Genomic DNA, 96,614 nt, shown 5'->3' on the forward strand with positions numbered 1-96,614 from the left:
GGGGCGGCCGGTGGTGAGGTCCCACAGGCGTACGGTCTTGTCGTCCCCTCCGGTCACCGCCACCGGCTTGCCGTTCACGGTGGTCGTCGCCAGCGCTCGCACCCAGTCGGCGTGCCCCGGCATCGGCGCGCCGACCGGCTGCGCGCTACGCGCGTCCCACATGCGCAGCGTGCCGTCCTCGCTGGCGGTCACCATGACCTGGCGGCCGTCCGGCTCGGCCGTGTCCACGGCGGTCACCGCCGCGAGGTGGCCGATGGGACGCCAGCCGATCGGGGCGCCGAACAGGGCGGCCGACGCGGAGACGGACGGCGTCGCCGGGCCCGCGATCATCCTCGGCACCAGCACCGCGCCCGCTCCGGCCAGCGCCACCACCACAACCCCCGCGATGGCCGCCCGCCCCATCCACGTGCGGGAGGACGGCGTGCCGCCGATGGGCTCGGAGATGGGACCCGAGATGGGGCTTGAGACGGGGCCGGAGTGCTGGGGCGGCCTCGTGGCCGGGACCGGCGTGGACGGCGTCGGCGGCGCGAACGGCCCTGACGGCGTGAACGGTGTGGAGGACGGGAACGGGGCGGGCGGAGTGAACGGCGGAAGGTGCTCCAGCCGGTTGAGGTGCGGGTTGTGGGAGCCGGGCGGCGCCACGGGGACGATCAGGGAGTTGAGCACCTGGTGCGCCGTCGGCCGCCCCTCGGGCTGACGGCCCAGACAGGAGGAGATGATCGACCGCAGCGGCTCGTCGATCCCGCTGAGGTCGATCTCGTCCTGGCGCAGCGTGAGGGCCATCGCGGCGATCGTGTTGCCGCTGAACAGCGGCCGCCCCAGCGCCGCGAAGATCATCGTCAGGGCCCAGCTGAACATGTCGGAGGCCGCGGTGACCCGCTCGCCCGCGAGTTGCTCCGGCGACATGTACGCGGGCGTGCCCAGCACCCCCGTGAGCGTCACGGTCTGGTCGCCGAAGGAGCGGGCCACCCCGAAGTCGATCACGTACGGGCCGTCCGAGCCGAGCAGCACGTTGCTGGGCTTGAAGTCCCGGTGCACGATCCCGGCGTTGTGGATGGAGATCAGCGCCGTGGCGGTGTTGACGGCCAGCCGGGTGAGCGCGGTGCCGTCCAGCGCCCCCTTGGACAGGACGTGCTGCTGGAGCGACTCGCCGGGGACGTACTCGCTGACCATGTAGAGGCGTTCGTCGCTGACCCCGTGGCCCAGCACGCGCACGGTGCAGAACGAGGCGACCTTGGAGGCGACCTCGATCTCGCGCTGGAAGCGCAGCCTCGACTCGACGTCGGAGGCGTCCACGGTCTTCATCGTCTTGATCGCGACCTGGCGCCCGTCGTCGTCCACGCCGAGGAAGACCGTCCCCTGACCGCCCTCGCCGATGCGGCCCGTGATCTGGTACCGGTCCACGGACCGGGGATCTCCGGGCTTGAGTGGCTGGATGTCCGGCACGAGGCTCCTGGCTGGGGGGCGAAACGGATAACCCGATCATAGGGCTACAAGCCCCAGCCGACCGTCTGAGCTCATCCGTTCAGAATTGCCAACATTTCTTCGCGAACGAGTCTTTGCGAAGAACTGTTTGCGGTCTAGGCTCCAAGGCATGACCCAACCTGACAAGAGCGTCGTCGTCCTCGACGCGAAGGGGTTGCGAGCCCTGGCGCACCCCGTCCGCGTGGAGCTGGTGGACCTGCTGCGCAGGCACGGCCCGTCCACCGCCACCCGCCTGGCCGAGCGGCTCGGCGTCAACTCCGGCACGGCCAGCTACCACCTGCGCAGGCTGGGCGCGGCCGGGTTCGTGGAGGAGGACGCCGAGCGGGGCAACGCGCGCGAGCGCTGGTGGCGATCGGTGCACCAGATCACCCGCCTCACCGGGGACGAGCTGAGCGAGACGGAGCCCGAGGCGGTGCTGGCGTACATGCAGTCCATCGCCACCCTCTACAACCTGCGCACCCAGCGGGCGGTCAACGAGGTGCTGACCATGCCCAAGGAGTGGGGGCGCGTGTTCGACCTCAGCTCGTTCGCGCTGCGGCTGACGCCGGAGGAGGGACGGCGGCTGCGGGAGGAGCTGACCGGGGTGGTCGAGCGTTACCGGCGCGACGTGCCGGGCGAGGACGCGCCCGAGGGCTCGGCGCGGGTCTCGGTCATCACCGAAGTCCTGCCGGAGTTGTGATGGAGCGCTCGTTACGCCCGATGGGCGGAGTGCTCGCGGCCATGACGGTGGCCATGACCGGCACGCGGGTGTCGGCCATCGCGCTGCCCTGGTTCGTGCTGGAGAGCACCGGCAGCGCGATGTGGATGGGCGTCGTGGCGTTCGCGGAGACGGTGCCGTACGTGCTGGTCAGGGCGCTGACCGGGCCTCTGGTCGATCGGCTGGGGCCGCGCCGCATGTCGTGGGCCGCCGATGTGGCCAGCGCCTCGGCCGCCGCGGCGATCGTCCTGCTGCACACGCTGGACCTGCTGCCGATGGGCGCGCTGATCGCCCTGGTGGTGGTGATCGGCGCCGCCCGCGGTCCGGGGGACCTGGCCAAGGAGACCATGGTTCCCGAGGCGGCCGAGCGCGCGGGGATGCCCCTGGAGCGGGCCACCGGCCTGATGGGCGTGACCGAGCGCCTGGCGCAGACCGTCGGGCCCGCCCTCGGCGGCGCGCTCGTCGCGGTCGTCGGCGCGGTGCCGAGCCTGAGCCTCAGCGCCGGGTGCTTCGCGCTCGGCTCCGTGGCCGTGGCGCTGGCGCTGCCGCGTGGCATGGGACAGCAGGCGTCAGGACACGGGGAGGAGGAGCGATACTGGCGGCGGTTCGGGCAGGGGCTGGCGTTCCTGCGCGGTGAGCCGCTGCTGCTCGCCGTGATGGCGATGGTCTGCGTCACGAACCTGCTCGACGCCGCCTTCTCCCAGGTGCTCGCCCCCCTGTGGGCCAAGGAGTCCGGCCACGGCACCGTCGTGCTCGGGCTGAACAGCAGCGTCATGGGCCTGACCGCGGTCGGGGGGAGCGTGGTCGCGGCGGCGGTGGCGCATCGGATGCCGCGACGGCCGGTGTTCTTCGTCGCGTTCCTGTTCGCGGGGCCGCCGAGGTTCCTGATCCTGGCCACCGACCTCGGACGCGACCTGCCGGTGTGGGCGATCGTGGCGGTGTTCGCGGTGAGCGGGTTCGGCGGGGGGTTCCTGAACCCCATTCTGGGGGCGATCTCCTACGAGCGGGTGCCGCGTCACCTCCTGGGCCGGGTGGCCGGGCTGCAGACCTCGCTGTCGTGGGCCGGGATCCCGCTCGGCGGCCTGCTGGCCGGGGCGACGGTGGCGGTCGCCGGGCTGGCGCCGGTGCTGCTGGTCTGCGGCGCCGCCTACGCCGCCACCACGAGCCTGACCGGCCTGCGCCCGGAGTGGCGCGAGATGGACCGCCTCCGCGCCCGTCCGGAGAGCGCCCGTCCGGAGAGCGCCCGTCCGGAAAGCGCCCGCCCGGCCGGTCCGGCTCCGGGGGAAAGCGCGGGGACGGCGGACCGGGCTCGCCTCAACGAGTGATCATGCCCTGCGCCAGGTCGGCGGCCACCGCCTCGGGAGCGCGTCGCTCCGCGGGCCCGTACCCGCCGCCACCGCCCGACTCGCACCGCAGCACGTCCCCGGCCCTGACCGGCAGCGCGTTCACCTTGAGCATCTCCCGCTCCTGCGCCGTCCCAGGGTTGAGCCTCACCCGCGGGGGAGCGCCCGCCTGGCCGCCCGCCAGCCCCCACGCCGGCGTGACCGACCGCTCGAACCACAACGACAACGAGGTGTCCCCGCGGAACTCGTACTCCCGCACCACACCGTTCCCGCCCCGCCACCGCCCGGCCCCGCCGGTGTCCGGGCGAACCTCGTAGCGGGTGACGCGCACCGGGAACAACGTCTCCAGCACCTCGATCGGCATGTCCCGCAACGACCCGTTCACGTTGTTGATCAGGCAGGTCTCGCCGTCCCCGCCCTCCCACGCGCCCCACCCGCCGACGGTGGCCTCCTGGGAGACGTACAACTTCCCGGTACGCGGATCCGTGCCGGTGAACTGCACGATCATCGAGTCCCCGTACGACGCCGCGGCCGCCTTGCCCGGCAGCACCGGCGCCAGCGCCCTGACCACCAGGTCGATGAGCAGCCCCAGATGCGAGTAGTAGTACTGGCAGGCGGCGGGCGACTCGGCGGCCAGCATCGAGCCGGGCCGCGTCTCCACCGACAACGGCCGGAACGAGCCCCCGTTCAGCGGCACCTCACCGGAGACCAGCAGCTTGTACCCGACCCGCACCGCCGCCACCGCCTGCGCCGCCCCGCAGTTGACCGGCCCGAGTGTCTGGTCGGCGCAGTCGGTCAGGTCCACGTGCATCGACTCGCCCGAGACGGCGACCCGCACGTTCACCGGCAGCGGCGTGGCCAGGTCGATGCCGTCGTTGTCCAGGAACCCCGATGCCTCGTACACCCCGTCGGGGATGGCGGCGATGGCCGCCCGCTCCATCCGCTCGGTCTGGGCGAAGATCTCGTCGCGGGCCGCCATCACCGTCTCCGGCCCCCACCGGCCGACGATCTCCTTCAGCCGCCGCTGCCCGGTCATGGCGCAGCTCACCTGGGCCCGCAGGTCGCCGAGCGTGGCATGGGGGAAACGCACGTTGCGGGCGATCACCTCGTGCAGGTCGCGGCAGGGCTCGCCGCCCTCGTACACCTTCACCGGGCCCAGCCGCAGGCCCTCCTGGAAGATCGACGTGGAGTCCATCGAGCCGCCGGGGTCCTTGGAGCCGACGTCCAGCCAGTGCGCCCGCGAGGCCGCGAACCCGGCGAGCTCCCCGCCGGCGAAGATCGGACCGTACACGGTGACGTCGTTGAGGTGCGTGCCGCCGATGTAGGAGTCGTTGAGCACCCACACGTCGCCCTCCCGCCACACCTCCCGCCCGTGGCGGCGCTCGGTCTCGCGGGTGCACACCTCCAGGTTGCCCAGGAAGATCGGCAGCCCGGACGACTGGCCGAGCACGTTGTGGTCGCGGTCGAGCAGCGCGACCGCGCAGTCCTTGGCCTCGTAGATGACGGGGGTGTAGGAGCTGCGGATGAGGGTGGTGTTCATGTCCTCCGCCGCCTGCAGCAGCGCGCAGCGGATGATCTCGGTGGTGACGGGGTCGATCACTTGTCCACCTTCACGATGAGGAAGCCGTTGCCGTCCACGGTGGCCAGGCAGCCGGGCGGAATGACCGTGGTGGCGGTCTCCTCCACCACGATCGCGGGCCCGGCCAGCTCGCCGTCGAGGCCGGCGCGCCGCAGCACGGGCGTGCGGTGCACCTCGCCGTCGAAGATCACATCCCGTACGTCCGGCGCCGCCCGGTCCTGGGCCTGCGGAGCGGGGGCGGCGGTACGCGGGAACGAGCCGAACCCCGTGCTCCGCAACATCACGAACTCCACCGGCGCCTCGGGGGTGGCGTGCCCGTACCTGCTGGTGTGGGCCTCGGCGTAGCGGGCCGCGATCTCCGTCAGGAAGCCCGCTTCCGCGGGCTCGGCGGCGTCGCGCAGGGGGATGGTGAGCGTGTAGTCCTGGCCCTCGTAGCGCAGGTCCACGGCATGCTCCACGCGCCGCCGCTCCTCCGGCACGCCCTGCCCGGCCAGCGCGTCGAGCGCCTCCCGCTCCAAGTTCACGAAATATCCGGACATGTCAGCGCCGTCGAGCGCCTCCTGCGGCCGGAAGTACGGATGCGTCAGATCCCGGCGCACGTCCGCCTCCAGCATCCCCCACGCCGAGAACGCCCCGGGGAAGCGCGGCACCACGACCTCGGAGATCCCCAGCTCCCGCGCGATGAACGCGGCGTGCATCGCCCCCGCGCCCCCGAACGCCACCAGCGCGAACTCCCGGGGCTCCACCCCGTGCTCGACGGTCAGCGTACGGATCGCCTGCGCCATCTTGGCGTTGGCCACCTCGCAGATCCCCTCGGCCAGGCGCAGCGGATCGAGATCCAGCTCCCCGGCCAGCTCCGCCACCGCCGCGCCCGCGGCGTCCACGTCGAGGGTCATCAGCCCGCCCGCGAACCATGTCGGATCGACGCGCCCGAGCGCCACGTTCGCGTCCGTGACCGTCGCCCTCGTCCCGCCCCTGCCGTAACAGGCGGGCCCCGGCACGGCGCCCGCCGACTCGGGGCCGACGCGCAGCGCGCCCGCCTCGGCGTAGGCCAGGGAGCCGCCGCCCGCGCCGATCGTGTGCAGGTTCACGATCGGCATCAGCACCGGGTAGCCCTCGATGCGCGCCTCGGCGCTCACGTCCGGCCGCCCGTTCACCACGAGCGACACGTCGAACGACGTGCCGCCCATGTCGACGCAGATCAGGTTGCCCTTCTCCAGGAGCCTGGAGGCCGCCACGCCGCCCATCGTCCCGCCGACCGGCCCTGACAGCAGCGTCTGCAGCGGCCGGCGCATCGCGTACGAGGCGTTGACCAGCCCGCCCGAGGACTGCATCACGTGCACCGGCACCGCCAGCCCCCGCTCGGCGAAGCGCCGCTCGATCCTGGCCAGGTAGCGGCGCACCACCGGCCCCGTGTACGCCTCCAGCACCGCCGACGAGGTCCGCTCGTACTCCCGCCACTCCCGCGCCACCTCGTGCGAGAGCACGACCAGCACGTCGTCACCCAGTTCCGCCCGCAGGATCTCGCCCGCCCGCACCTCGTGGGCCGGGTCGGCGAAGGAGAACAGCAGGCACACCGCCACCGCGTCGAAGCCGCCCGCACGCGCTCGCCGCGCCGCCGCGCGTACCGACTCCTCGTCGAGCGGCGCCAGCTCACGCCCGAGATGATCCAACCGGCCGCCCGCCTCCATGACGTCCTGGCGCGGCACCAGCGGCTCCGGCTTGCGATAACGCAGGTCGAACATGCGCTCCCGGTTGCCCCTGGCGATCTGGTACACGTCCCCGGCGCCCCGGCTCGCCAGCAACAGCACGCGGGCGCCCTTGCGCTCCAGCAGCGCGTTGAGGCCCTGCGTGGTGCCGTGCACGAAGAACGAGATGCCCGCGGGGTCGTCCACGACCCGCCCGAGCGCGGCGAACACGCCCTCGGCCAGGTCTCCCGGCGTGGTGGGCGCCTTCGAGGCCGTGACGGCGCCCGACCGCTCGTCGTAGCAGACGACGTCGGTGAAGGTCCCGCCGATGTCCATGGCGACGCGATGACTCATGCGCCGAACCGTATGCCGCGCGGGGGCGCGCCGTCCTGTGCGAGGCGCACAGGACAGCCCGCCCCGGAGTGCATCCCGCAGGGTTTCAGCCGTCCCCGGTGAGGATCATGCCGCCGTTATTTCCCCCTACCGCCACGGCCCCCTCGGAGGCGCTCACCGCCGCCCGCGGCAGCATCGCCGCGACCTCCCGCCCCAGGACGGGGTCCGCCAGGAACGCATCCATGATCGCCAGCCTCAACGCGGTACGCCCGGCGTCGTCGTCCGGCTTGGCCTGTGCCACCCCGCCGATCACCTGCCTGGAGTGCGCGTCGCCCCTGCCGAACACCCGTTGCAGGATGCGCGAGCCGCGGGCCACCGTGGTGTCCGCGGCGAGTTCGCTGGTCTTGGCCAGCACGCCTGTGCCGTAGGCGTCGATCGCCGCCGTGACGTACGGCATGACGTCGTTCGCAGTTTCGTCCAAGAGACCCTCCCGTAGGTCCGTATGGAATGACGAGATCGTAGCTCTCAGAGTTCCTGCGGCAAGGGCATACTCTGTCGAATGTGCCTGCCCCGTATCTCACACTCACGACCGTCGTCGAGCACGAGACGGAGGCGCGCCGCTCCCGCTTCATCTGCGCCGTGGCTCCGGCGGGCACCGTGGAGGAGGCGGCGGCCTTCATCGCCGAGCGCCGCCAGAAGCATCCCGGCGCCGGCCACAACTGCACCGCGTACGTGATCGGGGAGCGCATCCAGAAAGGCGACGACGACGGCGAGCCCGGCGGGACCGCGGGCACCCCCATGGTCCAGGCGCTGGTCGGCAGGGGGTTCAGCGACGTGGTGGCGGTGGTGACGCGCTACTTCGGCGGCATCCTGCTGGGCGCTGGCGGGCTGGTGCGCGCCTACGGCGGCGCGGTCACCGAGACCCTCGACCGGGCCGAGCCCGTGCGCATGGTTCCCGCCCGGCTCGTGTGGGTGGCGGTCGCGCACGATCAGGCCGGGCGGGTCGAGAACGACCTGCGGGCCTCGCGTCACGCGGTGCGCGAGGTGACGTACGCGGGGGAGGTCACCTTCGCGTTGGCGGTGGGGGACGACGAGGTCGCCGCCTTCACCGACTGGGTCGCCACACTGACGGCCGGCCGCGCCCGCGTCACGACCGGCGACGCCCTTTACGTCCCCGCCTGAGGGCTCATCCGTCCCGGCTGAGTCCTCACCTGTCCCGGTCTGAGACCTCAGCCGTTCCGGTCCGAGTCCTCAGCCGTTCCGGTCCGAGTCCTCAGCCGTTCCGGTCCGAGTCCTCAGCCGTTCCGGTCCGAGTCCTCAGCCGTTCCGGTCCGAGTCCTCAGCCATCTCCGCCTGAGACCTCAGCCCTCCAGCGCGTACTGCATGACGCGGAACTTCGCCTGCGCCTCGGCCAGTTCGGCGGCCGGGTCGGAGTCGCCCATGATGCCGCCGCCCGCGAACAACCGGGCCCGGCGGCCCTGCACCAGTCCCGAGCGCAGCGCGATGCCCCACTCGCCGTCGCCGTGGGAGTCGATCCAGCCCACGGGACCGGCGTACCCGGCCCGGTCCATGCCCTCCAGCTCGCGGATGACCTGGATCGCGGTCGGCGTCGGGGTGCCGCCGACGGCCGCCGTCGGATGCATGGCCGCCACCACGTCCAGCACCGAAGCCCCGTCGGCCAGCCGCCCGGTGACGTGGCTGGCCAGGTGCTGCACATTCGGCAACATCAGCAGTTCGGGCTCGTCGGGGGTGGTGAGGGAGGAGCACAGGGGGGTCAGCGTCTGGCGTACGGAGGCGATCGCGCACTCGTGCTCGTGCCGGTCCTTCGTCGAGGCGAACAGCGCCGCCCCCCGCGCGAGGTCGTCGGCCGGACCGGTGCCCCGGGGCGTCGTGCCGGCCAGCACCAGCGACTCGATCTCCTGCCCAGTACGCCGGATCAGCAGCTCGGGGGTGGCGCCGACCAGCCCCGCGACCGAGAAGGTGTAGCACTCGGGGTAGCGCCTGGCCAGCCGGGTGAGCAGCAGCCGCACGTCGATCGGCCGCTCGGCGGTGGCGACCAGGTCGCGGGCCAGCACCACCTTCTCCAGCTCGCCCTCGCGGATGCGTTTGGCGGCCCGCGCCACGACGTGCTCCCACTCGGGGGCAGTCAGGCTGCCGTCGCCGTAGCTTATCCGGCCGGGCTCGCGCACCGGCGTGAACGTCTCCAGCGGCGGGTCGCCGATCGTGGTCAGCCACGCGTGCCCGTCGCGGCGGGCGAGCACCGCCCGGGGGACCACGAGGACCGAGCCGTGGGCCTCCTCGTCGAAGGTGAAGCTGCCGAAGGCGACCGGGCCCGACCCTGGGGTGCGGACGGCGTCATCGACGTGCGCGTCGCCGAAGACGGTGGTCAGCCACTGGCGGGCCCAGGCGAACCTGCCGGGCCCCGGGGGGACGGTCACCCGGGCGGCCTCTCCCCATCCGGCCAGGCCCTCGCCGTTTCTGATCCAGGCGTAAGGGGCCCTCCTGGGCAGGGATGCCAGCAGATCACCGGGGTCGCCTACAGGGGTGGTGCGAACCGGCAGCGGGCGGGTTGTTCCGAGCGCGACACTCACTCAAGACACTCTATGCGGGAACTGAACACGTTCGACTCGGACCCCCGTGAATGCCGAGTTACGGGCAAAGAACCCGGAAAAAACAGGATGCCGTCGACTATTGTGCCTGACCAGATTGGGTGCGCCCTGTCAAGCGATGATATGAAACCGGTCCTGAACTGGCAGACCTTGCCGGATGGACATAGTGGGCCGGTGATCGGCTATCTACCTTGGTGCTCATGATCGCTCGCCTGGGGCCGGCAGCCGCCGCCCTCGTCGTCCTGTCCGCCTCGCCCCCGGCGCCCGCCGCTGCCGCCGCCGTCGCCCAGCCCGTACCCGAGGTCATGGCCGCGCTCGGAGACTCCATCTCCACCGGCTTCAACGCCTGCGGCTTCTACGTCTCCTGCGTCGCCCGCTCCTGGTCGTCCGGCGACAACGGCGAGGTCAGCAGTCACTATCTGCGCCTGGCGGAGATGTCTGGAACGCTCCAAACGCAAAACTACGCCGTCCCAGGGTCGACCAGCGCCGACCTGCTCGGCCAGATGAAGAAGGCGGTCGCCGCCAAGGCCGACTACGTGACGATTCTCATAGGCGCCCTGGACGCCTGCGTCCGCACCGAGCAGGCGATGACCCCCGTGCAGACCTACCGGCGCCGCCTCGACACGGCGCTGGCCGAACTGCGTGCCGGCATGCCCGGGGCCAGGGTGTTCTTCGCCAGCATCCCCGACGTGCGGCGGCTGTGGCAGATCGGCAGGACCCACCCCCTGGCGCGCACGTTCTGGAGCGCCGGGCGCATCTGCCAGTCCCTGCTGGTCCGTCCCACCTCCACCCGCCGGGCCGACACCGAACGCCGCTCCAGGGTGCGGGCCCGGGTCATCGCGTACAACCGCGCCGCGGCCGACGCCTGCGCCGCCTTCGGCCCCAACTGCCGCACCGACGGGGGAGCGGTCTTCTCCTACCCCTTCACCCTCGACCACGTCAGCAAGTGGGACTACTTCCACCCCAACACGGCGGGCCAGCGAATCCTGGCCGCCCAGACCTACGACCGCACCTTCACCTGGCTCGACCCCCGCTAACCACCTCCGGGCCGCCCCTCCGCGGCCCGCCCCCTCCGCCGCCCACCCGCTCGCTCGCCCACCCGCTCGCTCGCCCACCCGCTCGCTCGCCCATCCGCCCGGCCCATCCGCTCGCTCGCCCGGGCCATCCGCCGTCGCTGCCCGCGGTTGGCGTCCGCCGTCCGCGCGCCCGCCGCTGCCGCCGCCCTTCGTCGCCCACCTGCTCGGCCCATCCGCTCGCTCGCTCGTCCGGGCGATCTGCCGTCGCTGTACGCGGTCGTCATCCGCTGTCCGCGCGCCCGCCGCTGTCTCGCCGTCCTCCGCCAGTTGCCCCGCCGTCGCTGGTCCTCCGCTGCCCGCCGCGGTCGGCATCTGTGGGCCGGCCGCCCTTCGCCGTCCGCGCGAGGGCCGTCCGCGCGAGGGCCGTCCGCCGATGGCCGTCCGCCGATGGCCGCCCCCGATGGCCGCCGCTGTCGGCGGTCGTTATCCGCCGCCTTCCTCGCCGCCTTCGTCGTCCGTCGGCAGTTGCCCCCGCCGGGCCCGTCTTTTGGACCCTCGCCCAAGTGGGGTTCTGCGGTGGGAGGCGCGTCTTCACCCTCTCTCCCCGAAAGACCTCAGCCGAAGTGCGGGGCTACCGGCACTGGGTGAGCATGATCTTCTTGTCCGCCGACGTGACCGGTACGTCGTACTTGAGGGCGACCTGGGCGAAGCGGGTGACGTACGCGCAGCGGATGCCGCGCCGGGGAGGCAGCCAGCTTGAGGGCCCTGCCGCGTCCTTCTCCTCGTTGGCGTCCCCGTCCACGGGCAGCAGGTTGAGCGGGTCGTTGGCGAAGTCGATCCGCTTGGTCATCGCCCACCGCGGCGCCCCCATGCGCCACCCGTAGTTGAGCGGCACCACATGATCGACCTGCACCGCGTCCGCGTTGTCCTTGTGCCAGTGGATGAGCCGCCCGGTGTAGGGATCCGTCAGCTCCATGGAGACGACCTCGCAGCTCGACCCCGCCCGGTATTTCACGTTCTGACCGTCACGGGCCAGCAGGTCGTCCCGGGTACGGCAGCCGTTGCGCGCGTACGGCACCCCGACGGCCGAGTCGGCCCAGTTCTCCCCGTACCGGGTGCGGGCGTACCCGGTGTTGGACCCGAAACCCTTGACACGCAGGCGTTTGATGAGGCCGCGTGCCTCCGACTTCTCGGTGTCGGAGATGATGGGGGCCAGGCCCGGCAGCGTCCCGCTGATGTTGCCCAGCGGGCTGGCCGCGGTGGCCGGTGGGGTCTTGGCGCTGCCGATGAAAGAAACGACGATGATGGCTCCAGCGAGGACGGCGACCGCGTCCTTGGTGCTCAAGCAGACCTCCGAGAGCTCCAGGTTGTCTAGAGAAATTCCCGGCATCGGGCGTTTTGACACGGGGAGAGTTGTGTGACTGATCGTCCGATCGACCCGGATGTCGATCTCCACGTTCCCGCGCAGCGCGCCGAACTGCACTGGCCGGTGATCGCCGTGATCGCCGCCGGCGGAGCGCTCGGGGCACTGGCGCGGTACGGCGCCCAGACCGCGCTGCCCGCCGGGCCGGGGGAGTTCCCGTGGGCGACATTCCTGGTCAACGTGTCGGGCTGCCTGCTCATCGGGGTCCTCATGGTGGTGATCACGGAGGTCCGGGAGGCCCACCGGCTGGTGCGGCCGTTCCTCGGGGTGGGGATTCTGGGCGGGTACACGACGTTCTCGACGTACGTGGTGGACGTGCAGCGGGCGGTCGCGGCGGGAGCGCCGGTGACGGGGCTGCTCTACCTGGCCGCGACGCTGCTGGCGGCGCTGGCGGCGGTGACGGCGGGCATGTGGGTGACCCGCCGCCTCGCCAAGACCCGGATGAGCGCGCGATGACGGTGGTGGCCCGGGTGTGGGCGATGACGCTGGTGGCCCGGGCGGGCACGATGACGCTGTGGCCCGGGTGTGGGCGATGACGCTGTGGCCCGGGTGCGGGCGATGACGCTGGTGGACGGGGCGGGCGCGCTATGACCGTGTTGCTGATCGTGCTGGGGGCGGCGGTCGGGGCGCCGCTGCGGTACCTGGCCGACCGTGCGGTGCAGGCGCGGCATGACACGGTGTTCCCCTGGGGGACGCTGACGGTCAACGTCTTCGGGTCGGCGCTGCTGGGGTTCCTGGCCGCGCTGCCGGCGGGCGACGGGGTGATGGCGCTGGCGGGGACCGGTTTCTGCGGGGCGCTGACGACGTACTCGACGTTCGGGTACGAGACGGTGCGGCTCATGGAGGAGGGGGCGCGCTTCCACGCGGTCGCCAACGCGGTCGCCGGCGTCGTGGCCGGTTTGGGCGCGGCCTACTGCGGCCTGGCGTTCGCCCAAGCCCTGGCCGCCTGACAACGCGGCACTGTCGGCGCGTTGTGTGGATTAATCCACGGAACGATCGCCGTACCCGCAGGACCCTGGACGGGTAAGGCGCGAGGACTCAAGTGGTTCCGGCGTCCAGGACAGGGGCGGACGCCGGGATCCGGAGTTACGGTGTAATCAGGTAATCCCTCCAAGGTCGGGGAGCTGTGAATGCCCGAACCTCTCGACGCCTACTCCCGTGTCGTCTCCTCCGTGGCGGCCGAGCTGATGCCGAAAGTGGCCAGTGTGCGGGCCGGCCGGGGCAGCGGGTCCGCGGTGGTGTTCACCGCCGACGGGTTCCTGCTGACCAACGCGCACGTGGTCGGATCCTCCCGCTACGGCACCGTGGCCTTCGCCGACGGCGTCTCCGGCGACTTCGAGGTGGTCGGCCGCGACCCGCTGTCGGACCTGGCCGTGATCAGGGCCCAGACGGCCACGCCGCCGCCCGCCGAACTCGGCGACAGTGACGAACTGGTCGTCGGCCAACTCGTCGTGGCCGTGGGCAACCCGCTCGGCCTGACCGGGTCGGTGACGGCCGGGGTCGTCTCTGGGCTCGGCCGGTCGCTGCCCGCGCGCAGCGGCGCGAACATGCGGCTGATCGAGGACGTGATCCAGACCGACGCCGCGCTCAACCCGGGCAACTCGGGCGGGGCACTGGCCGACTCGCGGTCGCGGGTGGTCGGGATCAACACGGCCGTGGCCGGGATCGGGGTGGGGCTGGCCGTGCCGGTGAACGCCACGACCCGCTCCATCATCGCCGCGCTGATCAGGGACGGCCGGGTCAGGCGGGCGTTCCTGGGCCTGGTGACCTCGCCGGCGCCGCTGCCCGAGCAGTTGCGGCTGCGTACCGGGCAGGATGGGGCGCTGAGCGTGGTCGAGGTGGTGCCAGGCTCGCCCGCGCACCAGGCGGGGCTGCGCGCCGGCGACATCGTGCTGAGCGCGGGCCGCACCCCGGTCGGCGACGCGCAGAGCCTGCAGCGGCTGATGTTCGCCGAGGCGATCGGGCGGCCGCTGCAGATCACCGTCTACCGCAACGGCGCGCTCGTGGACGTCATCGCCGAGCCGGTGGAGCTCACGGGCACGGGGGTTTGAGCTCCGCCCCCTCGGCCAAGCGCGCCGCGTCCGCCGTAGCCGCCCCATCGGTCAAGCGCGCCGCGTCCGCCGTACCCGCCGTACCCGCCGTGTCGGTGGCACCCGCCATGGCCGCGCGCTGGGCGCGGCTCTCGCGCCGGGCCAGCAGGGAGGCCAGCAGCGCGTCCCATTTCTGCCCGATCACGTCCACGTCGTACGTGCGCGCGGTCTCCAGCGCCCCCGCGGCCAGGTCGCGCCGCAACTGCTCGTCCTCGATGACGCGGATGATCGAGTCGGCGAGGTTGGCATTGGTACGCGGCTTGACCAGCAGCCCGTCCACCCCGTTCTTGATCATCTCCTTGGGCCCGTGCGGGCTGTTGAAGCTGACGATGGCCAGCCCCTTCGCCATCGACTCCAGGATCGTCATGGGAAAGCCCTCGTGACGCGAGCTGAGCACGTAGATCGACGCCTTCTCCAACTCCGCGCCCACGTCGGGGGTCGGTCCCGGCAGTTCGACCTTGCCCTCCAGGCCCGCGTCGACGATCTGCTGGGCGAGGTTCTCCTGCTGCGGCCCCGCGCCGAAGATGCGCAGCTTCCAGTCGGGGTGGGCGGCGGCCACGGTCTCCCAGGCGGTGATCAACCGGTGGAAGCCCTTGATGCGGGTCAGCCGGCCGACCGCGATGGCGACCTTGGCGTCGAGCTTGGCCACGTCGCCGGTCATTGGCGGCACGGCGTTGGGGATGCGGACCACCTTGCGCGGCGGCTTCGGCAGCGTCTCGCGGTAGTCCTTCAGATCGGCCTTGGTGAGCGTGACCAGAGCGTCGAGGCGGCGGTAGCGCCACTTGATCAGCTCCTGGATGGGCTCGGGCTGGGTGGCCAGCGCCACGTGCTCCTGCCCGACGGTGATGACGCCGGGCAGTGCTAACTGGGCCATCGCCAGGTTCAGCCCCGGGCGGGTGGCCATGAGCACGCCGGTGTCGAGCGAGCGGATGTAGCGGGCCAGCTTGAGATCGGTCCACAGGTTGAACCGGTGGTAGGCGGACTCCTCCTTGGGGATGAGCTTGCTCGGCAGCTTCGACAACATGGCGCGCACCGGGTCGGGACCCGGATGGAGCCGGTCGTCCAGGAAGCGGAACCGTACACGCGGGTCGATGGGGAAGAAGGGCTCCTCCGCCTCTTTCAGAATGCTGACGATCTCCACGTCGTGCTCCTTGGCCAGATAGCTGGCCAGGTTGAACACCGTTCGGATCGTCCCGCCCATCCCGTAGGCGTGCAGCAGCAGGATGCGTACCTGCCCGGTCGAAGGCGGCGGCGCGTCGCGTGTCTTGCGCCGGTTGTACCCCCGATAGAGCCGGACCATCGCCGACTTGCCCTTGCGTGCCAGTGCGCGCACCTGACAAATCCCCTTTGTTCGTGGAAAGAAAGTCTTCAACACACGTGGCCGGTGCTGAAGCGTTGTCGCCTCACCACCGGCCCAATAGCCCATTCGTCGATGGAGTGCACGTTGTTCATCCCCCGTGCGCTATCCCCATCTATGATCTTTAGACGCCTGAAAGGTGCCTAAGGTTGCATGCGCGGGCGGTGCCGGGGGTCGGGAGTGTGCGGCGGGTGTTCGGCCAGCAGGTCGAGGGCGGCGTCGATGGCCCGTTCGAGCTGAGTGTCCACGCCCCTGGCGTAGTCCTGCGGGGTGATGTCCACCTCGATGTCGGGATCGGTGCCGTAGTTCTCCACCTGCCAGCCTCCGTCGTCGAAGACGTCGTCGAAGGCGAAGGAGAACTCCGGCTGCGTGGTGACCGTGCCGTCGGCGAGCCGGTGGCGCGGCCAGATCCCGATCACGCCGCCCCAGGTGCGCTTGCCGACCAGCGGGCCCAGCTTGAGCAGCTTGAAGGTGTGGCTGAAGATGTCGCCGTCCGAGCCCGCCCACTCGTTGGTGATCGCCACCAGCGGGCCGCGCGGCGACTCCGGCGGGTACGGCTCAGGATCGCCCCACCGCGGATAGTCGTAGCCCAGCCGCCGCCTGGCCAGCTTCTCCAGCAGCAGCGCCGACACGTGCCCGCCGCCGTTGAAGCGCACGTCCACGATGAGCGCGTGCCGGTCGTACTCGGCCAGGAACCCCCGGTGGAACTCCCCGAACCCGTCCGCGCCCATGTCCGGCACGTGCAGGTAACCCACCCGGCCGCCCGAGCGCTGGTGGCACCGGGCGCGGTTGAGGTTGACCCAGTCGCGGTAGCGGGCCGGCTGCTCGTCGGCGAGGGCCTGCACGGTGACGGTGAAGACGCGCTCCTCGCGGCGCAGCGTCAGCTCCACCTCCTCGCCCGCCTGGTTGACCAGGCGCTCGTTCGGGGTGGCCGCCACCCCGATGGGGGCGCCGTTGATGGCCAGGACGGCGTCGCCCTTACGCACGTCGAGCCCGAGCCGGTTCAGCGGCGAGGTCGCCTTCGGGTCCCACGGGTCACCCGTCACGATGGCGGCGATGTGGTAGACGCCGTCGCGGCGGTACCAGTCCACGCCCAGCTTGCCCTGGCTGTAGTCGGGCCCGGGGCGATACTCGCCGCCGCTCTCGAAGGCGTGGCTGGTGGCCAGCTCCCCGTGCAGCTCCCACAGCAGGTCGGAGAACTCGCCCCGGGTCGTCACCCGGCCCACCAGCGGCTGGTAGCGGTCGTACACGGCGGGCCAGTCCACGCCCGACATGTCCTCGGTCCAGAAGTTCTCCCGCTGCAGCCGCCACGCCTCACGGAACATCTGCCGCCACTCCGCCTCCGGGCAGACCGACACCTTGATGCGCGACAGGTCGATCCAGCCGCTCTCGCGTCCCGGCCCCTCCTCATCGCCCGGCGCCTCGCCCGCCTTCACCACTCGCAGCCGGCCGCCCGCGCGGTACAACAGCGTTTTGTGGTCGCGGCCCAGCTCGAAGTCGTCCACGCCGTCGGCGAACGTCTCGTTCTCGCCCTTGGCGAAGTCGAACAGGTGCAGCGTGTTGTCCCCTTCGAGCGGGCTGGTCAGGATCAGCGCCTTGCCCTTCAGCCCCGCCACCCGCTCGTAGCGGCCCTCCGGCAGCGGGAACGCCGTCACCCTGGTGGACAGCCCGTCCACGTCGACGCGCAGCGGCTCCGGCTCCTCCTCGTCCTCGTCGTCCTTCTCCTCCAGGGGACGCGGCCGGGGCACGAACGGGTCCGGCACGTCCGCGCGCAGCGCCACCGCGTACGGGCGCGTGCCCAGCGGGAAACCCAGGTCGAACTGGAGCTGGTCGTAGACGGGGGAGAAGACGCGCTGGCCGATGAAGTACAGGTAGCGGCCCTCGGGGTCGAAGGCCGGCATCGCGTCCTTGAGCACCGGCTCGCTGGCCTGCACCGTACGGGACGTCTCGGGGTGGTGCAGCTTGATCGCGCTGGTCTGGGAGTTGAGCGGGCTCGCGTACGCCAGCCACCGCCCGTCGTGCGACCAGGCCGGGTCCTCCGGCGGGCCGTGCGGGTTGGCCTCGACCAGCTCGGCCCGGCCCGTCTCCAGGTCGAGCAGGTGCAACTCGTCGCGGTGGTTGACGATCGCGACCCGGTCGTGGGCGGGGTCGGGCGCCACCTCGTTGATCCGCCCGAGCCTGGCCACCTCCGTGCCGGGGCCGCCCTCGCCGCCCTCCAGGATGACCAGCTTCTCCTCGTCGCCGTCGTCGCTGGCCGCCGCGATCAGCCGGGTGCCGTCGTTCAGCCAGGTCAGAAAGCGGTAGCGGACGCCGTCGGGGGAGCCGTGCTGGCGTACGGGACCCTCCCAGTCCGCCATCGCGTACGCCTTGCCGCGCGCCGTGATCGCCAGCGCGCTGCCGTCCGGGCTCAGCCGGGCACTGTCGAGATAGTCGGCCGCCTCGACGAACCTGCGGTTGCGCTGCGTCCTGGAGCTGGCCAGCCGCACCTCCAGCCGGCGCGGCCGCTCGCCGGGCTCCAGCAGGTACAGGTCCGCGCCCGCGTGATAGACCAGCCGGTGCCCGTCGCCGGACAGGTTGCGGGCGTAGTAGTCGTCGTGATGGGTGTGCTTGCGCAGGTCCTGGCCGTCGGGGGTGCACGAGTAGACGTTGCCGACGCCCTCGTGGTCGGAGATGAAGCACACCCGGCCGCCGCTCCAGCAGGGTGAGGCCAGGTTGCCGGGCAGCCTGATCAGCCGCCTGAACTCGCCGTCGCCCAGCGGGTCGATCCACAGGTCGCCGACCGTGCCGCCGCGGTAGCGCTTCCACCGCGCCGGGTCGGCGGTGTTGCGGCCGAGCACGATCATGCCCTCGGGGCCGTACGCGATCGAGTTCGCCGGTCCGTACGGGAGCCGCTCCGGCACCCCGCCCGGCGCCACCCGGTGCAACCATGAGCGGCCCTCGAACGGCTGGGACTGGTCGCTGGCGTACAGGATGTGCCCTTCGGGATCCCAGCCGGTCACCGTGCAGCGCGCCCCGTGGAAGGTCACCCGGCGGGCCGCGCCGCCGTCGGACGGCATCACGTACACCTCTTCAGGACCCTCCTCGCGCCCGACGAACGCGAACTGGTCGCCGCGCGGCGAGATGCGCGGATAACCGGCCTCGGCCAGCCCGGCGGTCAGCCGGAAGGCCCGCCCGCCCTGGGCGGAGACCATCCACAGGTCGTCCTCGGCGGCGAAGACCACCACGTCCTGGAAGACGGCGGGGAATCGCAGGTATGCCGACATGAGTGCAGCTCCACACGGTCGATCGGACAGCCGGGACCTGGCGGGCCCTCGGCCGTCCGATCATGTCACCGGTCCGGGCAGCGTTCGGTCACTCTTCGCTGGACGGCTTCCGGCTCTCCCGCTTCGTCTCCTTGGCCTGCCGGCTGGTCTTGATGGCCTGCTTCTTCGACTTGCCGGACTTGGAGGCTGGTTTCTTCTTCGTGTCTGCCATGGAAATCTCCCCCCGTAACGGACGAGATGCACCGCATTGGTGCACCAAGCCAGTTAATACCCATTAAACGGCGAAACCCGACATACCACCCTTACATGCCGGCGGCGGCGGACCGGACGGGGCGATCACCGGCGGCCTCGGACCACCACACGCCCTCCCCGTGCGACAGGCCGGGCAACATCTGCTCGACCTCGTGGACCACGGCCGCGGGAACCTCCCCCTCCAGCACCCACGCGTCTTCCCGCCGCCGCGTGTCGCGCAGCTCGCCGCCCAGTCCGGCCAGCTTCGCGGTGACCGGCCCGAACGCTTCCAGCGGCACCTCCGCCTCGAAGCGGTGGCACGGCTCGTAGACGGTGGTGCCCGCCAGGCGCAGGGCCCGGGCCAGCACGATCGGCGTACGCCCGCGGAAGTCGCCCGCGACGCTGTCCGGCGCCGAGTATCCGGACCTGGTCAGCGTCACCATGACGTCGGTCACCGGCCACCCGTGCGGCCCCTCGCGCAGGGCCAGGCGCACACTCTCCTCGATCGCCCGGTGGAAGGCCATCGGCAACGACCCGAGATCCACCTCCAGCCGATATCCGACACCCGAGCCCACCGGCGCAGGCTCGACCCGCAGGCCCACGGTCGCCATGAACTCGTTGCGGCCGTGGCGCTGGATCTCCTCGACCGCCTCACCGGTCCCCGACGGGCGCTCGAAGTACACCGGGCGGCTCGGCTCGAACTCCGCCTCGACGCCGAAGTCCCTGGCCAGGGTCTCCCCGATGACCTCCTTCTGCACCTCGCCGTAGAGCAGGACGGAGGTGTCGCCGCCGGCCAGCGTACGGGTGCCGATCAGCGGGTCCTGCTCGGCGAGCGCGAGCAGCGCGGCGTGCAGGCGGGGCTCCTGGCCGGGAGTGCGGGGCCGTACGACGGTCTCCAGGCTCGGCGGCGTGAAGTGGGCCTGCCCGACCGGCCCCGGCTCCCCGACATGGTCGCCGACCCGGATCTCGGGCACGCCCCACACCTTGACGATGTCGCCCGCCACGGCCTGCCGTCGCTCCGGGGCCCCGGCGACGGACAGGGCGGTCAGCCGCCCGTCATAGCCCTGCCGCCCACGGTAGAAGGAGAGAGCCTCCCTCGCCCGCAGCACACCGGACCGGATCCGCAGGTAGGCCACCTTCTCCCCGGAGGGTGCCCGCTCGATCGCGAACACGTTTCCCCGTGCCGCGTGCTCGTCCTGCTCCTGGGATACGGCGGGCAGCAGTTCGCCGATCCCGTCGAGCAGTTCGGGCAGGCCCTGCCCGGTGATCGCCGACCCGAACAACACCGGGTAGGCGGCACCGTCGCCGCACTGCCGCGCCAGCGCCGCGCGCACCTGCTTCGTCGAGGGCGTCCCGCCCTCGACGAGCAACTCCAGCAGCTCGTCGTCGTGCTCGGCCAGCACCTCGGCCGCCTCGTGCGGGGAGGTCACGGGGCAGGTGACGGCCTCGGGCCCGCCGATGCCCCGCACGGTGTTGAGCGGCACGCAGGACGGCGCGAGCCGCCGCCGGATGTCCGCCAGCAGTTCGCCCTCCCGGGCTCCCCGCCGGTCGATCTTGTTGACGAAGATCAGCGTGGGCAGCCGCAACTTCCGCAGGGTCTTCATCAGGACCCGCGTGTGCGGCTGAACGCCTTCGACGGCCGACAGCACCAGCACGGCGCCGTCGAGCACGCCGAGCGCCCGCTCCACCTCGGCCACGAAGTCCGCGTGCCCCGGGGTGTCCACCAGGTTCACCCGCAGGTCGCCCAGGGTGAAGGAGGCCACGGCGGTGCGGATGGTGATGCCACGGCGGCGTTCGATCTCGCCGGTGTCGGTCTGAGTGCTGCCGCCGTCGACGCTGCCGAGCCGGTCGATGACGCCGCGCTCGTAGAGCAGCCGCTCGGTGAGGCTGGTCTTACCCGCGTCTACATGCGCGAGGATGCCGATGTTCAGGATGTGCATGGAGATGAAGCCCTCGAGAAACTCTCGTGCCAATGGGGCGCTGGGAGAATCCGTAGGGGCGCCGCATCTCATGCTCCTGATCTCTGACCGACAGTGCCCGGCCATCCTGCCACCGCGGGCCGCGGGCGGGCCAGTTGTTTTATCGGCGCGGCGATCAGGGCCGGCAGATGCGCTCGATGAGCTCCTGCCAGCCGCGTGTCACCTGCTCCCGGGCGTGGGAGACGTCGTCGGTGAGGGCGGACGCCGACATGTAGAGCAGGAGTGGGGCTTCCAGGGCCGCGGTGAGCTGGACGGCGAGGATGTCGAGATCGGCGGTGCCGAGGGGGATCTGCCTGAGCAGCATGCCGATGTGCATCCGGGAGAGCGCCGTCGTCTCCGTGCCCATCGGCACGGGCCGGCGGCCGTCCAGCGCGGCACGGACGATCCCCCGGTGTTCGATCAGGAACTCGGCCCTGGCCCGGCCGTAGGCGATCAGGCGGTCCACCGGCGGGGCGCCCGGGCCCAGTGGCGGCGGCCCGTACAGCACCCGCTCCTGGAAGGCGTGATCGTCATCCTCGATCAGCGCGTGGAAGATCCCTGCCCGGGTGCCGAACCGGCGGTAAACCGTCCCCTTGCCCAGGCACGCCCGTTCGGCCAGCGCGTCCATGGTCAGTTTGTCGATGCCGTGCTCGGCGAGCATCTCGCGGGCCGTGGCCAGCAGTTGCCGCCGGTTGCGCACGGCATCGGCACGCTCGGGGCGCGGAGCTCCCACCAAGGGGAGGACAGGGCGATCCACACGAATCACCCTACAGCGGGAATGACAAACGGGGGAAAGTCCGTTTATGCTTCCGTACGGCGACACCGCCGAAACCGTATTGACCTGGAGAAACCCCCATGAGCCTGTTCCGTCTTGACGCCAGCATCCTGCCTGCCCGCTCGGCCAGCGCCGAGCTTGCCGACCTGGTGGAGGCCCAATGGTCGGCCGCCCACCCCGGCGAGCCGATCGTCCGCCGTCACCTGGGCACCGACCCGGTGCAGGCCGATGCCTGGGCGCACGCGATCACCGCCGGTTTCACCCCCGAAGACCAGCGCACCCCGGCCCAGCTCGACGCCCTGGCCCTGGCCGCCGGCCTGAAGGAGGAGCTGACCGCCGCCGACGCCGTCCTGCTGGCCGTCCCGCTCTACAACTACGGCGTCTCCCAGCACTTCAAGACCTGGGTGGACCTCGTCATCGCCGCAGGCGCACCCGCCGACCCCCTGCTGAAGGACAAGCCCACCGTGCTGGTCACCGTCCGCGGCGGCGGCTACGCACCCGGCACCCCCCGCGAGGGCTGGGACCACTCCACCCCTTACCTGCGGCGCGTCCTGGCCGACATGTGGGAGGCCGACCTCACCGTCGTCGAACGCGAGCTCACCCTCGTCGGCGTCAACCCCGCCCTGGACCACCTCAAGGACATCGCCGCCGAACACCACGCCAAGGCCCGCGACGCCGCCCACCACACCGGCCACGCCCTGGCCGCCAAATAACCGGCGAACCCCGTGACCCATCCACCGGACCAACCGGCCAAGGTGCCCCGGCTGCTGACCGCGCCGCCTGGCGCCGCCGATGAGCAGCCGTAAGGCCCGGCTCCCGTCCACGAGTCCAACCGCCTCGGCCGCCCGCTCCGCGAGCACGACGAGCCGGCGGCCGAGGCGACCCAGATGGCTCTGCTGCCATGCCGGTACAAAGGGGCCGGGAACCGTCACAGGAGCCGGAGTTGCTCCGGCTGATCTGGGGGCGGAGGACGGTGGGGTGGGATGCGGCGGGCCATGGCAGGGGTGGCGCGGCCGACTCCGTGGCGTTCGGCCAGATCCTGCACGAGGCCCGTGACCCGCTGCTGGTAGGACTTCGGCGCGTAGGCGCCCCGCCCGTAGAGCTCCAGGTAGCGCGGCACCAGACGTGGATGCTCGCGTGAGAGCCAGCTCAGCCACCACTCCCGGGCGCCGGGGCGCAGGTGCAGGACGATGGGGGCGATGTGGGTCGCGCCCGAGTCGGCGATCTCCTTGACCGTGCGGTCGAGCTGCGCGGGGGAGTCGGTGAGGTAGGGGAGGATGGGCGCCATCAGGACGCCGCAGGCGACGCCGTTGTCGTTGAGGGTCGCGCAGGTCTCCAGACGGCGGCGCGGGTTGGGGGTGCCGGGCTCGACGGTGCGCCACAGCTCAGGATCGACGAAGCCGACCGAGACGCTGGCGCTGACGTCCGTTACGTCGGCGGCCTCGGTGAGCAGGTCGAGGTCGCGCAGGATCAGGGTGCCCTTGGTGAGGATCGAGAACGGGTTGGCGGCGTCGCGCAGCGCGGCCAGGATGCCGCGCATCAGCTTGTAGCGCCCCTCCGCGCGCTGATAACAGTCGACGTTGGTGCCCATGGCCACGTGGTGGCCGCCCCAGCGGGGGGAGGCCAGCTCCTTGCGGGCCAGCTCGGCGGCGTTGACCTTGACCACGATCTTGGAGTCGAAGTCCGCACCGGCATCCAAATCGAGATATTCGTGCGTTTTCGGGCAAAACAGTAAATGCAGCGGTGAGTGCAGCCCCGATAGGGGTTGATCGTGTACTCGAACGGGACCCGGCTCGCCCCGGGAACCCGGTTGATGATGGATTTCGCCCGGATCTCGTAGAAGGTCATCCCCTGGAATTCGGGCGTGTCGAACGTTCGGGTCACCGCGCCGCGGGCGAAGAGCGGCACGGCCGGATCGGCCTGGCCGGGCGCGGCCAGGCGCAGGTTGTCCCAGCGCATCCCATGATTAGAACAAAGGTTCGAGCTTGATCGCAAACCGAAAAGAGGTTGCAATTACATGGTCAGGCGGGGGCTAATGATCTTCAGGGTTGGGCAGAAAGACGCCACAGAGCTTGCGTTCCGGAGGTGCACCCATGGCCTGGTCGCAGGACGAGGAGCGAATGCTGGCCCAGATTGAGCAGCACCTCGTCGATGACGATCCGAGACTCGTGGCACGGCTCGAGTCGTTCAACGAGCGGGTTCGTCGTAGCGAGACGAGGTCGAAGGGGCAGCCAGGGCCCAGACGCCGACCGCGCAGAACGACGGTCATCATCGTGATCAGCTGGCTGCTCATCGCCACGTTGGTCGCCACGCTTCTGATCATGGTTCTCCGGCACGAGGCCGCCGCGGCCATGGCCTTGGCCTCCGTCCCCTTCTGACGACCGCCGCCGCACCACCCTCCCCTCCGGCCCCCTCGGCGCGGGCGGAGGCGAGCAGGGCCGGGCCCGTGCGTGTCGAGCAGACCGCCGGGCCGCGCGCTGGTGATCCAGCGGGTTTCAGTGCAGGCCCCGCTTTCCCGGCGTCCAGAACGGCTTGATCTTGATGGACCTGCGCGGCCAGTTGCGTTCGCGTACGAGATAGTCGCGGATCATCTGGCACGTCCGCGCCTCGCCCGCCAGATAGGCGGCCCCGGTGTTGCCGGGCAGCTCCAGCCCGGCCACCGCCTCCACGAGCGTCTGCGACGAGGCGGCCGGCGCGCCCCGGCGGTGAACGCGGCGCAGCGCGTGCGGGCCGGGCATGGGCGGGTCGTGCTCGGCGGACTCGCTCTCCAGCGCCCCGTGCACCTGCGCGTCCTCCCCGAGCGCGCGGAGCATCGGTCCGAACGCCGCGCTCGCCGTCTCATCCCCGGCGAACAGGTGGAAGGGCGCCTCGTCCTGGGTGAAGAAGTCGCCCTGCGGCCACCAGAACGTGACCGTGTCCCCGCGCGCCACCTCACGGGCCCAGCGCAGCCCGATGCCGTCACCGTCGTACAGATGTGCCCTCAGCTCCAGTGCCCGCCGGTCGGCGTCGAGCTCCCAGATCGTGTACGTCCGCAGCGTCTCGGCCGGGCGCAGGATCCCGTACACCGACAGCGGGTCGTTGATCTGCACCCTGATGTGCTGCCCCGCCCGGTAGGGAAAGTCGATCGGCGTCTCGGTCGCCAGCCGGATGCGCCGCATCGTGGGCGTGACGAGCTCGGCGCCGGTGACCCGCGCCTCCACCACGTACTTGGCGAAGGCGCTCGCCAGCGGATTGCGTGCCATCTCATCTCCTTAGAGCACGTAGATTTGCTTAGAGCCATTAAGGAAACATAGATGCTCTAGGATGTCAACGGATGTTCCCGGAGGAAGGTTGGGCGATGGTGGTCGGCAGGCGTGAGCGGGTACGGCAGGCGACGCTGGCGGAGATCCGCGCCGCGGCGCGCAGGCTGCTGATCGAGCAGGGGCCCGCGGCCGTCACGATCAACGGCGTGGCCAGGGAGATGGGCATGAGCGGGCCGGCGCTCTACCACTACTTCGCCGGTCACGAGGAGCTCGTGGCGGCGGTGACCGTCGACTTCTTCCGCGAGCTGACCGAGGCGATGGAGGCGGCGCGCGGGGCGCAGCCGCCGGGCGATCACGGCCGCAGGCTGCTGGCGGCGTGCCGGGCGATGCGGCGCTGGGCCGTCACGCACCGGGCGGAGTTCGGGTGGGTGTTCGCCAGCCCGATGGCCGGCGAGCGGCGGCCGGACTCACCGCGCGAGCTGGCCGGGCAGGACTTCGAGCGGGTCTTCATGGAGGAGATCGCCGAACTGTGGCGGACCCGCCCGTTCCCGGCGCCGGGGGAAGGGGAGCTGGATCCGTCGATCAGGGAGCAGCTCCGCGCGTACGCGACCGCCACCGGCCTGACGCTGCCGGTGGAGGTGATCCACGTCTTCCTGTCGTGCTGGATCAGGCTGTACGGCCTGCTCTGCATGGAGGTGCTCGGCCAGCTCGACTTCGCCTACTCCGACCTGGAGCCGGTGTTCGAGGAGTGCCTGCGTGAGATGGCGCCCCGGCTCGGCCTCGACTACGACGCCGCGACCGGCCGGGACACGTAGGCGCGCAGCGCGGCCACCCCGCTGCCGGACCAGAACCGGATCGTCCGCACCGGCAGCCCGCTGCGGCGAGCCGGCTCGCCGATGGTGTGAAGCCCGTCACTCACGATCGACAGCCTGCACCCTCGACTCTTGTGAAGACTGCACTCGCGTACGTATACTCGCCAACGAGTATTCGTGGACGAGGTGGTGAGCGGACATGGCGAATCGGCGTCCGGTGAGCAACCTGCTGGCGCTGGCCGTGCTGACCGCGGTCGTCCAGCGCCCGATGCATCCCTACGAGATGGCCTCCGTCCTGCGTGCCCGTGGCAAGGACCAGGACATGCCCATCAAATGGGGCTCCCTCTACACGGTCGTCCGCAACCTGGACAAACACGGGTTCCTGGAGGCGGTGGAGAGCGGCCGGCAGGGCGGCCGTCCCGAGCGGACCGTTTACCGCATCACCGAGGCCGGGCGGCAGGAGGCCGACGACTGGACGCGCGAGTTGTTGTCCACCCCCGAGCGGGAGCCGTCGGCGTTCGAGGCGGGCCTGTCGGTGATGGGCGGCCTCGGGCCCGACGAGGTCGTGCCGCTGTTGCGGCGACGGCTGGAGTTGCTGGAGGAGCGGATCGCGGCCGACCGGCAGGCCCTGGAGGAGGAGCGGGGGCAGGTGCTGCGGCTGTTCCTCGTCGAGTCGGAGTACGCGCTGGCGATGCTGGAGGCCCAGGCCGCCTGGGTGCGTGAGCTGCTGGCGGAGCTGACCGAGGGCACGTTCCCCGATCTGGAGGGATGGCGCGCCTACCACGGACCTCATTGACCGGAAAAGCCCGGCGGCGGTGCTGCAACACCGCCACCGGGAGACCTCGACAACCGAAGAACCGCGAAGCGGAGCCCCGGCCACCGAGATGGCACTGGTAACGATAGCCGGGCTCCCTTCCCGTACCGAATCGAAGGGGAGCCATCATGACCACGACATCCGCCGACGGCACCGCGATCAGCTACCAGGAGGTCGGCCGCGGCCCCGGCCTGGTGATCCTGCACGGCGCCATGCAGACCGGCCACAGCCAGATCGAGCTCGCGCGGGCGCTGTCCGAGGACTTCACCTGCTACCTGCCCGACCGCCGCGGCCGGGGCAGCAGCGGCCCGGCCGGTCCTGGCCACGGCCTCCAGCGGGAGGTCGAGGACCTGGCCGCGCTGATCGGGGCCACCGGCGCGCCGTACGCGGCCGGTGTGAGCTCGGGCGCGATCATCACGCTGCGCACCCTGCTCGTCCGGCCTGAGCTGCGCAAGGCCGTCGTCTTCGAGCCGCCGCTGTTCCTCGACGGCTCCGACCCGGCCCGCTGCCTGCCCCGCCTCGAGCGCGAGATCGCCGCGGGCCGGACCTCCGCGGCGCTCGTCACCGGAATGAAGGCCGCCCGGCTGGGCCCGCCGATCTTCAACCTCATGCCGCGCGCGCTGCTCGAACTGCTCACGGGCATGATGCTGAAGAGCCAGGGCGGCACGTTCGCGGACTTGGCCCCCACACTGCGCCAGGACATCCAGGTGGTGGGGGAGGCGGCGGGGGACCTGACGGCCTACCGGGAGGTCAAGGCCGAGGTGCTGCTGCTCGGCGGCAGCAGGAGCCCCGCCTACCTGCGCTCCGCGCTGAGCGAGCTGGAGCGGGTCCTGCCGCGCGCCCGGCGCGTGGAGATGAAGGGTCTCGACCACAGCGCGACCTCCAACGCCGCCGAGCGCGGGCGACCCGAGCAGGTGGCCGATGAGATCCGCCGCTTCCTCAGAGATTCTTGAGGAACGTCGCGGCCACGGGGGCGGCGACCGCGCCACCGCCGCCTCCGCCCTCGACGACCACCGCGAAGGCGACGTCTTCCTTGAATCCCATGAACCAGGCGTGGGACTCGAGCTTCTCGCCGGTGCCGAACTCGGCGGTGCCGGTCTTGCCGTGGGTGCCCGCGGGCAGCCCCGCCGACTTGGCGGTGCCCTTGGTGACCACGGCCGACATCATCGTGTGCATCGCGCTCTTGACCCCGGCGGGCAGTTCGCGTTCCTTGGCCTTCTGTTTGATCGAGGGGACCAGGGTGGGCGGGCGCCAGGTGCCGTCGGCGATGGCGGCGGCCACCGAGGCGATCGACAGCGGGCTGGCGGTGATCTTCGCCTGCCCGAACGCCTCCGCGGCCAGTTCGGCGTCGGACTGAGGCTTGGGGAAGCTGGCCTTGGTGGCCGGTACGCCGATGTTGAGCGGCTGGTTGAAGCCCACGTCCTCGGCGGCGTCGAGCAGTTTGTCCGCGCCGAGCTTGCTCTCGGCCAGCGGCGCGAAGGTCGTGTTGCAGGAGTAGGCGAAGGAGTCGAGCAGGGACAACGATCCGAACTCCTCCTTCTCGGAGTTGCGGATCTTCAGGCCGCCGACGGTGGCGTACATGGGGCAGGTGACCTTGTCCTGTGGTGACATCCCGGCGGCCACCAGCCCGATCGCGGTGACCGCCTTGAAGGTGGAGCCGGGCGGGTAGCGGCCGTCCAGTGCCCGGTTGAATCCGCCCACGTTGTTGACCACGGCCAGCACTTCGCCGGTGGAAGGCTTGATGGCCACCAGCGAGGTGGGTTTCTTCATGTGTTTGACCGCGGTGACCGCGGCGGCCTGCGCACGCGGGTCGAGCGTGGTCCGCACCGGCTCGCCCTTGGCGCCGTCGATGGTCTCCAGAGTCTTGTCGCCGAGGCGGATCTCGGTCGCGGGTGTGCCGGCCAGTTGCTCCTGGAAGGTGGCCTGCAGGCCGCCGCGTCCGACCGCCTGGCCGACCTTGTAGGAGGAGCCGAGCGCGGCCACGTCTTTCTTGGTGGCCTTGTCCAGATAACCGACGAGTTGCTGGACCGAGCCGCCGGTGGTGCCGGTGTCGATGCGGTCGCCGTCGGCGTCGGTGATCTCGGCGCGGCCGGGCCAGTTCGTCTTGAGCGAGAACGCCGACCCGGCGGCCATCGAGGGGTGCAGGGTGGCGGGCTTCCAGTCCACCTTCCAGGTGCGGTCGGCCACCACCAGGTCGATCTGACCCTGGTAGGTCCATGCGCCGATGTTCTTCAGGTCGAGGGTGGCGGTGTAGGGGACGCGGGCCCGGCCGTCGCCCTCGGCGACCTGGCCGAGTTTGATCGCGGCCGACTTGACCGCGAGCGCGCTGCGCTGCTGGTCGTAGACGCCGAGCTGCTGCGGCGTGGCCAGCTCGGCCGCCATCGCGCTGTTGTCACCGGCCTGCCACGCCGCGGCGAAACGCTGCGCGGTCTCGGCCGGTGTGCCCCTGGTGTGCAGCACATAGTAAGCGCCCCCGGCCGCGGCCCCCACCGCGAGCACGGTGACGCCGGAAACTATCGCGATCGTACGGCCCCGTGCCACTGATCAGCCCCCTGCTCCTCGACGACAGGTGTCCGAGCCTAGCGGCGTCGAATCAGGACATACCATTCGAAGCCTTGAAGCTCGCGGCGTAGGTCGGCACATATTCCTGGCCGGACAACGCCTGGATGGCGGACATGATCTCGTCGGTCACCCGCCGCCGGTCCTGCGCCTTGGTGTGGTCGCCGGAGAAGCGCAGAGGCTCGCCGATGGTGATGCCGATCCGCGCCGGCCTTGGCACCTTCGACCCGGCGGGCAGGACCTTCTCGGTGCCGCTGAGCGCCACGGGCAGCACCGGGGCGCCGGTCTTGAGCGCCAGCCAGGCCACCCCGATCTTGCCGCGGTAGAGGCGGCCGTCGGGGGAGCGGGTGCCCTCGGGGTGGATGCCGAACAGCTCGCCCCGCTCCAGCAGCGCGGCGGCCTCGTCGAGCATGGCCTGCGCGGCGTGAGCACTCTCGCGGTCGATCGGCAGGCTGCCGCCCAGCCGCATGAAGAAGCCGGAGACCGGGTTGCCGGAGAAGTACTCGTTCTTGGCGGTGAACGTCACGTGCCGTGGCAGCAGCGCGGGCAGCAGGAACGAGTCGAGTATCGACAGGTGGTTGGCGGCCAGGATCGCGGGGCCCGTGCGTGGCACGTGCGCCGCGCCGGAGATGTGCGGCCGGCACATCGCGTGGGCGAGCGGCGCGGAGGCGAACTTGACCACTTCGTACAGCAACGAGCTCTCCTGATCATCGGGCGGGCGGCCACCCCACAATAAAGCAGGCGTTCCGCCGGTGCGGCGGGACGCCTGGGAAAAGCTGTTAGGCCGATGTGGCGGTCGCCTCCTCGGCGAGATGCACAACACGGCTCCAGCCGAACGGTATTCCGTGAAGGCGGTAATTTGCGGCCCGGGGGACACAGACCACATCGGCAATCTTGAGTTAAGCACACCCTCCGGCCCTGAAGGTAATCGCGGCCTCCGCATTGGCCCTCGATCGCTTGGCGTCACGTCCTGGTCCAGTGCGGCTGGGCCACGTCGAAGACCCGCTGTTCCCGCCCCCGCAGCGCCACCTCCGCGAATTGCCACAAAATGGCCCCCGTAGGGGCATGGATCACGATGGAGGGCCCCAGCGGCATCTGCAGCAGCTCTCCCTTCCAGCGCGGCACCCCGGGCGCCAGGAACCGCTCCAGCGGCACCGCGTGCACCGAGGCCACCTCGCGCGGGTCGGGCACCGCCTCCTGCCGCCCCCCGAACGCCACCACCGGCGTGATCACGAACCCCGAGTCGGTGACGAAGTCGTCGAGCAGCCCGGCCACCTCGACCCCGGTGATGCCGGTCTCCTCGGCCAGCTCCCGCAGCGCCGCCGCCACCGGCTGCTCACCGTCGTCCGCGCGCCCCCCGGGCAGCGCCCACTGCCCGGGATTGCGGCCGCGGGAGGCCCGCCGGATCACGACCACGTACGGGCTGTGCTCGGCGTCCTCCAGCACGCACACCGTGACGCCGGCCCTGCGCACCCCGCCGGCCGGCGGGACCTGCCGGCGCTCGAAGGCGGTCAGACGGGCGATGATCTGCTCGCGCAGCGTGTCGATGGGCGAAAGCATCCCACAAGGGTCTCATGGGGTCGTTCGCGGCAGGCGTACCTCCACCCGGAGCCCGCCCTCCGGCCGGGCCGCCGCCGTGACCAGACCGCCGTGCGCCACCACAATGGCGCGGACGATCGACAGCCCGAGACCGGACCCCTTGGAGGAGCGCACCCGCTCGCCGTGCATCCGGCTGAACGCCACGAACACGGTCGCGGGCATCTACCCGGCCATGCGCGCCGCCCGCCTGTCGCCCACCGTGGCACTCACCACGTGACCAGCGCGGCCCGCGCTCAGCGTGGCACCAGCAGGATGCTGAGCAGCGTGCCGGCGAGCATGCCCGCGCCCGCGGCGATGGCGGCCCACCGCCCCAGGGGCTCGCCGCGGGTGTGACCCACGATGCCCAGCACGACGCCCGCCAGGCCGAACAGGACCGGGATGTACAGGACGGCCACCGCGGCGCAGACGAACCCGATGATCGACAGGACCTGGTCGCTCACCCGGGGACGCGGCATGGGCCCCGGGAGGGGCGGGGGCGGTGACCAGTCGTCCTCGCCTGGGGGCTGGTCCTGCGAAGAGGTCACGGACAGGCTCCTCTCGGGCCGGAACCACATCACACACCGGACAGGAGATCCTGTCGAGCTGGGTGTTCCCGGCATCTGCCCATTTCAGGAGGCTTCTGCCGGGAGCGAGAGCTGCGGGGGGAGGGGGCGGGCGTGGACGACGTCGAGGCGGGAGACGGCTCGGGTGAGGGCGACGTAGAGGCGGTTGAGGCCGCGCCGCTCCGCCTCGGCGATGGCGGCCGGCTCGGCCACGACGACGTGGTCGTACTCCAGGCCCTTGCACATCGAGGCGGGCAGCACGCTGAGCCGGCCGCCCACGTCCAGGCCGTCGTTCCACAGCGCGGAGGTGAGCGCCTCCACGTCGGCGTCGGCCGCGATCACCCCGACCGAGCCCTCGAACGCCAGCGCCTCGCGCACCGCCGCGACCACCCCCTTGCCCAGCCCGGCCACCCGGGTGATCCGCAGCCGTCCGTCCGTCCGGTACGAGCGCGTCGCCGGCACCTGTGCCTCCAGCGCCGCCAGCAGCGTGTTGGCCAGCTCCACCACGGCCGCCGGGACCCGGAAGCCGGTCGTGAGCGCGATCACCTCGCCGTCCGGCTTGCCGAGCAGCTCCATGTGCCGCGGCCAGGCCGTGGCCGCCCACGGCGTGGTGCCCTGGGCCAGGTCGCCCAGCACGGTCAGCGAGCCGTGCTCGCTGCGCCTGGCCACGGCCCGGCACTCCATGGGGGACAGGTCCTGGGCCTCGTCCACGATGACGTGGCCGTAGCCGCGCGGGCGTTCGATCAGGCAGGCGAGCTCGTCGAGCAGGACCAGGTCGGCCGCCGACCATCGGGCACTCTTGGCGCTGCGGGGCGGCTCGGCCCAGGTGAGGACGTCGCGCTCGGCGTCGGTCAGCACGCCGCGCGCGGGGTCCGAGGGGTCGCGCAGCAGTTCGTACAGGACCTCTTCCGGTTTGACGGCGGGCCAGACGGCGTCAAGCCAGGTGGTGACGGCGCGGCCGATCTTGCGCAGCCAGGCCGCGTTCGCCGTCTGGCCGCGGGCCTCTGCCTGGCGGCGGATCGCCTCGACGACGCGGGCCCTGACGCGTTCGCGGCCCACGCCGTACGGGAGGGAGTCGCGCCGGGTGTCGTCCACGATGCGGCGCAGCTCGTCCTCCTCCACCCGCCAGCGGTAGGAGCCGTCCGGCACCGCGACCGGCTCGACCGGCTTGCGGATCCGCGCGTAGAGGGCCCTGCGCAGCACCTTCGCCATGCGCTCGTCGTGTTTGACGACGGCCGCCGCCTCTTCGTCAGCGGCGGCGCCCGCGACGGCGCCCAGCAGCCGCTGCAGCGTTGTCTGCTCGACGTCCACCTCCCCGAGGGCGGGCAGCACGGCGGAGATGTAGCCGAGGAAGGCCCGGTTCGGGCCCAGCACCAGGACGCCGCCGCGTTCGAGGCGCCGGCGGTGGGCGTAGAGCAGGTACGCGGCGCGGTGCAGGCCGACCGCGGTCTTGCCGGTGCCCGGCGCGCCCTGGACGCAGAGCGAGGTGTCGAGCTCGGCGCGGACGAGGTCGTCCTGCTCGGGCTGGATGGTGGCCACGATGTCGCGCATGGGGCCGACGCGGGGGCGTTCGATCTCGGCGGCGAGAATCCTGCTCTCGCTCTCCTCGCCCTGCCCGAGCCGCTCGTCCTCGAAGCCGGTCAAGGTGGTGTCCCGCCAGCCGAAGCGGCGGCGTACGGCGACGCCCTGAGGGTCGCGGGCGCTGGCCCGGTAGAACGCCCGCGCGACCGGCGCGCGCCAGTCGATCACCACGGGCGGGCCGCCGTTCTCACCGGTGATGTGCCGCCTGCCGATGTGGTACGCCCGCCCGCGGTGCTCGGCGGAGTCCCGGCCGAAGTCGAGGCGGCCGAAGAACGGCGGGCCCTCCGGCTCCTCGCTCAGCTCCTTGGCCAGGCTCTTGAGGTACCGTCCCAGCCGTTCGGCGCTGTAGCGGTCGCCGGCCACGGACTCACCGACGATCACGTTGTCCCGCGCGCCCTCCAGCATCCTGCGCAGGCCCGCCCTGCAACGTTCGACGTGGTCGAGCTCGTCGTCGAGCGTTGTTCCCATCACACCTCCCGAACCATTAACTCAGTCAATATATTGACCAGGTTAACACTTTGGTAGTGTGTGCTCATGACAGGACTGCGGGAGTTGCAGCGACAGCGCGTGCGCGAGGCCATCTCGACGGCGGCCATCACGCTCTTCCTGGAGCGCGGCTTCGACGAGGTGCCCGTGACGGAGGTCGCGGCGGCGGCGGGGGTGTCGAAGCCGACGCTGTTCAAGTACTTCCCGACCAAGGAGGACCTCGTCCTGCACCGGATCGCCGATCACCTCGGTGAGCCGGCCCGGGTGGTTCGGGAGCGGACGCCGGGGGAGCAGCCGCTGGAGGCGTTGCGCCGCCACTTCCTCGACGGGCTGGCCGGGCACGACCCGGTGACGGGGCTCAACGACCATCCCGTCGTGCTGGCCTACCACCGGATGGTCTTCTTCACCGCGCCGAGCCTGCTGGCCCGGCTGCACCAGTACATGGCACGGGATGAGGAGGGGCTGGCCGAGGTGCTCGCGGAGAGCACCGACGAGCTGACCGCCGCGCTGCTGGCGGGGCAGGTGCTGGCCACGCAGCGGGTGCTGGCCCGGCGCAACTGGTCGATGCTGGCCGAGGGGCGGCCCCTGCCCGAGGTGGAGTTGGAGGCGGTGCGGGCGGCGGAGCTGGCGTTCGCGATGCTGACCGCTTCTTGAGAATTCCAGCACCTCTTTCAAACGATCACCAGGTTTCACGCCTGGCGAACATCGCCGATCGGCCCGAGTTTTACCAGGTGAGAAGGGGTGTAGTTGATACCCTGGCAACCTCTTCACCAATTGCAAAATTGTGCAATTGGGGACATCGCGGGGCTGTCTTTACCTGGAGGAGTGATGATGCGAAGTTCTCTCGCGCGTTCATATGGTCACAGAAGCGGACCGAACGGCGACACAACGTGACCGTCATGGTGACGGTCTGGGGCCGCGTACGCGCCGTGCTGCCCGACCGCGCCGGATGGGCGGAGATGCGCCGCCACCCCCGCAACGATCTGCTGGCCGGGCTCACGGTCGCGATCGTCGCACTGCCCCTGGCGCTCGGGTTCGGCATCTCCTCCGGACTCGGCGCCGCCTCCGGCCTGGCCACGGCCGTGGTCGCGGGGGCGCTCGCCGCGCTGTTCGGCGGGTCGGCGCTGCAGGTGTCCGGCACCAGCGGCGCGATGACCGTCATCCTCATGCCGATCATGACGGCGCACGGCGCCACCGGCGTGCTGACCGTCGGCCTGCTCGCCGGGCTGCTGCTCGTCGCGCTCGCCCTGGCACGCGCCGGCCGCTACATCGCACTCGTCCCCGCCCCCGTGGTCGCCGGGTTCACCGTCGGCATCGCCTGCGTGATCGGGCTGCAGCAGATCCCGCCCGCGCTCGGCGTGCCACCTCACGACAGCGACAAGGTCGCCGTGGTGGCCTGGCACGCCGTCATCGACTTCCTCGCCGCGCCGCACTGGTGGGCCATGATCACCACCCTCATCGTGGCCGCGGCGCTGCTGATCGGCGCCGGGCTGCGGCCGACCATGCCGTTCTCGCTGGTGGCCGTGGTCGTCGTCACCCTCGTCGCCGAACTCGCCGAGCTCCCGCTCGCCCGGATCGGGCCCCTTCCCTCCGGGCTGCCCGCGCCCTCCCTGGGCTTCCTGGATCTCACCGTGGTGCCCTCGCTCATCGCCCCCGCCGTCGCCGTGGCCGCGCTGGCGGCGCTCGAATCGCTGCTGTCGGCCGCCGTGACGGACAACATGTCCGAGAACGGCGGAGCCAGGCGGCAGCGGCACGACCCCGACAGGGAGCTGTTCGGGCAGGGCATCGCCAACCTCGTCACCCCGCTGTTCGGCGGCATGCCCGGCACCGGCGCCATCGTCCGCACCGCCGTCAACGTGCGCGCAGGCGCCCAGTCCCGGCTCGCGGCGCTGGCCCACGCCGCGATCCTCGGCGGCATCGTCTACCTCGCCGCCGGGCTCGTCTCCAAGATCCCGCTCGCCGCCCTGGCCGGAGTGTTGCTGGCCACCTCGGTGCGCATGGTGGAGAAGGACGCGGTGCGGGCCATGTTCCGCTCCACCAGGAGCGACGCCGCCGTCCTCGTCCTGACAGCCGTGGCCACGCTGACGCTCGACACCGTCCTGGCCGTCATCATCGGGCTCGTCGTGGCGGGGGCGCTGGCGCTGCGGGTGATCGCCAGGAACGTGCGCTTCGACCAGGAGCCGCTCCGGCACGACCTGCAGCCGCAGCACAGCAAGGAGGAGCACGAACGGCTCGCCGAGCACATCGTCACCTACCGCCTCGACGGGCCGCTGTTCTTCGCCGCCGCCCATCGGTTCCTGCTGGAGGTGTCCGAGGTCACCGGCGTCTCGGTGGTGGTGCTGCGCATGCGGCGCGTCACCACCATCGACGCCAGCGGGGCGCTGGTGCTGGGGGATGCCATCGAACGGCTCGAAGGGCGGGGGATCACGGTCTACGTGTCGGGCATCCCGGACGGGCAACATCAGCCGCTGGAGGCGCTGGGGGTGGTCGCGCGGCTGGATACGGCGGGGCAGGTGTTCGCCACGACGGACGCGGCGATCGAGGCGGCCCAGGAGCGTCTCCACAACACGGGGGTCGTGCCCCGCCTGGCCGGCTGACCCGTCCCCCCGGGCCCGCCGTGCTTCAGCAGGCGTGGCGGGTCCCGGGGAGGTCAGCTGAGGGGGCGGGGCTTGGGGAGGTGGAGGCGGTCGACGGCTTCGCGGCGGGTGCGCTCCGGGCGGCGGTCGTAGCGGGCCGTGGTGGCCGGGGAGGCGTGGCCCACCAGGGCTTGGGCGGTCGCGAGGTCCACACCCGCGTCCAGGAGTTCGCCGATGAACGTACGCCGGAAGTCGTGGGCCGTACGCCGCGAAGCCCCCGCCTCGCCGAACCGGCGGGTGAGGATGTCGGAGATGCCCTGGCCGGTCAGGCCCACCGGCCGGCCGTCGCGTACGCGTAGCCGTCCCGCCTTGCTGATCGGGCTGAACAGGGCCCCAGGATCGGCTCCCCGTACCGCCAGCCACCGCTCGACCAGCCCGATCGCGTCCGTGGTCAGGTACACCAGGCGTTCCTTGTCGCGCTTGCCGCGCACCCGCAGCGAGCGCGCCCCCGGGTCGTAGTCGGTCAGCGCCAGGCCGCCGACCTCGGCGCGGCGGCAGCCGGTCGAGTAGAGGACGGCGATCAGCGCGGCGTCGCGCACCCCCGCGGGGGAGTCGTCGCACGCCGACAGGGCCGCGCCCACCACCTCGGGCGGCACGTGGTGCCCGGTGGGCAGGCGGGTCTGGCGTACGGGGGCCAGGTCGGAGGCGCGGGCCAGGTCCTCCGCGCTGGTCTGGCCCAGCCGCCACGCCTCCTTCAGCACCCGGCGCAGCGCCACCAGATGCTTGTTGACGTAGGCGGCCGACCAGCCCTGATCGGTGAGCAGCGAACGGATGCGCACGGTGTGCTCGTACCGCAGCAGGTGCCACGGCTGGCCCGCGCCCGTCGCGCCCTCCTCGCCGGTGAGCAGGCGGGCCAGCCGGTCGAGGCAGCCGCGCATGGTGCGGCGCGACTCGGGACTGGTCAGGGAGTCGAGATAGACGTGGTACGGGTCGCGCGCCGGCTCGACCGGCGGCGTCCCCGGCGCGGATACGGCGGGCAGGCTCACCTGGACGATCTTAGAACGGGTCAGGTGGGCCCGCCCAGCGTGTCGGCCGGTTGCCTGGTGTTCAGAAGGGTCCGGTGAGCTCGCCCAGTTTGGAGGTCAGTTCGAGGTTGGCCGAGTAGTCGACCGGCACCGCGATCACCGACACCACGTCGTCGTCCAGCGCCTTGCGCAGCGTCGGCAGCAGTTCGTCAGCGCTCGTGACCTGGTAGCCGCGCGCGCCGAAGCTCTCGGCGTACTTGACGAAGTCGGGGTTGCCGAAGGCGACGTTGGAGTCGCGGCCCAGCTCCAGGTCCATCTTCCACGCGATCAGCCCGTACGCGCCGTCCACCCACACCAGCACCACGAACGGGATGCGCTCGCGTACGGCGGTCTCCAGCTCCTGCGAGTTCATCAGGAACGCCCCGTCACCGGTCGCCGCCACCACCCGCCGCCGCGGGAAGGCCAGCTTGGCGGCCAGCGCGCCGGGCACCGAGAAGCCCATGGACGACAGGCCGTTGGAGACGAGCATGGTGTTGGGCTCGTAGGTGGGGTACATGCGGGCCATCCACATCTTCACCGCGCCCGTGTCGGCCAGCACGATGTCCTCGCGCCCCATGGCCGCACGCAGATCGGCCACCACGCGGCGCGGCGACAGTGGGAACCCGCCCTCCGACCGGCCCTGCTCCAGCTCCTCGCGGATCATGCGGCGGATCTTCTCGCCGGTCCCGTTGATCTCGAACCGCCTGTGCGCGGCGTCGGCGAGCGCGTGCAGCGAGCGCGAGATGTCCCCCTGAACGCCGACCGCCACCGGGTAGTGGTCGTCCACCTCGGCGGGGAACTGGTGAATGTGGATGATCTTCTTGTCCCGCGCCGGGTTGATCTTGACGGGGTCGAACTCCTGCAACTCGTACCCGACCGTGATCAGCACGTCGGCCTCGTCGAAGCCGAAGTTCACGTAGTCGTGCCGCATGAACCCGACCGCGCCCAGCGCGTGCCGGTGGTCGTCGGGGAAGACACCCTTGCCGTTGAACGTCGTGGCCACCGGCAGCCCGAGCCGCTCGGAGAAGCGCATCAGCGCCTGCGAGGCCCCCGCGCGGCTGGCGCCGTGCCCGGCCAGCACGATCGGCCTGCGGGCGGTGGCCAGCACGTCGGCGGCGCGGGCGATCTGGGCGGGGGAGGGGTCTTGGGGGCGTACGACGTTGACGGGCAGCGGGCGCAGGCCCTCGGGCAGCGGCGCGGACTCGACGTCCTCGGGAATGGCCAGGTAGACGGCGCCCGGCCGCTCGGTCTGGGCGGTCTTGAACGCCTTGCGGATCAACTCGGGCAGCGCCTGCGCCGAGGGGGCCAGCTCCGCCCACTTGGTGATCGGCCTGAACATCGACACCAGGTCCACCACCTGGTGGGACTCCTTGTAGATACGGTCGAGCCCGACCTGCGCCGTGATCGCCACCACCGGGGTGCTGTTGGTGGTGGCGTCGGCCACGCCGAGCATCAGGTTGATCGCCCCGGGCCCGAGCGTCGCCGACGCCACTCCCGCCCTGCCGGTCAGCCTGCCGTAGATCTCCGCCATGAAGGCCGCGCCCTGCTCATGCCGTACGAGGACATAGCGGATGGGGGAATCCTTGAGCGCGTCGACGAAGTGGATGTTCTCCTCACCGGGGATGCCGAAGACGTATTCGACGCCCTCGGCCTCCAGTGCCTGCACGATGAGCCGGGCCGCCGAACTACGCGTGGCCTGCGCTGACATGCGAAACGCCTTCTTTCCATATGCGACTGCATTCGTGCAAGCGCGGGAGGGTCGGCGTTCATTCCATAGTACCTGTGAGCTGGGGAAAGGCCGATCGTGGGGCGGTCCATGTCGTGTACATGAGTCTTCGGCACCGTGACGCCCACGGCGGTCAGAATTGGGCGTTGGTCATCGTGTACCACGTCGGAGCGCATGCCAGCAGGGCCAGTGCGGCGAGGGCCGCGAACGACCTGAGTGCGCGTGAGGTGGTGATGATCGCGGGTGCGAGGGGCCTCAGCTTCCATCGTCCGACCGTGATGAACGCTGAGACGCCTCCCAGCAAGAGATTCGCAGGCACCAATGCGTATTCGCCGCGCAGGATATGAAAACCAGCCGCGAGGATCATCGTCAGCGTCAAACCGGCGGCGGCGAGCGGCGTCAGCATCGGTTTGACCCTCGCCATCGCCGGCAGGATCAGGCCGACGCCGCCCAGTACCTCACAGACCCCGATGAAGACGATCAGAGGCTGCGGCACCGCGGCGTACCACGCCACGGCCCGGGGCGCCGCCGCATACAGAGCTCCGTCGTACAACAGCACCTTGCCGAACCCGCTGCCGGCGAAGAAGAAGCCGAACAGCGCTTGCAGCGACCAAAGTACGCCGTTGAGCGTGAACCTCATTCCGCGCTTCTCGGGCTGCTGCTCAATATCCTTGACGCCGAGCAGATTGTCGCTGACCTGCGAGTTCATGTTCTTTCACTACCTTTTCTATCGGTTTGGCTAGGTGGTACCGAGCGCGGGTCAGCTCACCGCGCGCTTCACGAGCGCGGCGATCTCTGCCTCAATCTGGGCCGTTACTTCGGTAAGGGCGAACCCGGCCGGCCACATCGTGCCCTCGTCCAGCTTCGCCTGGTCGCTGAACCCGAGCGTGGCGTAACGCGCCTTGAACTTCTCCGCGCTCTGGAAGAAGCACACGACCTTGCCGTCCAGCGTGTACGCGGGCATCCCGTACCAGAGCTTCGGCGCGAGAACCGGGGCGTTGGCCGTGATGACGGCGTGGACGCGCTCGGCCATGATCCGGTCCGAATCCCGCATCGCGGCGATCTTGGCGAGCACGTCCCGCACCGCCTCCGCCGCCTTGTCCGCCCGCGAGCCGCGACGCGCTGCCGCCTTCCGCTCTTGCGCGTGATCCTTCATCGCGGCCCGCTCCTCGGCCGTGAACCCCTCGTAAGTACTGCTTTCGATCATGGCAGATCCCCCCTTGAGAACCCTGAAAAGTGCGCTGATGGCCCTCGGCTCGACGCGGGTGAGCCGATGCCCGGTGTCGCGTCGGCGGCGTTCATCAGTCTTGAAGCAGTCCGAGGACGTTGCCGTCGGGGTCGATGACGGTGGCCACAAGGCGGCCACCGCCGACGTCGTGCGCGGCCTCCTTCACGGTGGCCCCGGCCGCGGTCACCTCGGCGAGCTTCGCCTCGATGTCCGGTACGTGCCAGTAGGCCACCGGCGAGGTCATGCCCTGCGGTCCACCGCCCGGCACCAGCCCGATGTGCTGGCCCTCGGCCTCGAAGCCGACGTAGTAGGACGAGTCGCTCTGTGGCGCGATACCGAGCAGGGCCGCGTACACCGCCTTGGCCTTCGCCAGGTCGGACACGGGATGCAGCACGGTCTTGATGCCCTGGGTGGAAGAGCCGGTCATGGTCGCTCCTGTTGTCGTGGGTCACATCGACCCGCTGTCTGCGTGCTCACAGCCTTTCTTCCGGCCTGGCCCGGCCGCATCCGTGGTGACCACGGAACCGCACACGGATCGACCACACGGACCCCGTACGGCGGCCATCACGGATAGGAGTACGTAAGGGATGCGGCAAACTGGCACAGTGGGGACAGCAGTGGAGATCTCACCTCGGGAAACCGAGGTACTGGACCTGGTCGGAGCCCATCTCAGCAATGCTGAGATCGCGGCCCGGCTGTGCATCTCGGTACGTACGGTGGAGAGTCATGTCTCCTCGCTGCTGCGCAAGCTGGAGGTGCCGGATCGGCGGGCGCTCGCCCAGCGTGCGCCCGAGCCGACCGGCGCGGGCCCGTCCCGTCCGGCACCGGTGCTGCCGGCCCCGCTGACCTCGTTCATCGGCCGGGTTAGCGAGCGGGCCGAGCTGACCGAGAAGATCAAGGCACACCGCCAGGTGACCGCGCTCGGTCCCGGCGGAGTGGGCAAAACCCGGCTCGCCCTGGCGGTGGCCACGGAAGCAGCCGGCGAGTACGACGACGGGGTGTGGTTCGTCGACCTGGTCCCGGTCACCGATCCGGACATGATCGCGACCGCCGTCGCCGGGGCGCTCGGCCTGGGCGAGCAGCCCGGCCGCGACATGACCGCGTCCGTGGTCGCCGCGCTGGCCGACCGCCACGCCCTGCTGGTGCTGGACAACTGTGAACACGTGGTGGACGGGGTGGCGCTGTTCCTCGAGCGGCTGCTGGCGACGTGCCCCCGGCTGACGGTGCTGGCGACCAGCAGGGCCCGGCTGATGGTGCCGTTCGAACGGGTGTACCCGGTCCCGCCGCTGTCGCTGGCCGCCGACGGTGAGCCGGACGCGATCGCGTTGTTCATGGAGCGGGCGGCGGCTGTCGGCTGGCCACTGGATCCTCCACTGCGCGACCAGATCGCCTCGATCTGCGAGCGGCTGGACGGCATGGCGCTGGCGATCGAGCTGGCCGCCGCCCGGTATCCCACGCTCGGCCTGGACGGCATCACCGCCGCCCTGTCCCACCCGCTCCGGATGCTCACCGGCGGCTCCCGTGCCGATGAGCGGCACAGTTCGGTACGAGCGGCGCTGGACTGGAGCCATGCCCTGCTGGAGCCGGCCGACCGGGCGCTGCTGCGCCGGGTGTCGGTGTTCGTTTCGCCGTTCACCGCCGCCGCGGCGGCGCAGGTGACCGGGGCGGAGGAAGGCCTGGTCGCCGACGTCCTGGCCCGGCTCGCCGAACAGAGCCTGCTGGTGGTGACGGCCTCTCCTGGCGGTACGGAGTACCGGGCGCTGGAGACCATTCGCCAGTACGGCATGGAGCGGCTCGCCGAGGCCGGTGAGCTGGTCGACGCCCGGTCCAGGCACCTTCGCTGGTGCCTGGCCAAGGCCGCCGCTCTGGCTGTGGCACGACCGGACTGGCGCGCCCGGTTCGACCTGGTGGCCGACGACCTCCGCGCGGCCCTGGTGTGGGCGGCCGACCGGCCGGAGCTGCGTACGGACGCCTACGAGCTGGCCCGGCACCTGGCGGAACTGACCTTCACCCGTAATCTGGTCGGAGAGTCGCAGCGGCACTATGAGCAGGCCGCCGAACTCGCGATCGACCCCGCCGCCACCGCGTCGATGCTCCGGCAGGCCGCGGCCGTCGCCGGCTGCCGGGCGGTCGGTGATGACATGTACCGCCTTCGTCTCGCGGCCGCGGACGCCGCCCGCAGGTCGGGCGACACCGCCGGCGCCGCCGCCGACCTGGCGAGCGCCGCCACCAGCGCATTCCGGTTCTCGCCCACGTTCCTGCGCCTCCCGCCCGGGGAGGAGGCACTCGCGCTGATCATCGAGGCGCGGGAGCCGGCCGGCGACGATCCGGCCGCGCGGGCCGCGGTCGCCCTGGCCGAGGCCGCGGTGCTCGCCGACACGTTCGGCGCCGTTCAGGGGCCGCCCGGCAACGCCGTACCGGAGACGATGGCTTACGCCGAGCGGGCGGTCGAGCTCGCCCGCCGGACCGGCGACCCGCTCGCCGAGTCGGCCGCACTTGACGCGCTCGCCTCCGCTCAGAGCTGGGCCGGCGACACGTTCGCCGCCGCGGCCACGGCTCGGAGCCGGATCACGCTGCTGTCGTCCCTGCCGATCTCGCCGACCGGCACCCAGGAGCTGATCGACGCGCTCGGCATGGTCACCGAGGCCGAACTCGGCGCGGGGGACCTGCCGGGCGCCCGCCGCTGGGCACGCCGGCTGGCCGACCATCCAGCGCTGGCGGAGGTCGGTCACCGCGCTCCGCTGATGGTCGAGGCGCTGGCGGGCAACGTCGGTGAGGTGCTCGCCGGCAGCATCCGGCTCCTCGACGCGTGGCGGGGGGCGGGCAGTCCCGCCCGGTCGTACCTCGGCCCGGCGGTGGCTGGTGTGGCGATGATCCACGGCCTCCGCGGCGACCATGACGCCCAGCGCGAATGGCAGCAGATCCTGAACCAGCTCGGTACCCCGCCAGAGTATTTCCACGGCTACGGGGCGGTCTTCGACGCGATGCTCCTCCTGCACCGCGGGCAGGCGCCGGAGGCTCTGCAGCGTATGGGCCCCGAGCCCGGGCAGGTGTGGAAGTGGGTCACCTGGATCTGGCACCACTGGTATGTCGCGCTGCGTGCCGAAGCCGCCGTGCTCGCCGGGAGTCCCGACGCTCGCGACCGTGTGGCCGATGCCCGGGCCATCGTGGCCGGCAACCCGGTCTCCGCCGCCATGGTGGAGCGAGCAGAAGCCCTGCTCGACGGCGACCACGAGACGCTGCTCGCCACCGCGGACGCCTTTGACGCCGCCGGCTGCCGCTACCAGTCCGTACGGACCATGGTGCTCGCCGGCGGCGAGCATGCCGAGCGCGGCGCGGCGGCGCTCGCCGACCTCGGCCTCGCCCCGATGATGACCGTACGGTTCCCGACCAGATCGATGCCCTGATCGAGCGAGCAGGACAGGCGGGATCCCCCGCATCTGGGACGGCGCTTGACGGCCGGTGTCTCAACCCGGTCTCAGGGGTTCTGGAAGGTCACTTCCGGGTTGGCGGGGGACGGGCCGCTCAGCAGTGGCTGGTGCTCGCCGTGGAGGTGCTGGTCGAAGAAGGCGCCCACGTACGCGGTGGTGATCTCGCCCGATCGCTTGCCCGACAGCGGCGCCGTGGGGTCGGTGATCCCGGCCTGCCCGCCCAGGATGGGCAGGTCGATGAAGGTGAAGTGGCCGGAGCCGGCCACGGTCAGCCAGCGCTTCCAGCCGTCCAGGCGTCGCCAGTCCCGCGGCCAGGTGGTGTCGGTGGAGCCGGGCGAGTGCTGGGTCTTGGTGCCGAGCATGAGGAACGGCCGCTTGCCGAGGCCGGAGACCGGGACCGGGGCGAAGAACGAGCCGTCCAGGTTCACCCCGGCGCGGACGCGCTGGTCGGTGGCCATGACGCTCGCCGCGGCGTTGCCGCCGAGCGAGTGGCCGGCGGCGCCGACCCGGCGCGGGTCGATCATCTGCCAGTGCTTCCAGGCGGGTGCCGACCGTACGGGGTGGGTCAGCCGGTCGATGACGAAGGACAGATCGGCTGCCCGGTTGACCGCGGCCTTGCCCATCAGTTCCTTCTCCGCCTCGTCGGAGGGGGCCTTCTCCACCGTCTCGCATGCGACGCAGGTCAGCGTGCGGCCGCCGGGGAAGGTGGTGCCGAACGACTCGTAGGCGTGATCCACGAGGGCGACGACGTAGCCCTTGGAGGCGAGGTCTTCGGCGAGCGTGGTCAGGGTGGCGCGGTTGAGGGTGAATCCCGGCGAGAGCACCACCAGGGGGTGCCTGCCGCCGATGGGGCGGGCGCCCAGGTGTGCGTTCGTGCTGACACCGGCGAGTTGCTCGGCCTCGAAAGCGGTGTCCAGCTTCTGCCCTTTGAGGAGGAGACGAGCCTCGTCAACGGTCATGTACGGCGCGGCGCTCCCGCCGGTGCGAGCCGGGTAGTACATCGACACCATCAGCTCGCGTGCGGCTGTGGGCACCCACGGGTCGCGGCGGTCGACGTCGACGAGATGCAGGGTGTCGCGCCCAACTTCGTACTGGCCTGTGGGGCGGGGGATCGCGAAGCGCACGTCGGAGGTGCCGGTGGAGGAGGCGGCGGCGGGCGATGACGTCGCGGCGGATATCGGTAGGGCCAGGGTCAGGGCGAGGAGGAGGGCTGCGGGGTTGCGTCGAGTTCTGATCACGTGCAGCACAGTAGGAATGACGGCGCCATGCCCAACATGCCCGAAAGGCCAGCTCACGTCCTTACTTTCGTCAGGGGCCCGCAGCCCGCGCCCTCCAACGACGACCTGGCCGCAGCTCTGTCCTCCCTGGACCAGCTCGCCGGGCTGTCTCCCGGGCCACGGCACTCGGACTTTCGGTTCGGCACCGCAGCGTGACATTGATCTACGTACGGATGATCGCCTGCTCCAGAAGGCCCTGCAGGACGCGCTGCTGCTCGGTGCTCAAGCCTCCCAGCGGTGAGTCCTGGGAGAGGAGCAGCAGCAGTCGCTCTCGCAGCGCGTCGCCGTCCGCCGTGAGGACCAGGTGCCTGGTGCGACGATCGGTGGGGTGGGCGCGGCGCTCGATCAGGCCCTGTTTTTGAAGCTTGTCGACGACGAAGGTGGCGTTGGAGGGCTCGCAGCTCATCCGCTCGGCCAGTTCTCCCATGGTCATCAATCCGGACATCTCGCGCAGCGCTGTCGCCTGGGCCGCGGTGAGGCCCAGGACGACAGCGCGCTCGCGCAGGTGATCAGCGATTTGGTGGGCCAACCCGTGCACAAGACCGCACAGTTGCCGCTCGGCCAGGGCCTGCGGCTGTGAAGGCGTCGTCATGGCCGCCATCCTAGCCAATCCATCAAGCCTAAATATTTACAGCTTGAACATTTATGACTTGATGCTTATGCTCGACCCGTCGCCGCCCCCGGCAGGCGGCTATGACCGAACGTGCTGAAGGAGAAATGAACCATGACGACCCCTGTGCGTGAGCAGGAGCAGCGACTGCGGCGACCGGCGGGCATCCGCTCACTGCGACTCGGCGCGACGAAGGTCTCCTACGTGCCGGACGGTGCCATCCAGGGCAAGCCGCTACGCTGGCTGCCCGACACCACCGAGGAGGTCTGGACCACCCATCCGGAGTACCTGGATGACTCCGGCCATCTGGTGGCGAGCATCGGTGGCCTGCTGGTGGAGCACGGCGACCGGGCGCTGCTGATCGACGCCGGGTTCGGCCCGCAGTCGCAGCCGGCCACACCGGGCAATCCGAACGGTGCCATTCACAGTGGCGCACTGCTGGACAGCCTGGCCGAGCTCGGCCGCAAGCCCGAGGAGATCGAGGCAGTGGCCTTCACCCACCTGCATTCCGACCACCTCGGCTGGGCCTGGCAACCCGCCCCGGGCAGTGACCGGCTCGCGTTCGCGCATGCCGACTACCTGGTGTCCGAGTTGGAGTGGGCTCAGCGAGACGCGCTGCAGGAGGTCGCCAGCCTGGCACCGCGCGTGCGTACGGTGACGGATGGCGAGGAGGTCTTCCCCGGCGTGCGGATGCGAACCGCCGCCGGCCACACGCCCGGACATGCCGAGTACGTCATCACCGCAGGCGAACAGCGGCTGATCGCCTTCGGCGACGCCCTGCACTCTCCGATCCAGGTCGAGCACCCCGAATGGTCCTGCGTCTACGACCACGACCCCGTCCAGGCCGCCGACCATCGCCGCCGTCTCGTCGCCGAGTTGGCAGAGCCCGACACGATCGGCTTCGGTATCCACTTCGCTGACGTGGTGTTCGGGCAGGTCCGACGAGACAGCGACGGCCCCACCTGGCACGCCCTCTGAACGCCGGCTCCAGTTTGCCATCCGGTGACCATCACCACTTCCGGCGTTCGGCGCCCGCATGCGGACCCGCGAGGGTATGAAGATCGCCAAGGCCAAGGGGCCCGCTGCGCGACAAGACTCCCAAGCTGAGCGTGAAGCAGAAAGCGCACCTCGTCGCCCTACACAAGGCCGGCGAACACACCAGCGCCGAGTTGACCGAGTTGTTCGGTGTGGCCCGCTCGACGGTCTACCGCGCGATCGAGCGTGCTGCGGCCGCGACGCCGGGACCGGCACGCCGAGTCCGCCGAGGGCGGACTTGCCGGTGCCCGACGGATCCGTCACTCGGCCGCTGGCCGATGTCGCCTCCGCGCCTCGGAGGCATCCCCGTGTGCAAGCGAGGGCCATCGGTCCGCGGCCCACTCCGGCCAGCCCAGCCACCCCGGTGGCGGACCGGGGATGTCGCCGCCGCCGAGTTCGGCGGCATCCGGTGCCTGGAACTGCTTCCGCCATGTGTCGATGTCCGCCTCGCTCATCGGAAATGTCGTGTGCGGTGCGGTTGCCTGGCGGTGTGCGATCCGGGCGCGTTGGACGTCCTTGTCGATGGGCAGGTAGATGACTTGGCAGGCTGCCCCGGCCGATGTTGCCAGCCAGCGCAGCGCCGACCGTTCGTCGCGGCTCCAGAGCCCGAAGTCGAGCACGACGTTGGTGCCCAGTCGCAGCGCTCGCAGGGCCAGTGCGATGAGCCGTCCTTCCAGGATGTCGCGCTTGCCATCGGGCTGCGACCCGTCGAACAGGGAGATCATCCACTCGTCCGGGGTCAGCCGCAGCGCGAGGTGCGCCACGGCGAGTTCTTCGGCCCGGGTGCTCTTTCCAGCACCGGGGAGCCCGACCATCAGGAAAAGCTTGGCAGGTTCGGCCTGCACGTCATGGTCCGGCTTCGCTTTCGCGGTGGTTGCGGCCGGCTTGTCGGCGACGGCGAGAAATGCCTCGGACGCGCGAGGGAAAGGATCTTGGTGCGTTGGATGGAACTGCTGCGACATGGACTTGCTCCCCGGATCACGCAGGACGATCCGGCAGCACAGCGAGACACGCGAGTGGGCTGCCGGCGGGACACTGATCCGGCGGTACGCCCTGGCACTGACCCCAGCGGGGCAGGCAATGAGGCCGCGGTTTACGGCAACCGCGATACCGCCGCTAAGCGGCGGCTCGGATGTTCATAGCGGCGAAGCAACCCATGCCTCCACCATAACCGACAGCACCAGCATGGTCGTCGACCGCGGCCGCGATCAGTGACCGTTCAGTCCTGCCGCTGCCGATCCGTGAGGAGATCGGGCATTTCCCCTTGAACGAGGACACCTCGGAGGCCCTGGTGCGGGGTCGTGGCAGGGCGAGGACTGTGCCCGGCGCTGTTCACGTCAGGCCCCGGAATAGGGTCAGTAGCGCAGGTCCGCCAGAACGCCGTAATGGTCAGACGCGACCACCCCACCGACAGGCTCATCACCGATCACCTCACAGCGCACCGGATGGCCGGCCCCGCCCCGGCGCGGCCAGGCGGACAGCACGTGGTCGATCCTGCGGTCCGGCCACAGCGCCGGCGCCGCCCACGGGTTGGCCGCGGCCCAGGTGTGCCCGCCGCCCTGGCCGTTGCCGGCGGCCGTCCAAGCGTCATAGAACACCAGGCCGGGCGCGGCCGGGACGGACTTACCGGTCAGCATGCGCAGCTCGTCGCTGTCGGGGTCGGCGTTGAAGTCGCCGCACAGCACCGTCGGGTGCCGGCGCCGCTGCGTCTCGGCGATGAAGGCGGCCACCTCGCGTACCTGCTGCTGGCGCTCGCCGCTGTGCTCCAGCCGCCAGGTCAGCCCCACCACGTAAACCTGGATGACGCCGCGCGGGCCGTCGATCCTGGCATGCAGCACCCCGCCGCCGGCGTCTTTCTCGCCCGTGAGCTTGCGCGACTCGTGCGCGCCGATCGGCCAGCGCGACAGGACGGCCAGGCCGGAGCGCGCACCGTTGACCTCAGAGTCGCCCTCGAACACGTGGTACGGCAGGCCGAGCCGTGCTCCCTGTTCATCCCACGCCTCCACCAGCCCCACCACGTCAGGGTCGTGCCGCTCCAGGGTGGCGCGGATGGCGGCCTCGCGATGCTCCCACGGACCGTACCTGCCCCACACGTTCCAGGTGATGAGCCGGAACGTCGTTGGGATGAGCGGCCCATAGGGTTCGGCGATGTCGTAGGTCATCCGTCTGCTCCTGCTCGGTTTCAGCCCGCGGCGAAGATCCCATCTTCTGGGGAGTTGTCTCCTGGCGTACAGCACTGTCCGGCGAGAGCTGCAGTTGGGGCTCATCACGCAAAGTCCCGTCCACGAAACGAGCAGCCCCGACCCCGCACTGACCGGCGCCGGTTCCGGGATGGGCCTGACCGGCCTCGACCGCCGGGTCGCCCTGCTCGGCGGCACCTTCAGCGCGGAAACGACGGACGGGGAGGCTTCACGGTCACCGCGAGCATCCCCGCCTCCGCCACGTAGAACACCTCCAGTCACGACCGTCTCCCCTCGCAGGAGCTGGTCGCTCCGTTGCCCGGGGGACCTCGGCATCGGTCGGTGTCCTTTCTCGTCGAGGTGAGCCTCCACCGGCACGGCCCCCAGCATCTTCGTCCTGATCGACGAAGGGTTCACGCGGCACGTCCGAGGAGCGCCGCACGCCGTCCCGGGACTCTTCCGCGGTCTATCCCAGGCCCGTCATCAGGCCGTCGGAGCGAGGTGGACGGACGTGGGGCGGGTGGCGGCGTCGTAGGCCGCGCGGGCGCCGGTGGCTCCCATGCCGCTGTCGCCGGCCGGCTCGTAGAGCCGCTCGGGGCCGCCGCCCTGCCACTGGTTCACCCACACCACGCCGGCGGGGATGCGCCGCGCCGCCACCATGTGCTCCGGGTCGCTGGTGTAGACGGTGGCGGCCAGGCCGTAGCGCGTGGCGGCCGCCCGCTCCAGCCCCTCCTCGAAGGAGGAGACGACGGCGACGGGGGCGAGGGGGCCGAAGGTCTCCTCGGTCATGACGAGCATGGAGTCGTCCACGCCGGTCAGCACGGTGGCGGGGTAGAAGAAGCCCTTGCCCTCGGGCACGACGCCGCCGGTGCGGACGGTCGCGCCGCGCTCGACCGCGTCGGTGACGTGCCGGACGACGATGTCCCGCTGCCGCTGGTCCACCAGCGGCCCCAGGACGTCGCCGGTGTAGCCCGCGGCGGCCGCCACCAGGGCGTCGATGAAGGCGTCCGCGACGTCGCGGTGCACGTAGATCCGCTCCATGGAGGTGCAGATCTGGCCAGAGTTGGCGAACGCCCCGAAAGCGACGGCGGCGGCGGTCGCGGCGGGGTCGACGCCCGCGTCCACGATCACCGGGTCCTTGCCGCCGAGTTCGAGGATCGCGCGGTGCAGCCGGCCGCCGCTCTCCGCGCCGACCCGGCGGCCGGCCTCGATCGAGCCGGTGAAGTGCACGAGCCCGATCCGCTCGTCGGCGACCAGCGGCGCGCCGGCGCGCGAGTCGCCCAGCACCAGGTTGACCACGCCGTCCGGCAGGTCCATGAGCTCCAGCAGCCGCACCGCCGACATGGGGGAGCGCTCCGAGGGCTTGAGCACGACGGTGTTCCCGGCGGCCAGCAGCGGGCCGATCGCCCCCAGGGCCATGGGGATGGGGAAGTTCCACGGCACGATGACCACCGCCACGCCGACGGGGCTGCGCACGATCGTGGTGCCGCCGCCGTCCGGGCCCGCGATGCTCTCCTCGAACGGGTAGTCCAGGGCCTCGGCGGCGGCGCCCTTGAGCCCCATCGCCGCGCCGCCGATGAAGGCGCTGCCGAGGGCGACGGGCTTGCCCATCTCGGCGCACTCGACTTCCGCCAGCTCCCCGGCGTGCGCGGCGATCGTGTCCGCCCAGCGGCCGATCAGGTTCACGCGCTCGGCGACCGGCAGCGCGGCCCAGGCCGGAGCGGCCTTCGCGGCCGCGTCCACGGCCAGGCGGGCGTCCTGCGCCGAGCCGCTGGGGCAGCGGGCGACGACCTCCTCGGTCGCCGGGTTGATCACCTCGTGGAAGGTGTCACCCCGGGAGTCCGCCCAGATGCCGCCGATCAGGTTCCGCAGGGTCTTCACAGGGATGATGCTCCTTAGAGGCGGTCGGCCATGAGCTCGCCGACCATGATCGAGGCCAGGTTGGTGTTGGCGCGGGGGACGGACGGGAAGATCGACGCGTCGACCACGCGCAGCCCCTCCACCCCGAGGACGCGGCACGACGGGTCGACCACGGTGGCGGCGTCGCCGGGTGCGCCCATCCGGCAGGTGCTGGTGCCGTGCTGGGCATCCATGGCGGTGGCGAGGAGGTAGTCGTCGAGCCGGGCGTCGTCGTCCAGCACGGCGAACAGGCGGCTGTTGCGGGCCTCGACGCTGCCCTCGATGATCTCCGTGGCCTCGGGGGAGCGGGCCAGCCCGACCAGCGCCCGTACACCGTCGCGCAGTCGCGCCAGGTCGCGGGCGTCCGACAACATGCGCTCCCTGACCTCGGGCTGGGCCTGCGGGTCGGCGGACGTCAGCCTCAGCACGCCGCGCGAGAAGCTCTGGTTCAGCCACACGCCGAACCCGCCCGACGGCAGGCTCGTGTCGGCGGACTCCATGGACAGCACGTTCTGGTTCAGCGAGACGAACATCATGTCGAGCGGCAGGGCGCCGGAGCCGCTGGTGTAGCGGACGCAGACGTTCGTGTGGCGGTCGTCGGGCGTCTTGACGGCGGCCTCGGCGGTCAACGGCAGCTCGACGACGATCATCGGATGGTCCTGCATGCCCAGGCCGACGGGCAGGTCCCCGTGCACCGTGATGCCCAGGCGGCGCAGGTCGGCAGCCGGGCCGATGCCCGACCGCAGCAGGATCGCCGGAGAGTGGATCACCCCGGCGCTGAGCACGATCTCATCGGCGTACTCGGTCACCGCCACCCCGTCCTGGATCACCCGGACGCCGACCGCCCGATCACCGGCGAAGACGACCTGGTCGACCAGGGCGTCACCGCGGATGATGAGACCGGCCAGGGACCGGGCCGGTTCGAGGTAGCCGTCGTTGACCGTGACCCGGCGGCCGGCGCGTGAGTTGATCGGGTAGGGAGACACGCCGCTCGCCTGGGGCGCGTTCACGTCCGGGGCCCACGGGTGCCCGGCGGCCAGCGCGGCGGCGGCCAGCCCGGCGTCCGCCCCGCCCCACTGCTCCCGCGGCGTCCGGTGGATCGGGGTCGGCCCGCCACGCCCGTGGTAGGACTCCTCGCCGTACTGCTCGTCGTCCTCCAGCCTGGCGAAGTAGGGCAGCACGTCGGCGGCCGACCAGCCGGCGCAGCCGGCCGCGGCCCAGTCGTCGAAGTCCTCCATCGGCGGGCGGATGGCGATCTGCCCGTTGATCGCCGAACTGCCGCCCACTCCGCGCCCTCGCCAGTAGGGAGCCTGCGGCTGCTCGTCGGTGCGGGAGGAGGTGACGCCCATCCAGACCAGGCCGTCGACGGCGGTGGGGTCGAGCAGCGCGCGGACCGGGTTCGGCGAGCGCCACGCCTCGTGCATCGCGGCCGAGCGGTAGTCGGGCCCGGCCTCCAGCAGAAGGACGCGTTTGCCGCGCTCGGCGGACCGGGCCGCCAGTGCCGCGCCGGCGGAACCTGCTCCCACGATGATGATGTCCCAGCCCGTGTCTGTCACGGCGAACCTCCAGCGATTCGGCTCAAGGGGAGCGCGGCTCCGGAACCACCCGGACCGCCTGTTAGCCGGTAGACTGCCGCCTGGCAGAAAGTTCAGTCAATAGTGAACTTTCAAATTTTTCTGAGAGTTGGGAGCCGGTGGTGTCCAACGCGGTCGGCGATGCGAATCCCCTGATCGACGATTTCGGCCTGTACATCGGCCGCGCGATGGGCTGGCCGCCGATGGCCGGGCGGGCAGCCGGCGTCCTCATGCTCAGCGAGAGCCCCATGACAATGGCAGAACTGCAGGACGTCCTGAACGCGAGCAAGGGCTCGCTGTCGGAGACCACCCGCCTGCTGGTGGTCAGCGGCACCGTGCGCCGCTTCAAGGAACCGGGCTCCCGGCAGTACGTCTACGAGTGGCGCGACGACGCCTGGGCCGGCTGCCTGCAGCACCAACTGGAGCAGACGACCGACCTGCTGACCCTGGCCGAGAACGCACGGGCGCGCTCGGACGGCCTTCCCGAGCGGCAGCGCGCCCGCCTCACCGAGATGCACGAGTACTACACGTTCATGGTGCGGCGGCTCGAGGCACTGCTGGCGGAGTACGAGGCGCGCTGATCAGTCAGGGGTCTGCGCACGAGATGTCGGCCGTGCAGAGCGCGATGATCAGCGACGACGGTCGTCCCGGCCTGCGGAGCGGGTATCTGACTGTGAATACCACCACCGTCGATACCAGAAGCGATACAGCCATGAAACAGCCCGCGCCGATCAGCGGAGAAGACGTCGATCAGGAGCAGCAGAACATCCGGTACGAGCTCGCGATCCTTGCCTTTCGCCTGCTCGATGCCGAGAAAGCGGCTGCCGGAGTTGAACCCTGGGTGAACAGCCCTGACGCGTACGGAAAGCTCCTTGGCTGCTGGCAAACGGAGAACGGCCCGCTGGGGCGCCTGATCGTGCTGCGTGGCTTCGCCGACGACGCGGAGCTACTGCGGGAGCGGATGCGAGCGCGTGCCAGTGACCGGCCGTTCGGCGCCGGTGATCATCTGACCGATCTGACGACGCAGAGTTTCGTTCCGTTCCCGTTCGTCCCGCCGGTGCAAACGGGACAGTTCGGGCCGGCGTACGAGATCCGCGACTATCACCTTCGGCCTGGCGGCCTTCCCGCGACGATGGCGGGCTGGCGAAAGGCCTTGCCGGCACGGCACCGCATCGATCCGTTGACGGTGGTGATGTACGCACTGGACGGTCCCGATCGTGTTCTCCAGATCTGGCCGTTTCACAGCCTTGACGAGCGGGTCGCCATCCGCAGGGACCTGTATGCGTCGGGGCAGTGGCCACCGCCGGGCGGGCCCGAGCAGATCCTCGAAGCCACCTCGGTGATCGCCTGGCCGACGCAGTTCTCTCCGCTCACCTGAGGACGCCGGCCGCTGAACCGGCATTGCGCACCTGAGCCGGTCGCTCTGTCCATGGGCCAGCCCCGCCCGGCTCCGGCCTCGTCCCGGTCCAGGACTGGCACATAGGTGCGGGCGGTGCCGGTCTTCCCCTGCTGAACGGCATGCCGTGGCTGCGTGCGGACGGCGGGCCGGGCTGCTCAGAGCTTGATGCTCGAGATGACCTTGCCGAGCTCCGGGACCAGGGGCGCGGAAGTCAGCACCGTGACGACGACGCCCGGACGCTCGACCCAGCCGGCGTAACGGCCCGTGCCCAGCGCGCCGTCGGCCTCCTGGGTGAGCACCTTGCGTCCGCCGAGCTTGGCGACCTTCGTGTCGCCGGAGAAGACGCCCAGGTCGAAGGGGGCGTTCTTCAGCTGCGCGAGCTTCTTCGCCGCAGGCCAGCACATCACCCGCACCCACAGCAGCCGCCGCTTGCTGTCCACGTCACTGCGGTTGTCGGTCCACTGGTAGCCGTACTCGGTGAGGCCGTCGTGCTTGTTGACGACGACGCCTCCACTGGTGAAGCCCTTGGGGAGGTGGCCGACACGCACTCCCTTGATCGCGGTCGCGCCCCTGGGGGGCGTATCGGTCTTCGAGTTGTACGACCGCTTCGCCTCCGACTTCGCCGGCGTGGGGCAGCCGGGGCGCTCGGCGGCCTGGGCGGGGAACGCGATCAGGGTCGCGGCGATCGGGAGCGCGGAGAGGGCGGCAAGCTGCTTCATTCTGTTCATGATCGGGTTGGATGCGGCTTCTGTGAGAAAAGTTCGGCGATCCTTGAGCTTGAAAGCCTCGTCGGTCAAGCGTGGATGATTCCGCCAGGGACGTGGAGATCTTGGTGCTGCGTCGTGAGGTCGCCGTGCTACAGCCATCGTCGCTGCCGCTGGCCGGCGGAGTGCGGGCATTGAGGTCACTACCTTAAATAGGCGGGACGCATATCCTATTTTCGGCGGGAGCGTCGCAGCTTTTCGCCGAAACGAGCAATATGTGTGACAAAAAATGCCACTTGCACATTGGGCAACGATGCGCATTTCTCGGAGAAAGATGCTCAGTAATGATGAGCCATGATGTTCCTCCCAACATCGATTGGACAGGAGCGCCGATGAGAAGACTGCTGACCGCCATCGTCGTCGCGGCGGCCGCCGTCATGTGTCTTTCTCCCTCCCCGGCAGGAGCATCGACGCAGATGCTCGGCCCCAGCTCGAACGTCTGCTCAAACGCCCCCATCCCCACCGGGTCGATGCCGACGGCCTACTTCGACTGGTACCAATGTGGCCAGCCCGGCACCATCTACTACAACGCGAAAACCGTCAAGGTCATCAGCGACACCTCCGCCGGTGGCACGGTTACTACCTGCATCACGCCTCCGCCCCCGGCCGGGTTCTACGCCACGGCGCTGTCCTACTCCTACAACTGTGAAATCAGCAAGACCCCCAACGGCGTCCTCAATAACCAGCAGGCCCTCACCAACATCAACGGTCTGCCCTCCGGCCGTACACTGATCATCTGTGGCGTCCAGTCGGCGCCGTCCGGCTGGACCGTCGTCGCCGTGGTCCAGACCTACCTGTGCGTGTACGCCCGAGGCGGCGGGGTCGGCGACAACGCCGTATCGATCCGCAAACTCTGAGCCCGGCGGTCACCGAGCCTGACATCCCAGCCGAGGGGGGTGTCAGGCTCTGAGAAGCGGCGCCCAGGGGGCCGCATGACCACAGTCGTCCACCCGCGCGCACCTCGCTGCACACCGGCGGCCCTCTCTGGCCTTGGAGCTCCGTGGCCTCACCCTGGTCGGCACGTTCGTGCCCGCGTTCGACATGGCCGGCTTCTCCCTGACGCTCACCCGTCTGCGGCCGGAGTGGAAGGCATGGTGGGCCGCTCCCACGATCACCCCGGCCTTCCCGCGCGCACGAGAAGCCGGGGACCAGCCCGGCCGCCTGGGCCGCGGGTCTGGCCGCCATCCAGCGGGTCGGCGAAGCCGAGGTAGGCGACCGTACCCTCGTCGACGCCCTGACTCCCGCGGCCGCGGGAGCCCCCACAGGGTCTGAATATGTCTCTACTCAATGAGTATACTCATCGAGTATAGTAACGATATGTCAGTCTCACTCACGCTGCTCGGCCTCATCGAGGAGAACGCTCGCCACGGTTACGACCTGAAGCAGTCCTACGACCGCCGGTTCGGCGACGCCAAGCCGATCCGGTTCGGCCAGATCTACCGCGTCCTGGCCCAGTTGGTACGCGATGGACGGGCCGAGGTCGTCGGTGTGGAGCCGGGCGCGGGGCCGGACCGTAAGCGATATGCGATCACCCCGGAGGGTGTGGCCGATCTGGACCGCTGGCTGGCCGAGCCCGAGGACCCGCAGCCCCAGCTCCAGAACGTGCTGTTCACCAAGGTCGTGCTGGCGCTGATCTCCGGTCGTTCGGCCGAGCAGTTCCTCGACGCCCAGCGGGAGCGTCACATGGCCGGCATGCGTGAGCTGACCAGGCTGCGGCGCGAGGAGAGCGAGACGCACGCCGCGCTCCTGGCCGACTACCAGCTGTTTCACATCGAGGCCGACCTGCGCTGGATCGATCACGCGGCCGGACGGCTGGCCTCACTTGCCGCGGAGGTGCGGTGATGACGGACGTGCTGGCCTGCCACGACCTGCACAAGAGCTTCGGCCTGACCCACGCGTTGCGTGGCGCCAGTCTCTCGGTGAACGCCGGGGAGGTGCTGGCGGTCATGGGTCCCAGCGGATCCGGCAAGTCGACGCTGTTGCAGTGTCTGGCGGGCATTCTCACTCCTGACACCGGTGCGGTGACTCTGGACGGGATGCGGGTTGACCTGCTGGGTGACCACCGGCGTACCCGGTTGCGGCGGATGATCTTCGGTTTCGTCTTCCAGTTCGGGCAACTGGTGTCCGAGCTGCCGGTGGCGGAGAACATCGCGCTTCCCTTGATGCTGGCCGGGGGCCGCCGCAGGGCCGCGCTCTCGGCCGCCCGGGACTGGCTGCCGCGGCTCGGTCTGGAGGGGCTCCACGACCGGCTGCCCGGTGACCTGTCGGGAGGGCAGGCGCAGCGGGTGGCGATCGCCCGGGCGCTGATCGCCGGTCCCCGGGTGCTGTTCGCCGACGAGCCGACCGGAGCGCTGGACTCCGTGGCGGCCGACCAGGTCATGGAGGTGCTGATGGACGAGGTACGCGCCCAGGGCACCTGCGTGCTCATGGTGACCCACGAACCGCGGGTCGCGGCCTACGCCGATCGCACGGTCACCGTCCGAGACGGACGAGTCGTCCACCCCGCGAGAGGCCGGGAGGCCGTGTTATGAGCATGCTGCTCGGATTGAGGATGGCGCTGGCCGGCGGGCGGAGGAGTCTGCCCGGGCTGGTGCTGACGGCCGCCGGTGTCGCCGCCGGGGTCGTCCTGCTCCTTCTCGGGCTGGCCGGCCAGTCCGCGCTTCAAGGGCGGCTGGAACGGTCGGCGTGGCAGGACACGGAGGCCTCGACCGAGGCGACGGCGCCCGACCCGGCGTTGTGGCTCGCGGTCAGCGATCATTACGCGGGCAGGGCGCTGCACCGCGTCCACGTGGCGGCGCTCGGGCCGCGTCCCCCTGTCCCGCCAGGGCTGGACCGGCTGCCTTCGCCAGGCGAGGTCGCCGTCTCACCCGCGATGCGCGACCTGCTCGCGGCCACACCGGACGATCAACTCGACGACCGTGTCCCCGGCCGGGTGACCACGATCATCGGTGACGCCGGGCTCCGCCATCCGGACCACCTCGTGGCGGTCATAGGCCATACGCCCGAGGAATTGCGCCGGCTCGGCGGAGCCCAGGTGGTGCACGGGATAGAGACGCGGTCGCTCGACATCATCGAGTTCCTCGAAGCCGGCCTCATCATGGCGACGATCCTCATGCTCTTCCCGATCCTGATCTTCATGGTCATGGTCGCCAGGCTCTCCGCGGCCCGCCACGAACGACGCCTCGCCACCTTGCGCATGGTCGGGGCGACCAGGCTGCAGACCGCGGCGATGACGGCGGCGGAAACGGGGCTGGGCGCCGTGGCGGGCACGATCGCCGGATTGCTGGGCTACCTGGCGGTGCGGCCGATCCTGGCGGACATCGTGGCGTACGGGGGGTATCAAGGAGGTCGCTTCTTCCCCGCCGACCTTGTCGTGCCGCCTGCTCAAGTGATCGTCATCGTTGCAGGGGTGCCGGTGATGGCGACTATCACCGCGGTCCTCTCGCTGCGCCGGGTGCGGATCACCCCGCTGAGCGCCGTCCGCGGCGTGCCCCGCAGGCCGCCCACGGCCTGGCGGGCGCTGCCGGTGGTGGTGTGCGTGGCCGGGTTCGCCGTCGACGCCGTCGTCCTGCGCGGCCGGCCCGACCTCATGGCGGCGAACGACTGGGTCGTCAACGTCCTGCTGCTGTGCAGCCTGATCAGCGCTGTCGTGCTCGGACCGTGGGCGTGCCTGGTCGTCGGCCGAACCATGGTCCGGTACGCCCGGCGTGCCACGACTCTCATCGCGGCCCGGCGCATCGCGGGTGACCCGCGGGCGGCCAACCGGTCGGTCGGCGGTGTCGCACTGGCCGTGTTCGTGACGACGTTGCTGGTCGGTTTCTTCGGTATCGGTCCGGCCGGCGCGACGCCCGGTGTGTCGTCCGACCTACGGCTGCGCCCCGGCACGGTGGAGATCTACGCGGGTGGCCGGCCCGCCACCGTGCTGGCACCGCTGATGTCCAGCGGAGTGATCGTGGCACGTACAGCGCCCGGCGGGGGTGTCGCTGTGGCCTGTGCCGAACTGACCCGGGTCGTTCGCGTGGCCTGCCCGCTGCCGCCGGAGCTGGGCGCGGAACTCCAGATGCCCGACACCGCCGCCATGGGGATGTGGGCCTCGCGCGGGGCGGTGGTCGAGCCCGGCCCCGATGCCGCGGACCTGCCGGTGCACGCCTTGTACGTGCGGACCGACGGCAGCGTCGCCGCCGAGGAACGCATCCGGACGCAGGCGTCGTCCCTGCTGCCGCGGGCGATCGTCAGCACCAGCCGTGACATCTTCCGTCAGACCGTCGAATTTCGCATTTTCTCCGATATAGGCACCGGGATGCGCGTCGTCATGCTCTTCGTCCTGCTGATGGCGGGCTGTAGCCTGACGATCTCTCTCATCGGCGGGCTGGCCGAACGGCGCCGCCCCTTCACGCTGCTCCGCGCCGCCGGGCTCGGCCTCGGCGAACTGCGCCGCATCGCGCTGCTGGAGACGGCCGTGCCCCTGGTGTGCACGGTGCTCGTGGCGGTCGGGCTGGCGTCGGTGCCTCCCGCGGCGATCGCGATCATCGTGGCACAGCCGTACGCGGCGCCCGGCTGGGATTTCGCCGCGCTCCTCGGCGGCGGCGTGCTGGCGGCGCTGGCCATGACGACGCTGACCTTGCCCCTGATCGACCACACCACCAGACACGACGCCGTCCGCTTCGAGTAGGACCTAGATCTTGTACGGCCGTCTCGCTCCGTCCGGTCAGTTCCCGTGGACGGGGTTCTTCGCCACGCGCTTCTCCGACACCAGCAGGCGTACCGCACCTTGCCGGTGAGGCTCGGCGGCCCAGACGACCCAGTGGCCGCCCACTGTGGCGGACTGTTCCCGGGGACTCATCGAGAAGCCGTTCCCGTCGGGGTGGGGTTTGATGATCTGGAATGTCACCTCCAGGCCGCGCCTGCGCGTCTCGGTGAGGACCTCGGCGACCGTGCGGCCGTTCGGGTCGTAGCCCTCAAGAGACTCACCCTTCTTCCTGGCGTCCGCGTTGTTCTGGTACGTCTCTCCCGGTTTGGCCGGGCGGCCCAGACTGATCGTGCCCTTGCCGCTGAAGCCCTTGGTGATGGTGACGGTCAGGGCGCAGCCGGGGCGGCCATAGGTGCAACCTTCCGGCTCCAGGTTCCCTCCGATGCGGTCTTTCTCGGTGGTGCCGTCGAAGCCGAGCCGGAAGACGTGGCCGACCCGCGTGGGGGACGCGGGCTGCAGGTTCAGGGTGACGTTCAGGCCCAGCGCCTTGAATCCTTCGGTGTAGAGGTCGTGGTCGGCGAACGGGTTCTTGATCGTGGCCACGTACTCCTCTCCGCGCAGTTCGATGTCGATGGCGGAGTTGGCGTAGGCGGTGGGGCGGGAGTCCTGACCGATCAGTGTGGGGCCCAGGACGGCCGCCGTGGTGAACACGGCGGCGGCGAGCAGGCCGGCGAACACGGGACGGCGGCGGCGCCCGCGCTCGGTGGCGGGAACGGTGGCCAGAGCGTTCAGGAGACGGTCTTCCTGGGCGGTCAGGGCGTCCGGCGTGGGCGGGGGCACGTCGGAGCGGAGGCGTTCGAGCTCGGTCATCTCATTCATGGACGGGTTCCCTCGCTGATGATGGTCATGGGATTGGCTCCTCCGAGCTCTTTGCGCAACTTCTCTCGAGCCCGGTTGATCCGCGAACGCACGGTTCCGAGGCGTACGTCCAGTGCCTGCGCGACCTCCGGATAGGTGAGGCCGGCCCAGGCGACGAGGAGCAGCGCGTCACGGTGACCTTTGGGCAACGTCGCCAGCGCACCTGCCAGGCTGCGGCGGGAGGCCTCGGCGCTGATCCGGTCGTCGCTGCGGTCTGTGAAGGGAGCTGTCACCGGGTCGGTGCCCGTTCGTTCCAGGACGCGTAGCTGGTGCACCTCCGTACGCACGTGGCGGCCGATCAGATTGGTGGCGATGCCGTACAACCACGGGCGGGCGTTCGGGCGGGACCGGTCGTAGAGCTCGCGCTGCCGAAACGCCGTCAGGAACGTCTCCGCCACCACGTCATCAGCGGCGTCCACCCCGAGCCTTCTGGTGACGTACCGGGTGATGTCGGACGCGTGCCGACGGAAGACCTCGGCGAAGGCTTCTGGTTCGCGCAAGGAGCGTTCGATATGGAAGGCGTCATCGCCCTCCGCCCGGCTCGTGTCGCTCATGTTGTGGGCCTTTCGGCGAAAGATCAGGACAGCAGTTGTTGCCAAGTCGGAGGCAAGCGGTTCCCGAGTCTCCAACGGCGCCGCCTGTCCGGGACCTGCGGGGACGGGTCACGTCGATGGCCGTCACCGCCCGAGACGGCGCGCGAGCACTTCGTCGTAGGTAAACGAGGGCGGGTTTCAAGCGGACACTTGGCTCAGATGGTGACAAAGGTTCGCTAGTTTATCCGGGTGACCTCCTATCGCCCTACCGTCCCCGCCGACCGCGACCGCGTGACCGCGTGGATCGTGACCGAGCCCGTCGGCTGGATCGCCGCCGACCGTTACCTCGCCGATCTGGCCGAAGACATGTACCGGCCGGAATGGACGTGGATCGCCGAAGTTGACGACCGCGTCGTGGGGCGGGCGCTGTGGTGGGGGCCGAGGGGCAGCGCGCACCCGGTCGCGCTCGACTGCCTCGACGTGGATCCCGCCATGGGCGACCGCGCCGCCATCGCCGCCGAGCTGATCGGGGCCGCGCTGGCCGGATTCCCGCAGCCGGTGCAGTACGCGATCAAGGCGGCCGGCGGCTGGCGCGACGATCCGGCCACCTCGACGGCCGTGGGATGGCGGCGGGCGGCGGCACACGCGGCGGGCCTGACCCGGGAAGTGGAGCGGCTGCAGTACGAGTGGACACCCGCCGACGGGGTGCCCCCGGCGACCGGTGTGCTGCGGTTCGCCGAGGCGTCCGACGAGGAGTTCCTGGCGGTGTTCACGAGAATCGCCGAGGGCAGCCTGGATGCCCAGACCCGTGCGAACCTGGCGGCCAAGGGCGTGGAGGCGACCGCGCGCGAAGAGCTGGACTTCTATCTCAGGGCGCCGGGCAAGCGGGAGTGGTGGCGGATCGCCTATACGCACGAGGGCGAGGTGGCGGGCATGGCGATCCCCTCGGCGACGCCGTACAACGTGAACGTCGGGTATCTCGGGGTGGTCCCGGAATTGCGGGGGCGCGGGTACGTGGACGAGGTGCTCGCCGAGATCACCCGCATCCACGCGGCCAACGGAGAGCTACGCGTCACCGCCACCACCGACGTGGGCAACGCGCCGATGGCGGCCGCGTTCGGGCGCGCCGGATACCGCAACACGGAGATCCGGATCAACCTCTCCAACGACCTCCAGGACTGAGCGGGCGTTTCGTTCTGCCTGGTCCCGGGTCGCCGGTGAGTAACCGCTCCGGCGGACCGGTCCTGTTACCTTTTCCCGCCGGCGCTCGTCATAGGTGCGACGACCGAATACGAACGGTCGTCACACCAACGAGTGAATCGAGAACGGGATGCTGACCGACATCATGTACGTGACGATCTACGTCACCGATCAGGACCGCGCGCTGGAGTTCTACACCGGGGGACTCGGCCTGGAGAAGCGGATCGACTTCTCGGGGCCCGACGGACGGTTCCTCACCGTCGGCGTTCCCGACAGCCCGGTGCAGATCCTCCTGTGGTCGCACGCGGCGGCCGCGGGACAGCCGGGCGACGTGGGGCGGCAGGGCGCGCCCGGCCCGCTGATCCTCGAATCCGACGATCTGCGCAAGGATTTCGAGATCCTGCGCCGGCGCGGCGTCACCTTCGAAGAGTCCGAGCCCGTGGACTATCCGTTCGGGGTCCGCATCGAGGCGGTGGACCCGGACGGCAACCGGGTCTCGCTCCGCCAGCAGCGGAAGCCGTGACCGCCCACCCGTCCGGCCTGGTGACCGAGGCGTTCGAGGCCCAGCGCGATCGGCTGCGCGCCCTCGCGTACCGCGTGCTGGGCTCGCACGCCGACGCCGAGGACGTGGTCCAGGAAGCCTGGATGCGCCTCGTCCGCCAGGACGAGGCGAGCATCGGCAACCTGGCGGGCTGGCTGACCACCGTGGTCGGCCGAATCAGCCTGGACCTCCTGAGATCCCGCCAAGCCCACCCCGAGACCGCCTACGGGCACGAGTTCGCGGACCTCGTGGTAACGCCCGCCGACGACCCCGCGCCGGACGAGCAGGTGGCGCTGGCCGATTCGGTCGGCCTCGCCCTGCTCGTCGTGCTCGACTCGCTCACCCCGGGCGAGCGCCTGGCGTTCGTCCTGCACGACATGTTCGCGGTCCCGTTCCATGAAATCGGCCAGATCCTGGGCAAATCCGCCGCCGCCACCAAGATGATCGCCAGCCGCGCCCGCCGCAAGGTCCAAGCCACGGACCGGCCGGCGGGCCCCGGTCGCGAGCACCAGGAGGTCGTCCAGGCGTTCCGCGCCGCCGCCCTCGGCGGCGACTTCGAAGCGCTCCTGCGTGTCCTCGACCCGGACGTGAAGCTGACCGTCGACACCCCCGGCGGCATGGTCGTCACCCTCGGCGCCACCGAGGTCGCCGCCGGCGCCCGCATGTTCTCCGGCGAGATCGCCCGCCACCGGCCCGTGCTGGTCAACGGCATCCCCGGCCAGATGTCCTGGCGTCCCGACGGAACCCCTCTCTCCGTCATCGCCTTCACCGTCATCCAAGGCCGGATCACCGGTATCCACATCGTCGTCGACCCGGCCAAACTCGCCTCGATCCAGTTGCCCGACCCGGCCTGAGCCGGTGTCGTCAGGGAGAGGGCGGAATCGACCGCGCAAGAGCACCGCTGGTTTGACCTTGACGCTGCGTCAACTTCTAGCATCGGGGCCATGTCGATCACAGTTCTTGACACCTACTCCGCCATGAGGCGGATCCTGCTGGCCCCGGTCGCGGACCGCGTTGACCTGCTGCGTTCGATGCTGGAGGCCAACAGGGGCATGTATCGCTACAGCCCCGGCGAGGTCGACCTGGTCGCCGTGCACCTCGAGACGTCCGGGTTCCCCATCGACCGCGACGAGGAGCGTTGCCTCGACGCGCTCGAAACCCTGGCGGCGGCCGGGGCCTGGGAGCGGATGCGACGCGCGCTCGACGACGCTCTCGCCGTACTGCTGGAGGCGACGCCGGGACTGGAGGCCCCGGACATCACCGTGCTGTTCGTCCTCGGCGATCCGGGTGACGAACACTTCATGGGTCCCTGCAAAGGATTGACCGGGTTCGGCGGCATCTCGGGCCACATCGCCATCACGTTCTGGCCCTTCCCCGAGAACGTGGAGCGGCTGGAGGCCACCGCCGTGCACGAACTGCACCACAATCTGCGGTGGGGCCCGGGCGGGGTGGTGTGGGACCCGATGACCGTCACGGTCGGCGAGCACATCGTCGGCGAGGGCCTGGCCGACGCCTTCGCCCGCCAGCTCTATGGCGACGAGCTCGGCCCCGCCCGCATCGGCGTGCCGCACCTGCACGACGACGAGGTCTTCGGCAAGGTGCTCACGGGGCTCGACGTGACAGGCATGCAGAACTTCACCGCCTGGGTGCACGGCGACCCCAGCGCCGAGCGCTTCGGCCTCACCCCGGTGGGACTGCCGATGGGCGCCGGGTACGCCGCGGGCAACCGGCTGGTCGACACCTACCTGGCGGTGACCGGGCAGACGGCGGCGCAGGCCCTGCACGCCGCAAGCTCGGAGATCATCGCGACCACGCTCCGCCACGGGTGAAACTGGAAGGATGGAGTGGACGATCCAGGAACTCGCGACCAGGGCCGGCATCACCAGCCGCACCCTGCGTCACTACGACCGCGTCGGGCTCCTGGCCCCGTCCCGGGTCGGCGCGAACGGATACCGCTACTACAACGCCGTCGCGGTCGCCCGGCTCCAGCGGATCCTGCTCATGCGCCGGCTCGGGATGAGCTTGCCGGCCATCGCCGAGGTCCTGGCCGACGAGGTGGACACGGGCGACGGGCTCCGTGCCCACATCGCCGAACTGGAAGAGGAACGGGACCGCATCGAACGGCAGATCCAATCCGTACGCCACACGCTCGAGGCGCTGCAGGCGGGGGCGGAACCACGGATGGACGTCATGCTGGCGGGATTCAACGACCTCTACAAGGACGAGGTGATCTCACGCTGGGGCGAGCGCGCGTTCCAGGTGAGCAACGACTGGTGGCACGGCAAGACCCTTGACCAGCAGCTTGCCTGGAAGCGGGACGTCGAGGACCTCGTCGCCGCATGGGTCGCCGCGGCGAAGGCCGGGGTGTCCCCGACGTCGGGACACGCTCAGTCACTGGCTGCCCGGCACGTCCAGTGGCTGAGCCGGATCCCGGGCACCCCCACGGCCGAGGGCGACCGGGAATGCTCGATCGAGATGGTGAAAGGCATGGGGGACATGTACGTCGACGACCCCCGCTTCGCCGGCATGTACGACGACGCCGCGGGGGCGACGTTCGTCCGCGACGCACTGCAAGCGTACGCGCGGACCCGGATGTAGCCCGGAATTGTATTCTGCGATGCGATTTCCCCAGGGGATAATCGCCCCCAAAGGTGACTGGCCCGAGGTTCTCCATTGACGCTCCAGGAGTGCAAGAACAGCCCGTCACCCGACGCCGCTCCCGCCACCGGACGTCGTTCTCCATCGCCCGGGTCTTCAACGACGTCGACCAGAACATCTTCTCCGAACGGCGGATCACCCAGTGGGGCTTCGTATGGGGCCAGTTCCTCGACCACACGGTGGGCCTGCGCGACGGCGCCGGCCCGACCGCGACCGCGGCGAATCCCGTTCAACGGCGCTGACCCACGCCCCAGCCGGTGGACACACCCTGGCTCCTGTCGTACGCGGGCGCGTCGGGGCCGCACGTCGACAGGACGGTTCCCGCCGCGTACGCGCGGATCTCCGGCGCTCCTGCCGCTCCCGTCGTGGACGACACCCGCTCCTGGTCGAGCACCGGCCAGACGCCAGGAGCCGTCCGCCTCGGTACGGGCCACTACCGGGTGAGCTGGGATGCCGTCGGCAAGTACGGCGGCACCGGCGGCGACGGCTCCTCCTGCCACCTGGGCAACATCGGCGACTACGCGGCTCCGCCCCGGGTGGACGTCGACGTCTGGTGCTACGGACCGGCGGGTCTGCCCGGTGACGCGCCGTTCTCGGTCGTCTACGTGCGCCGTCCCTGAGTGCCGGCCGTGCGGCGTTCCAGTCGCCGTACGCGTCGTCGGCGGCAGGTTGGAGGAGGCGGTGAAGCCTGCATTCGACCAGTGGCCGGGTAGTTCTGCTTCATCACAGATCTCGATGTTGCAGAGTGTCTGTCATGACGGCTTCGCGCATGTTGGAGGCTCTGCCTCGTCGGCGGAGTCTTGGGGGTGGAAACGTGAGGCGGCGGCTCGCAGCCTCAATTGTTTGCGCACTGGTCGCTGCCGCTCTGGCGGCCGTGCAGGTCCTCGCTGCGGATCGCTTGGGCATCAATCGGTGGACGACCAGGCTGGGCCCCTTCGACGAGTACGTCGGCTGGGACCACGCGGTGACCCGTTCCACGTGGTATCCGGCCGCTTCCACGCTGGTCGCCTCCGCGATCACCTACCGTCTGTTCCATCGTGCGTCGTGGTCCTGGCTGTGGCTGCCGGCCGCGGCTTGGCTCGGCTCCTGCCTGATCGCTGCCTCGCTCCTGTACACCCTGGCATCCGCGGCGCCGGAAGAGGGCATCAACTCCAGCCCATCCGAGGTGGCCTGGGCGACGATCATCGGCGGAACGATCGGCCTCGCCGCGGCGATGGCTGCGCTACGGCATCGGGAAGTCGGAATCGGCCTGGTGGCCTATACCCTGTGGATCTCCCTTGTGGAGTTCACCAGACCCTGGTGGTGGGACAGGCCGCCGACCTTCGACCCCATGCTCACGGAAGGCGTGTTGAGCAGCGACACCGGTGAGTACGTGGTGAAGGCGACGTTCATGGAGGCCGGAGGGGTCACCGCCGGGCTGATCGGACCAGTGATGATCAGCGGCATCGTCGCGGCATGGGCGGCAGCGCAGCAGGGCCGGTGGATGAGCGGTGCTCTCGCGGGCGCGGCCGGACCGCTGCTGCTCTGCACCGTCTATTTCACAACCGATCCGGGGTTGGGCGACCAGGAAAGCATTCAGACCACTCTGTGGGGCTACTCCATCTCGGCGCTGCTGATCGGACTGTGCGTCAGCACGATCATCGGCCCCGTCACCCAGATCATCGTGAAGCGGAAGCAGGCTGGTGCTCGTCCAACAGCGCAAAGCTCACGTACCTGAAACCGCCCGTTGTCGCGTCCAACGGGTCCGGGACTGCTCGCGTTCGTCGGTGGTTTGGGCCAGGGCGCCTGGACCGGTGGGAGCGATGGGGAAGCTGCAGGTTCCTCAGTGCTCGTGGGCAATGATCGGAGGGCTTCGTGGATGCCGGCGCGGAGTGTCGGCATCTGCGCGAAGAGAAACCGGCAACTGCCGCCGAACGAACGGTGGTGATGCAGTTGCCGGTTCTCGATTTCGACCAGGGACGCTACGTGCGGAACGGTCCCTGTGCGCAGTCCGGCAGTCCCGGTACGGGGTGGAAGTCATTGCCCCCGGAGATGTGCGTCGCAGGAGCCCAGCCCTAGCCCCAGGGTGTACGGGCGACACGACCGGAGCCCTGCTGGACGGAGGGGTTGTCGCCGCATCGTCGCTGGCAGATGAACCAGTGGCGGCCGGCTGCCAGGCTTCCGGTGGACTGCGCGGTGATCGGTTCCCGGAAGACGAAGGTCGACCGTATCTCAGCAGGGGATCGTCATGCGGGAGACCTTCGTCGAGAGCGGGGGCAGGGCATCCGCCAGATCGACCTTGACCACGGCGGAGGAACTGATCACCACGCCCCGCGGTGTGAACGTAGTCACCGTCCTCTTCTTCCGCAGGGCCTCCAGTTCCTTGGTCGCCTCTGCTGGATCCATGCCCTTCGCCACCATCTGCCGCTTGAGATCGTCGAAATCCTCCTTGGAGAGCGGCGCAGCGGACATGGTGGAGGTCTTGTCTTCGGTCGCCACGTATCGCTCGCCCAGATAGCGGTAGGTCTGCTTGTCGAAGATGAGCTCCGACCGGGTGCCGTCGTTCTCCAACGCGACGGCGATGCCCGCGCGGCCCGCGGCGTCGACCGTGTCCGGTATGAGGGTGATCCCGGGGACCTCAGCGGCGATCTGGTAGAGCGCCGCGGCGAGACCGGGCCGGAACACCGCCGAGCCGAGCAGGGTGCCGACCGCGTTCCACTCGCGGAGCTTCTCCGGTATGGCTGTGTACTTGGCGGCCTCGGCCCGGACCTGCTTGCGCAGGAATGCCACATCGGCCGGCCAGTCGTTCATCCGGACCTCGGTGATGGCGGCCTTGGATCCGGTGGCGCAGGACGACTCATACAGGGAGTCCGCCACGCTCGTGGTCCCGCCCGGAACGGGCCGCTGCGACGGCATCGGCACGCCGGGCACCGGTTCGGTCTTGCCTTTCTGTTCCCGCACGAGCCACTGCTTGGCTCCGTCGGTGGGAACCCACCGCTCCTCGGTGCCGGTGTGGTACGCGCCGGAGGAGCCGACGGCCTGATAGCTCATGACCCGGTTCTCGATGTGGAGGTACTGACCCGGCCCGGGACGCAGGTCCGGCTCGGCCGCGGCCACCTGCGCGGCAGCCTTCAGCAATTGCTGGGCGTTCGCGGGTGGCGCGGCGACGAGGCCCGTGATGCCGTCCGATCCCGGCGAGCCGGCCAGGCCGACCTGGACGATGGTCACCCCGGCGGCCAGTGCCGCGGCCAGGCCGGCGGCCACTCCGACACGCAGGCCGTATCTCCGAAGTGGCGACACCCGCACCGTCGTGGGCGACGGGCCACCGGCGGCCCGTTCCAGCAGGGCAGCGCGGGCGGCGGTGTAGGCGGCGTGCGAGGGGGCGTCGGGTTGCGGGCGGGCAGCGCGCAGCATCTCGATGTCGTCCATGATCAACCGTTCCTTTCGACCATCGTCGGCTCAGCGCCGTTCAGCGAGGCACGCAGGATCTTGCGGGCCCGGTGCAGCCGGGTGCGGACGGCGGCGCCGGTGATGCCGAGCGCCCCGGCCGCCTCCTCCGAGCTCAGCCCGCCCCACGCGACGAGCAGGAGTACCTCCCGGTGGGAACTGGGAATCTTTGCCAGCGCCGCCATCAGGGGCGCCCGGTGCGCTTCCGCGTCGACACGGCCCGCAACCTGGTCGGCGTGGCCGTCGTCGGCCTGTGCGAGAGGTGTCCGGGAAAGCGCCCGATACCACCTGGCCTCCGCGCGGTGATGCCGGGCGATCAGGTTGGCGACGATCCCGTACAGCCAGGGCCGGGCATCTTCACGCGACACGTCGTAGCGGTCGCGTCGGTCGAAGGCGATCAGGAACGTCTCTGCGACTATGTCGTCGGCCAGGCTCGGCCCTAACCGCTGTGCGGCAAAGCCGTGAATCTGGAAGTAGTAGCGGTCGAAGACCGCGGCAAAGCGTTCAGGGTCTCGCCGGGATTGCTCAATGATTGCCGCGTCGCTGACCTCCTCGACCGGAAGCGCCCTGGTCACTGCGGCCATATCCAGATCTTTCGTGTCATTGTCTGCCTTCCGTAGCTTGAACGGTTGCCTTCCTTCACCGATGGACGGACAAGTGTTTCACCGGCCGTCGTGCAGAACATCGAGACGGAAGCCCGAGCCGCGCGGCCATCGCCTCCAAAAAGCCTTGGCGCGTGCCACCGTCGGGATGATGAGGTGGCACGATGACCATCCACGATGAGGCGGCTGTCCGACCGTTGACACTGGCTTGGGTGAGCCGGCATCTGGAGGTCGGCGAACGGATCGTCAGGACCGAGGCGCTGCACGGCGGCATCACCGCCGAAATGCGGAGGCTGACCATCGGCACGCGGGACGGACGCACCCGTGACCTGGTGCTGCGGAGCTTCGTCGACCCGTTCTACCTGAGAGGCGCCGAGGACTCGCTGAACAGGGAGACCGGCGCCCTGTCCCTGCTCACGGAGACCGGCGTGCCGGCTCCTGAACTGGTCGCGGTTGATCCGAGCGCCGCGCAGTGCGAGTATCCGTCGCTCCTGATGACACATCTGGCAGGCCGGACGGTCCTCGACGATGAGGGATTGGAGACGCGCGTTCCGCTGCTGGCCCGTCAACTCGTGGCCATCCACGCGTTGCGACCCGCCGAGCGGCCCCGGAAGTATGTGACGTTGACGACCGCCGACACCGTCGTGGTTCCGAAGGGCGCCGACGCGGCGGCATGGGCCGCGGCGATCGACGTGATCCGCAGGCCCGCGCCGCCCTATGAAGGGCGATTCCTGCACCGGGACTTCCAACCCGGCAACGTGCTGTTCGACGTGCCGCCCGCAACGCCGGCAGGTGCCCGGATCGCTGGCGTCGTCGACTGGGCAGCGACCTCCTGGGGCCCGGCGGACCTCGATGTGGCGCACTGCTCCACCAATCTCGCGCTGCTGCACGGCCCGGCGTGGGGTCTGCGCTTCGCTGAGGCGTATGAGCAGGCCGGCGGGGTGCTGGCCGCGGCCACGAGCGAGCGGCTGTACTGGCAGGTGCGGGACGGGCTGGCGTTCTCGGAAGAGGTGCGGTTGGTGGCGCAGCCATGGCGGGAGGCAGGCAGGACAGAGCTGACGACGCGAGCCGTGGAGGAGCGGCTGGATGCCTATGTCACCGCCCTGATGGACACGCTGGGCTGAGCCCAGGCGGTCTGGGCGCAGCCCCGGCCTCATCGTTCAACCGCTCAATCTGAATGGCGATCTCTGAAACGCCTACCGCCACAGGATCGGCCGCGCGGTGGTGTTGGTCCGTGACGTCGACAACGCGGTTCGTCCGGGCTCGGTCTTGCTGGTAAGGCCGCGTATGCGAATAGCGGCACCCGGGAGTAGCAAAAGACCTCCGTCTTGGGTGAGAAGGGTTCCTTGAACGCGATAAGCGCCGTTATCCCGGGCCAGGTGGACCCTCGTGGGCGTCGAGCCGGCGGCCACCGCCGTAGGCTTGGGTTGTGACGGATGCTGCACTGTCCTGCCCTATTTGCTCCAACGTGATGGAGTCGGGGGTTGTGGTGGGTAGGTCGCCCGGAGTCAAGTTCAAGAAGCGGATGGGCGTGCTGGGTGACTTCGGCGGCGTGCGATTGACGCGCGGTTTTGGCTACCAGAGCGTCGACGCGATGCGATGCGAAGCCTGCGGCACCGTAGTCATACCAGGCAGTTGACCCGACGCGAATGTCTCTGCTCGACGAGCTTCTACCCTCATCAGCGTCACCGAGCCGTACAGTCCTACGACGCCGCGAGCAGCCGGCTCACCCTGGCGCTTCGCGAGCACGGTCAGTGGCCGTTGCTGCTCCCGACGGGATGGGGCACTCTCGTCCGCGACGCCGACGGCGCCTGAGTGGTCCGCGCCCGAGGAGAGCCGCGGATCGACGAGCAGCCTGTGACCACCGATCAGTGCCCGCCAGCCGTCATGCGGCATCCACGCCGACATGCGCGCGACGGCCGGCCCTTGTGAGCCGGCCGCCGGCACTGATCCCCGGCTTACGTCGGTCCCGGGCCGACCCGTGAGAGTTGCTCGTTCATGATGAGGAACGCCCCCAGCCCGTGGAAGTCGTTGACCGGCCTGGCCCGGCCGAAGTAGAAGCCGAGTGAGGCGCTGGCGTTGGTGCCCTCGCTGATGTCGACGATGTTGCTACGCCCGTCCGCGCCCAGCGACACCTTCGCCAGCACGCCTCGATATCCCAGGTCGGCGTTCGCCCGGTAGGAGGCGTCGACGTAGCCGCGTTCCACCGAGCGCGAGATCGTGTAGGTGTACATCGCCGAGCACGACGTCTCCGTCCAGTTCGACGCGTTGCCCGGCTCGGTGACCACCTGGAACCAGCGCCCGCTGGCCGGGTCCTGCCACCGGGCGTACGCGGGCACCAGGTCGCGCAGGATGCCGATCAGCGCCGCCCGCCGCGGGTGGTCTGCCGGGATGGTCTCCAGGATGTCGACGGTGGCCATGCCGAACCAGCCCATCGCCCGGCACCACGAGATGCCGTTGGTGCCGCCCAGCGACGGCTGCGCCCAGGAGGCGGTCAGGCCGCCGGGCTCGTCGTAGGCGTGGTAGAGCAGCCCGGCCGCCGCCCCCGAGGTGCGCCGCAGGTGGCTCCAGTAGACCTCGATCTGCTTGGCCGGCTCGGCCAGGGTGAAGGAGTCGCCCGCTACCCAGGCCCCGTAACGCGCGAGGAACGGGTCCACCATGTAGACGCCGTCGCCCCAGAGCTGGCCCTGGCGGGAGTCGGACGTGGCGTGCCACCAGCCGCCGTCCGCGGTGCGCGGGTAGGTGTTCAGCCTGGTCCTGATCTTCGTGGCCGCGGTACGGTAGCGCGCCTGGCCCGTCTCCCTGTACAGAGCCAGCAGCACGTTGCCGGCCTGCATGTTGTCGAGATTGTTGAAGCTCTGGCCGATGTTGCCCGAGGCGTCCACGAACCGGTCCGCCCAGTCCCTGATGTACTGCAGGTATCTCGCCTCGCCGGTGCGCTGCCAGACGAGGTACTGGCCCCAGAGGTAGAGGCCGCGCGTGTAGTCCCAGCCGCCGAGCGAGGCGGGGGTGAGGCGGGCCATCGTCGAGTCGACCACCGCCTTCGACCAGTCGGTGCCGCCCTGCGCGCCGTCGTCGACGGTGAGGGAGTCGAGGTTCGGGCCTCCGCCGGCGGTGGTGGCGGTGGCTCTGACGGTGTTCGCGCCGGTATGCAGCGTGGCCTGGACGGTGACGGTGCGCCAGGTGGTCCAGGAGCCGGTGCCGGGGAAGGACAGGCCGGGCGCGAGCTGGGCGCCGTTGACCGTGATGCGCATCGGCCGGTCGGCGGTGGTGCCGTTGGCGTATCGGAGGACCAGCCGGACCTGGCCGCTCTGGGCCGGGGTCAGCGTGAAGTCGACGTACGAGCCGACCAGGTTGTCGTAGTTGACGAAGCCCGAGCCGGTGAAGCCCGCGTGGTCGGAGTCGACGACGCCCTGCGAGATCGTCGCGGCCTCCGCCTCGTGCAGCGTGGCCGCCGCGCGGGCCGCGGTCATCGGCTGGGCTGACAACAGCCCCGCGACGACGGCGACGGCGACGACCGCTCGCCGCCGTAACCCAGGACGTCCGATGACTGAAGGCCGGATTCCGAAGGCCAAGGCGTTCTCCTTACCCGTGAATGTGTGACGAGGTGAGACATCCCATGTCTCACCTGAGAGTTGATGGCTTGTGATGCTCTCAGGCGGGTAGGGGGTGTGCGCAGCTTCGCGCGACTCCTCCCATCAATGCCTGACTAACAGCCATATAACGCCATTGAGCGGCCTGTCCAGCGGGTCACCACATCCGACGTCTATGTCCCGTACCAAAAATTTAGTTAGGAAAGCTTCCTAAATAATGGAACGCTCCAAGATCGCTAATGTGTTGACGGGTGTTCGGCTCCTCCACCGAGTGGACGATCAACGCCCCCGGCGCGGGCACCGCCACGCTCGCGTTCCGGTACGCCAACGGCACCGCCGCCAACCGGCCCGGCGACGTCGCGATCAACGGCACCGTCGTGGCGGCGGCGCGGGCGTTCAACGCCACCGCCGACTGGGACACCTGGGCGACCTCCACGCTCACCGCGACGCTCGCCGCGGGTGACAACAAGGTGCGGGTCGCCGCCGCGAACACGGGCGGCAACCCGAACCTCGACTACCTCGACGTCACGACCGCGGACGTCCCCGCGACGGAGTACCAGGCCGAGGCGGCGACGCTGACCCAGGCCATGGTGGCGACCAACCACACCGGCACCGGCTTCGTCGACTACGTCAACGCGGCCGGCGGCTCCATCGAGTGGTCGGTCAACGTCGCCGAGGTGGGCGCCCACACGCTCACCTTCCGCTACGCCAACGGCACCGCGGTGAACTGGCCGATGGACATCGCGGTCAACGGCGCCACGGCGGCGGCCGGGGTGGCCTTCCCGGGCACCGGCAACTGGGACACCTGGACCGACGGCCGGGTCACCGCGACCCTGAACGCGGGTGTCAACACCATCCGGGCGACGGGCACCACCGCCAACGGCGGCCCGAACGTCGACCGGCTCTCGGTCAGCGGCTCGGGCGGCCCCGACGGCCAGGCGCCGAGCGTGCCCGGCGGCCTCAGAGTGACCGGCACCTCGGCCGCCGGCATCTCACTGGCGTGGACCGACTCGACCGACAACGTGGGCGTCACCGGCTACCGCGTCTACGAGGCGAGCGCCGTGGTGGCGACCTCGCCCGCGGCCGGCGCGACCGTCAGCGGCCTGGCGGCGAACTCCACCCACACCTACACGGTCACCGCGCTGGACGCGGCCGGCAACGAGTCGGCGCGCAGCGCCGCCGTCACGGCCACGACAGGCGGCTCGACCGCCGGTCCGACGGCCGACCAGCTGCTGGCGAAGGTGACGTCCTGCGGTCAGATCTCCAACGGCAAGTACAAGACCGACTCCGACGTCGGCACGGCCACGGTGGCGGTGTGCGACAAGAGCGGCGCGGTGTTCTGGAAGGGCGACATGGACATCGACTGCGACGGCGTGCGCACCTCGCAGTGCAACGAGGACACCGACTGCTGCTTCCTGCCCGACACCTTCTGCCACACCACCTCGGACACGCCGCTCAACTCCGCCCAGCTCCCGTACATGGTGGTGCCCAGCCCCAGCTCCATCTGGGACTACCGGACGAAGGGCATCGGCTGCGGCACGGTGGTGGCGATCGTCTACAACGGGCAGGTGGAGTACACCGTGATGTGACACGGGGCCGAGCGGCATCATCGGCGAGGCGTCGTACCGGGCGGCCGCCGACCTCGGCATCAACCCCGACCCCAGCAACGGCGGCACCGACAGCGGGGTCACCCACATCGTGTTCACCGGCTCCGGCACCAAGGTGACGACGATCGAGAACCATACGCAGGCCACCAACCTGGGGCAGGACCCTGGCCCAGCAGTTCGTCGACAACAACTGAACGGACTGGTCGAGCCGTGTGGGGCGGTGGCCGTCCGGCTGGCGGAGCGGATCGCCGGACAGGCGGCCACCGGAGTCACACGCGCGGCAGGGCCGTGACGGCACGGCGTTCGTTCACGGCCCGGCAGGCCCCGGCGTCCTCCACCGCCGGGGCTTCCTTGACCGCCTGCGGCCCGTCAGGCGTCCAGTTTGGCCTCGCGGCCATGCACGATCAGGGCGTACAGCACCAGCACGTCCACCGCGATGACGGCCAGCGACCACCATGGGTTCACCCCGATCCAGGTGAGCTGGGTCATCGCGTTCAGCATGACGAGCACAACGGCGACCACCCGCGCCCATGTCTGGCCGACGCTCAGGGCGAGCCCGGTGAGGAAGAGCACCACTCCGAAGATGAGGTGCAGCCATCCCCAGGTGGACACGTCGAAGAACAGCAGCCTCATCGGGGTGCGAACGTAGACGTCACTGTTGATGACCGCGTACAGGCCACCGATGATGTTGAAGACGCCAGAAATGATCATGAGCATCCCGGCGAACCAGACCCAGCCGACCCAGCCGGTGATTCGAGGTGCGTGATGATAGGCCATCGAAGACCCCTTCCCTTGAGCCGACTTTCGTCGGGCTCCCGGTCTCGCCTCGATTGAGACGTAGTCATATCGCCTGCCCAAACAGAACACGACAAAAGCGATATATGCGTACTAAGTGCTTGATATGTTCTTTCTTGGGGCTTTTTTGTCCTCAGTGAGAGCGATGGCACACTCCTTGAGGACAGGTCCTCTACCGGTCGCCCGGAACGCCGGCAGGCGCGCTCCTCGCGTGACGCCCCTTCCCTCCGAGGCCTCCGGAGATCACGGGAAACATTTTGCCGAGCGATGCAACACCTTCGCCCCTTCGGCCGTCTGGTGCATGACGATCGAAAGGGACGACAAGTGGATGACGAACCCGGCTTCGACGACTTCGTGGCCGAGCAGGCGGGCACGCTGCTCCGCTACGGATACGTCCTGACCGGAAACCCTCATGACGCCGCCGACCTGGTCCAGGAAACTCTGATACGGCTGCGCGGCGCCTGGCCGAGGGTGAGACGCAAGGACAGCCCGCACAGCTACGCCCGGACCACGATGGCACGGTTGCACATCAGCGTCTGGCGGCGGCACAGGCGTGAACACCTCACCGGAGAGCCGCCGGAGGGAGTTCACCACGAAGTCTTCCCGCCCGACGAGGAACAGGGTCTCTGGGAAGAGCTGGCCGCGCTGCCCCGCAGGCAGCGTGCCGTGCTGGTGCTGCGCTACTACGAGCAGCTCACCGACGCCGAGATCGCCAAGGTACTGGGGATCTCCACTGGAACCGTGCGCAGCCAGGCCTTCCGGGGCCTGGCCAAGCTGCGTTCCTCCCTTTCCTCCTCACCGGCGACCCACGGGAGCATGCGATGACCGATCTGGAAGAGAAGCTGAGCCGTGTCCTCTCCGGAGCGGCGGACCGTGCGCCGCAGGTGCCTGCCGGGCTGGCCGCGACGGTCAAGGCGGGCCATCGCCGGCGCAGGGCGCGTACCGCCGCCGTGTTCGCGGCCGCGGCCGTGGTCCTGGTGGCAGGCGGGGCGGGTGCGGCGGTGAGCGCCCTGCGCTCGCAGGCCGAGCCGCACCCCCCGGTCGCCGCGACCGGCGGGGCCGAGTCGTCGGCGGACAGGATTCCGCCGCCCATCGAGAAGGTGTGGCCGCAGGCCGTACACAAGATCCCGGCCAAGCTGCCCGACGGCCGCGCGTACTACCCGCAGCTACTCCTCGACGATCACACGCTGCTGGTCATGACGGGCGTCTCCGACGGAAAGCGTCAGTTCCTCTGGAGCTACGACCTGGGCACCGGCGAGCCCAGGCAGATCGCCGAGATCCCCGCGACGAAGGGGTCGGCGATCTTCGCCGAGGGCGTCGCCGCCGGCGGCGGCAACATCGTCTGGTGGGCGTCCTACAAGGAGGCGGACAGCCCGCGGGTCGCCCGGATCTGGACGGTGCCGGCGGCCGGCGGCCGGCCTCGGCCGGTGACCGACGTTCCGCTCGGAAACGTCATGAAGGAGGGGCACATCAACGGGCTGGCGGTGACGGGCTCCGACGTGGTCTTCGCCTACGAGAAGGGCGGGGTCTACCGGGCGCCGCTGGCCGGGGGCTCGCCGCAGCCGGTGAAGGGCGCCGAGCGGCACCACATCCTGCAATGGCCGTGGGTGGGCATCCACCGCGGCAAGGCGATCTTCCGCGAGCTGTTCAACGTCGAGACCGGTGAGCGGCGTGACGCCGTGGTCAAGTCCGACGAGGAGGTCAGGTGCGGCGTCGACCGGTGCGCGGGAGTGGCGGTGCGATACAAGACCGTCAAGGTCAAACGCCCCCGCGACCGCTCCGGTAAGGAGATCAAGTGCGGCACTCGCCGGTGTCCGGACACGGTGCGGACCCAGACGGTCCTGCGCAGGTTCGTCCGCGACCGCGACGGCTCCCCGGAGCGCGAACTGCCCAGCACCTTCCAGCAAGGCGACGACGCCGGTCTGGAGCGCTTCTTCAAGGTCACGTTGAGGGGACCGGGGAACCAGGTCGTCCTGACGCTCTACGACGCCGACACCGGCAGGTCCGCCGATCTCGGCATACGGACGGACGCGAAAGGAACCATGGCGATCCCCGACGGCGGCCTCGACCGGCTGATGACCTACCCGATCGGGAACGAGATGTACGTCCTGGACCTGGCCGCGATCAAGTAGTCGACGGACAGATCGACTCGATGGCCATTCACGTGACGAAGACAGCCTGACGGGGGAGCGGGGTTGCACACCGCGGTTGTGACGCCGCGACGCTCAGCAGCCGGGGAAGGCCTGACATGCCTAGGTCCAAAGGAGGAGGGCTTTCGGTCGCGGGACCGAGGTGCGTGCCGACAACCGGCCATTAGCGTCTGATGTCATGACATTGGAAGAAGCGTACGAGCGGTTGCACAGGACCGGCCCCGAGTTCGAAGGATGGCTGTCCAACCACGGCCCGATGGCGGTCGAATCGATGGTCAGGCACGGATACGACCGTGAGGTGCACCGCTGGCTCGACAGCTACATCGCCCGGCTGGACGAGCTTCCGCGCGCCACCTCGCCGATCGGCGCCGGGGACTGGCGGGCGGCGCTGGGCGATCCTCACCGTCTCGGCGACTGGCTGACGTTCTTCGACAGGGAGCTGGGGGAGCAGCCGTGGCGTGCCGTACTGGAGACATGGTGGCCACGGTTGTTGCCCGGTATCGCGGCCGGAGCCACCCACGGAGTGATCCGCACCGGGCACGCGGTCCACGCGCTGTCGCGACAGCAGGACGAGACACGTCTTGCCGAGCTGGGCCAGGCGCTCGGTTACTGGGCGGCGCGCTGGCAGGCCATCGCGGGCTTCGGCGCGCCGTCCGGTACCGCCGGACCGGGGCTGGCCCTGGCCGGAGTTCCCCGCGTCCCGGACCAGAGCATGGGCATCAACCATCGGCTCGGACAACTGGCTGAGATCGCCGGGTGGGGCTCGTCGCTCGCCGTGCTCAGGCCGGCCGCCGATGCCGAGCAGGCACGTACGCGTCTCACCGAGCTTGCCGACGCGGCGACCCTGCGTTACGTCACTCACGCGCACGGCTCTCCCGTCATGCTGGTCCACACCGCGACGGCGCCGACGGCCGTGCTGCGGGTTCTCCCCGCGTTGCCCGCGGAGGTCTGGGGTGCCAGCCTCGACGCCGCGTGGGCGGCCAGCGCCGCGGTGACCGCCGCCTACGCCCCCGCCGAGGCCGCATCCCGGCGGGATCTGCCCGTCGTCCCTGGATCGGCGGAGGAGGTGTTCGACCTCGCCGTCCGGCACGGGGACGAGCATGTGATCAAGCTCGCCGACACCGCCCTGGACGTCCACCACCGCACCGGCGACCCCGATGCCCTGGCCGCGGTGGTCCGCGCGGTCACGCTGATCGAACCCTTTCCCTCCTGAGCGGGATGCGCCCGAAGTCCTCGGCACGGCCTTCTCCGGTCGACACGGTTATGATCCGTGATAATAATACCGGTATAGTTATTGACCGAAGGAGAAGTCGTGATCGAGCTCAAGTCCGCCGGTGAGATAGCGGCGATGCGGGAGGCGGGCCGGGTCGTGTCCGGCGTGCACGCCGCCGTGCGGGAGCGGGCCGCCGTGGGAGTGTCGCTGAAGGAGCTGGACGAGGTGGCCAGGACGGTCATCGAGGAGGCGGGGGCGGGCGCCTCGTTCCTCGGCTACCACCCGTCGTTCGGTGCCATGCCCTATCCCGGTGTCATCTGCACCTCGGTGAACGGGACCATGTTGCACGGCCTGCCGACCACGGACCGGCTGCGCGACGGCGACCTGCTCAGCGTGGACTGCGCCGCGTACGTGGACGGGTGGCACGCCGACGGCACGGTCAGCTTCGTGGTCGGCGAGGCGCGCGCGGACGACCTCAAGCTGATCAGGGTCGCCGAGGAGACGCTCGCCGCCGGCATCGAGGCCGCGTTGCCTGGCGGCAAGATGGGCGACATCGGCCACGCCATGTCCACGGTCGGGCGCGGCGCGGGCTTCGGCATGCAGAACGACTTCGGCGGCCACGGCATCGGCAGGGCCATGCACGAGTCGCCGTACGTGCCCAACGAGGCTCGCCCGGGACGCGGGCTGCGGCTGCGCCCGGGGCTGGTGATCGCCATCGAGCCGAGCCTCATGGCGGGCGGCGGCGACGACTACTACATGGCCTCCGACGGCTGGTCGCTGTGCTCGGCGGACGGCAGCAGGAGCGTGCACGTCGAGCACACGGTCGCCATCACCGAGGACGGCCCGGTCATCCTCACCCTGCCGTAGCCGGGATCGTCACCCGGGAATTCGCCTGCTCCGGCGAGACCGGAGCCACATCGTGTCGCTGACGGCCATCGCGCCAAGGCGGATCCCTCGTCTCATCTCGGGCCGAGCCGGCGAGAGCGGCCGACGGCACCGCCGTTCGCGCACGTCGATAGGGTCGGCCTGTCCGACGCACGCATGAGCGTGGCGTACGGACATCTGGAGGGACGACCATTGAACACTCAGCCGGGCGGCGGACGCGTCGCCGTGGTCACCGGAGCCGGCTCGGGCATCGGCAGGCACACCGCACTGGCCCTGCACGGTGCCGGATACCGGGTGGTGCTGGCCGGGCGGCGAGCCGCGGCGCTCCAGCAGACCCTGGACGCCGCGGGCGACGAGGAGAGCATGCTCCTCGTGCCGTGCGATGTGACGGATCCTGACGCTGTACGGAACCTGTTCGCGCGTACTCGTGCGCGTTTCGGCCGCATCGACGTGCTCGTCAACAACGCCGGCATGTTCGGGCCGTCGGTCCCGTTCGACGAGATCGGGCACGAACAGTGGGCGCAGGTCGTGCACACGAACCTGACGGGCGCGTTCATGTGCGCCCAAGAAGCGTTCCGGCAGATGAAGGAGCAGGTGCCCGGCGGAGGGCGGATCATCAACAACGGATCCCTGTCGGCGCACACGCCGAGGCCGCACGCCGCCGCGTACACCGCCACCAAGCACGCGATCACCGGCCTGACCAAGGCGATCTCCCTCGAAGGGCGCGCCTTCGGGATCGCGTGCGGGCAGATCGACGTCGGCAACGCGGCCACCGACATGACCGCGGCCATGGCCGGAGGGGTCCTGCAGGCCGACGGCTCCCTCGCGCCCGAGCCGACCATCGACGTGCGCGAGGTCGCCGAGGCCATCGTGTTCATGGCCGGCCTGCCGCTCGAGGCGAACGTGCCGTTCATGACCGTCATGGCGACGGGGATGCCGTTCGCCGGGCGGGGCTGACCAGGATGACGTCCGTACGCCTCACGGCGGCGAAGACGGGCAGCATGGCCGAGCAGATGCCGCATGACGGGGAGATCACCGCATAGAGGACCGGGCGGCCCGGGGGAGGGGCGGACAGGGCGAAACCAGCGCCGGGACGCGGGCCCGGCATGGTCCTTCCCGCCAGATTCCCGCAGAGAGGTGCCGGCGACCTGTGGTGGTGATCGGCCGGCTGGCGGATGCTGGGCGGATGGTTACCAAGCAGGCACCGCCCACCTCACCTCTGCTGGAGCGCATCCGCTCCGCCATCATCGGCGACGGCGAGGTGCTGGACGGCCCGTACGGCCCGCGCCGCATCATCTACGCCGACTACACCGCCTCAGGCAGGTCGCTGTCGTTCGTCGAGGACTTCATCCGCGACCACGTGCTGCCCAGCTACGCCAACACCCACACGGAGAGCTCCGGCACCGGGCTGCAGACCAGCAGATTACGTGAAGAGGCCCGCCGCGCCGTCCACGAGTGCGTCGGCGCCGGCCCGGACGACGCGGTCGTCTTCTGCGGCTCCGGCGCCACAGCGGCGATCAACAAGCTCGTCGCCATCCTGGACCTGCGCGTCCCCTCCCCATACGCCGGGAACGTTCCGGACAAGGACCGGCCGGTGGTGTTCGTCGGCCCGTACGAGCACCATTCCAATGAGCTGCCCTGGCGCGAGTCCATCGCCGACACCGTCGCCATCGGCGAGGACGCGGACGGCCACATCGACTGCGACGACCTGCGCGACCAGCTCGCCCGCCATGCTCATCGGCCGCTGCTCATCGGCAGTTTCTCGGCCGCCTCCAACGTCACCGGCATCCTCACCGACACCGACCACATCGCCGCGCTCCTGCACGCCCACGGCGCCCTGTCATTCTGGGACTACGCCGCCGCCGGCCCGTACGTGCCGATCCGCATGGGCCCCAGCGCGCCCGGCGTCGGCGATCACAAGGATGCGATCTTCCTGTCCCCGCACAAGTTCGTCGGCGGGCCGCAGACGCCCGGCGTGCTCGTGGTCCGGCGGGAGCTGGTACGCAACCGCGTACCGACCGCGCCGGGCGGCGGCACGGTGCTGTTCGTGGACGCGACCGGGCATCGCTACCTCGACGACCCGATCGCCCGCGAGGAGGCGGGCACCCCGGCCATCGTCGAGTCGATCCGGGCGGGGCTGGTCTTCCGGCTCAAACAGGCTGTCGGCACCGATCTCATCCAGGCTCGCGAGGAACGCTTCTGGCAGCGGGCCCTGCGCCGATGGGAGGGCAACCCCGCCATCGAGATCCTCGGTGACCGGGATTCCCGCCGGCTGTCCATCGTGTCGGTTCGCATCCGCGCGGACGACGGGCTGTTCCTGCACCACAACTACGTGGTGGCGGTGCTGAACGACCTGCTCGGCATCCAGGCGCGCGGCGGCTGTTCCTGCGCGGGCCCGTACGGTCACCGCCTGCTGGCCATCGACGCCGCGCGCTCGCGGGCGTTCGAGGAGGAGATCGGGCAGGGCTGCCAGGGCATCAAGCCGGGCTGGGTGCGGGTCAACTTCAACTACTTCATCTCCGACGCCGTCTGCGACTACCTCATCGACGCGGTCGATCTGCTGGCCCGCCACGGTCACCGGCTGCTGCCCGACTACCGCTTCGACCCGGCCAACGGGTTGTGGCGGCATCGCGGCGGACCGGCCGAGCCGCCGCTGCACCTGTCCGACCTGCGCTTCGACGACCCTGAGGCCCCGCTCGCCCGGCGTGTACGCGTCGGCGAGGACGCCCTGCCGGGCTATCTGGACCAGGCCCACATCCTGCTGGAGTCCAGCACGGACGGGATCGACCCGACGCCGTCCGGCTTGCCGGAAGACGTCGAGCGGCTGCGCTGGTTCCCGCTGCCCAAAACCTGCCTTGATCTGCCATGACCCGCTGCCTGACGGGGCCGCCCCGGCGGCTATTGGGCGGGCATCTCCGCGAGCGACAGGCTGTTGCCGTCCGGGTCGAGGACGTCCACGTGTCGCACGCCGTTGCCGTAGGTCTCCACGGGCTCGTGCTCGATGCCGTGCGCGGCCAGCCGGGCCAGGATGTCGTCGAGGCCGGTCACACCGAGCGTGATCATGGTGCCGCCCACCCGCGCGGCCCGCACCTGCCGGTCGTCGATGACGATCCACGCGTTCTCACCGACCTGCCACAGGTACTCCTCACCGATGATCTCGTCCGCCGGTCGCCCGAAGAACGCCTCGAACCACCTCTGCGATGTCGCCCGATCACGCACGCACACGACGCTGTACAAATCCACCGCGACCGCTCCCTCTCCTCGTTTCGAAAGGGAGACCACTTCTCCGGCCGGAACTCATCGGCGGATCATAGTTCTTCGTCCGATGGGCCGAGTTCGGCGACGAGGAGCCGCAGCAGGCCGGGACAGTGCTGCTCGATGTCCTTCCTGAGCAGCCTCAACGTGCTTCCATTGCCGTGATCGCGCTGCGCGACCAGCCCCGCCTCCCGCAGCACCCGGAAGTGATGGGTCCGTGTGGCCTTCTTCACCGGCAGGTCGAAGGACCCGCAGGCGCGCTCCCGATCCTCGGGATCGGCCGCGAGTTCGGCCACCATGCGCCGCCGGGAGTCGTCGGCGAGCGCGGCGAACACCCTGCCGAGATCCATGCCTCCTCCTTCAGGTATGACTTGCATCGTACCTCAGGCATGGCTAACCTCCGCAGGTATGAACATCGTCATACCTGAAGGAAACGGCCCCATCGGCATCTACGGATTCGCCCGCTCCCGCCCGGAACGTGCCGAGGAGCTGGAAGGGTTGTTGCTGTCGTTCGTCGAGCCGACTCGTGCCGAGCCGGGCGCCTGGCAGTACCAAGTCCACCGCGATGCCTCCGACCCCAGCACGCTGGTCTTCTACGAGCTGTGGCGTTCCGGGGACGATCTGCGCAACCACCTCGCCCAGCCCGACCTGGTCCGGTTCCAGGAGACCCGCATGGAATACCTGCGCGAGGACCTGGAGATCCACTGGCTGACACCTCTCACCGCGAACGCTCCGTCCGAACCACCACGGCAGGGCGCGTAGCTCGTGGGCAGAGATCTGCCGAGCACGTCGGCGATGAACATGATGCGCCCTTCCGAGGCTAGCCCAGGGCCTGGTTGAAGTTCGGCAAGGGCCTTACCGCGAGGGCACGCAGGACCGCCGGCAGGTCGTCACCTGGGCAGACGTGCCTTGGCAGCTCGCCGCAGCACCAAGGTGATCACAATCGTCACCGCCATCGCGGCCGCCCCCGCCCAGGCGGCGGTGGTGTAGCCGGCCTCAGCAGGAAAGGTGGCGCCGGTGTGGGCGGCGAGCAGCAGGCCGCCGAGCGCGCTGCCGATGGAGAAGCCGACGCTGCGTACGACCTGGTTGAAGCTCATCGCGCTCGAGGTCTCCTCCGGCGGGGTGACGGCCAGGATCGCGACCGGCATCGCGGCGGAGAAGACACCGACGCCCAGCCCGAGCAGACCCATCACGGCGAACGCCAGCCAGAACTGGCCGCGGGCCAGCGCGAACACCACCAGCGCAGCCAGGACCACGCCACCCCCGGCAGCCAGCACCGTCGGCGCCTGGAGCCGCTCGCGCACCCAGGGCACCAGCTTGCCGCCCGCGAAGCCCAGCACCGAGAACGGCACGAGCACCAGACCGGCGACGAAGACGTCCACGCCGAAGCCGTAGCCGGCCGCCTCGGGCGTCTGCACGTAACGGGTGACCAGGGTCAGCAGCAGGTACATGCCGATGCCGCCGAGAAACATGGTCACATTGGCGCCGGCCACCGCGGGGTGCCGCAGCAGGGTGAGGTCCACCAGCGGGGCGGCGGACCGGCGTTCGCGGCGCACCCAGGCGGCGAGCAGCACGGCCGCGGCGGCAGGCAGGGCGGCGGCGAGCACCGGGTGCTCGATCCACAGAGTGGTCTGGCCGATCGCCAGCGACAGGGCGACGAGACCGGCGCCCAGGAGCGCGGCCCCTGGCACATCGACCGCCGCCGACCGGCCCGGTGGCGGCTGCGGCACCGCCCGCCAGGCCGCGGCCAGCGCGGCCGCGGTGAGCAGCAGGCCGAGCCCGTACGCCGCCCGCAGTCCGGAGACCTGCGTCAGGAGCCCCGCCAGCGGGTAGCCGATGCCGATGCCGGCGATGGACGCCACCGACAGCAGCGAGATCGCCGCACCGGAGCGCTGCCGCGGCAGGTGGTCGCGGGCGACGCCCATCAACAGCGCGGCCAGGGCCAGGCCGGCGCCCTGGCCGACCCGCCCGGCCAGCAGCCAGCCGAACGACGGCGGCACCACGGTCAGCAGACTGCCGGCCACCACCACCGCGAGGGTGACGAGGATGACCTGGCGTCTGCGCGGCCCCGCGCCAAGACGCCCGAGTACGGGGGTGGCGACCGCGCCCACCAGCAGCGGGGCGGTGAGCGTCCACTGCGCGGCGGCCAGCGAGACGCCGAACTCACCCGCCACCGCGGTGATCAGCGGCGCCCCGAGGCTGCCCACCACCGCGACGACCAGGGCGACGAACACCAGCGCGGGCACCAGCAACCGGCCCTGCCGGGACTCGTTCGCGGTGCCGGTCATCGGTTCGCCTCCATCGTCAGGTGCTCGAACGTGGCGGCGGCCTGGGCCGCGATGGCACCGACCACCTGCGCCGCCGTGTGCATGTGCAGGGCTCCCGCCTCATGGATACGCGCGCCGACCTGTGCGGGATCGCCCCAGAAAGTGGAGATGATCGGCACGCCCTCGTCCAAGCAGACGGGCAGCGAGTCCGCCACCGGAAAGTCCAGCACCAGGTTCGCGGCGAACGGCCGCCCGGTCAGCCGGCGCACCAGGCCGATGTCGCGGCGTGCCCGCTCGGGCCCCCGCCAGGTCAACGCCAGCATGCCGAGACCACCGGCCTCGGCGACCGCCGCGACCAGTCGCGGTGCCGCGGCGGAGCCGATCGGCGCCTGAACGATCGGCAGGCCGACCCCCAGCCGCTCGCACAGCGGCGTGCGCAGCACAGCCATCTCCGGCTCTCCCCACTCTTGTGCGCTTCGGAAACAGAATCGCCGCAAGCACGGTACTGTATCGGAAACCGAAGCGTGGGCGAGGGGTGGGAGGCGACAACATGGCAGCGCCGAGGCCGGGAGAGCCGGTCCGGGGATCGAGCACCGGACGTCCCCTGATGGCCGCGCTCGACCTGTTCGGACGTCGATGGAACCTGCGCATCGTCTGGGAGTTGCACCACGGCGCGCTCGGCTTCCGCGCCCTTCAGCAACGTTGCGACAACATGTCGTCCAGCGTCCTGCGACAGCGGCTCATCGAACTGCTCGACACCCGCATCGTCGAACAGCAGCCCGACACCGCCTACCGCCTCACCGAACTGGGCGACGGCGCCTACCGGGCGCTGCGCCCGCTGGTGCGATGGTCCGGCGACTGGGCGACCGCTCTGGCCGACGACCCCGCCACACAGAGCCGGCAGGCCGCCCTGGAGTAGGTGCGCCGCGAAGCCCTCGGCCGTGCCCTTCCTCAGCTCACCCTGCGCCGGCCTGTCGCCGCGGGGCGCGGCGTACCCGGTAGGCGTAGGCCAGTGCCAGGACGATCGGGCCCCACAGCGCGATGGGGGTGACGCACACCATCGCCAGCGCCTGCCACCAGCCGTTCTCGTACGTCACGCGATCGAAGACGCCGACCCAGGCGAGCACCATCCAGATCGAGACCGCCGTCATGATCGACCCACCGATCGCGGCCGGGACGACCGCCGCCATGGGCCGCACCCGCCTTCCTCCGATGAGCGGGAGCCAGCCCGGGGCCACCTCGCCCCAGCCACGCACCAGACCGATGCTGAGCAGCGCCGCCAGCTCCGTCAGCACGCTGAGCCCGAAGACGTAGGGGACGGTGATCCACAATGGTGCCACAGGCGCGTCGTTGAGCTGGCCCATGTCGAAGTGAAAGGCGAACGGCAGCCTCCACAGGCACGAGGGCAGCAGCAGCCAGGGAAGCACGTAGGCGGCACGCAGCGCCCAGCGCGGGACCGGCTGTTCGGTGTCGCTGACGGCAGGGGCCGTGTGCAGCAGTTTGATAGCCATGGCCGCAGCCTCCCGGAACCGCGAGGATGAGTGATCACCTCTGGGGGTGAACCGGCTCCCCCGAGAGAGCTAAGTTCCGGCAGATCCTGGCGACGGTTCCGGTCGCCAGGCGTTCACCGTCCGAGTGCTCTTGGACGGGGAGGTGTGTCGCGGGTGATAGAACGGCCAGGTGAATCGCGTGCATAGTCAAGATCGCCGGAAATGGTCCCTGGTCCGGGAATCCGATATTTCCTCCGACACACACGAGGCTCTCGCGGAAATGCTGGCCCGGGCTTACCCGGCGTACGCAGGGATCTTCAGCGGTAGGCGAAGCTGGGCCTGGGCCCGCCCGGAGGCCCGCATGGTCGGCCTGGCGGACGACCGCCCCGTCGCCCAGCTGGGGCTGCTGCGGCAGTTCGTACAGAGGGGTGAGAGCGGTGAGCGCCTGCTGGTCGGCGAGGTGGGCACGGTCGCGGTCGACCCCGGCTTCCAGGGCCGGGGCATCGGACGCGAGCTGCTCGCCCAGACCGCCACGGAGCTGGCCGGCCTGGCGCTGGACTTCGGCTACCTGACCTGCAGTCCGGCCGTGATCCCGTTCTACGAGGGTGCGGGCTGGCATCAGCTGCCCCATTCGTCGGTGTCGGCCGGCGACAGTCACACCATGATCCTTCCCCTCAACGCCTCCCTCTCCGCCTGGCCCCGCACTTTCCAGGCGACCTGACCTCGGGGAGCCAGGCCGTCAAGGTGACACCCGACTCACCCGGTGCCGCTGACACTCACCGGCTCGATGACGAAGATCACTCGTTCCTGGTCGCGGCCCCCGTACCAGGGATAGGGCTTGCCCGTGTACTTGTGGGAGAGCTTCTCGATGTGGTCGACCGCGTCCTTGGTGGTGATGTCGATCACCTGGCCGCGCATCTGGACGTAGCGTGAGGGGTCCTCCGGAGAGGAGACCGCGAGCGCCACCCGCGGGTCCCGCTCGATGTTCCTGGTCTTCAGGTGGGTCTGCACGCTGTTGATCAGTACGTGCCTGCCGTCGGTGTCCACCCAGGTCTGGGTCACCTGTGGCGAGCCGTCGGCCATCGTGGTGGCGAGGTAGCAGACGCTCGGCCCGCGCAGCAGGTCGAGCACATCTTCAGTGAGTGTCACGGGTCTCTCAGACGTCGTCAGGGATCTCGGGAAACCTCTTTGATACACCAGGATCGAACCCGCCTGGGACGGGGGAGGCGGCCTCCGTCAGCCGACCATGCCGCCCAGGCGGCCCTCCAGCATCAGCAGCAGCTCGGCCAGCAGGTCGGCGAGCTCGCGTTCGCGGTCCGGTGACAGGCCCTCCAGCAGGGCCGTCTCGTACTCCAGTTGCTTCGGCAACAACCGCATGATGAAGCTCCGGCCGTGCTCGGTGAGTGACAGGTGGCTCACCCGCCGGTCGCGGTCGTCGATGCGCCGGGCGACCAGGCCGATCTCCTCCAGGCGTTTGACCCGTTTGGTCACCGCCGCCCCCGAGGCGAACGTCTCGCGGGCGAGCCTGCTGGGCGTGAGCTCGCCGCCGACCCTGAGCAGGGCGCAGAGCAGGTCGAACTCCGCGCGGTTCACGCCGGCGCGGCCCAGCGGGGCGTCGGTGGCCTGCTGGAGCAGGGCGGTACAGCGGTTGAGCCGCCCGATGACGGCGATCGTGCCGAGGTCGGCGTCCGGGAGGACCTGCCGCCACTGACGCAGCGCGATCGCCACGGCGTCCTCCACGTGCGCGGTCCTTCCTGTGGTGCTGCGGGGTTTCGGTGGCTCCGATCGTACGCGCCGGGCCCGGCCTGTCAGGACGCCAGCTCGGCCAGCCGGTGGTGCCCGGCGCGTTCGGCGGCGACGATGCGCTCCTGGGGCAGCGCCGTGCTCCACCACTCGCCCGACGCGGTGTCGACGGCCTCGCGCAGCTCCACCAGCGCGGCCCGCAGCCGGTTACGGGCAGCGGCCCGCTGTGCGGGCGGCGCGATCTCCGCCATGGCCCGCTCCAGGCGGTCGAAGCCCTCGCGTACCCGGCGAGCGGCTCGCCGGTCCGGCAGGAGCACGCAGGCCAGCAGCCCGGCGGCGGCGCCCACACAAGTGTCCAGCCAGCGGTCCGCCACCAGCACCGGCACCGGCTGCGCACCCGCGAACTCGGTCATCAAGATGGCCGTCGGCGTGACGAACACGCTGCCCAGCCAGTAGTTGCGGGTGACGGCCGCCTCGGTGACGAACTGCATGACCAGGACGGCCACGACGAGCGCCAGCGCGCCCAGCCTCGTCACGGGGGCCAGCAGGGTGAACAGCGCCACGCCCAGCAGGTTGCCCACCACGCGCTGGACCGCGCGGCTCCAGGACAGAGTGGTGTTGGCGGCGAAGACGGCCGCCGCCGTCACCACCGCCCAGTACGGCCGTCCGACGCCCAGCGCCATCGACGCCCAGCCCGCCAGCGCCGCGCCCGCGGTCACCGTGACCACGGACCGCCACCTGCGGGCCACCTCCACCACGATGCGAGCCACCTCAGCCACGAAACGCCGCCTCGCCGCGCCGCAGGGGGCCTCGACGGCGACCCCGGCCAATTCGGCGCGCTCGTCGGCCATGAGCTGCGCGTCCCGAGCCGGCGGCACGGGCACCGCCCGCCCTTTACGCAACGCCTGCGCCCAAGCGACCAGCACCTCCGCGCCCCGGGCCCCCGGCACCAACCCCACCGCCGCACCTGCCGCATCCGCCGCATCGGTCGGGTCCGCCGCGCCGGTGGTGTCGGCCGCGCCGGCCGTACCCGTCGAACTGGGTGCGGTGTTCGTGACGGCGGCTGCCGCGGATTCCGCGCGTACCAGAAGTCGCCGCAGTTCCTCCCGCCGGTCGCCGGAGTGCAGCAGCGTCTGCCAGGCGGCGTTGACGGCGGCGGCGGCGGCGCGGACCTGGTGCAGGTCGTCATCGTGGGTACGGGCGCGCAGCAGGCGGGCCGTCGACTCCAGCGCCCGCGCCACCGCGACGCGCTCGGGCCCGTCGCGCCGCACCAGCCCGGGCGCCATCCCCACCGCCCAGGCCACGGCGCCGCCCAGCAGCCCGACCCCCACGTGCAGGGGCACGTCGGCGAGGCGCTGCGGCACGAAGGCGGCACTGGCGGCGATGAACGTGAGCACCACGTTGCCGGGCGGCCCGACCCGGGTCGCATCGCAGGCGGCCTTGTGCAGCCCGGCCAGCGCCGCGGCCACCGCGACCCGGACGGCGACGGAGTCGGTGAGCGCGGCCGTGACGAGCGCGACCCCCGTGCCCGACACCATCCCCAGCACGACCCACGCCAGCGCCCTGGCCCGGGCTGCGTACGGCAACCCGTGACCGTACAGGGCGCACATCGCCCCGGCGGCGCCGTACAGGACCAGATCGAGCCGGCCGAGCCACAGCAGCCCGAGCAGCACCACGGCCAGGGCGGCCACGGAGCTCAGCGCGGGTTTGTGCCAGACGTCTCCGAGCGGCCTCAGACGCAGGGCGGATCGCACGGGCATGCGGACACGGCGGGAAAGGGAGACAACACTCATCCCCACAAGCTTATCATGTGTTTTACTAGTAAAATACCTGGTGCCGAGCGTAGGAGCCCGTGCTTGTTCAGCCGTCGAGCGTGTTTAGGAGCGTAGAGCTGGGCACAGGCAGAAGCCGTCGTTAGGAGGCTGAAATGCGATCTATGGAGAAAGCCGCATCGCTGAGCATGGGCATGCTCAGCGGCGCGCTGGCGGCCGCGCTGTTCAAGCGGGTCTGGACGCTGGTATCCGGCCAGGACGACGCGCCTGACGCCGACGACCTCGACCGCGGCTGGACGGAGGTCCTCGTCGCTGCGGCGGCACAGGGCGCGATCTTCGGCCTGATCAAGGCCGCCGTGCACCGCGCGGGCGCGCAGACCTTCCAGGGCCGGACGGGCGATCGCCGGGCGAAGCACTGAACCGGGCCGGCCGGGGCCAGGCCGGCGCCCCAGCCCTGGCATCGGCCCGCCACGCCGCCGGCCCGGGTGGTTTGGGCGTCAAGGTTCGGGCAGTTGCGGGTCATGAACGGACAAGACGAAGAACCCTCAGAGATGCGAGCCGCGGTGGGCCGGGTCATGGGGGAGAGCGACACCATCGCCGATCGCGCCAACGTGGAAGTCAGGCAAACACGTCGTCCGATCCCCGCGGAGCCGATCGAACAGCCGCCCGACCCGGAGCAGAAGGTCGAGGACGAGCGACGCGAGGTAGCCGAAGCCGCAGGCGAAGAGGACGTCAGCCCCGATGCCGAGCCCACCGGTTGAGCGGTCCAGCTAGAACGGGGCCCACCGCCGTTTGTCGTACCGGCGTGGGAGCATGACTTCATGGCGACCTCGAACCAGCCGGTGACGGTCCCGACCGACGGCAGCGTGGACGACTTCCTGGCCGCGGTCCCTGACGAACGCCGACGGGCCGACGCGGAGCGCCTCCGCGCGATTCTGCGCGAGGTGACCGGTGAACCCGCGGTGATGTGGGGTTCGAGCATCGTCGGCTTCGGCAGCTACCGCTACACCTACGCGAATGGGCGCACGGGTGACTGGCCCTTGGCGGGCTTCTCGCCACGCAAGCAGCATCTCGTCGTCTATCTGGTGGGTGGGTTCGAGGAGCGGCACTCCTCAGTGCTCGCCCGGCTCGGTCCGCACAAGACCGGGCGGGGATGCCTTTACCTGAAACGGCTCGACGACGTCGATGAGAGCGCGCTGCGCGACCTCATCGACCGTACGGTGCGGGTGCACAAGGGCGTCGACCGGGCGAGCAACCGCGGACAGTAGCTGAAGGCCTGGTCACCCGCCCTACCTCGATGGGCGACGGCAGGACGCTGCTGCTGGCCGGGCGTCAGCGGGCGGCCAGGGAAGATCGCAGACTACGCGTGATCCTGCACGTCAACACGCCGGCGCTGGCCCGCCTGCCTTGGGAGTTCCTGTACGACGCCGGCGCGGAATCCTACCTCTGCCTGGCGTCCCCAGGTGCTCGCCCCGCGCCGGCCGTTACAGGTGTCAGGGCCCCTGCGCATCCTGTGCATGGTCGCCCGTCCGGGCGATCAGCAGCCCGTCGCGGTGGAGGACGAGCGCCGCCGCATGTCCCAGGCCATGGCCGACCTGCGGGCGCGCGGCCTGATCGAGGTGCACTGGGTGGCCGGGCAGACCTGGCGCGACCTGCGCCGGATACTGCGTCCGGCGGCCTCCGCCTGGTGGTGCTGAACGCCTGCGAGACCGCCCGCGCCGCCCAGGACAACGCCTTCTCCAGCGTCGCGGGTTCGCTCATGCGCACCGGTATGCCCGCGGTGCCGGCCATGCAGTATCCGATCTCCGATCCGGCCGCCGTCGAGTTCGGCCACGCGTTCTACGAAAGCCTCGCCGAGCACGCGCCCCGTGGACGTCGCGGTGATGGAGGCCCGCCAAGCCCTCAGACTCGCCCTGCCCGGCACGCTGGAGTGGGGCACACCGGTGCTCTACCTGCGCTCGCTCGACTCCACCACCGCTCACCTGTTCGACCGCACCATCTCCCTCCGAAGGCCGGCGCCGCCTCCCATGAGGCAGAAGTCCCCGGCAGTTGCTCTTCCTGGCGACGGGCGGGTGAGCGCGAAGCCGGGCGCGGGGACCTTTCAAGCCACGGCTGTCCCGGTTGCTGCCCGCCGTGATCGCGCTCGCCGCCATCGCACTCGCCGGTGTCGGCTTCTTCCAGCTGTTCCCATCGAAGGAGATGTCACGGTCATGCGCGTTCCGCATGTGACGGTTGCCTGCCTACGATCGAGGCAGCGGCGCGTAAGGCGATCTCGTCCGGTCTGGCCCGGGTCAACGCGTTGATCGAGCGAAGGTTGACGGGCCCGCTTCGGTCGCCGTCCGGGCTGGCGACGCTGGCGGCGATGGGGATGTCGTCGGCGAAGGTGATTTCCAGCCGCCAGGCCTGGCGACGCAAAATGATCACGGGTCCGGTCAAGGTCTCAACATCCCAGCCGTGTCGGCATGCGCGGCGGGCGATCGCGTCGGGGTGCACCAGATTGTCATCCTCGTCATTTGGGAGAAGGGGTCTCTTGCGGTGACGTAGGCCGTTCATTGACTGGGACGTATGCGGCGGGCGAACGGAGCCACACCTGCCCAACGCGTGCTGGTCGAATCTGTGTCTGCATGTGATCAAGGTAAGGAGCCGGGCGCGCCCCTTACGTCGCCCGGCGGGGCGTGATCAGGAGAAGGAGGCCAGCGCGATGCTCAGGGTGCGGTCGTTCTGGCCGGAGGCCTTGGCGTCCGTGGAGTTGACCGAGTACACCAGGGTGCGGCTGAGATCGCGGGTGGCGCCGACGCCGGCCGCGTACCCGTAGCGGGCGCCGGTCTTGCCGTAGGCGACGATGCCGCCCGGCAGCACGAGCCGCGTCATGCCGGAGGTGTAGACGGCCGGCTGGTTGCCGCACTCATCGTGCATCTTCACGTCGGGGACGGTGAACATGGGCTCCAGCTGTGCCTTCGGCACGACCTTGCCGGAGAACAGCGCCTTGACGAACTTCTCCAGGTCCGCCGTGGTGGAGATGAGGTCGCCCGAGGCCCAGGTCGAGGTGACGCTGGTCTCGGTCATGTCGACCACCTGGCCGTTGCCGTACGGGATCGCGTCGTCGAATCCCGCGGGCACCACCTGGTAGCCCTTGTGGTGCGGGCCGCGGATGCGCGCCGAGTCGCCGGGCAGGTAACTGTCCCGCATGCCGACCGGGCGCAGGATCCTCGCGGTGACCTCGTGCTCGTACGAACGGCCGGTGATCTTCTCGATCAGCAGGCCGGCCACGAACGTGTTGGTGTTGAGGTAGTGCTGCCTGGTGCCGGGCGGGAACTCGACCGGGTTCCGGACGGCCAGGGCCACGTACTCCCGCGGCTTCCAGGTCTTGAACCTGGTCTGGTAGACCCAGTCGAACGTGCCGGGCAGGGTGGGGGCCGGCAGGCCGCTGGTGTGGTTGAGCAACTGGCCGACGGACACCTCCGGGTAGGAGCGGGGCAGCAGGCCGGGCAGGTAGTGCTGGACCGTCCCGTTGAGCGAGACCTTGCCTTCGGCCACGAGTTGCAGCACGACCGCGGTGGTGAACATCTTGGTCACGCTGCCCGCCCGGAACCGTACGTGCTCCGCGGCCTTGCGTTGGGTGGCGAGGTCGGCCACGCCGGTCACGCCCTTCCACGAGCCCTTGCTCCCGCCCACCCGGACGATCGCGGCGGTGGCGTCGGCGGCGGGCAGGTTCGCGATGGCCTTCTCCAGTGCGGCGGAGTTGATCGGCGGTATCGGCGCGCCGGGATCGGCCCGGATGACGGCCGGCGGAGGACACGAGGTGGCCGCCTGGGCGGGCAGGGCCACGACGGTGGTGGCCAGGGCGAGGCAGGCGACAGCCAGCTTCATCGGAATATCTCCAGGTGAGAGGTGATTTGCAGCGATGGGACCAATCTTGTCGATCACGCCGCCGCGGCGGATCGCCGATGCGACTGATTCGTCCTCACTCCTGCGAGGGAGCCGCGCAATCACCCGTACCGGCGATGTCCCGGACCCCGCGCGGAGCCGAGGATCTTTCCCATGAACTCCCGAACCGCCTTCATCGCCGCTCCTCTGCTCGTGCTCGCCTACGGCGTGATCCGCATCCTCGACGGCCTCGACGGCAGCCGCGGCCCCGGGCTCGCGTGGACCACCGGCCATCTCGCCTTCATCGCGGCACTCCTCCTGTTCGTCCAGATCTTCTGGCAGATGCGGCGGATGGCCGGGCGGAACGTGCTGTCCACCGTGAGCGCGGTGGCCGGGACCGCCGGCATCGTTGCGCTGCTCGCACAGTTCGGCATCGACCTCGTGGTCGGGTTCATGGCCGCCGACCACGCCGGCATGGGCGTGCTGTTCGACCGGGTCCAGGACGTGCCCGGGGTGTCGATCGCGGTCTACGACGGCGCCCCGTTCCTGTTCTATCTCGGCCAGCTCGCCCTGGTCGTGCAGCTCGCGGCCGTCCGCCGGGTCAGGATGTGGACGCCCGTCCTGGTCCTGATCGACCTCGTCCTGCCGTTCGCGGACAAGGACCTCATCCCGGTCGGCGCGGTCTTCCTGCTGATCTCGTTCGTGCCGCTCGCCCGCCAGGCCGCCGCCACCACGGTCAGGCCCGCCGTGGCTCTCGCATGACACAGGCGGCAAGATTGGATGTTGTGTCCGATCTACAGTTCTTCGACCCGGTTCGCCGGTGGTCGCGCTCGCTTCCACCGATCTGGCTGGATGCCGGGCTGGCGGCGCTGGTGCTGGTCGTGCAGCTGTGGCCGTTCTTCTCCCGGGAGAGCCCCTTCGGCGGTCCCTGGCACTGGTGGGGATACGCGGTCGTGGTCGCCGCCGCGGTGCCGCTGATCTGGCGGCGCCGCGCGCCGGTGACCGTGCTGCTGGCCACCCTCTCCGCGACAGCGCTCTACGACGTCGTCGACGAGGTCGCCGCCCAGCCCATCTGGTACGGCGGGCTGATGGCGCTCTACACCGTGGCCGCGTACTCCGCCCGGTGGCCCCGCGTGATCACGCTCGTCTTCACGATCGCCGGCGGCCTGCTGATCGTCGGCTCGTCCGAGACCGCCCTGCGCGGCATCGTGCTCTTCGTCGCCGCCTACGCCATCGGCCGGGCCGCCGCCTCCTCCCGGGCCCACGCCGCCGCGCTGGAGGAGCGGGCCGCCCAGCTCGCCCGTGAACGTCAGGCCGAGGCCGATCGGGCCGCCGAACGCGAACGCGCCAGGATCGCCCACGACATGCACGACATCCTGGCCCACGCGGTCAGCCTCATGGTGGTCCAGGCCGAGGCCGGGCCGGTGGTGGTCAGGAGCGACCCGGCCAGGGCCGAGGCCGCCTTCGACGCGATCGCCGGGGCGGGCCGCGACGCCATGGTCCAGCTCCGCCGCATGCTGAGCGTGCTCAAGGAGGATGAGGGCCCGCGCTCCCCGCAGCCGACGATCGCCGCGCTCCCCGCCCTGGCCGGCCAGGTCAGGGCCACCGGCCTCGAAGTGACATACTCCACCTCGGGCGAGCCGGGGCCGCTGACTCCCGACGCCGAGATCGCCGCCTACCGGATCACCCAGGAAGCCCTCACCAACATCGTCAAGCACGCGGGCGCCACCCGCGCCGACATCACCCTCGCCTGGCAGGACGACACCCTCATGATCGACATCACCGACGACGGCCGCGGCGGCCGATCGGCCTTCCCCTCGGGCGGCAACGGCCTGATCGGCATCCGCGAGCGGGCCGCGGCCTGCGGCGGCACCGCCACGGCCGACCGGCGCGCCGACGGGCCCGGCTTCCGCGTTCTCGTACGGCTCCCGCTGCGCCGGGCGCCGCGCGAAGGCAGGGCCGCGTGAGCGTCCGAGTCGTGGTCGCCGACGACCAGGAGCTGGTGCGCGGCGGATTCAGCATGATCCTCGACGCCCAGCCGGACATCGAGGTGGTCGCCGAGGCGGGCGACGGCGCGCAGGCCGTCGAAGCCGTCCGCGAACACCACCCTGACCTGCTGCTGCTCGACATCCGCATGCCCGTCATGGACGGCATCGAGGCGGCCCGCGTCGTGTGCGCGGAGAGCGGGTGCCGCGTTCTCATGCTCACCACGTTCGACCTGGACGACTACGTCTACGACGCGCTGCGCGCGGGGGCCAGCGGGTTCCTGCTCAAGGACGTCCGCCGCGACGACCTCGTCCACGCCGTACGCGTGGTCGCGGCAGGAGAGTCGTTGCTCGCGCCGTCCGTCACCACGAAGCTGATCGCCGACTTCACCTCCAGGGCGGCGCCCAGTCTCGCCGCGAAGCCGTCGGAACAGTTCACCGCGCTCACCGCGCGCGAGCAGGAGACGCTGCGGATGATCGCGCGCGGCCTGTCCAACGCGGAGATCGCCCAGGCCATGGTGGTCAGCGAGCACACCGTGAAGACGCACGTCAGCAACGTGCTGACCAAACTCGGGCTGCGCGACCGGGTCCAGGCGGTGATCGCGGCCTACGAAGGCGGCATGACCGTGCCCGGCGACCCGCGCTGACCAGCCGCACAACGTGACCTGCCCGCTCTCACCTGAGAGCGGGCAGGCCGCGTGCTCCACCGGAGCTCCCACACCGTTCGGGCAGGAGCTTTCTACCGGCCTTGACTACCTAGCCGTTCGCCGGCGGCCTGAAGATCTGCCAGATGCGCCAGAGAATCGTCGGTGCCTTCGAGGACGGCGTGTCCGAGGTGTACGGCTTGGAGGCCGGGCCGTGCCCGGTGCCCTGGTCAGCCATCTCGTCAGCCATGCTCCGGGCACTCCCTTGGTGCTGCCCGGTAGGACGGACCCTCCCCAACTGCTCGTCGATCGAGCGTTTCTGCGTTTCGGACAGCCCGCGCGACGGGCTCTGGTTGGTGCTCGGCGGATTGCGCCGGGCCTTGGGCGGCGACGGCCGCTGGACAGCCCTGCGACTGGTCGGACGGGCGGCAGGCCGATGCCTGACCGTGCTCCTGGGCCTGCTCGCGCGCCTGGCCACCGCCCTGCGTGCGGCTTCGGCTCGTCGCCTGGCCGCCGCGGCCCGGCGCGCGGCGCC

General features: G+C 70.5%; 99 protein-coding genes and 1 pseudogene. 51 read left to right on the forward strand and 49 right to left on the reverse strand.

Translation table 11 applies throughout. The features are described from left to right. Nucleotides 1-1,446, reverse strand: a 1,446-nt coding sequence (locus tag ACFPZ3_RS56620) for a WD40 repeat domain-containing serine/threonine protein kinase (protein WP_379522762.1), incomplete at its 3' end; no start/stop codon positions are given. A gap of 148 nt (nucleotides 1,447-1,594) precedes the next feature. Between ACFPZ3_RS56620 and ACFPZ3_RS56625 the strand changes: the two genes are divergently transcribed. Together ACFPZ3_RS56625 and ACFPZ3_RS56630 are read left to right on the forward strand one after the other, a co-directional pair. After that, a complete protein-coding gene (locus ACFPZ3_RS56625) occupies nucleotides 1,595-2,164 on the forward strand; it encodes an ArsR/SmtB family transcription factor (protein WP_379522763.1) in 570 nt (189 codons plus the stop codon). Further along, on the forward strand, nucleotides 2,164-3,507 hold the full coding sequence (locus ACFPZ3_RS56630) for an MFS transporter (RefSeq protein WP_379522764.1): 1,344 nt from the start codon (nucleotides 2,164-2,166) through the stop codon (nucleotides 3,505-3,507). The genes ACFPZ3_RS56625 and ACFPZ3_RS56630 overlap by 1 nt, the downstream gene beginning before the upstream one ends. Here the strand turns inward: ACFPZ3_RS56630 and ACFPZ3_RS56635 are convergent. The 3 genes from ACFPZ3_RS56635 to ACFPZ3_RS56645 form a co-directional block, all read right to left on the reverse strand. Then, nucleotides 3,497-5,125, reverse strand: coding sequence for a hydantoinase B/oxoprolinase family protein (locus ACFPZ3_RS56635; RefSeq protein WP_379522765.1), 1,629 nt, complete (start codon nucleotides 5,123-5,125; stop codon nucleotides 3,497-3,499). The genes ACFPZ3_RS56630 and ACFPZ3_RS56635 overlap by 11 nt on opposite strands. Beyond that, a complete protein-coding gene (locus ACFPZ3_RS56640) occupies nucleotides 5,122-7,146 on the reverse strand; it encodes a hydantoinase/oxoprolinase family protein (protein ID WP_379522766.1) in 2,025 nt (674 codons plus the stop codon). Before ACFPZ3_RS56640 ends, ACFPZ3_RS56635 begins: the two co-directional genes overlap by 4 nt. A gap of 85 nt (nucleotides 7,147-7,231) precedes the next feature. Next, nucleotides 7,232-7,606, reverse strand: coding sequence for a hypothetical protein (locus tag ACFPZ3_RS56645; RefSeq protein WP_379522767.1), 375 nt, complete (start codon nucleotides 7,604-7,606; stop codon nucleotides 7,232-7,234). An 80-nt stretch (nucleotides 7,607-7,686) separates the two neighbouring features. On the opposite strand from ACFPZ3_RS56645, the gene ACFPZ3_RS56650 reads away from it, so the two are divergent. Beyond that, a complete protein-coding gene (locus tag ACFPZ3_RS56650) occupies nucleotides 7,687-8,307 on the forward strand; it encodes an IMPACT family protein (RefSeq protein WP_379522768.1) in 621 nt (206 codons plus the stop codon). Nucleotides 8,308-8,486: 179 nt separating this feature from the next. On the opposite strand, the gene ACFPZ3_RS56655 is transcribed toward ACFPZ3_RS56650, so the two are convergent. Continuing rightward, nucleotides 8,487-9,716, reverse strand: a complete 1,230-nt coding sequence (locus ACFPZ3_RS56655; RefSeq protein WP_379522769.1) for an isochorismate synthase — start codon at nucleotides 9,714-9,716, stop codon at nucleotides 8,487-8,489. A gap of 218 nt (nucleotides 9,717-9,934) precedes the next feature. Here ACFPZ3_RS56655 and ACFPZ3_RS56660 point away from each other — a divergent pair, with 218 nt between their 5' ends. Then, complete coding sequence (locus tag ACFPZ3_RS56660; protein WP_379522770.1) at nucleotides 9,935-10,771, forward strand: GDSL-type esterase/lipase family protein; 837 nt, start codon at nucleotides 9,935-9,937, stop codon at nucleotides 10,769-10,771. Between the two features lie 610 nt (nucleotides 10,772-11,381). On the opposite strand, the gene ACFPZ3_RS56665 is transcribed toward ACFPZ3_RS56660, so the two are convergent. Then, complete coding sequence (locus ACFPZ3_RS56665; protein WP_379522771.1) at nucleotides 11,382-12,095, reverse strand: HNH endonuclease family protein; 714 nt, start codon at nucleotides 12,093-12,095, stop codon at nucleotides 11,382-11,384. Nucleotides 12,096-12,167: 72 nt separating this feature from the next. Between ACFPZ3_RS56665 and ACFPZ3_RS56670 the strand changes: the two genes are divergently transcribed. From ACFPZ3_RS56670 to ACFPZ3_RS56680, 3 genes are all read left to right on the forward strand, one after another. Further along, nucleotides 12,168-12,629, forward strand: a complete 462-nt coding sequence (locus tag ACFPZ3_RS56670; RefSeq protein WP_379522772.1) for a fluoride efflux transporter FluC — start codon at nucleotides 12,168-12,170, stop codon at nucleotides 12,627-12,629. 131 nt (nucleotides 12,630-12,760) lie between these two features. Next, nucleotides 12,761-13,123 (forward strand): fluoride efflux transporter CrcB, encoded by a 363-nt coding sequence (gene crcB, locus ACFPZ3_RS56675; protein ID WP_379522773.1) that lies wholly within the window; start codon nucleotides 12,761-12,763, stop codon nucleotides 13,121-13,123. Nucleotides 13,124-13,303: 180 nt separating this feature from the next. Beyond that, the gene (locus tag ACFPZ3_RS56680) at nucleotides 13,304-14,224 is read left to right on the forward strand and encodes a S1C family serine protease (RefSeq protein WP_379522774.1); all 921 of its coding nucleotides are present in this window, start codon (nucleotides 13,304-13,306) and stop codon (nucleotides 14,222-14,224) included. Here the strand turns inward: ACFPZ3_RS56680 and ACFPZ3_RS56685 are convergent. From ACFPZ3_RS56685 to ACFPZ3_RS56705, 5 genes are all read right to left on the reverse strand, one after another. After that, nucleotides 14,205-15,596, reverse strand: a complete 1,392-nt coding sequence (locus ACFPZ3_RS56685; RefSeq protein WP_379522775.1) for a glycosyltransferase family 4 protein — start codon at nucleotides 15,594-15,596, stop codon at nucleotides 14,205-14,207. The genes ACFPZ3_RS56680 and ACFPZ3_RS56685 overlap by 20 nt on opposite strands. Nucleotides 15,597-15,763: 167 nt before the next feature. Continuing rightward, complete coding sequence (locus ACFPZ3_RS56690) at nucleotides 15,764-18,883, reverse strand: S41 family peptidase (protein ID WP_379522776.1); 3,120 nt, start codon at nucleotides 18,881-18,883, stop codon at nucleotides 15,764-15,766. An 88-nt stretch (nucleotides 18,884-18,971) separates the two neighbouring features. Further along, entirely contained in the window at nucleotides 18,972-19,094 is a 123-nt protein-coding gene (locus ACFPZ3_RS56695) for a hypothetical protein (RefSeq protein ID WP_379522777.1), read from the reverse strand. Nucleotides 19,095-19,185: 91 nt separating this feature from the next. Further along, nucleotides 19,186-21,054, reverse strand: coding sequence for a GTP-binding protein (locus ACFPZ3_RS56700; protein WP_379522778.1), 1,869 nt, complete (start codon nucleotides 21,052-21,054; stop codon nucleotides 19,186-19,188). Between the two features lie 154 nt (nucleotides 21,055-21,208). Next, entirely contained in the window at nucleotides 21,209-21,805 is a 597-nt protein-coding gene (locus ACFPZ3_RS56705; protein WP_379522779.1) for a TetR/AcrR family transcriptional regulator, read from the reverse strand. 122 nt (nucleotides 21,806-21,927) lie between these two features. Here ACFPZ3_RS56705 and ACFPZ3_RS56710 point away from each other — a divergent pair, with 122 nt between their 5' ends. Continuing rightward, nucleotides 21,928-22,560 carry an FMN-dependent NADH-azoreductase gene (locus ACFPZ3_RS56710; RefSeq protein ID WP_379522780.1) on the forward strand — a complete coding sequence of 211 codons (633 nt, stop codon included), beginning with the start codon at nucleotides 21,928-21,930 and terminating at the stop codon, nucleotides 22,558-22,560. A gap of 215 nt (nucleotides 22,561-22,775) precedes the next feature. Here the strand turns inward: ACFPZ3_RS56710 and ACFPZ3_RS56715 are convergent, their stop codons facing one another. After that, on the reverse strand, nucleotides 22,776-23,546 hold the full coding sequence (locus tag ACFPZ3_RS56715) for a radical SAM family protein (protein ID WP_379522781.1): 771 nt from the start codon (nucleotides 23,544-23,546) through the stop codon (nucleotides 22,776-22,778). Nucleotides 23,547-23,940: 394 nt separating this feature from the next. Between ACFPZ3_RS56715 and ACFPZ3_RS56720 the strand changes: the two genes are divergently transcribed. Continuing rightward, on the forward strand, nucleotides 23,941-24,225 hold the full coding sequence (locus tag ACFPZ3_RS56720; protein ID WP_379522782.1) for a DUF3040 domain-containing protein: 285 nt from the start codon (nucleotides 23,941-23,943) through the stop codon (nucleotides 24,223-24,225). 117 nt (nucleotides 24,226-24,342) lie between these two features. On the opposite strand, the gene ACFPZ3_RS56725 is transcribed toward ACFPZ3_RS56720, so the two are convergent. Continuing rightward, nucleotides 24,343-25,089 carry a siderophore-interacting protein gene (locus ACFPZ3_RS56725; protein ID WP_379522783.1) on the reverse strand — a complete coding sequence of 249 codons (747 nt, stop codon included), beginning with the start codon at nucleotides 25,087-25,089 and terminating at the stop codon, nucleotides 24,343-24,345. Nucleotides 25,090-25,160: 71 nt separating this feature from the next. Between ACFPZ3_RS56725 and ACFPZ3_RS56730 the strand changes: the two genes are divergently transcribed. Further along, on the forward strand, nucleotides 25,161-25,904 hold the full coding sequence (locus ACFPZ3_RS56730; protein WP_379522784.1) for a TetR/AcrR family transcriptional regulator: 744 nt from the start codon (nucleotides 25,161-25,163) through the stop codon (nucleotides 25,902-25,904). Here ACFPZ3_RS56730 and ACFPZ3_RS56735 read toward each other — a convergent pair. Beyond that, complete coding sequence (locus tag ACFPZ3_RS56735) at nucleotides 25,874-26,008, reverse strand: hypothetical protein (RefSeq protein ID WP_379522785.1); 135 nt, start codon at nucleotides 26,006-26,008, stop codon at nucleotides 25,874-25,876. The genes ACFPZ3_RS56730 and ACFPZ3_RS56735 overlap by 31 nt on opposite strands. Nucleotides 26,009-26,100: 92 nt before the next feature. Between ACFPZ3_RS56735 and ACFPZ3_RS56740 the strand changes: the two genes are divergently transcribed. Beyond that, entirely contained in the window at nucleotides 26,101-26,697 is a 597-nt protein-coding gene (locus ACFPZ3_RS56740) for a PadR family transcriptional regulator (RefSeq protein WP_379522786.1), read from the forward strand. 146 nt (nucleotides 26,698-26,843) lie between these two features. Continuing rightward, complete coding sequence (locus ACFPZ3_RS56745; protein ID WP_379522787.1) at nucleotides 26,844-27,668, forward strand: alpha/beta fold hydrolase; 825 nt, start codon at nucleotides 26,844-26,846, stop codon at nucleotides 27,666-27,668. Here ACFPZ3_RS56745 and ACFPZ3_RS56750 read toward each other — a convergent pair. From ACFPZ3_RS56750 to ACFPZ3_RS56775, 6 genes are all read right to left on the reverse strand, one after another. Continuing rightward, complete coding sequence (locus tag ACFPZ3_RS56750) at nucleotides 27,655-29,256, reverse strand: penicillin-binding transpeptidase domain-containing protein (protein ID WP_379522788.1); 1,602 nt, start codon at nucleotides 29,254-29,256, stop codon at nucleotides 27,655-27,657. The two genes, ACFPZ3_RS56745 and ACFPZ3_RS56750, sit on opposite strands and share 14 nt — an antisense overlap. Before the next feature lie 52 nt (nucleotides 29,257-29,308). Next, on the reverse strand, nucleotides 29,309-29,968 hold the full coding sequence (locus ACFPZ3_RS56755) for a lysophospholipid acyltransferase family protein (RefSeq protein WP_379522789.1): 660 nt from the start codon (nucleotides 29,966-29,968) through the stop codon (nucleotides 29,309-29,311). A 269-nt stretch (nucleotides 29,969-30,237) separates the two neighbouring features. Next, nucleotides 30,238-30,834, reverse strand: a complete 597-nt coding sequence (locus ACFPZ3_RS56760; protein WP_379522790.1) for an NUDIX hydrolase — start codon at nucleotides 30,832-30,834, stop codon at nucleotides 30,238-30,240. Nucleotides 30,835-30,846: 12 nt separating this feature from the next. Beyond that, nucleotides 30,847-31,035 (reverse strand): ATP-binding protein, encoded by a 189-nt coding sequence (locus tag ACFPZ3_RS56765; protein WP_379522791.1) that lies wholly within the window; start codon nucleotides 31,033-31,035, stop codon nucleotides 30,847-30,849. A 71-nt stretch (nucleotides 31,036-31,106) separates the two neighbouring features. After that, a complete protein-coding gene (locus ACFPZ3_RS56770; protein WP_379522792.1) occupies nucleotides 31,107-31,397 on the reverse strand; it encodes a hypothetical protein in 291 nt (96 codons plus the stop codon). An 84-nt stretch (nucleotides 31,398-31,481) separates the two neighbouring features. Further along, nucleotides 31,482-33,464, reverse strand: a complete 1,983-nt coding sequence (locus ACFPZ3_RS56775) for a HelD family protein (protein ID WP_379522793.1) — start codon at nucleotides 33,462-33,464, stop codon at nucleotides 31,482-31,484. Nucleotides 33,465-33,530: 66 nt separating this feature from the next. Between ACFPZ3_RS56775 and ACFPZ3_RS56780 the strand changes: the two genes are divergently transcribed. Both ACFPZ3_RS56780 and ACFPZ3_RS56785 read left to right on the forward strand, forming a co-directional pair. Next, nucleotides 33,531-34,136: a TetR/AcrR family transcriptional regulator gene (locus ACFPZ3_RS56780; RefSeq protein WP_379522794.1), complete on the forward strand. Its 606-nt coding sequence runs from the start codon at nucleotides 33,531-33,533 to the stop codon at nucleotides 34,134-34,136. A gap of 245 nt (nucleotides 34,137-34,381) precedes the next feature. Next, nucleotides 34,382-36,079, forward strand: a complete 1,698-nt coding sequence (locus ACFPZ3_RS56785) for a SulP family inorganic anion transporter (protein ID WP_379522795.1) — start codon at nucleotides 34,382-34,384, stop codon at nucleotides 36,077-36,079. Nucleotides 36,080-36,132: 53 nt separating this feature from the next. Here the strand turns inward: ACFPZ3_RS56785 and ACFPZ3_RS56790 are convergent, their stop codons facing one another. From ACFPZ3_RS56790 to ACFPZ3_RS56810, 5 genes are all read right to left on the reverse strand, one after another. Continuing rightward, nucleotides 36,133-37,104, reverse strand: a complete 972-nt coding sequence (locus ACFPZ3_RS56790) for a tyrosine-type recombinase/integrase (RefSeq protein ID WP_379522796.1) — start codon at nucleotides 37,102-37,104, stop codon at nucleotides 36,133-36,135. A 61-nt stretch (nucleotides 37,105-37,165) separates the two neighbouring features. Then, nucleotides 37,166-38,830, reverse strand: coding sequence for an acetolactate synthase large subunit (locus ACFPZ3_RS56795; protein ID WP_379522797.1), 1,665 nt, complete (start codon nucleotides 38,828-38,830; stop codon nucleotides 37,166-37,168). Between the two features lie 151 nt (nucleotides 38,831-38,981). Then, entirely contained in the window at nucleotides 38,982-39,557 is a 576-nt protein-coding gene (locus ACFPZ3_RS56800; RefSeq protein WP_379522798.1) for a DoxX family protein, read from the reverse strand. 51 nt (nucleotides 39,558-39,608) lie between these two features. After that, complete coding sequence (locus tag ACFPZ3_RS56805; protein ID WP_379522799.1) at nucleotides 39,609-40,055, reverse strand: iron chaperone; 447 nt, start codon at nucleotides 40,053-40,055, stop codon at nucleotides 39,609-39,611. A 94-nt stretch (nucleotides 40,056-40,149) separates the two neighbouring features. Continuing rightward, a complete protein-coding gene (locus ACFPZ3_RS56810) occupies nucleotides 40,150-40,503 on the reverse strand; it encodes a VOC family protein (protein ID WP_379522800.1) in 354 nt (117 codons plus the stop codon). A gap of 190 nt (nucleotides 40,504-40,693) precedes the next feature. Here ACFPZ3_RS56810 and ACFPZ3_RS56815 point away from each other — a divergent pair, with 190 nt between their 5' ends. Continuing rightward, nucleotides 40,694-43,483, forward strand: a complete 2,790-nt coding sequence (locus ACFPZ3_RS56815; RefSeq protein WP_379522801.1) for an ATP-binding protein — start codon at nucleotides 40,694-40,696, stop codon at nucleotides 43,481-43,483. A gap of 71 nt (nucleotides 43,484-43,554) precedes the next feature. On the opposite strand, the gene ACFPZ3_RS56820 is transcribed toward ACFPZ3_RS56815, so the two are convergent. Both ACFPZ3_RS56820 and ACFPZ3_RS56825 read right to left on the reverse strand, forming a co-directional pair. Beyond that, complete coding sequence (locus ACFPZ3_RS56820; protein WP_379522802.1) at nucleotides 43,555-44,745, reverse strand: alpha/beta hydrolase family protein; 1,191 nt, start codon at nucleotides 44,743-44,745, stop codon at nucleotides 43,555-43,557. A gap of 202 nt (nucleotides 44,746-44,947) precedes the next feature. Next, a complete protein-coding gene (locus ACFPZ3_RS56825; protein ID WP_379522803.1) occupies nucleotides 44,948-45,385 on the reverse strand; it encodes a MarR family winged helix-turn-helix transcriptional regulator in 438 nt (145 codons plus the stop codon). 123 nt (nucleotides 45,386-45,508) lie between these two features. On the opposite strand from ACFPZ3_RS56825, the gene ACFPZ3_RS56830 reads away from it, so the two are divergent. Then, nucleotides 45,509-46,372 (forward strand): MBL fold metallo-hydrolase, encoded by an 864-nt coding sequence (locus tag ACFPZ3_RS56830; protein WP_379522804.1) that lies wholly within the window; start codon nucleotides 45,509-45,511, stop codon nucleotides 46,370-46,372. A 317-nt stretch (nucleotides 46,373-46,689) separates the two neighbouring features. Here the strand turns inward: ACFPZ3_RS56830 and ACFPZ3_RS56835 are convergent, their stop codons facing one another. The 4 genes from ACFPZ3_RS56835 to ACFPZ3_RS56850 form a co-directional block, all read right to left on the reverse strand. Next, a complete protein-coding gene (locus ACFPZ3_RS56835) occupies nucleotides 46,690-47,391 on the reverse strand; it encodes a P-loop nucleotide/nucleoside kinase family protein (RefSeq protein ID WP_379522805.1) in 702 nt (233 codons plus the stop codon). A 393-nt stretch (nucleotides 47,392-47,784) separates the two neighbouring features. Next, nucleotides 47,785-48,591 carry an endonuclease/exonuclease/phosphatase family protein gene (locus tag ACFPZ3_RS56840; protein ID WP_379522806.1) on the reverse strand — a complete coding sequence of 269 codons (807 nt, stop codon included), beginning with the start codon at nucleotides 48,589-48,591 and terminating at the stop codon, nucleotides 47,785-47,787. Between the two features lie 501 nt (nucleotides 48,592-49,092). Continuing rightward, nucleotides 49,093-50,490 carry an aldehyde dehydrogenase family protein gene (locus tag ACFPZ3_RS56845; RefSeq protein ID WP_379522807.1) on the reverse strand — a complete coding sequence of 466 codons (1,398 nt, stop codon included), beginning with the start codon at nucleotides 50,488-50,490 and terminating at the stop codon, nucleotides 49,093-49,095. A 14-nt stretch (nucleotides 50,491-50,504) separates the two neighbouring features. Continuing rightward, nucleotides 50,505-52,064, reverse strand: coding sequence for a GMC family oxidoreductase (locus tag ACFPZ3_RS56850; protein ID WP_379522808.1), 1,560 nt, complete (start codon nucleotides 52,062-52,064; stop codon nucleotides 50,505-50,507). A 140-nt stretch (nucleotides 52,065-52,204) separates the two neighbouring features. On the opposite strand from ACFPZ3_RS56850, the gene ACFPZ3_RS56855 reads away from it, so the two are divergent. Both ACFPZ3_RS56855 and ACFPZ3_RS56860 read left to right on the forward strand, forming a co-directional pair. Next, nucleotides 52,205-52,663 (forward strand): GbsR/MarR family transcriptional regulator, encoded by a 459-nt coding sequence (locus ACFPZ3_RS56855; RefSeq protein WP_379522809.1) that lies wholly within the window; start codon nucleotides 52,205-52,207, stop codon nucleotides 52,661-52,663. Nucleotides 52,664-52,707: 44 nt separating this feature from the next. Continuing rightward, entirely contained in the window at nucleotides 52,708-53,460 is a 753-nt protein-coding gene (locus ACFPZ3_RS56860) for an NIPSNAP family protein (protein ID WP_379522810.1), read from the forward strand. A 176-nt stretch (nucleotides 53,461-53,636) separates the two neighbouring features. Here ACFPZ3_RS56860 and ACFPZ3_RS56865 read toward each other — a convergent pair whose 3' ends face one another. Further along, nucleotides 53,637-54,200 carry a hypothetical protein gene (locus ACFPZ3_RS56865; RefSeq protein ID WP_379522811.1) on the reverse strand — a complete coding sequence of 188 codons (564 nt, stop codon included), beginning with the start codon at nucleotides 54,198-54,200 and terminating at the stop codon, nucleotides 53,637-53,639. A gap of 377 nt (nucleotides 54,201-54,577) precedes the next feature. Between ACFPZ3_RS56865 and ACFPZ3_RS56870 the strand changes: the two genes are divergently transcribed. The 5 genes and pseudogenes from ACFPZ3_RS56870 to ACFPZ3_RS56890 all read left to right on the forward strand — a co-directional run bounded on the left by ACFPZ3_RS56870 (nucleotide 54,578) and on the right by ACFPZ3_RS56890 (nucleotide 58,917). After that, the gene (locus ACFPZ3_RS56870; protein WP_379522812.1) at nucleotides 54,578-55,102 is read left to right on the forward strand and encodes a hypothetical protein; all 525 of its coding nucleotides are present in this window, start codon (nucleotides 54,578-54,580) and stop codon (nucleotides 55,100-55,102) included. Nucleotides 55,103-55,410: 308 nt separating this feature from the next. Next, a pseudogene (locus tag ACFPZ3_RS56875) lies at nucleotides 55,411-55,536 on the forward strand (hypothetical protein); the annotation flags it as partial. Nucleotides 55,537-55,562: 26 nt separating this feature from the next. After that, nucleotides 55,563-56,087 (forward strand): PadR family transcriptional regulator, encoded by a 525-nt coding sequence (locus ACFPZ3_RS56880; protein WP_379522813.1) that lies wholly within the window; start codon nucleotides 55,563-55,565, stop codon nucleotides 56,085-56,087. Next, nucleotides 56,087-56,776: an ABC transporter ATP-binding protein gene (locus tag ACFPZ3_RS56885; RefSeq protein WP_379522814.1), complete on the forward strand. Its 690-nt coding sequence runs from the start codon at nucleotides 56,087-56,089 to the stop codon at nucleotides 56,774-56,776. The genes ACFPZ3_RS56880 and ACFPZ3_RS56885 overlap by 1 nt, the downstream gene beginning before the upstream one ends. Then, on the forward strand, nucleotides 56,773-58,917 hold the full coding sequence (locus tag ACFPZ3_RS56890) for an FtsX-like permease family protein (RefSeq protein ID WP_379522815.1): 2,145 nt from the start codon (nucleotides 56,773-56,775) through the stop codon (nucleotides 58,915-58,917). The genes ACFPZ3_RS56885 and ACFPZ3_RS56890 overlap by 4 nt, the downstream gene beginning before the upstream one ends. Before the next feature lie 36 nt (nucleotides 58,918-58,953). Here the strand turns inward: ACFPZ3_RS56890 and ACFPZ3_RS56895 are convergent, their stop codons facing one another. Both ACFPZ3_RS56895 and ACFPZ3_RS56900 read right to left on the reverse strand, forming a co-directional pair. Beyond that, complete coding sequence (locus ACFPZ3_RS56895; RefSeq protein ID WP_379522816.1) at nucleotides 58,954-59,814, reverse strand: hypothetical protein; 861 nt, start codon at nucleotides 59,812-59,814, stop codon at nucleotides 58,954-58,956. Then, nucleotides 59,811-60,407 (reverse strand): RNA polymerase sigma factor, encoded by a 597-nt coding sequence (locus ACFPZ3_RS56900; RefSeq protein ID WP_379522817.1) that lies wholly within the window; start codon nucleotides 60,405-60,407, stop codon nucleotides 59,811-59,813. Before ACFPZ3_RS56900 ends, ACFPZ3_RS56895 begins: the two co-directional genes overlap by 4 nt. 228 nt (nucleotides 60,408-60,635) lie before the next feature. Here ACFPZ3_RS56900 and ACFPZ3_RS56905 point away from each other — a divergent pair, with 228 nt between their 5' ends. From ACFPZ3_RS56905 to ACFPZ3_RS56940, 8 genes are all read left to right on the forward strand, one after another. Beyond that, nucleotides 60,636-61,568, forward strand: a complete 933-nt coding sequence (locus tag ACFPZ3_RS56905) for a GNAT family N-acetyltransferase (protein WP_379522818.1) — start codon at nucleotides 60,636-60,638, stop codon at nucleotides 61,566-61,568. 148 nt (nucleotides 61,569-61,716) lie between these two features. Then, on the forward strand, nucleotides 61,717-62,109 hold the full coding sequence (locus ACFPZ3_RS56910; RefSeq protein ID WP_379522819.1) for a VOC family protein: 393 nt from the start codon (nucleotides 61,717-61,719) through the stop codon (nucleotides 62,107-62,109). Next, nucleotides 62,106-62,981, forward strand: coding sequence for a sigma-70 family RNA polymerase sigma factor (locus ACFPZ3_RS56915; protein WP_379522820.1), 876 nt, complete (start codon nucleotides 62,106-62,108; stop codon nucleotides 62,979-62,981). The genes ACFPZ3_RS56910 and ACFPZ3_RS56915 overlap by 4 nt, the downstream gene beginning before the upstream one ends. A gap of 90 nt (nucleotides 62,982-63,071) precedes the next feature. Then, entirely contained in the window at nucleotides 63,072-63,956 is an 885-nt protein-coding gene (locus ACFPZ3_RS56920) for a DUF2268 domain-containing putative Zn-dependent protease (protein ID WP_379522821.1), read from the forward strand. Between the two features lie 10 nt (nucleotides 63,957-63,966). Next, nucleotides 63,967-64,725 carry a MerR family transcriptional regulator gene (locus ACFPZ3_RS56925; protein WP_379522822.1) on the forward strand — a complete coding sequence of 253 codons (759 nt, stop codon included), beginning with the start codon at nucleotides 63,967-63,969 and terminating at the stop codon, nucleotides 64,723-64,725. Between the two features lie 89 nt (nucleotides 64,726-64,814). Continuing rightward, entirely contained in the window at nucleotides 64,815-65,027 is a 213-nt protein-coding gene (locus ACFPZ3_RS56930) for a hypothetical protein (RefSeq protein ID WP_379522823.1), read from the forward strand. Nucleotides 65,028-65,042: 15 nt separating this feature from the next. Continuing rightward, entirely contained in the window at nucleotides 65,043-65,405 is a 363-nt protein-coding gene (locus tag ACFPZ3_RS56935) for a hypothetical protein (protein ID WP_379522824.1), read from the forward strand. Nucleotides 65,406-65,599: 194 nt separating this feature from the next. Next, nucleotides 65,600-66,502, forward strand: coding sequence for a hypothetical protein (locus ACFPZ3_RS56940; protein WP_379522825.1), 903 nt, complete (start codon nucleotides 65,600-65,602; stop codon nucleotides 66,500-66,502). A 494-nt stretch (nucleotides 66,503-66,996) separates the two neighbouring features. Here the strand turns inward: ACFPZ3_RS56940 and ACFPZ3_RS56945 are convergent, their stop codons facing one another. Continuing rightward, a complete protein-coding gene (locus ACFPZ3_RS56945; protein ID WP_379522826.1) occupies nucleotides 66,997-68,193 on the reverse strand; it encodes a CU044_5270 family protein in 1,197 nt (398 codons plus the stop codon). A 2-nt stretch (nucleotides 68,194-68,195) separates the two neighbouring features. Continuing rightward, nucleotides 68,196-68,795: an RNA polymerase sigma factor gene (locus ACFPZ3_RS56950; protein ID WP_379522827.1), complete on the reverse strand. Its 600-nt coding sequence runs from the start codon at nucleotides 68,793-68,795 to the stop codon at nucleotides 68,196-68,198. 230 nt (nucleotides 68,796-69,025) lie between these two features. On the opposite strand from ACFPZ3_RS56950, the gene ACFPZ3_RS56955 reads away from it, so the two are divergent. Together ACFPZ3_RS56955 and ACFPZ3_RS56960 are read left to right on the forward strand one after the other, a co-directional pair. Continuing rightward, on the forward strand, nucleotides 69,026-69,937 hold the full coding sequence (locus ACFPZ3_RS56955; protein ID WP_379522828.1) for a phosphotransferase family protein: 912 nt from the start codon (nucleotides 69,026-69,028) through the stop codon (nucleotides 69,935-69,937). A 305-nt stretch (nucleotides 69,938-70,242) separates the two neighbouring features. Next, nucleotides 70,243-70,452 carry a PF20097 family protein gene (locus ACFPZ3_RS56960; RefSeq protein WP_379522829.1) on the forward strand — a complete coding sequence of 70 codons (210 nt, stop codon included), beginning with the start codon at nucleotides 70,243-70,245 and terminating at the stop codon, nucleotides 70,450-70,452. Between the two features lie 319 nt (nucleotides 70,453-70,771). Here the strand turns inward: ACFPZ3_RS56960 and ACFPZ3_RS56965 are convergent, their stop codons facing one another. Further along, nucleotides 70,772-72,388: a glycoside hydrolase family 88 protein gene (locus tag ACFPZ3_RS56965; protein ID WP_379522830.1), complete on the reverse strand. Its 1,617-nt coding sequence runs from the start codon at nucleotides 72,386-72,388 to the stop codon at nucleotides 70,772-70,774. A 269-nt stretch (nucleotides 72,389-72,657) separates the two neighbouring features. Between ACFPZ3_RS56965 and ACFPZ3_RS56970 the strand changes: the two genes are divergently transcribed. Beyond that, a complete protein-coding gene (locus ACFPZ3_RS56970) occupies nucleotides 72,658-73,995 on the forward strand; it encodes a carbohydrate-binding protein (protein WP_379522831.1) in 1,338 nt (445 codons plus the stop codon). 387 nt (nucleotides 73,996-74,382) lie between these two features. Here ACFPZ3_RS56970 and ACFPZ3_RS56975 read toward each other — a convergent pair whose 3' ends face one another. Next, a complete protein-coding gene (locus ACFPZ3_RS56975; RefSeq protein WP_379522832.1) occupies nucleotides 74,383-74,790 on the reverse strand; it encodes a DUF7144 family membrane protein in 408 nt (135 codons plus the stop codon). 342 nt (nucleotides 74,791-75,132) lie between these two features. On the opposite strand from ACFPZ3_RS56975, the gene ACFPZ3_RS56980 reads away from it, so the two are divergent. The 6 genes from ACFPZ3_RS56980 to ACFPZ3_RS57005 all read left to right on the forward strand — a co-directional run bounded on the left by ACFPZ3_RS56980 (nucleotide 75,133) and on the right by ACFPZ3_RS57005 (nucleotide 81,925). After that, nucleotides 75,133-75,633 (forward strand): SigE family RNA polymerase sigma factor, encoded by a 501-nt coding sequence (locus ACFPZ3_RS56980; protein ID WP_379522833.1) that lies wholly within the window; start codon nucleotides 75,133-75,135, stop codon nucleotides 75,631-75,633. Then, on the forward strand, nucleotides 75,630-76,940 hold the full coding sequence (locus ACFPZ3_RS56985; RefSeq protein ID WP_379522834.1) for a TolB family protein: 1,311 nt from the start codon (nucleotides 75,630-75,632) through the stop codon (nucleotides 76,938-76,940). Before ACFPZ3_RS56980 ends, ACFPZ3_RS56985 begins: the two co-directional genes overlap by 4 nt. A 196-nt stretch (nucleotides 76,941-77,136) precedes the next feature. Then, complete coding sequence (locus ACFPZ3_RS56990; RefSeq protein WP_379522835.1) at nucleotides 77,137-78,171, forward strand: questin oxidase family protein; 1,035 nt, start codon at nucleotides 77,137-77,139, stop codon at nucleotides 78,169-78,171. 99 nt (nucleotides 78,172-78,270) lie between these two features. Further along, the gene (gene map, locus ACFPZ3_RS56995; protein ID WP_379522836.1) at nucleotides 78,271-79,038 is read left to right on the forward strand and encodes a type I methionyl aminopeptidase; all 768 of its coding nucleotides are present in this window, start codon (nucleotides 78,271-78,273) and stop codon (nucleotides 79,036-79,038) included. 210 nt (nucleotides 79,039-79,248) lie between these two features. Next, the gene (locus ACFPZ3_RS57000) at nucleotides 79,249-80,013 is read left to right on the forward strand and encodes an SDR family oxidoreductase (protein WP_379522837.1); all 765 of its coding nucleotides are present in this window, start codon (nucleotides 79,249-79,251) and stop codon (nucleotides 80,011-80,013) included. A 229-nt stretch (nucleotides 80,014-80,242) separates the two neighbouring features. After that, nucleotides 80,243-81,925 (forward strand): aminotransferase class V-fold PLP-dependent enzyme, encoded by a 1,683-nt coding sequence (locus tag ACFPZ3_RS57005; protein WP_379522838.1) that lies wholly within the window; start codon nucleotides 80,243-80,245, stop codon nucleotides 81,923-81,925. A gap of 29 nt (nucleotides 81,926-81,954) precedes the next feature. On the opposite strand, the gene ACFPZ3_RS57010 is transcribed toward ACFPZ3_RS57005, so the two are convergent. Continuing rightward, the gene (locus ACFPZ3_RS57010; RefSeq protein WP_379522839.1) at nucleotides 81,955-82,299 is read right to left on the reverse strand and encodes a VOC family protein; all 345 of its coding nucleotides are present in this window, start codon (nucleotides 82,297-82,299) and stop codon (nucleotides 81,955-81,957) included. Between the two features lie 65 nt (nucleotides 82,300-82,364). Further along, entirely contained in the window at nucleotides 82,365-82,661 is a 297-nt protein-coding gene (locus ACFPZ3_RS57015; RefSeq protein ID WP_379522840.1) for an ArsR/SmtB family transcription factor, read from the reverse strand. Between the two features lie 58 nt (nucleotides 82,662-82,719). Here ACFPZ3_RS57015 and ACFPZ3_RS57020 point away from each other — a divergent pair, with 58 nt between their 5' ends. Further along, on the forward strand, nucleotides 82,720-83,073 hold the full coding sequence (locus ACFPZ3_RS57020; protein ID WP_379522841.1) for a putative quinol monooxygenase: 354 nt from the start codon (nucleotides 82,720-82,722) through the stop codon (nucleotides 83,071-83,073). A 128-nt stretch (nucleotides 83,074-83,201) separates the two neighbouring features. Here the strand turns inward: ACFPZ3_RS57020 and ACFPZ3_RS57025 are convergent, their stop codons facing one another. Then, a complete protein-coding gene (locus ACFPZ3_RS57025; RefSeq protein ID WP_379522842.1) occupies nucleotides 83,202-84,599 on the reverse strand; it encodes an MFS transporter in 1,398 nt (465 codons plus the stop codon). Beyond that, nucleotides 84,596-85,027, reverse strand: a complete 432-nt coding sequence (locus tag ACFPZ3_RS57030; protein WP_379522843.1) for a nitronate monooxygenase — start codon at nucleotides 85,025-85,027, stop codon at nucleotides 84,596-84,598. The genes ACFPZ3_RS57025 and ACFPZ3_RS57030 overlap by 4 nt, the downstream gene beginning before the upstream one ends. Nucleotides 85,028-85,128: 101 nt before the next feature. Here ACFPZ3_RS57030 and ACFPZ3_RS57035 point away from each other — a divergent pair, with 101 nt between their 5' ends. Further along, nucleotides 85,129-85,497, forward strand: a complete 369-nt coding sequence (locus ACFPZ3_RS57035) for a winged helix-turn-helix transcriptional regulator (protein ID WP_379522844.1) — start codon at nucleotides 85,129-85,131, stop codon at nucleotides 85,495-85,497. 37 nt (nucleotides 85,498-85,534) lie between these two features. Here ACFPZ3_RS57035 and ACFPZ3_RS57040 read toward each other — a convergent pair whose 3' ends face one another. After that, a complete protein-coding gene (locus ACFPZ3_RS57040) occupies nucleotides 85,535-86,089 on the reverse strand; it encodes a hypothetical protein (protein WP_379522845.1) in 555 nt (184 codons plus the stop codon). 178 nt (nucleotides 86,090-86,267) lie between these two features. Between ACFPZ3_RS57040 and ACFPZ3_RS57045 the strand changes: the two genes are divergently transcribed. Then, nucleotides 86,268-86,789 (forward strand): GNAT family N-acetyltransferase, encoded by a 522-nt coding sequence (locus ACFPZ3_RS57045; RefSeq protein ID WP_379522846.1) that lies wholly within the window; start codon nucleotides 86,268-86,270, stop codon nucleotides 86,787-86,789. Nucleotides 86,790-86,824: 35 nt separating this feature from the next. Here ACFPZ3_RS57045 and ACFPZ3_RS57050 read toward each other — a convergent pair whose 3' ends face one another. The 3 genes from ACFPZ3_RS57050 to ACFPZ3_RS57060 all read right to left on the reverse strand — a co-directional run bounded on the left by ACFPZ3_RS57050 (nucleotide 86,825) and on the right by ACFPZ3_RS57060 (nucleotide 89,571). Then, nucleotides 86,825-87,217: a PPOX class F420-dependent oxidoreductase gene (locus ACFPZ3_RS57050; protein WP_379522847.1), complete on the reverse strand. Its 393-nt coding sequence runs from the start codon at nucleotides 87,215-87,217 to the stop codon at nucleotides 86,825-86,827. A gap of 87 nt (nucleotides 87,218-87,304) precedes the next feature. After that, nucleotides 87,305-87,808 (reverse strand): MarR family winged helix-turn-helix transcriptional regulator, encoded by a 504-nt coding sequence (locus tag ACFPZ3_RS57055; protein WP_379522848.1) that lies wholly within the window; start codon nucleotides 87,806-87,808, stop codon nucleotides 87,305-87,307. A gap of 68 nt (nucleotides 87,809-87,876) precedes the next feature. After that, nucleotides 87,877-89,571, reverse strand: a complete 1,695-nt coding sequence (locus ACFPZ3_RS57060; protein WP_379522849.1) for an FUSC family protein — start codon at nucleotides 89,569-89,571, stop codon at nucleotides 87,877-87,879. Between the two features lie 176 nt (nucleotides 89,572-89,747). On the opposite strand from ACFPZ3_RS57060, the gene ACFPZ3_RS57065 reads away from it, so the two are divergent. From ACFPZ3_RS57065 to ACFPZ3_RS57085, 5 genes are all read left to right on the forward strand, one after another. Next, complete coding sequence (locus tag ACFPZ3_RS57065) at nucleotides 89,748-90,002, forward strand: DUF4235 domain-containing protein (RefSeq protein ID WP_379522850.1); 255 nt, start codon at nucleotides 89,748-89,750, stop codon at nucleotides 90,000-90,002. A 132-nt stretch (nucleotides 90,003-90,134) separates the two neighbouring features. Next, nucleotides 90,135-90,344 carry a hypothetical protein gene (locus tag ACFPZ3_RS57070; RefSeq protein ID WP_379522851.1) on the forward strand — a complete coding sequence of 70 codons (210 nt, stop codon included), beginning with the start codon at nucleotides 90,135-90,137 and terminating at the stop codon, nucleotides 90,342-90,344. A 60-nt stretch (nucleotides 90,345-90,404) separates the two neighbouring features. Further along, nucleotides 90,405-90,851, forward strand: a complete 447-nt coding sequence (locus tag ACFPZ3_RS57075) for a DUF1801 domain-containing protein (protein WP_379522852.1) — start codon at nucleotides 90,405-90,407, stop codon at nucleotides 90,849-90,851. Nucleotides 90,852-91,046: 195 nt separating this feature from the next. Further along, nucleotides 91,047-91,280: a hypothetical protein gene (locus tag ACFPZ3_RS57080; protein ID WP_379522853.1), complete on the forward strand. Its 234-nt coding sequence runs from the start codon at nucleotides 91,047-91,049 to the stop codon at nucleotides 91,278-91,280. Further along, nucleotides 91,274-91,720, forward strand: coding sequence for a CHAT domain-containing protein (locus ACFPZ3_RS57085; protein WP_379522866.1), 447 nt, complete (start codon nucleotides 91,274-91,276; stop codon nucleotides 91,718-91,720). The genes ACFPZ3_RS57080 and ACFPZ3_RS57085 overlap by 7 nt, the downstream gene beginning before the upstream one ends. A gap of 71 nt (nucleotides 91,721-91,791) precedes the next feature. Here ACFPZ3_RS57085 and ACFPZ3_RS57090 read toward each other — a convergent pair whose 3' ends face one another. Both ACFPZ3_RS57090 and ACFPZ3_RS57095 read right to left on the reverse strand, forming a co-directional pair. Further along, on the reverse strand, nucleotides 91,792-92,136 hold the full coding sequence (locus ACFPZ3_RS57090) for a hypothetical protein (RefSeq protein WP_379522854.1): 345 nt from the start codon (nucleotides 92,134-92,136) through the stop codon (nucleotides 91,792-91,794). A gap of 126 nt (nucleotides 92,137-92,262) precedes the next feature. After that, nucleotides 92,263-93,453 carry a serine hydrolase domain-containing protein gene (locus ACFPZ3_RS57095; RefSeq protein ID WP_379522855.1) on the reverse strand — a complete coding sequence of 397 codons (1,191 nt, stop codon included), beginning with the start codon at nucleotides 93,451-93,453 and terminating at the stop codon, nucleotides 92,263-92,265. 171 nt (nucleotides 93,454-93,624) lie between these two features. Between ACFPZ3_RS57095 and ACFPZ3_RS57100 the strand changes: the two genes are divergently transcribed. The 3 genes from ACFPZ3_RS57100 to ACFPZ3_RS57110 are packed head-to-tail and all read left to right on the forward strand — an operon-like array spanning nucleotide 93,625 to nucleotide 96,082. After that, nucleotides 93,625-94,212: a hypothetical protein gene (locus ACFPZ3_RS57100; RefSeq protein ID WP_379522856.1), complete on the forward strand. Its 588-nt coding sequence runs from the start codon at nucleotides 93,625-93,627 to the stop codon at nucleotides 94,210-94,212. Between the two features lie 23 nt (nucleotides 94,213-94,235). Next, a complete protein-coding gene (locus tag ACFPZ3_RS57105; protein WP_379522857.1) occupies nucleotides 94,236-95,417 on the forward strand; it encodes a sensor histidine kinase in 1,182 nt (393 codons plus the stop codon). Beyond that, a complete protein-coding gene (locus tag ACFPZ3_RS57110) occupies nucleotides 95,414-96,082 on the forward strand; it encodes a response regulator (protein ID WP_379522858.1) in 669 nt (222 codons plus the stop codon). Before ACFPZ3_RS57105 ends, ACFPZ3_RS57110 begins: the two co-directional genes overlap by 4 nt. Nucleotides 96,083-96,191: 109 nt before the next feature. On the opposite strand, the gene ACFPZ3_RS57115 is transcribed toward ACFPZ3_RS57110, so the two are convergent. After that, on the reverse strand, nucleotides 96,192-96,329 hold the full coding sequence (locus tag ACFPZ3_RS57115; protein ID WP_379522859.1) for a hypothetical protein: 138 nt from the start codon (nucleotides 96,327-96,329) through the stop codon (nucleotides 96,192-96,194). Nucleotides 96,330-96,614 lie beyond the last annotated feature (285 nt).

It is taken from the genome of Nonomuraea insulae, assembly GCF_042656245.1.

Excerpts from the sequence above, each read along its gene's own strand:
- ACFPZ3_RS56780 (WP_379522794.1), top strand. The coding sequence starts at position 33,531 with ATGACAGGACTGCGGGAGTTGCAGCGACAGCGCGTGCGCGAGGCCATC.
- ACFPZ3_RS57005 (WP_379522838.1), top strand. The coding sequence starts at position 80,243 with ATGGTTACCAAGCAGGCACCGCCCACCTCACCTCTGCTGGAGCGCATC.
- ACFPZ3_RS57065 (WP_379522850.1), top strand. The coding sequence starts at position 89,748 with ATGGAGAAAGCCGCATCGCTGAGCATGGGCATGCTCAGCGGCGCGCTG.
- ACFPZ3_RS56660 (WP_379522770.1), top strand. The coding sequence starts at position 9,935 with ATGATCGCTCGCCTGGGGCCGGCAGCCGCCGCCCTCGTCGTCCTGTCC.
- ACFPZ3_RS56725 (WP_379522783.1), bottom strand. The coding sequence starts at position 25,089 with ATGGCACGCAATCCGCTGGCGAGCGCCTTCGCCAAGTACGTGGTGGAG.
- ACFPZ3_RS56880 (WP_379522813.1), top strand. The coding sequence starts at position 55,563 with ATGTCAGTCTCACTCACGCTGCTCGGCCTCATCGAGGAGAACGCTCGC.
- ACFPZ3_RS57035 (WP_379522844.1), top strand. The coding sequence starts at position 85,129 with ATGGCAGCGCCGAGGCCGGGAGAGCCGGTCCGGGGATCGAGCACCGGA.
- ACFPZ3_RS56630 (WP_379522764.1), top strand. The coding sequence starts at position 2,164 with ATGGAGCGCTCGTTACGCCCGATGGGCGGAGTGCTCGCGGCCATGACG.
- ACFPZ3_RS56700 (WP_379522778.1), bottom strand. The coding sequence starts at position 21,054 with ATGCACATCCTGAACATCGGCATCCTCGCGCATGTAGACGCGGGTAAG.
- ACFPZ3_RS56825 (WP_379522803.1), bottom strand. The coding sequence starts at position 45,385 with ATGGCGGCCATGACGACGCCTTCACAGCCGCAGGCCCTGGCCGAGCGG.
- ACFPZ3_RS56925 (WP_379522822.1), top strand. The coding sequence starts at position 63,967 with ATGGAGTGGACGATCCAGGAACTCGCGACCAGGGCCGGCATCACCAGC.
- ACFPZ3_RS57025 (WP_379522842.1), bottom strand. The coding sequence starts at position 84,599 with ATGACCGGCACCGCGAACGAGTCCCGGCAGGGCCGGTTGCTGGTGCCC.
- ACFPZ3_RS57075 (WP_379522852.1), top strand. The coding sequence starts at position 90,405 with ATGGCGACCTCGAACCAGCCGGTGACGGTCCCGACCGACGGCAGCGTG.
- ACFPZ3_RS57060 (WP_379522849.1), bottom strand. The coding sequence starts at position 89,571 with ATGCCCGTGCGATCCGCCCTGCGTCTGAGGCCGCTCGGAGACGTCTGG.
- ACFPZ3_RS56710 (WP_379522780.1), top strand. The coding sequence starts at position 21,928 with ATGAGCCTGTTCCGTCTTGACGCCAGCATCCTGCCTGCCCGCTCGGCC.
- ACFPZ3_RS56765 (WP_379522791.1), bottom strand. The coding sequence starts at position 31,035 with ATGCCCGCGACCGTGTTCGTGGCGTTCAGCCGGATGCACGGCGAGCGG.
- ACFPZ3_RS56805 (WP_379522799.1), bottom strand. The coding sequence starts at position 40,055 with ATGATCGAAAGCAGTACTTACGAGGGGTTCACGGCCGAGGAGCGGGCC.
- ACFPZ3_RS56720 (WP_379522782.1), top strand. The coding sequence starts at position 23,941 with ATGGCCTGGTCGCAGGACGAGGAGCGAATGCTGGCCCAGATTGAGCAG.
- ACFPZ3_RS56690 (WP_379522776.1), bottom strand. The coding sequence starts at position 18,883 with ATGTCGGCATACCTGCGATTCCCCGCCGTCTTCCAGGACGTGGTGGTC.
- ACFPZ3_RS56785 (WP_379522795.1), top strand. The coding sequence starts at position 34,382 with ATGGTGACGGTCTGGGGCCGCGTACGCGCCGTGCTGCCCGACCGCGCC.
- ACFPZ3_RS56695 (WP_379522777.1), bottom strand. The coding sequence starts at position 19,094 with ATGGCAGACACGAAGAAGAAACCAGCCTCCAAGTCCGGCAAGTCGAAG.
- ACFPZ3_RS56890 (WP_379522815.1), top strand. The coding sequence starts at position 56,773 with ATGAGCATGCTGCTCGGATTGAGGATGGCGCTGGCCGGCGGGCGGAGG.
- ACFPZ3_RS57090 (WP_379522854.1), bottom strand. The coding sequence starts at position 92,136 with ATGAACGGCCTACGTCACCGCAAGAGACCCCTTCTCCCAAATGACGAG.
- ACFPZ3_RS57015 (WP_379522840.1), bottom strand. The coding sequence starts at position 82,661 with ATGGATCTCGGCAGGGTGTTCGCCGCGCTCGCCGACGACTCCCGGCGG.
- ACFPZ3_RS57100 (WP_379522856.1), top strand. The coding sequence starts at position 93,625 with ATGAACTCCCGAACCGCCTTCATCGCCGCTCCTCTGCTCGTGCTCGCC.
- ACFPZ3_RS56920 (WP_379522821.1), top strand. The coding sequence starts at position 63,072 with ATGTCGATCACAGTTCTTGACACCTACTCCGCCATGAGGCGGATCCTG.
- ACFPZ3_RS56885 (WP_379522814.1), top strand. The coding sequence starts at position 56,087 with ATGACGGACGTGCTGGCCTGCCACGACCTGCACAAGAGCTTCGGCCTG.
- ACFPZ3_RS56800 (WP_379522798.1), bottom strand. The coding sequence starts at position 39,557 with ATGAACTCGCAGGTCAGCGACAATCTGCTCGGCGTCAAGGATATTGAG.
- ACFPZ3_RS56990 (WP_379522835.1), top strand. The coding sequence starts at position 77,137 with ATGACATTGGAAGAAGCGTACGAGCGGTTGCACAGGACCGGCCCCGAG.
- ACFPZ3_RS56910 (WP_379522819.1), top strand. The coding sequence starts at position 61,717 with ATGCTGACCGACATCATGTACGTGACGATCTACGTCACCGATCAGGAC.
- ACFPZ3_RS56895 (WP_379522816.1), bottom strand. The coding sequence starts at position 59,814 with ATGAATGAGATGACCGAGCTCGAACGCCTCCGCTCCGACGTGCCCCCG.
- ACFPZ3_RS57020 (WP_379522841.1), top strand. The coding sequence starts at position 82,720 with ATGAACATCGTCATACCTGAAGGAAACGGCCCCATCGGCATCTACGGA.
- ACFPZ3_RS56865 (WP_379522811.1), bottom strand. The coding sequence starts at position 54,200 with ATGAAGCAGCTTGCCGCCCTCTCCGCGCTCCCGATCGCCGCGACCCTG.
- ACFPZ3_RS57095 (WP_379522855.1), bottom strand. The coding sequence starts at position 93,453 with ATGAAGCTGGCTGTCGCCTGCCTCGCCCTGGCCACCACCGTCGTGGCC.
- ACFPZ3_RS56900 (WP_379522817.1), bottom strand. The coding sequence starts at position 60,407 with ATGAGCGACACGAGCCGGGCGGAGGGCGATGACGCCTTCCATATCGAA.
- ACFPZ3_RS57115 (WP_379522859.1), bottom strand. The coding sequence starts at position 96,329 with ATGGCTGACGAGATGGCTGACCAGGGCACCGGGCACGGCCCGGCCTCC.
- ACFPZ3_RS56730 (WP_379522784.1), top strand. The coding sequence starts at position 25,161 with ATGTTCCCGGAGGAAGGTTGGGCGATGGTGGTCGGCAGGCGTGAGCGG.
- ACFPZ3_RS56840 (WP_379522806.1), bottom strand. The coding sequence starts at position 48,591 with ATGACCTACGACATCGCCGAACCCTATGGGCCGCTCATCCCAACGACG.
- ACFPZ3_RS56640 (WP_379522766.1), bottom strand. The coding sequence starts at position 7,146 with ATGAGTCATCGCGTCGCCATGGACATCGGCGGGACCTTCACCGACGTC.
- ACFPZ3_RS56775 (WP_379522793.1), bottom strand. The coding sequence starts at position 33,464 with ATGGGAACAACGCTCGACGACGAGCTCGACCACGTCGAACGTTGCAGG.
- ACFPZ3_RS56950 (WP_379522827.1), bottom strand. The coding sequence starts at position 68,795 with ATGGCCGCAGTGACCAGGGCGCTTCCGGTCGAGGAGGTCAGCGACGCG.
- ACFPZ3_RS56760 (WP_379522790.1), bottom strand. The coding sequence starts at position 30,834 with ATGCTTTCGCCCATCGACACGCTGCGCGAGCAGATCATCGCCCGTCTG.
- ACFPZ3_RS57040 (WP_379522845.1), bottom strand. The coding sequence starts at position 86,089 with ATGGCTATCAAACTGCTGCACACGGCCCCTGCCGTCAGCGACACCGAA.
- crcB (WP_379522773.1), top strand. The coding sequence starts at position 12,761 with ATGACCGTGTTGCTGATCGTGCTGGGGGCGGCGGTCGGGGCGCCGCTG.
- ACFPZ3_RS56985 (WP_379522834.1), top strand. The coding sequence starts at position 75,630 with ATGACCGATCTGGAAGAGAAGCTGAGCCGTGTCCTCTCCGGAGCGGCG.
- ACFPZ3_RS56835 (WP_379522805.1), bottom strand. The coding sequence starts at position 47,391 with ATGTCGCAGCAGTTCCATCCAACGCACCAAGATCCTTTCCCTCGCGCG.
- ACFPZ3_RS56945 (WP_379522826.1), bottom strand. The coding sequence starts at position 68,193 with ATGGACGACATCGAGATGCTGCGCGCTGCCCGCCCGCAACCCGACGCC.
- ACFPZ3_RS56975 (WP_379522832.1), bottom strand. The coding sequence starts at position 74,790 with ATGGCCTATCATCACGCACCTCGAATCACCGGCTGGGTCGGCTGGGTC.
- ACFPZ3_RS56870 (WP_379522812.1), top strand. The coding sequence starts at position 54,578 with ATGAGAAGACTGCTGACCGCCATCGTCGTCGCGGCGGCCGCCGTCATG.
- ACFPZ3_RS57070 (WP_379522851.1), top strand. The coding sequence starts at position 90,135 with ATGCGAGCCGCGGTGGGCCGGGTCATGGGGGAGAGCGACACCATCGCC.
- ACFPZ3_RS56795 (WP_379522797.1), bottom strand. The coding sequence starts at position 38,830 with ATGTCAGCGCAGGCCACGCGTAGTTCGGCGGCCCGGCTCATCGTGCAG.
- ACFPZ3_RS56740 (WP_379522786.1), top strand. The coding sequence starts at position 26,101 with ATGGCGAATCGGCGTCCGGTGAGCAACCTGCTGGCGCTGGCCGTGCTG.
- ACFPZ3_RS56860 (WP_379522810.1), top strand. The coding sequence starts at position 52,708 with ATGATCAGCGACGACGGTCGTCCCGGCCTGCGGAGCGGGTATCTGACT.
- ACFPZ3_RS56830 (WP_379522804.1), top strand. The coding sequence starts at position 45,509 with ATGACGACCCCTGTGCGTGAGCAGGAGCAGCGACTGCGGCGACCGGCG.
- ACFPZ3_RS56625 (WP_379522763.1), top strand. The coding sequence starts at position 1,595 with ATGACCCAACCTGACAAGAGCGTCGTCGTCCTCGACGCGAAGGGGTTG.
- ACFPZ3_RS56680 (WP_379522774.1), top strand. The coding sequence starts at position 13,304 with ATGCCCGAACCTCTCGACGCCTACTCCCGTGTCGTCTCCTCCGTGGCG.
- ACFPZ3_RS56745 (WP_379522787.1), top strand. The coding sequence starts at position 26,844 with ATGACCACGACATCCGCCGACGGCACCGCGATCAGCTACCAGGAGGTC.
- ACFPZ3_RS57030 (WP_379522843.1), bottom strand. The coding sequence starts at position 85,027 with ATGGCTGTGCTGCGCACGCCGCTGTGCGAGCGGCTGGGGGTCGGCCTG.
- ACFPZ3_RS56810 (WP_379522800.1), bottom strand. The coding sequence starts at position 40,503 with ATGACCGGCTCTTCCACCCAGGGCATCAAGACCGTGCTGCATCCCGTG.